General features: G+C 45.4%; 92 protein-coding genes, 2 tRNA genes and 6 pseudogenes (1 of these 100 only partly in view). 53 read left to right on the top strand and 47 right to left on the bottom strand.

The window, feature by feature from the left end; genetic code table 11:
- Positions 1-541: 541 nt before the first annotated feature.
- From KG118_RS12265 to KG118_RS12245, 5 genes are all read right to left on the bottom strand, one after another.
- Complete coding sequence (locus KG118_RS12265; RefSeq protein WP_117712800.1) at positions 542-1,411, bottom strand: glycoside hydrolase family 25 protein; 870 nt, start codon at positions 1,409-1,411, stop codon at positions 542-544.
- A gap of 125 nt (positions 1,412-1,536) precedes the next feature.
- Positions 1,537-3,183, bottom strand: a complete 1,647-nt coding sequence (locus tag KG118_RS12260; RefSeq protein WP_117712801.1) for a diphosphate--fructose-6-phosphate 1-phosphotransferase — start codon at positions 3,181-3,183, stop codon at positions 1,537-1,539.
- A 102-nt stretch (positions 3,184-3,285) separates the two neighbouring features.
- Positions 3,286-4,665 (bottom strand): efflux transporter outer membrane subunit, encoded by a 1,380-nt coding sequence (locus KG118_RS12255; protein WP_117712802.1) that lies wholly within the window; start codon positions 4,663-4,665, stop codon positions 3,286-3,288.
- A 35-nt stretch (positions 4,666-4,700) separates the two neighbouring features.
- On the bottom strand, positions 4,701-7,811 hold the full coding sequence (locus KG118_RS12250; protein WP_117712803.1) for an efflux RND transporter permease subunit: 3,111 nt from the start codon (positions 7,809-7,811) through the stop codon (positions 4,701-4,703).
- 7 nt (positions 7,812-7,818) lie between these two features.
- A complete protein-coding gene (locus KG118_RS12245; RefSeq protein ID WP_117712856.1) occupies positions 7,819-9,015 on the bottom strand; it encodes an efflux RND transporter periplasmic adaptor subunit in 1,197 nt (398 codons plus the stop codon).
- A gap of 305 nt (positions 9,016-9,320) precedes the next feature.
- On the opposite strand from KG118_RS12245, the gene KG118_RS12240 reads away from it, so the two are divergent.
- The 3 genes from KG118_RS12240 to KG118_RS12230 are packed head-to-tail and all read left to right on the top strand — an operon-like array spanning position 9,321 to position 10,978.
- Positions 9,321-9,590 (top strand): hypothetical protein, encoded by a 270-nt coding sequence (locus KG118_RS12240; protein WP_117712804.1) that lies wholly within the window; start codon positions 9,321-9,323, stop codon positions 9,588-9,590.
- A 5-nt stretch (positions 9,591-9,595) separates the two neighbouring features.
- A complete protein-coding gene (locus KG118_RS12235; RefSeq protein ID WP_117712805.1) occupies positions 9,596-10,150 on the top strand; it encodes a 1-acyl-sn-glycerol-3-phosphate acyltransferase in 555 nt (184 codons plus the stop codon).
- Between the two features lie 30 nt (positions 10,151-10,180).
- Complete coding sequence (locus KG118_RS12230; protein ID WP_117712806.1) at positions 10,181-10,978, top strand: amidohydrolase; 798 nt, start codon at positions 10,181-10,183, stop codon at positions 10,976-10,978.
- Here KG118_RS12230 and KG118_RS12225 read toward each other — a convergent pair.
- A complete protein-coding gene (locus KG118_RS12225; RefSeq protein ID WP_117712807.1) occupies positions 10,950-11,651 on the bottom strand; it encodes an SIMPL domain-containing protein in 702 nt (233 codons plus the stop codon). The two genes, KG118_RS12230 and KG118_RS12225, sit on opposite strands and share 29 nt — an antisense overlap.
- A gap of 249 nt (positions 11,652-11,900) precedes the next feature.
- On the opposite strand from KG118_RS12225, the gene nagA reads away from it, so the two are divergent.
- From nagA to KG118_RS12200, 5 genes are all read left to right on the top strand, one after another.
- The gene (nagA, locus tag KG118_RS12220) at positions 11,901-13,067 is read left to right on the top strand and encodes an N-acetylglucosamine-6-phosphate deacetylase (RefSeq protein WP_117712808.1); all 1,167 of its coding nucleotides are present in this window, start codon (positions 11,901-11,903) and stop codon (positions 13,065-13,067) included.
- Between the two features lie 103 nt (positions 13,068-13,170).
- The gene (locus KG118_RS12215; RefSeq protein ID WP_117712809.1) at positions 13,171-15,162 is read left to right on the top strand and encodes a glucosamine-6-phosphate deaminase; all 1,992 of its coding nucleotides are present in this window, start codon (positions 13,171-13,173) and stop codon (positions 15,160-15,162) included.
- Positions 15,163-15,420: 258 nt separating this feature from the next.
- A complete protein-coding gene (locus tag KG118_RS12210) occupies positions 15,421-15,744 on the top strand; it encodes a hypothetical protein (RefSeq protein ID WP_117712810.1) in 324 nt (107 codons plus the stop codon).
- Positions 15,741-15,953: a sulfurtransferase TusA family protein gene (locus tag KG118_RS12205; protein WP_117712811.1), complete on the top strand. Its 213-nt coding sequence runs from the start codon at positions 15,741-15,743 to the stop codon at positions 15,951-15,953. The genes KG118_RS12210 and KG118_RS12205 overlap by 4 nt, the downstream gene beginning before the upstream one ends.
- A 26-nt stretch (positions 15,954-15,979) precedes the next feature.
- The gene (locus KG118_RS12200) at positions 15,980-17,788 is read left to right on the top strand and encodes a YgiQ family radical SAM protein (RefSeq protein ID WP_117712812.1); all 1,809 of its coding nucleotides are present in this window, start codon (positions 15,980-15,982) and stop codon (positions 17,786-17,788) included.
- Between the two features lie 7 nt (positions 17,789-17,795).
- Here KG118_RS12200 and KG118_RS12195 read toward each other — a convergent pair whose 3' ends face one another.
- The 3 genes from KG118_RS12195 to KG118_RS12185 form a co-directional block, all read right to left on the bottom strand.
- The gene (locus KG118_RS12195; protein ID WP_117712813.1) at positions 17,796-19,346 is read right to left on the bottom strand and encodes an ATP-binding protein; all 1,551 of its coding nucleotides are present in this window, start codon (positions 19,344-19,346) and stop codon (positions 17,796-17,798) included.
- 144 nt (positions 19,347-19,490) lie between these two features.
- Positions 19,491-20,045 carry a DUF3332 domain-containing protein gene (locus KG118_RS12190; protein WP_117712814.1) on the bottom strand — a complete coding sequence of 185 codons (555 nt, stop codon included), beginning with the start codon at positions 20,043-20,045 and terminating at the stop codon, positions 19,491-19,493.
- A gap of 258 nt (positions 20,046-20,303) precedes the next feature.
- On the bottom strand, positions 20,304-20,756 hold the full coding sequence (locus KG118_RS12185; RefSeq protein WP_147331377.1) for a hypothetical protein: 453 nt from the start codon (positions 20,754-20,756) through the stop codon (positions 20,304-20,306).
- Between the two features lie 191 nt (positions 20,757-20,947).
- Between KG118_RS12185 and KG118_RS12180 the strand changes: the two genes are divergently transcribed.
- Positions 20,948-22,927 carry a tetratricopeptide repeat protein gene (locus tag KG118_RS12180; protein ID WP_117712816.1) on the top strand — a complete coding sequence of 660 codons (1,980 nt, stop codon included), beginning with the start codon at positions 20,948-20,950 and terminating at the stop codon, positions 22,925-22,927.
- A 135-nt stretch (positions 22,928-23,062) separates the two neighbouring features.
- Here KG118_RS12180 and KG118_RS12175 read toward each other — a convergent pair whose 3' ends face one another.
- Both KG118_RS12175 and KG118_RS12170 read right to left on the bottom strand, forming a co-directional pair.
- Positions 23,063-24,862: a PAS domain-containing sensor histidine kinase gene (locus KG118_RS12175; RefSeq protein ID WP_213388528.1), complete on the bottom strand. Its 1,800-nt coding sequence runs from the start codon at positions 24,860-24,862 to the stop codon at positions 23,063-23,065.
- 225 nt (positions 24,863-25,087) lie between these two features.
- Positions 25,088-26,809 (bottom strand): helix-turn-helix domain-containing protein, encoded by a 1,722-nt coding sequence (locus tag KG118_RS12170; protein WP_117712818.1) that lies wholly within the window; start codon positions 26,807-26,809, stop codon positions 25,088-25,090.
- Between the two features lie 106 nt (positions 26,810-26,915).
- Between KG118_RS12170 and KG118_RS12165 the strand changes: the two genes are divergently transcribed.
- Positions 26,916-28,553 carry a B12-binding domain-containing radical SAM protein gene (locus KG118_RS12165; protein ID WP_213388527.1) on the top strand — a complete coding sequence of 546 codons (1,638 nt, stop codon included), beginning with the start codon at positions 26,916-26,918 and terminating at the stop codon, positions 28,551-28,553.
- Between the two features lie 48 nt (positions 28,554-28,601).
- Here the strand turns inward: KG118_RS12165 and KG118_RS12160 are convergent.
- Positions 28,602-28,689, bottom strand: a tRNA-Ser gene (locus KG118_RS12160).
- Positions 28,690-29,244: 555 nt separating this feature from the next.
- Here KG118_RS12160 and KG118_RS12155 point away from each other — a divergent pair.
- The 13 genes from KG118_RS12155 to KG118_RS12095 all read left to right on the top strand — a co-directional run bounded on the left by KG118_RS12155 (position 29,245) and on the right by KG118_RS12095 (position 42,729).
- Positions 29,245-30,471 (top strand): quaternary amine ABC transporter ATP-binding protein, encoded by a 1,227-nt coding sequence (locus KG118_RS12155; protein WP_117712820.1) that lies wholly within the window; start codon positions 29,245-29,247, stop codon positions 30,469-30,471.
- Positions 30,468-31,295, top strand: a complete 828-nt coding sequence (locus tag KG118_RS12150; RefSeq protein WP_117712821.1) for an ABC transporter permease — start codon at positions 30,468-30,470, stop codon at positions 31,293-31,295. Before KG118_RS12155 ends, KG118_RS12150 begins: the two co-directional genes overlap by 4 nt.
- 16 nt (positions 31,296-31,311) lie before the next feature.
- Positions 31,312-32,163: a glycine betaine ABC transporter substrate-binding protein gene (locus KG118_RS12145; RefSeq protein WP_117712857.1), complete on the top strand. Its 852-nt coding sequence runs from the start codon at positions 31,312-31,314 to the stop codon at positions 32,161-32,163.
- Between the two features lie 196 nt (positions 32,164-32,359).
- Positions 32,360-33,115 carry an inositol monophosphatase family protein gene (locus KG118_RS12140; protein WP_117712822.1) on the top strand — a complete coding sequence of 252 codons (756 nt, stop codon included), beginning with the start codon at positions 32,360-32,362 and terminating at the stop codon, positions 33,113-33,115.
- A 5-nt stretch (positions 33,116-33,120) separates the two neighbouring features.
- Positions 33,121-33,732: a DJ-1/PfpI family protein gene (locus KG118_RS12135; protein ID WP_117712858.1), complete on the top strand. Its 612-nt coding sequence runs from the start codon at positions 33,121-33,123 to the stop codon at positions 33,730-33,732.
- 468 nt (positions 33,733-34,200) lie between these two features.
- On the top strand, positions 34,201-35,484 hold the full coding sequence (locus KG118_RS12130) for a site-specific integrase (protein WP_021992115.1): 1,284 nt from the start codon (positions 34,201-34,203) through the stop codon (positions 35,482-35,484).
- A gap of 66 nt (positions 35,485-35,550) precedes the next feature.
- Positions 35,551-36,843 carry a PDDEXK nuclease domain-containing protein gene (locus KG118_RS12125; protein ID WP_213388525.1) on the top strand — a complete coding sequence of 431 codons (1,293 nt, stop codon included), beginning with the start codon at positions 35,551-35,553 and terminating at the stop codon, positions 36,841-36,843.
- Between the two features lie 10 nt (positions 36,844-36,853).
- Positions 36,854-37,873, top strand: coding sequence for a hypothetical protein (locus KG118_RS12120; RefSeq protein ID WP_007842331.1), 1,020 nt, complete (start codon positions 36,854-36,856; stop codon positions 37,871-37,873).
- Positions 37,874-38,096: 223 nt separating this feature from the next.
- Positions 38,097-38,405 (top strand): DUF3853 family protein, encoded by a 309-nt coding sequence (locus tag KG118_RS12115; RefSeq protein ID WP_007842330.1) that lies wholly within the window; start codon positions 38,097-38,099, stop codon positions 38,403-38,405.
- A 14-nt stretch (positions 38,406-38,419) separates the two neighbouring features.
- Complete coding sequence (locus KG118_RS12110) at positions 38,420-39,496, top strand: AAA family ATPase (RefSeq protein ID WP_007852816.1); 1,077 nt, start codon at positions 38,420-38,422, stop codon at positions 39,494-39,496.
- 216 nt (positions 39,497-39,712) lie between these two features.
- Complete coding sequence (locus KG118_RS12105; RefSeq protein WP_007842328.1) at positions 39,713-40,672, top strand: toprim domain-containing protein; 960 nt, start codon at positions 39,713-39,715, stop codon at positions 40,670-40,672.
- A gap of 211 nt (positions 40,673-40,883) precedes the next feature.
- Positions 40,884-42,287, top strand: coding sequence for a hypothetical protein (locus KG118_RS12100; RefSeq protein ID WP_004308779.1), 1,404 nt, complete (start codon positions 40,884-40,886; stop codon positions 42,285-42,287).
- Between the two features lie 88 nt (positions 42,288-42,375).
- Positions 42,376-42,729 (top strand): nuclear transport factor 2 family protein, encoded by a 354-nt coding sequence (locus KG118_RS12095; protein ID WP_004308780.1) that lies wholly within the window; start codon positions 42,376-42,378, stop codon positions 42,727-42,729.
- Positions 42,730-43,021: 292 nt separating this feature from the next.
- Here the strand turns inward: KG118_RS12095 and KG118_RS12090 are convergent, their stop codons facing one another.
- The 4 genes from KG118_RS12090 to KG118_RS12075 all read right to left on the bottom strand — a co-directional run bounded on the left by KG118_RS12090 (position 43,022) and on the right by KG118_RS12075 (position 45,329).
- Entirely contained in the window at positions 43,022-43,165 is a 144-nt protein-coding gene (locus KG118_RS12090) for a hypothetical protein (protein WP_004308782.1), read from the bottom strand.
- Between the two features lie 10 nt (positions 43,166-43,175).
- Positions 43,176-43,688, bottom strand: a complete 513-nt coding sequence (lnu(AN2), locus tag KG118_RS12085; protein ID WP_004308783.1) for a lincosamide nucleotidyltransferase Lnu(AN2) — start codon at positions 43,686-43,688, stop codon at positions 43,176-43,178.
- 24 nt (positions 43,689-43,712) lie between these two features.
- Positions 43,713-44,918 (bottom strand): macrolide efflux MFS transporter Mef(En2), encoded by a 1,206-nt coding sequence (gene mef(En2), locus KG118_RS12080; RefSeq protein ID WP_005786079.1) that lies wholly within the window; start codon positions 44,916-44,918, stop codon positions 43,713-43,715.
- Between the two features lie 326 nt (positions 44,919-45,244).
- Positions 45,245-45,329 (bottom strand) — tRNA-Ser (locus KG118_RS12075).
- Between the two features lie 397 nt (positions 45,330-45,726).
- Here KG118_RS12075 and pflB point away from each other — a divergent pair.
- Both pflB and pflA read left to right on the top strand, forming a co-directional pair.
- A complete protein-coding gene (gene pflB / locus KG118_RS12070) occupies positions 45,727-47,955 on the top strand; it encodes a formate C-acetyltransferase (RefSeq protein WP_118323230.1) in 2,229 nt (742 codons plus the stop codon).
- 128 nt (positions 47,956-48,083) lie between these two features.
- On the top strand, positions 48,084-48,809 hold the full coding sequence (gene pflA / locus KG118_RS12065) for a pyruvate formate-lyase-activating protein (protein ID WP_118323229.1): 726 nt from the start codon (positions 48,084-48,086) through the stop codon (positions 48,807-48,809).
- A 23-nt stretch (positions 48,810-48,832) separates the two neighbouring features.
- Here pflA and KG118_RS12060 read toward each other — a convergent pair whose 3' ends face one another.
- Together KG118_RS12060 and KG118_RS12055 are read right to left on the bottom strand one after the other, a co-directional pair.
- Entirely contained in the window at positions 48,833-50,149 is a 1,317-nt protein-coding gene (locus tag KG118_RS12060; RefSeq protein WP_213388519.1) for an outer membrane beta-barrel protein, read from the bottom strand.
- Complete coding sequence (locus KG118_RS12055; RefSeq protein ID WP_117712826.1) at positions 50,150-50,698, bottom strand: RNA polymerase sigma factor; 549 nt, start codon at positions 50,696-50,698, stop codon at positions 50,150-50,152.
- Positions 50,699-50,878: 180 nt separating this feature from the next.
- Between KG118_RS12055 and KG118_RS12050 the strand changes: the two genes are divergently transcribed.
- Both KG118_RS12050 and KG118_RS12045 read left to right on the top strand, forming a co-directional pair.
- A complete protein-coding gene (locus tag KG118_RS12050) occupies positions 50,879-51,583 on the top strand; it encodes a NigD1/NigD2 family lipoprotein (RefSeq protein ID WP_213388517.1) in 705 nt (234 codons plus the stop codon).
- Positions 51,584-51,763: 180 nt separating this feature from the next.
- Positions 51,764-54,976, top strand: coding sequence for an ATP-binding protein (locus KG118_RS12045; protein ID WP_213388516.1), 3,213 nt, complete (start codon positions 51,764-51,766; stop codon positions 54,974-54,976).
- On the opposite strand, the pseudogene traN reads toward KG118_RS12045, so the two are convergent.
- The 18 genes and pseudogenes from traN to KG118_RS11955 form a co-directional block, all read right to left on the bottom strand.
- Positions 54,868-55,599 (bottom strand): annotated as a pseudogene (gene traN / locus KG118_RS12040) (conjugative transposon protein TraN); the annotation flags it as partial. The gene KG118_RS12045 and the pseudogene traN sit on opposite strands and share 109 nt — an antisense overlap.
- Before the next feature lie 7 nt (positions 55,600-55,606).
- Positions 55,607-56,863 (bottom strand): conjugative transposon protein TraM, encoded by a 1,257-nt coding sequence (gene traM / locus KG118_RS12035; protein ID WP_213388515.1) that lies wholly within the window; start codon positions 56,861-56,863, stop codon positions 55,607-55,609.
- Positions 56,847-57,137 carry a hypothetical protein gene (locus KG118_RS12030; protein WP_213388513.1) on the bottom strand — a complete coding sequence of 97 codons (291 nt, stop codon included), beginning with the start codon at positions 57,135-57,137 and terminating at the stop codon, positions 56,847-56,849. The genes traM and KG118_RS12030 overlap by 17 nt, the downstream gene beginning before the upstream one ends.
- Positions 57,127-57,750: pseudogene (gene traK / locus KG118_RS12025) on the bottom strand (conjugative transposon protein TraK). Before traK ends, KG118_RS12030 begins: the two are co-directional and overlap by 11 nt.
- Positions 57,751-57,779: 29 nt before the next feature.
- Positions 57,780-58,793, bottom strand: coding sequence for a conjugative transposon protein TraJ (traJ, locus tag KG118_RS12020; RefSeq protein WP_213388511.1), 1,014 nt, complete (start codon positions 58,791-58,793; stop codon positions 57,780-57,782).
- 27 nt (positions 58,794-58,820) lie between these two features.
- Positions 58,821-59,450, bottom strand: coding sequence for a DUF4141 domain-containing protein (locus KG118_RS12015; RefSeq protein WP_213388509.1), 630 nt, complete (start codon positions 59,448-59,450; stop codon positions 58,821-58,823).
- A 4-nt stretch (positions 59,451-59,454) separates the two neighbouring features.
- The gene (locus KG118_RS12010; RefSeq protein ID WP_213388507.1) at positions 59,455-59,730 is read right to left on the bottom strand and encodes a hypothetical protein; all 276 of its coding nucleotides are present in this window, start codon (positions 59,728-59,730) and stop codon (positions 59,455-59,457) included.
- The gene (locus KG118_RS17575; RefSeq protein WP_007482279.1) at positions 59,731-59,862 is read right to left on the bottom strand and encodes a hypothetical protein; all 132 of its coding nucleotides are present in this window, start codon (positions 59,860-59,862) and stop codon (positions 59,731-59,733) included.
- Positions 59,863-59,883: 21 nt separating this feature from the next.
- Positions 59,884-62,388: pseudogene (locus tag KG118_RS12005) on the bottom strand (TraG family conjugative transposon ATPase).
- 5 nt (positions 62,389-62,393) lie between these two features.
- Complete coding sequence (locus KG118_RS11995) at positions 62,394-62,714, bottom strand: DUF4133 domain-containing protein (protein WP_213388504.1); 321 nt, start codon at positions 62,712-62,714, stop codon at positions 62,394-62,396.
- Positions 62,715-62,729: 15 nt separating this feature from the next.
- The gene (locus tag KG118_RS11990) at positions 62,730-63,029 is read right to left on the bottom strand and encodes a DUF4134 domain-containing protein (protein ID WP_087375285.1); all 300 of its coding nucleotides are present in this window, start codon (positions 63,027-63,029) and stop codon (positions 62,730-62,732) included.
- Positions 63,030-63,294: 265 nt separating this feature from the next.
- Positions 63,295-63,723 carry a hypothetical protein gene (locus KG118_RS11985; protein WP_213388536.1) on the bottom strand — a complete coding sequence of 143 codons (429 nt, stop codon included), beginning with the start codon at positions 63,721-63,723 and terminating at the stop codon, positions 63,295-63,297.
- A 21-nt stretch (positions 63,724-63,744) separates the two neighbouring features.
- Positions 63,745-64,200 carry a hypothetical protein gene (locus KG118_RS11980; RefSeq protein ID WP_213388502.1) on the bottom strand — a complete coding sequence of 152 codons (456 nt, stop codon included), beginning with the start codon at positions 64,198-64,200 and terminating at the stop codon, positions 63,745-63,747.
- A 207-nt stretch (positions 64,201-64,407) separates the two neighbouring features.
- Positions 64,408-65,340: a hypothetical protein gene (locus tag KG118_RS11975; protein WP_213388500.1), complete on the bottom strand. Its 933-nt coding sequence runs from the start codon at positions 65,338-65,340 to the stop codon at positions 64,408-64,410.
- Positions 65,341-65,343: 3 nt separating this feature from the next.
- On the bottom strand, positions 65,344-65,838 hold the full coding sequence (locus KG118_RS11970; RefSeq protein WP_213388498.1) for a DUF3408 domain-containing protein: 495 nt from the start codon (positions 65,836-65,838) through the stop codon (positions 65,344-65,346).
- A gap of 2 nt (positions 65,839-65,840) precedes the next feature.
- Complete coding sequence (locus tag KG118_RS11965) at positions 65,841-66,251, bottom strand: ParA family protein (RefSeq protein ID WP_213388496.1); 411 nt, start codon at positions 66,249-66,251, stop codon at positions 65,841-65,843.
- A gap of 63 nt (positions 66,252-66,314) precedes the next feature.
- Complete coding sequence (locus KG118_RS11960; RefSeq protein ID WP_317196540.1) at positions 66,315-66,509, bottom strand: conjugal transfer protein TraA; 195 nt, start codon at positions 66,507-66,509, stop codon at positions 66,315-66,317.
- 488 nt (positions 66,510-66,997) lie between these two features.
- Complete coding sequence (locus KG118_RS11955) at positions 66,998-67,237, bottom strand: hypothetical protein (RefSeq protein WP_213388494.1); 240 nt, start codon at positions 67,235-67,237, stop codon at positions 66,998-67,000.
- 115 nt (positions 67,238-67,352) lie between these two features.
- Between KG118_RS11955 and mobA (KG118_RS17505) the strand changes: the two are divergent.
- The 3 genes and pseudogenes from mobA (KG118_RS17505) to mobC (KG118_RS11935) all read left to right on the top strand — a co-directional run bounded on the left by mobA (KG118_RS17505) (position 67,353) and on the right by mobC (KG118_RS11935) (position 71,182).
- Positions 67,353-67,787 (top strand): annotated as a pseudogene (gene mobA, locus KG118_RS17505) (conjugal transfer protein MobA).
- 130 nt (positions 67,788-67,917) lie between these two features.
- Positions 67,918-69,126 carry a conjugal transfer protein MobB gene (gene mobB, locus KG118_RS11940; protein ID WP_213388490.1) on the top strand — a complete coding sequence of 403 codons (1,209 nt, stop codon included), beginning with the start codon at positions 67,918-67,920 and terminating at the stop codon, positions 69,124-69,126.
- A 40-nt stretch (positions 69,127-69,166) separates the two neighbouring features.
- Positions 69,167-71,182: pseudogene (gene mobC / locus KG118_RS11935) on the top strand (conjugal transfer protein MobC).
- A 140-nt stretch (positions 71,183-71,322) separates the two neighbouring features.
- Here mobC (KG118_RS11935) and KG118_RS11930 read toward each other — a convergent pair.
- Positions 71,323-72,096, bottom strand: a complete 774-nt coding sequence (locus tag KG118_RS11930; RefSeq protein WP_213388487.1) for a hypothetical protein — start codon at positions 72,094-72,096, stop codon at positions 71,323-71,325.
- 260 nt (positions 72,097-72,356) lie between these two features.
- On the opposite strand from KG118_RS11930, the gene KG118_RS11925 reads away from it, so the two are divergent.
- From KG118_RS11925 to KG118_RS11905, 5 genes and pseudogenes are all read left to right on the top strand, one after another.
- Positions 72,357-73,646, top strand: a complete 1,290-nt coding sequence (locus tag KG118_RS11925; protein WP_213388485.1) for a DUF3945 domain-containing protein — start codon at positions 72,357-72,359, stop codon at positions 73,644-73,646.
- Between the two features lie 110 nt (positions 73,647-73,756).
- Positions 73,757-74,197 (top strand): annotated as a pseudogene (locus tag KG118_RS11920) (DUF1896 domain-containing protein).
- Positions 74,187-74,366: a hypothetical protein gene (locus KG118_RS11915; RefSeq protein WP_007482326.1), complete on the top strand. Its 180-nt coding sequence runs from the start codon at positions 74,187-74,189 to the stop codon at positions 74,364-74,366. The pseudogene KG118_RS11920 and the gene KG118_RS11915 overlap by 11 nt, the downstream one beginning before the upstream one ends.
- A gap of 153 nt (positions 74,367-74,519) precedes the next feature.
- Positions 74,520-78,479, top strand: coding sequence for an N-6 DNA methylase (locus KG118_RS11910; RefSeq protein WP_213388530.1), 3,960 nt, complete (start codon positions 74,520-74,522; stop codon positions 78,477-78,479).
- Between the two features lie 54 nt (positions 78,480-78,533).
- Entirely contained in the window at positions 78,534-79,577 is a 1,044-nt protein-coding gene (locus tag KG118_RS11905) for a hypothetical protein (protein ID WP_449500896.1), read from the top strand.
- A gap of 172 nt (positions 79,578-79,749) precedes the next feature.
- Here KG118_RS11905 and KG118_RS11900 read toward each other — a convergent pair whose 3' ends face one another.
- From KG118_RS11900 to KG118_RS11885, 4 genes are all read right to left on the bottom strand, one after another.
- Positions 79,750-81,846 carry a hypothetical protein gene (locus KG118_RS11900; RefSeq protein ID WP_213388483.1) on the bottom strand — a complete coding sequence of 699 codons (2,097 nt, stop codon included), beginning with the start codon at positions 81,844-81,846 and terminating at the stop codon, positions 79,750-79,752.
- 176 nt (positions 81,847-82,022) lie between these two features.
- Positions 82,023-82,352 carry a hypothetical protein gene (locus KG118_RS11895; protein ID WP_213388481.1) on the bottom strand — a complete coding sequence of 110 codons (330 nt, stop codon included), beginning with the start codon at positions 82,350-82,352 and terminating at the stop codon, positions 82,023-82,025.
- Positions 82,349-82,654: a MerR family transcriptional regulator gene (locus KG118_RS11890; RefSeq protein ID WP_213388479.1), complete on the bottom strand. Its 306-nt coding sequence runs from the start codon at positions 82,652-82,654 to the stop codon at positions 82,349-82,351. The genes KG118_RS11895 and KG118_RS11890 overlap by 4 nt, the downstream gene beginning before the upstream one ends.
- A 226-nt stretch (positions 82,655-82,880) precedes the next feature.
- Entirely contained in the window at positions 82,881-84,104 is a 1,224-nt protein-coding gene (locus tag KG118_RS11885) for a site-specific integrase (RefSeq protein WP_213388477.1), read from the bottom strand.
- Between the two features lie 572 nt (positions 84,105-84,676).
- On the opposite strand from KG118_RS11885, the gene KG118_RS11880 reads away from it, so the two are divergent.
- From KG118_RS11880 to KG118_RS11805, 16 genes are all read left to right on the top strand, one after another.
- Positions 84,677-85,291: a TetR/AcrR family transcriptional regulator gene (locus KG118_RS11880; protein WP_007845701.1), complete on the top strand. Its 615-nt coding sequence runs from the start codon at positions 84,677-84,679 to the stop codon at positions 85,289-85,291.
- 95 nt (positions 85,292-85,386) lie between these two features.
- A complete protein-coding gene (locus tag KG118_RS11875; RefSeq protein ID WP_165859473.1) occupies positions 85,387-86,493 on the top strand; it encodes a tyrosine-type recombinase/integrase in 1,107 nt (368 codons plus the stop codon).
- Positions 86,494-87,005: 512 nt separating this feature from the next.
- Entirely contained in the window at positions 87,006-87,761 is a 756-nt protein-coding gene (locus KG118_RS11870) for a PoNe immunity protein domain-containing protein (protein WP_213388475.1), read from the top strand.
- 8 nt (positions 87,762-87,769) lie between these two features.
- The gene (locus KG118_RS11865; RefSeq protein ID WP_213388474.1) at positions 87,770-88,291 is read left to right on the top strand and encodes a DUF7691 family protein; all 522 of its coding nucleotides are present in this window, start codon (positions 87,770-87,772) and stop codon (positions 88,289-88,291) included.
- A 98-nt stretch (positions 88,292-88,389) separates the two neighbouring features.
- Positions 88,390-89,157, top strand: coding sequence for a hypothetical protein (locus KG118_RS11860; RefSeq protein ID WP_118226443.1), 768 nt, complete (start codon positions 88,390-88,392; stop codon positions 89,155-89,157).
- 58 nt (positions 89,158-89,215) lie between these two features.
- Positions 89,216-90,187: a hypothetical protein gene (locus tag KG118_RS11855; RefSeq protein WP_117610803.1), complete on the top strand. Its 972-nt coding sequence runs from the start codon at positions 89,216-89,218 to the stop codon at positions 90,185-90,187.
- Between the two features lie 70 nt (positions 90,188-90,257).
- On the top strand, positions 90,258-91,022 hold the full coding sequence (locus KG118_RS11850; protein WP_117610802.1) for a hypothetical protein: 765 nt from the start codon (positions 90,258-90,260) through the stop codon (positions 91,020-91,022).
- Between the two features lie 83 nt (positions 91,023-91,105).
- The gene (locus KG118_RS11845) at positions 91,106-91,882 is read left to right on the top strand and encodes a PoNe immunity protein domain-containing protein (RefSeq protein WP_117610801.1); all 777 of its coding nucleotides are present in this window, start codon (positions 91,106-91,108) and stop codon (positions 91,880-91,882) included.
- Between the two features lie 51 nt (positions 91,883-91,933).
- Entirely contained in the window at positions 91,934-92,683 is a 750-nt protein-coding gene (locus KG118_RS11840) for a hypothetical protein (RefSeq protein ID WP_117610800.1), read from the top strand.
- A gap of 56 nt (positions 92,684-92,739) precedes the next feature.
- On the top strand, positions 92,740-92,937 hold the full coding sequence (locus KG118_RS11835; protein ID WP_117610799.1) for a hypothetical protein: 198 nt from the start codon (positions 92,740-92,742) through the stop codon (positions 92,935-92,937).
- Between the two features lie 10 nt (positions 92,938-92,947).
- Complete coding sequence (locus KG118_RS11830) at positions 92,948-93,499, top strand: hypothetical protein (RefSeq protein WP_117610798.1); 552 nt, start codon at positions 92,948-92,950, stop codon at positions 93,497-93,499.
- Positions 93,500-93,529: 30 nt separating this feature from the next.
- Positions 93,530-94,372: a helix-turn-helix domain-containing protein gene (locus KG118_RS11825; RefSeq protein WP_117610797.1), complete on the top strand. Its 843-nt coding sequence runs from the start codon at positions 93,530-93,532 to the stop codon at positions 94,370-94,372.
- Positions 94,373-94,403: 31 nt separating this feature from the next.
- Entirely contained in the window at positions 94,404-95,306 is a 903-nt protein-coding gene (locus tag KG118_RS11820; RefSeq protein WP_117610796.1) for an RteC domain-containing protein, read from the top strand.
- 35 nt (positions 95,307-95,341) lie between these two features.
- A complete protein-coding gene (locus KG118_RS11815) occupies positions 95,342-95,770 on the top strand; it encodes a helix-turn-helix domain-containing protein (protein WP_007482646.1) in 429 nt (142 codons plus the stop codon).
- Entirely contained in the window at positions 95,733-97,805 is a 2,073-nt protein-coding gene (locus KG118_RS11810) for a bifunctional DNA primase/helicase (RefSeq protein WP_117610795.1), read from the top strand. The genes KG118_RS11815 and KG118_RS11810 overlap by 38 nt, the downstream gene beginning before the upstream one ends.
- A gap of 406 nt (positions 97,806-98,211) precedes the next feature.
- Entirely contained in the window at positions 98,212-98,730 is a 519-nt protein-coding gene (locus KG118_RS11805; protein WP_117610794.1) for a dihydrofolate reductase family protein, read from the top strand.
- 97 nt (positions 98,731-98,827) lie between these two features.
- Here the strand turns inward: KG118_RS11805 and KG118_RS11800 are convergent, their stop codons facing one another.
- The 6 genes from KG118_RS11800 to mobA (KG118_RS11775) all read right to left on the bottom strand — a co-directional run bounded on the left by KG118_RS11800 (position 98,828) and on the right by mobA (KG118_RS11775) (position 107,636).
- Complete coding sequence (locus KG118_RS11800; RefSeq protein WP_117610793.1) at positions 98,828-100,915, bottom strand: type IA DNA topoisomerase; 2,088 nt, start codon at positions 100,913-100,915, stop codon at positions 98,828-98,830.
- A 25-nt stretch (positions 100,916-100,940) separates the two neighbouring features.
- Positions 100,941-102,263: a DUF3945 domain-containing protein gene (locus KG118_RS11795; protein WP_117610792.1), complete on the bottom strand. Its 1,323-nt coding sequence runs from the start codon at positions 102,261-102,263 to the stop codon at positions 100,941-100,943.
- Positions 102,264-102,536: 273 nt separating this feature from the next.
- Positions 102,537-103,874 carry an ATP-binding protein gene (locus KG118_RS11790; RefSeq protein WP_117610790.1) on the bottom strand — a complete coding sequence of 446 codons (1,338 nt, stop codon included), beginning with the start codon at positions 103,872-103,874 and terminating at the stop codon, positions 102,537-102,539.
- Positions 103,875-103,932: 58 nt separating this feature from the next.
- Positions 103,933-105,942, bottom strand: a complete 2,010-nt coding sequence (mobC, locus tag KG118_RS11785) for a conjugal transfer protein MobC (protein ID WP_117610789.1) — start codon at positions 105,940-105,942, stop codon at positions 103,933-103,935.
- An 18-nt stretch (positions 105,943-105,960) separates the two neighbouring features.
- Positions 105,961-107,229 (bottom strand): conjugal transfer protein MobB, encoded by a 1,269-nt coding sequence (gene mobB, locus KG118_RS11780; RefSeq protein WP_117610788.1) that lies wholly within the window; start codon positions 107,227-107,229, stop codon positions 105,961-105,963.
- Positions 107,214-107,636, bottom strand: a complete 423-nt coding sequence (gene mobA, locus KG118_RS11775; protein WP_117610787.1) for a conjugal transfer protein MobA — start codon at positions 107,634-107,636, stop codon at positions 107,214-107,216. The genes mobB (KG118_RS11780) and mobA (KG118_RS11775) overlap by 16 nt, the downstream gene beginning before the upstream one ends.
- Before the next feature lie 565 nt (positions 107,637-108,201).
- Between mobA (KG118_RS11775) and KG118_RS11770 the strand changes: the two genes are divergently transcribed.
- Together KG118_RS11770 and KG118_RS11765 are read left to right on the top strand one after the other, a co-directional pair.
- Entirely contained in the window at positions 108,202-108,984 is a 783-nt protein-coding gene (locus tag KG118_RS11770) for a ParA family protein (protein ID WP_005924189.1), read from the top strand.
- A 1-nt stretch (position 108,985) separates the two neighbouring features.
- Positions 108,986-109,166: the 5' end (the start) of a DUF3408 domain-containing protein gene (locus KG118_RS11765; RefSeq protein ID WP_007478184.1), read on the top strand. It continues 248 nt past the right edge of the window; 181 of the gene's 429 nt are visible here — the first part of the coding sequence; its start codon is at positions 108,986-108,988; its stop codon lies off the right edge, out of view.

Genomic DNA, 109,166 nt, shown 5'->3' with positions numbered 1-109,166 from the left:
AGTGTACGGGTAAACTACTGTAAACAAACGGATTATAACACAAAAACTGTTTTTTAGACGTTCGTTTAAAAAACGTCAAAATTTCAGAAAGACATAGGGAAAGGAATACCTAAAAAATAGCAAAAAATAAAGATGAACAAGGATTTAGCCAATAGATTGATAAACAATGTATTGCTTATAGATTTTATGATTCATAAGAATATTTTTATTGAACATTTTGTTCATTTCAAAAACAACACGTATCTTTGCGCACATTAAACGAACGTCTAAAAAACACTTTTCCATATTCCATAAGCCCTCTCATCATTAGCACTAATTCGTACTTCTGATTAGCATTACAGCCTATTTATCAACACACTAAACTGATTATGAAAAAGAGATTTACCGCCAAAGGGAAATAACCTATTGCGTGCGGCACAGGGGAAAGAAAAAAGGAAAACAGGAAGTTAACATCAAGAGCGGTAGGATGTTAACAAAACAGGTGTAAAGAAGTTAACTAAGTAGGCATCTGAAAGTTAACTTCTTGCATCTATGAAGTTAACTACTGCAAAGTCATGCCCAGCAACTCCTCCAATGTACCGTTAAAGACATTCAGATCGACTTCTTCATTGATACCGGGAACATTGCCTACATCGGTATGTTGCCAAAAATGCCATTTACCCTCGTACTTTACGGAATCAACGTAATAATGGGCTATCCAGTAAGGATAAGAGTTGAAAATAGAATCGTTGAGATAACGTTTCTTGAATTTATAGGAAGTGTAAAGAATCGGCTTTACGCCATAATGCGCCTCTATCCTATCAAGCCACGTCTTAACAGCTGTTTTCAGTTCCTGCGGTGACTTTTTCCCCGTAGTTTCCACATCAAGAACAGGTGGAAGATCACCTTTTGAGAGCTGTACGGTACGAATGAAGAAATCAGCTTGTTTGTGCGCATCCGTCTTAGGCAGGAAATAATGATAAGCGCCTCGGATAAAGCCATGTTTCCGTGCCTGACTGAAGTTCTCGGTAAAAGTTTCATCACCGTGGTCACCGCCCTCGGTAGCTTTCATAAAAATAAAGTGTATGGGAAATTTCGCCTCCTTATTATGAAGAAGCATATCCCAGTCTATAATGCCTTGATAGTGGGAAATATCAATACCATGCACCTCGTAACTGCAAGGCATACATACCCCATAACCTTTCAGTCCGTAACAAGGTTTCCAGCGATAAGCATAGGGACGGATAAAGAACCAATAAAATCCGACGGAAAACACCGCAATAATGCCAAACGCCAACAAATTGCGCAACCATATAGGCATGGTGCGGGACGACACCTGTTTCTTTTTCCGGGAGGAAGAAGTGCCGCGAGAAGCAGGCTTACGACGGGAGACAGGTTTGCGGTGAGCCACAGTATCGGTTTTAGCAGGCATATGCGTGTGGTATAAAATTCAGGCACGGATTACACAGATTTCACGGATTATATTTTATTCTTTTTCCGTGAAATCCGTGAAATCCGTGCCTAAAAAATCAATATCAGGTTCTTAAGGAACTTCAATTATTTACCTTGTTCCAGTTGCAAAGTTTTGGTAGGCTGGTCACAAACTTCCGTAGGACCGAAGTACTGGATAGGACCCGGATAAACGTAGTCTGTTTCTACAGCCCAACGGTCGCGCTGAGCGGCGAATGACTTGAAAGGAGCGCCATCCAGCTTCACCAGAGCTTTCTGGATTACCGGCTTCATTTCACCATGACGGCGTTCCATGTTCATCATCATTGTGATGGGCACACCGCCTGCAATCCATTCTTCGGCAGGAGCGGTAGTGTTGCGTACGGAAGACATATAACCGGTCTTGCCGTTAGCAATCAGCGCAGATGCCGTATAACCCAAAGAGTAGCAATAATCGGCATCGAAGTTAGACGGAGCGGCGCAACGTCCTTCATAGCCGAAGAAGTGATGCTGTGCAGCGAACTTGCCTACGAATTTGCCTTCTTCTTTCCACTGAGCCAATTTAACAGCAACCATTTCGGACAACAGTTTCTCTGTCTCGATGAGAGATACCTGTACGTTTCCGTGCGGGTCACGATCCAATGTCAGCTGGCGTGCAACACCTTCGGGAAGGCTTGCATAGATAGCGGCATTTTCCGGAGAAAGTTTGCGGACGATATAGTCACGTTGGTGTGATTTCTTAATCTGAGAAAATTCTTCCGCATTGGCAGCCAAGAAGTCATTCAGTTCGGCAATAAGACGTTTCATAGCCGGGATGAACTCAACCAAACCTTCGGGGATAAGAACAGTACCGAAGTTACGGCCTTGGGCGGCACGGTTGGCTACCACTTGGGCGATGTAAGTTACAATATCATCCAAAGACATATCTTTAGCTTCAACTTCTTCTGAAACAATACAGATATTAGGTTGTACCTGCAATGCGCATTCCAAAGCGATATGAGAAGCGGAGCGTCCCATCAGCTTGATGAAGTGCCAGTACTTACGTGCAGAGTTACAGTCACGCTGGATATTACCGATTACTTCAGAATAAGTCTTACAAGCTGTATCGAATCCGAAAGAAGTCTCGATCATTTCATTCTTCAAGTCGCCGTCGATAGTTTTCGGGCAACCGATAACCTGTACGCCATAGTTCTTGGCTGCATAATACTCTGCCAATACGCAGGCATTTGTATTAGAGTCATCACCGCCGATGATAACCAGTGCCTTGATGTCCAGCTCTTTCAGAATTTCCAGACCTTTCTCAAATTGGTCTTCTTTTTCCAACTTAGTACGACCGGAACCGATAATGTCGAAACCGCCGGTATTGCGGTACTCGTCAATGATGTCGGCAGTCAGTTCCATGTAGTTATGATCTACCAAGCCACCGGGGCCGAGGATGAAACCATACAGTTTGCTGTCTTTGTTCAACTTCTTAATGCCGTCGAAGATACCGGAAATTACATTGTGACCGCCGGGAGCCTGACCACCCGAAAGGATAACACCCACGTTCATAGCGGGGAAGTTAGTTACCTCATCAGTAGCTTCGAATTTAATCAAAGGCATTCCATAGGTGTTGGGGAACAATTTCTTGATATCTTCCTGATCGGCTACCGACTGAGTAGCTGCACCAGCCACTGCTTTCACAGTACCTCTCAGCGCTTTCGGAAGTTTGGGCTGATAGGCAGCCCTTGCAATTTGCAATGCACTTTTAGTCATTTCTCTTAATTATTTAAAGGTGTTAATAAAGTTCCGTTTAAAAGCGTCGCAAATTTCGCTCTTTTTTCTGAAATATGAAAGCCTGTGAACGAAATAATATAACTAATTAGCAATCTGCCAACCTCCTCCCAGAGCTTTATAAACATTTACTACCGCTATCAGTTCGTCGCGAATAGCATTGCTGACACCGATTTGGGCATCAAAATACCCGCGTTGGGCATCGAGAACATCCATATAATTAATGACACCGTTAATATATTGCAACTGCGCCAAATCAACGTACGTCTTGGCAGAACGTTCCAACTTGAGACGCAACTGGTACACTTCCTTTATTTTATTGAAATCCACTATCGCATTCTTGGCTTCCTTGAAAGCATTCAGCACCGTTTTCTCATAGCTATGCACTTCGGCTTCAAACGAAGCTTTCTGCGCTTTCAAGGCGGACCGGTTCTTTCCCCAGTTGAAAAGCGGAGTCAGCACCGCACCGTTCAACAATGAATAAGGAGATTGAAGAAAATTGGACAGTACATCACTCTCCAACCCGAACTGACCGGTAAGCGACAGACGGGGAAACATATTGGTATAAGCTACCTTTACACGGGCATGTTCCGCTATGAGCTGCTGTTCCGCAGCACGAATATCGGGGCGACGTTCCAATAAACCGGACGGTAACCCTACAGGCAAAGATTCCGGCACATCCAATTCCTGCAAGAAGCGGCTACGTTCGATACGGGTAGGAAACTCCCCGGCAAGAAAGGCTATATCATTCTCCTTTATAGAAATTTTGCGTTCCAAGTCCGGAACAAGCGTAGCGGTACGTGCCAGCTCCACTTGTGCCTGCTGGTAGGAAGTCTCCGAGGTAAGTCCGCCTTCAAAACGGATTCTTGCAAGACGTACGCCTTCTTCACGGGCTTTTTGGGTCTGACGGACAATTTCCAATTCGGTATCAAGCGCCACCAATTCGTAATACGCCTGCGCCACTTCGGAAACAATCGTCATACGCAGGGCACGCCGGGCTTCCACACTTTGCAGATAATCGGCAACGGCAGCTACTTTCTTCCAACGCAGATTTCCCCAAAGGTCAAGCTCCCATGACAAGAGGGCTTTTGCCTCATAGCCGTTTCCTGCATCACGGTTATGGCCGCCATAATTTTCAACCTCGCGTTCCGCTTTTATTGTTCCATTCAACTGAGGCAACAAATTGGCTACACTGATGCGTTTCTGCGCTGCCATTTCCTTTACACGGGCCGCAGCAATGAGCATATCTTTATTGTATTCCAATGCACGGGCTATCAGGCTGCGTAAAGTATGATCGGTATAAACCGCCTGCCATTGCTCATCGGCAATGCTGACACTATCCTGCTGTTGCGCCAGACTATCGGGCAATGCCATTTCGGGACGGACATAACTCTTGCCTACCTTACAAGATGCAAAAAGAACCGAGGTGAGCAACAGAAGTATATATATTTTTTTTCTTTTCATAAGTTTGTAATCAGAATTCGTTTACAATATTATCATCAGTCTTTCTTGATTTTGTGCTGTACTTTCGCCTTTGCCTTATAAATCAGGACAAAGAAGAACGGTACAAGTACAATGCCGAATACAATGGCAAAGATCATTCCGAAGAAAACTCCCGTACCGATTGCCTGACGGCTTGCAGAACCCGGTCCGCTTGCAAGCACCATAGGAAGCATACCCAGTACGAAGGCAAGGGAGGTCATCAAAATAGGACGGAAACGAAGTTGGGCGGCATGAATAGCCGACTGTACCAAGTCTCCCCCGTTATCTACCTGCACTTTGGCAAACTCTACGATAAGGATGGCATTCTTCGCCGCAAGTCCCACAAGCATTACCAAACCTATCTGGAAGTAGATATCATTCTCCAAACCACAAACGGCAACACCTAAATAAGCTCCTAAAGCAGCTACAGGCAAGGAAAGCAATACTGCGATGGGCACTGTCCAGCTTTCATATTGCGCAGCCAAAAAGAGGAACACGAAAAGGAACACCAATGTCAGCACCAATCCGGTTTGACCGCCTGCCTTCTTTTCCTGATAGGAAAGTCCGCTCCACTCAATACCTATATTATCCGGCAAATGGTCGCGCGCTATCTGTTCCATAATCTCCATAGCCTGACCGGAGCTGTAACCTTGTGCAGCCGAACCGCGAATAACGGCAGTGGTAAACATATTGAAACGTTTGATACTACCCGGTCCAGTGGTATAGGATGCATTACCCAATGAAGTCAACGGAACCATTGCACCGTTGGCAGCTTTTACAAAGAACAGATTAATGTTCTCTTTGTGCTCACGATACGGAGCTTCCGCTTGGATATACACTTTATATATACGGTTGAACATATTGAAGTCGTTCACATATACGGAACCTGTATAGGCTTTCATCGTAGAGAACACATCCGCCAACGGCACACCCAGCATCTTCACCTTGTCACGGTCTACATCAAAATAGAGTTGCGGGATTTCGGATTGCAAAGAAGACGAAAGCCCCGTCAGTTCCTTATGCTTCCGGGCATAGTACATCAAAGTATCCGCTGCCTGTACCAAGTTGTCAAAGGTAGCCTCGCCCCGCGCTTCAAGTTGCATTTCAAAACCGCCGGATGTTCCCAATCCCGGAATCACAGGCGGAGTGGAGAGATAGACTTTACATTCGGGATATTCTGTCAAGTCCTTTTCCACTTTCTCCATTATTTCGTTAATGGTAGTGTTCTTGCGGTCTTCCCAAGGCTTCAAGATAACAGTGAGTTCACTGCGTGCCTGATTGCTTCCTACACGCGGACTGCTACCCGTTACATTCTGCACATAAGCCACATACGGGTTCTGTTCCAAATACTTCACCGCACGATCGGTCACCACGCGAGTGCGTTCCAGTGTAGCGCCCTCCGGCAGTTCCAGTTCTACTTTAAAATAGCCTTGGTCTTCGGCCGGCAAGAAGCTGGTAGGTATCAGACGGTGAATAATGAAAATAGCAATCAGTACCATACCGAATGTACTCATCAAGCGTCTGGGATGCTTGATGACGCGACTGATAACACCGACATACTTATGGTTGCTGATATTCAGCCATTCATTAATCTTGCGGAACACAATATTCTTTTTCTTTCCGCTACCGGGCTTCAGGATAAGCGAGCACATCACAGGGCTAAGCGTCAACGCCACAACCGTAGAGAGTAATACGGATACCGCAATAGTAATGGTAAACTGGCGATATAACTGTCCGGTGATGCCGCTTAGGAAACTTACCGGAACAAATACGGCACAGAGTACCAACGAGGTAGCGATCAAAGCGCCTGTCAAACCGCTCATAGCTTTCTTGGTTGCCTCATAAGGTGAAAGTTTTTCCGTCTCCATTAAATGTTCTACATTCTCCACCACCACAATGGCATCATCCACCACAATACCGATAGCGAGAATCAATCCCAACAAAGTCAAGATGTTCAACGAGAAGCCGAAAATCAGCATGAAGCCGAAAGTACCTATCAAGGATATGGGCACTGCGACAACAGGAATTAAAGTTGCGCGCCAACTTTGCAGCGAAAGGAACACCACCAATACCACCAGAACCAATGCCTCGAACAATGTTTTATATACCTCGTGAATAGACTCCGAAATATAGGTAGTCATATCAAACGGTATCTCGTAGCTCATTCCTTCAGGAAAGTTCGCACTGATTTCTTCCATTGCCTTCTTCACATTGTCCGCCACTTCCATAGCATTAGCTCCCGGAAGCATATAGATACCGAGAACGGCTGCATTTTCGCCATTGATGCCGCTTTCCGTACTGTACGAAGAGGCTTCGAGCGATACACGCGCCACATCGCGGAGACGGATAATAGACCCGTTGGCATTGGCACGGACTACAATATCCTCAAATTGCTTTACGGAACTCAGACGACCTTGAGTTGTAATAGGAATAGTAATGTCCAAACCTTGTACCGGTTGTTGTCCCAATACACCGGCAGCCGACTCGCGGTTCTGATCCTTCAATGCGTTCTGCAAATCCTGCACAGTCAAACCGAAGTTCGCCAGCTTGTCCGGCATAGCCCAAATCTGCATGGCATAGTAACGGCTACCGATATTGGACACACGTCCCACACCGGGAATACGACGCAAGAGGTCGAGCACGTTGATGGTAGCAAAGTTACTCAAATAGATTTCATCGAACTTCGGGTCACTGGAAGTCAAACAGATAGTCATTAACTGGCTGGGGGCTTGCTTCTCCACCGAAATACCGTTTTGGATAACTTCGGCAGGCAGGCGGTTTTCCGCCAGCTTCACGCGGTTCTGAATTTCTACGGCAGCCAAATCGGGGTCGGCAGACACATCAAAAGTCACCGTTGCCGAGAAACCGCCGGAGTTTGAACTGTTGGACTCCATATACAACATACCCGGAGTACCGTTTATTTCCTGTTCGATAGGAGTTGCCACCGCTTGCGATACGGTCAGTGCACTTGCTCCCGGATAGGAGGCGCTGATTTTCACAACAGGAGGCGTTATCTGCGGATATTGATCCACCGGAAGCATCGTCAGACCGATGATACCGACAATCACAATCACAATCGATATCACCGCCGAGAATACCGGGCGGTCTATAAAGAAAGTCACTTTCATACTGTCATTACTTTGAGAGATTGTTATCCTGTGATTTATTCTCGGAAACGGCCTGCGCACGTACTTTCATACCCGGAGTGAGCTTGTGGAAACCTTCTGTCACTACCTGCTCGCCTGCCACCAGTCCGCGTTCAACAACCATGTTGTTGCCAAACTCCGGTCCTAATTCGATGAAACGTTTCTCAACCGTAGAGTCGCGGCGCATTACATAAATATAAGCTCCGCCCTTTTCAATGGTAACCGCCTTTTGAGGAACCGCTACCGCACCCTCGCGTACATCCAGCAACAGTTTCACTTTCGTAAACTGCCCCGGCAATAATACCCTGTTCGGATTGGGCATCTCGGCACGGACGGAGAATGTACCAGTCTGCGGATCAACCTGCGGTTCGGCAAAATCTACATAACCTTTATAAGGATAGACAGTGTTATCTGCCAAAGTAATCGTAATATTGGGCTGCCAAGAACGGGTAGAGTCCTGACGGCCTATTTCGATATTACGTTCCTTGCTTTTAAGGTAATCCAATGCAGTCATACTGAAATCAACCAGCACCGTATCGCTCTTCACTACAGTGGCAAGCAAGGATTTGGCTCCCGGTCCCACCAGTGTTCCCAAGTCTACATTCCTTTCACTGATATGTCCCGACAGGGGGGAACGTACAATGGTATAACCCAATTCCAGTTCCGCCTGATCCAAATCGGCTTGGCTCATGGAAACAGAAGCCTCGGCAGTTTCATAAGCTGCCTGTGCATTATCCAAATCCAACTGGCTGGCGGCATTCTGCGCATACAAAGGCCGAATACGTTCCAAGTCACGCTTGGCTTTCAACGCTTGCGCCTCGTCTTTCTTCAACTGTGCACGAGCCTTATCAGCCTTTGCACGATACTGGTCCTGATTGATGACAAACAAGACTTGATTCTTGGTTACATATTTACCTTCGGCGAAAAGCATACTTTCCAAATAACCCTCCACGCGTGCACGTACTTCCACAAACTGCTGCGCACGAATACGGCCTACATATTCACCGAAAATTTCCACATCACCCACTTCGGCAGGCTCCACAATTACAGTGGGAGCCTCCGGCTGAACTTTTTTCGGCCAAGTCAATATCAGATAACCGGCAAGCAGCACCGCCATACAGGCTATCATCATTATTACCCTTTTTTTTCTCAGCTTTAATTCTCTTTTCGTAAAAAATAGTCTCATGCTTGTTTGTTTATTAAAATTAACCCTGTTTCTTTTATTCAAAGCAAACGCAATGCCAAAAGCCGGCAAGGGGCTATCTTTGTTATATAATAGTTTAATTATCAGCTGTAAACGCATATATAAGGTACTCATACCCTATTTATATTCCACACTTGGATTGTAGAAAATCTCCACAAATGTAGAATTATTCCACGAACCGTCTCTCATTAAAAACACATAAAATCCCATTTTTCCTCTCCACTCATTGAGAAAAACACTATCTTTACCGAAAATAATTCAATTTATTCACATAAAAAGTAAAGATTATGGCAAGTAGAAGAGTATTGAAAAAGAACGTCAACTATATTACCGGTGAGTTATTCGCCGAATGTCTGATGAACAGCCTGTACGTGCCCGGAACAGACAAAAAGAAAGCCGATGAGCTAATGGGCAAGATTCTGAAAATACAAGATGAATTCATCAGCCGCATCAGCCACACCGAACCGGGAAATGTAAAAGGTTACTACAAGAAATTCCGTTCTGATTTTAACGCAAAAGTGGACGAAGTTATCGAAGCTATCGGCAAACTTAAATAATAAGAATGAAGAAAAGACTATATAGTTTTATCTATTATCGCCTGTTAGGCTGGAAAACAAATGTAACAGTGCCCAACTATGACAAATGTGTCATCTGTGCAGCACCGCATACATCCAACTGGGATTTATTTATCGGTAAACTGTTTTATGGCGCCATCGGACGGAAAACCAGCTTTATGATGAAGAAAGAGTGGTTTTTCTTCCCGTTGGGTTTGATATTCAAAGCTGTGGGCGGTATACCGGTAGACCGGAACCGCAAAACTTCCTTAGTGGACCAAATGGCACACAAATTTGCCGAAAGCAAACAGTTCCATTTAGCCATCACTCCGGAAGGAACACGTAAGCCCAATCCTAACTGGAAAAAGGGATTTTACTTCATCGCCCGGCAAGCACAAGTCCCTATCATGCTAATCGGTATAGATTATCCTTCCAAGACCATAACCTCCACCAAAGCAATAATGCCGACGGGAGATTTTGAAAAGGATATGCATGAGATAAAACTCTATTTCAAGGACTTTCATGGAAAGGTACCTGAAAATTTCTCAATCGGAACGATTTAAAAGAACGGTTGGCAACAACCGCTTGTCAAAATGAACCAACTACGTGTCAGTATCCTGCAAACGGATATTGCTTGGGAAAATAAACAAGACAATCTCCGTTGTCTTCGCGAAAAGCTGGAAACACTTCGCGGAGCGGCGGAGATTGTTGTTTTGCCGGAAACTTTTTCTACCGGCTTCAGCATGAACACCGATAAACTGGCGGAACCGGTAACAGGCGATACCATTACTACCTTGCGCCAATGGGCTTCGGAGTACCGGATAGCCATCGCCGGAAGCTACATTTCCCGCGAACGCCACGCCTACTACAACCGCGCCTTTTTCATCACTCCCGAAGGAGAGACCTACTTCTACGACAAACGGCATCTGTTCCGTATGGGCAGCGAAACGGAATATTTCACGGCAGGCAGTCGTCGTACCATAATCCCGTATCGGGGTTGGAACATACTGTTGCTCGTGTGCTACGACCTTCGTTTCCCGGTGTGGAGCCGGAATGTAAACAATGAATACGATTTGGTGATTTACGTTGCCAACTGGCCCGTGCCCCGACGAAAAGTCTGGGATGTACTTTTGCAGGCACGCGCTCTGGAAAACATCTGTTATGTCTGCGGAGTTAACCGCGTCGGTACGGACGGCAATCAATTCCCCTACAACGGCGGCAGCGCCATCTACTCCTACAAGGGTGAACTGATGGCTCAAGTTCCCGACAATGAAGAAGGAACTGCCACCGCCACCTTTGAACTTCCCGCACTGCAAGGATTCAGGAGTAAATTTCCCGCATGGAAAGATGCGGATTCTTTCATTATCGTTTCAGATAATAATTCACGGTAGTCACTACGCGTATACTTTTAATATAAGGTGTATTGGCATCTCTGTCCGATATGGAAAATTGTCCCTGCGAGGCATTCCGTATCTTTCCCAGACTGCTGTCCGAGTCTTTTGCAAACTTCTCGGCAGCTGCACGGGCATTCTTCGTGGCTTCTTCTATCATTTGCGGTTTCACGTCGTTCAAGCCTGTAAACTCATACACTACGTTATAGCGATAATCACCTCCGCTAATGGCAATGCCCTGTTTCAGCAGTTCGGCTTGCTCCGACATCAGCTTCCGCACTTTATCCACATCCTTTGAAGTAACCGTAATGACCGATGTGGCATTATACCGATAAACTATATCGCGGTTTCCATAGCGTTCGGCCTGCATATCTATCACCTCCGGAGGGGCGATACTGATTTCTTCTTTCGCGATGCCGTTGCTTTCCAGGAACTTCACAATAGCCTTATTCTTCTGTTCCATATTGGCATAGAGCAAAGACGGGTCATTCCCGATGTCCTTGTACATCAAAGGCCATATCACCTTATCAGCGGGAACTTCCATTTCTGCCAGCCCCTTTACACTGACAATACGTTCTTTGTCTATAAAGTCGTTTATACCCCATTTTATTACCACTCCCAGCAAAACCATACCGAGGGCAATAATAGCTGCTTCTACTTTCCATGTTTTCATAATCAATAGTTTTATAAGTTTATTATAGGTAAAACAAAATAACGAAATTAAAGTTCCCGCCTACCATCATCCTGATTAAAAGATATTAAATAGGTATTTCTTTAAATATTACGCATCAAATTTTAGAGTATTTAATGAAAATATCTAAACGTATAAGCGCATCTTACCCAAAAAGTAGTTATTTTTGTCCTTTGAAACGATGTCTAACGACTGACACAATTTATTTATTAACACTAACCCCTAAATCCTATGTTGACTCAACTTATCAACGCACGTATCTTGACCCCGCAAGGATGGCTCAAGGACGGTTCCGTACTTATCAGAGACGGAAAAATTTTAGAAGTAACCAATTGCGATCTTGCCGTTATCGGTGCACAGCTGATTGATGTAAAAGGAATGTATGTACTGCCCGGCGGTGTAGAAATCCATGCGCATGGCGGCGGCGGACGCGATTTCATGGAATGTACCGAAGATGCTTTCCGAGGTGCTGTCAAGACCCACATGAAATACGGAACTACCAGCATATTCCCTACCCTGTCCTCCTCCACCGTACCGATGATTGAGCAGGCGGCGGAAACTTGCACGAAGATGATGGCTGAAAAAGATAGTCCGATACTGGGTCTTCATCTCGAGGGGCACTATCTGAATATGGCAATGGCAGGCGGACAGATGCCCGAGAACATCAAGAATCCCGATCCTAACGAATATATCCCTATCGTAGAAAACTGGCACTGCATCAAACGCTGGGATGCCGCTCCCGAATTGCCCGGAGCCATGCAGTTCGGTAAATACATCACCGGAAAAGGCATCTTGGCTTCGGTAGCCCATACCCAAGCCGAATTTGAAGATATACGCACCGCCTATGAAGCCGGATATACACATGCCACACACTTCTACAACGCAATGCCCGGATTCCACAAACGCCGCGAATATAAATACGAAGGAACTGTGGAAAGCATTTACCTCATGGACGATATGACAGTGGAAGTAGTGGCCGACGGAATTCACGTACCGCCCACAATCCTGCGTCTGGTCTACAAGATAAAAGGCGTGGAACGGATGTGCGCCATCACCGACGCCCTGGCATGTGCCGCAAGTGACAGCAAAGAGGCCTTCGACCCTCGTGTCATCATTGAAGACGGCGTATGCAAGCTGGCAGACCACTCCGCCCTTGCCGGCAGTGTGGCAACCATGGACCGCCTGATACGCACAATGGTACAGAAAGCTGACATACCTTTGGCAGACGCCGTGCGTATGGTGTCCGAAACACCGGCACGCATCATGGGTGTATATGACCGCAAGGGATCGCTCCAGAAGGAAAAAGACGCTGATATTATCGTTATGGACGAAGAATTAAAGATAAGAGCAGTATGGGCAATGGGTAAATTAGTACCTGAAACCAATACTTTATCATAAAATTTATCTCAACATAATGCGAATGAACTTTGTTTTTCGTATTTTTGTTAAGTTTTGAATAAGCGAACAGCTTTAATCATTTTATTAATAACCAAATTATTGTATGAAAACCAATCTTAGTTCTCAAATTACTCTAAACAGAGTATCCCCCAGGTACTACAGACCTGAGAACGCTTTCGAACGGTCGGTACTGACACGTCTCGAAAAAATTCCGACCGACATTTACGAGTCTCCCGAAGAAGGAGCCAACCAAATTGCGTTGGACATTGCACAAGTGATTCGTGACAAGCAGAAAGCCGGACGCTTCTGCGTGCTTGCCTTGGCAGGCGGTAACTCTCCGCGCAATGTATATTCGGCCCTTGTACGTATGCATAAAGAAGAAGGACTGAGTTTCCGCAATGTAGTGGTATTCAACCTGTATGAGTACTATCCTCTGGCATCGGACGCGGTCAACAGCAACCTCAACGCCTTGAAGGAAATGCTCCTCGACCACGTGGATATTGATATGCAGAACGTGTTCAGCCCCAACGGTACTATTGCCAAAGATACCATTTTCGAATACTGCCGCTTGTACGAGCAACGTATCGAAAGCTTTGGCGGAATTGACATAGCCGTATTGGGTATCGGACGTGTCGGCAACATCGGGTTCAACGAACCGGGTTCACGCCTGAACTCCACCACCCGTCTGATTCTGTTGGACAGCGACTCGCGCAACGAAGCATCCAAGACGTTCGGTACTATTGAAAATACCCCGATAAGCTCCATCACTATGGGTGTGGCTACGATTCTCTCCGCCAAGAAAGTATATCTGCTGGCATGGGGTGAAGAAAAAGCCAAAATGGTGAAAGAATGTGTGGAAGGCAATGTTACGGATACCATTCCCGCATCTTATCTGCAAACGCACAACAATGCCCATATTGCTATCGACCTTTCGGCTGCCGCCAACCTGACACGTATCCAACGTCCCTGGCTGGTGACTTCCTGCGAATGGAACGACAAGCTGATTCGCAGCGCCATTGTCTGGTTGTGCCAACTGACCGGGAAACCGATTCTGAAGCTGACCAATAAAGACTACAACGAAAACGGTCTGAGCGAATTGCTTGCCCTTTACGGTTCTGCATACAACGTAAATATCAAGATTTTCAATGACCTGCAGCACACCATCACCGGTTGGCCGGGCGGCAAGCCGAACGCAGACGATACCTATCGTCCCGAACGTGCGAAACCGTACCCCAAGCGTATCATCGTATTCTCTCCGCATCCGGATGATGATGTTATATCCATGGGGGGCACTATCCGTCGTCTGGTAGAACAGAAACACGACGTGCATGTGGCATATGAGACTTCCGGCAACATTGCCGTAGGCGATGAAGAAGTAATCCGCTTCCTGCACTTCATCAACGGTTTCAACCAACTCTTCAACAACAGTGAAGACCAGGTTATCAACGAGAAATACACGGAAATCCGCAACTACTTGAAAGATAAGAAAGACGGTGACATGGACACTCGCGACATCCTGACCATCAAAGGTCTGATACGTCGCGGCGAAGCACGTACCGCTTGTACATACAACAACATTCCGTTGGATCACTGCCACTTCCTCGACCTGCCGTTCTACGAAACAGGTAAGATTCAGAAGAACCCTATCAGCGAAGCCGATGTGGAAATCGTACGTAACCTGTTGCGCGAAGTGAAACCTCACCAAATCTTTGTAGCCGGCGACCTTGCCGACCCGCACGGCACACACCGTGTTTGTACGGATGCCGTATTTGCAGCCATCGACCTTGAAAAGGAAGAGGGCGCCAAATGGCTGAAAGACTGCCGCATCTGGATGTATCGCGGCGCATGGGCAGAATGGGAAATTGAAAACATTGAAATGGCAGTGCCTATCAGCCCGGAAGAATTGCGTGCCAAACGTAACTCTATCCTGAAACACCAAAGCCAGATGGAGAGCGCACCGTTCCTCGGCAACGACGAACGCCTGTTCTGGCAGCGCAGCGAGGACCGCAACCGTGGTACAGCCGCACTGTACGACAGTCTGGGACTTGCATCTTACGAGGCAATGGAAGCTTTCGTAGAATACATTCCGCTGTAAATGTTTACTAAATAGCAATAAGAGAGGGTTGTGTCAAAATGTAAAAGCTAATGATAGGACTTTTGCATTTCGACATAACCCTCTCTTTTTTGTGTACTTTCGTACGGCAAGGGCGGGCACACCCGATGAATACGCAAATAATAACAAGAATCTTGATAAATAATCTGCGGAAATATGCATTATCTGTGGTGAAAAACTTATCTTTGCTTCTACAGAAAATATAGATTATCAAACATTAATCATTAAAACATTAACGCCATGTATACCATACAAGCCAATCCCAGCGGAACCCGCAGCTTAGAAATATCAGAAGTGAACCTTGCCACCATCGAGAAATACGGACTATTCCGTCATCTCATCGACAGTACCGGCATCGTAGACGAAACTGTTCTTGACAAGCTCAAGCTGAATATCCGTTCCCTCATCGCCTCACAGGAAGAGGACAGCAAAGACCTCCTCGACCTCTGCATCGACGTTATCTATCATAACAATATGAAGGCCTTCGGGTTGCAACAGCTCATCAAGCTTTACCTGCAATGGCTTTCCCAACAAGAAACCATAGAAGAGGAAGAAGATAAATGAAAACCATCGACACACGCGGACAGAAACTTTACAGCCCTCTCATCCCCGCTATAAAGGCCATGTGCGAAGCCGGAAAAGGCGAGAAACTGGAAATCATTATGGACGACGCAACCGCCTTTAATGACCTCAAGGAGTATCTTGCCGAGCAACAAATCGGTTTTCGCGAAATTTATGACGGAGAGGAAATGCTGGTGCAGTTCTGCAAGTGATTAAAACTTTCCGTATCTTTGCACCCATGAAAGAATACAAACTGACTGACTGGTTGCCTACAACCAAGAAAGAAGTGGAACTTCACGGGTGGGATGAGTTGGACGTTATTTTGTTCAGCGGTGATGCATATGTGGATCATCCGTCATTCGGAGCAGCCGTAATAGGGCGCATACTCGAAGCGGAAGGGTTGCGTGTGGCGATTATTCCCCAACCCAACTGGCGCGATGACTTGCGTGACTTCAAGAAACTGGGACGTCCCCGCCTTTTCTTTGGTGTCAGTGCAGGCTGTATGGACAGTATGGTCAACAAATATACTGCCAACAAGCGTCTCCGCAGTGATGACGCCTATACTCCCGATGCACGTCCGGATATGCGTCCCGAATATCCCTCGATTGTCTATACGCAAATCCTGAAAAAGCTATACCCCGATGTACCCGTCATATTGGGTGGCATCGAGGCAAGTATGCGCCGGCTGACCCATTACGACTACTGGCAAGACCGCGTACGCCCAAGTATTCTTACGGATAGCGGTGCCGATGCACTGATATACGGCATGGGTGAGAAGCCCATTGTGGAACTTGTGAAAAGGTTGAAGCAACAACAGCCTGTCTTCGACATCCCCCAACTGGCTTACCTCACTAAAAAAGAAGTTCTGCCACAGGAAGGAGACATAACCCTCTTTCCGCACGAAGAATGCCTGAAAGACAAGAAGAAGCAAGCTGCCAACTTCCGCCATATTGAGGAAGAGAGCAATAAATATGCAGCTTCGCGTATCCTGCAAACCGTAGGCAAGCACACAGTTGTTGTCAATCCGCCTTATCCTCCCTTGACAGAAGCGGAACTCGACCGTTCTTTCGACCTGCCCTACACCCGCCTTCCACACCCCAAATACAAAGGGAAACGCATACCGGCATACGACATGATTAAGTTCTCCGTCAATATCCACCGCGGATGTTTCGGCGGCTGTGCTTTCTGTACCATTTCGGCGCATCAGGGCAAATTCATCGTCAGCCGCAGCAAGGAAAGTATCTTAAAGGAAGTAAAGGCCGTAATGGAATTACCGGATTTCAAAGGCTATCTTAGCGATTTGGGAGGCCCTTCCGCCAATATGTACAAGATGCGGGGACGTGATGAAGCCGTATGCAAGAAGTGCAAGCGCCCGTCGTGCATCCATCCCAAAGTATGCCCTAACCTGAACACAGACCACAGCCCGCTACTCGATATCTATCATGCGGTAGACAGCCTGCCGGGCATCAAAAAGTCATTTATAGGCAGCGGTGTGCGCTACGACTTGTTGCTGCATCAGAGCAAAGACCCCAAAACCAATAAAAGCACGCAGCAATACACCCGCGAACTCATAGCCCGTCACGTAAGCGGCCGTCTTAAAGTTGCACCGGAACACACCTCGGAACGTGTGCTCAACATCATGCGCAAACCATCCTTCAGCCAGTTCGGAGAGTTCAAGAAAATATTCGACCGAATCAATCGTGAAGAAGGCTTGCGGCAGCAGCTCATCCCCTACTTCATCTCCAGTCATCCCGGTTGTAAGGAAGAGGATATGGCGGAACTTGCCGTCATCACCAAGCGGTTGGATTTCCATCTGGAGCAGGTACAGGACTTTACTCCCACCCCTATGACGGTAGCCACCGAAGCATGGTACACAGGCTTCCATCCTTATACACTGGAGCCGGTGTTCAGTGCCAAGACACAGCGCGAGAAATTGGCGCAACGCCAGTTCTTCTTCTGGTATAAACCCGAAGAACGGAGAAATATCATCAATGAACTGAGACGGATAGGACGGCAAGATTTGATTGACAAGCTGTACGGGAAATAGTTTTCAATCATTCCACAACCCAACGCTCAATGTTTCGCGTCTGTGTGCTGAAGTTCACCCCTATCTTAAAGAGTTTACGGTTGTCAGCCGCAAAAGGTAAGGCATATTGCTTCTCATTGATTTGCAGCAAGACTTCCTCCGCTGTACCATCCAGCTTGAATTCCATAATATAGATATATTTATCCGTCTGCAACACAAGATCTATGCGACCTTCGCTGGTGTGATATTCCACTTTAGTATAGAAACCCATCAGCTTAAAAACGATGAAGAGTACATTTTGATAATGCAGTTCCAAGTCACGAACCAGTTCGTAGGGCGTATCTGCAAAGAAACTCTGCAGGCGGCAAAAGAAAGCGTCATAGTCTCCGTTTTCTATTTCGCGAACAAATTTCTGTATTTCAAACGGGGCGTCTATTCTGTTTGTATTCGCATAGAAAGGCAGTAGAAAACGGACAAAGCCTTCCTCTACTTCACGGTTCGGAAAGCCCAGCGTATAAATGCCGAAGCGTTCATCATACCCTTTTATCGTGAGATAACCGCTTTGGTAAATTACAGGGATAGGATTGGTAGATTCAGAGTCAATGCTGTTCAGCACTTGGGCATCGGTTTCTTCGTAGGCCATGCGCTCCAAATCGTAATGATGCTTCTTCAGCAGCTTCACGAGATAGGTAGGTGTACCCGTCTCAAACCAATAGCTGCCGAACTCCTTACGCTTGAAAGCATTGAGCAAACTGAAAGGGTTGTACAAACCGACGGAGTTGTGCGTAAAGTGATAGCCATCGTAATACTCACGTAACTTGTTGCAGAACTGCTCGTACGTAGTACCTTGCACAGCGGCAAATTCGCGCATTTCCGCTTCCAGTGTTTCATGCAGTTCCTTGTCGGTAATGCCGCAAAGAGCGACGTATTCGTTCCACATCGAAAGATCTTCCAAATTGTTCAAGTCACTGAACACGCTGACCTTGCCGAACTTGGTGACTCCTGTCAGCATGGCAAACTTGATGCAGCCGTCCATTGTTTTCAGTACGCCATAGAAAGGTTTCAGAGTATTACGGTATTCCCTCTGCAGCTCTTCGTTGCCGATAGCCTGAAGCATGGGTTTGTCATATTCGTCCACAAGGATCACGACCGGGCGTCCCGCCTGTTCGCAGGCACGCCGAACCACTCCGGCAAAGCGCAGGGAAAAAGATGTTTCGGAGGAACGAGTACCATATTTTTCTTCCCAATCAGAAAGATGTTTATTCAGGATTTTATCCAGACTATTGACGGTATCATACTTCTCTATATTCAAGTCCAGATGCAGAATGGGATATTCCAACCATTCTTTTTCCAGCTTCTCTATCGCCAATCCCTCGAACAACTCTTTCTTCCCCCGGAAATAAGCCTCGATAGTAGAAATCAGTAAACTTTTTCCGAAACGGCGCGGACGACTGAGAAAATAATAACGTCCGGTCTTTGCCATTTGATAAATCAACGCTGTTTTATCAACATAGAAATAACCATCCCTGCGAAGGCTCTCGAAGTTCTGTATGCCGATAGGATAGATTTTGTTATTCATATACGTACGCTTTTAGATAACGACAGAACAAATATACATCTTTTTTCCCGGACGCCAACAAATAAAGGAGAAGAAGTGCGCCAGAATGTTGACAGGCTTTACATTTTGGCACACTCTCCAACTCAAAGAAATAAAACGTCCTCTTTACCGGGCAGCGTAGTATGTATCAATCATTGTTGCCTGACGGGCAGCGGAAACACCTTGGGCATCCAATGTCACATTCATCGCCTCACCGTTGGGCAACGCCATTTGCGCTGTACCGTCACCGTTTATCTTCAGCAACTCTGTACTATTACCCTCATAAACTACATTCCAAGAATTCAGGTCTTGGTCGTAAAGCAATTCCATAGATGTCTCTTCACCCTCCTTCTGAACGGAATAGCCATTCTCCAGAGTCTTTACAAGATAGTTGCCGTTTTCACCCTTTACTTTCTTTACATCACCTACACTTGCTATCGGATTGTTACCGCTCCAAAACTCAATGGAGTTGATAACCAACGCATCAGCCAAATAGCAGATGCCATATACCGGAATAACGTTACAAGCAAGGAAAACCAACTCGTTCACAAACTTAGAGCTGATATTACGATTCCAGTCCAGTAACTTTCCGTGCAGGGCGAAAGAACCTATACAAGATGAAAACAAAAATGCACCGCAAACCAACATGGTTGCAACCAACTTCAAATTACTTTTTCTCATAACTACTGTTTGTTTTATTTATATTAGGCAATGGAAATATTCCGTTACCAGTCTTTTTCATTATTCTTTTTTCTTTATTAAGTAAATGTACACTAAGTAAATAAGTAAATGTGCATAATTAGTTTATACTATCTGTCATTCAGAGCGTAGCGAAGAATCTCTTCTCTGTGTATACATCAAGAGAGTAGATTCTTCGCTACGCTCTGAATGACAGATACTCTTGATATAAATTAAAATTCAACACTTACTTATTGAAATTTAGTTTATATCAAGAGTATTTACAGGATACAAAGGCAACATCGCATTCCGCTCTACCTCCCAAACACCGGTTTCGGCAATCTGCATACCGGAGACATCGCCAAACAACCGATCAATATCCTCACGACAAGACACTCCGCTCAAGCTAAGCGCATGAGGAACAAACAATACGCAAAAGTTCAAAAAGCCTTCTTCCACTATACAATATAGCATATATTGCCCTTTCGACAGTTTCATCTCCGCCTCAGGAAATTTACGAACCAAATGTCCCGAACGGTCAAACGCAAAAATAATGCAATGCAAATGCGGGTGAGACCATTCTATCTCATCAGCCATCAGACAAACCTGATAACTCCGTTTCGCCTTTATCTTCCGAACCCTCCTACCGTACTTCATACCCCAATAGAAGCCTATTATAATAAGTACGAATCCGGTTACAATAACTAACTCCATATATGTGCTTTCCTTTACTTTTTCCAACGCGATGATTAGTTGTTGCAAATATAGAGTATCGCTATATATACTCAGATCGGAAACAAGGGGACAAAAAGTGGACAAATGAATTAATTTCACCAAAAACTTGTGGAAAAGATAAGTGGACATTATCTTTGCAGTCATTAGATAACAAACAGTAAATAAGGCAGATGGACAAAACAAGCAATAGGATAATCTTATTATTTCCTCTTTTCATTCTATTTTTCCTTTCTACCGTTTCTTCACAGACTCCCGCCATAGAGAATTTGGAAAAGAAACTGGCAACACACACCTATGCAGACACCGTAAGAGTGAATCTCCTCAACAAATTGGGTTACGAACTCTACGCCATCAATGCCGACAGAGCCAAAGCATACGCCCAAGAGGCACAAAAGATTGCTACCGGATTGAACTATCCCGAAGGAGAAGCCGCCGGACTGTGGATTACCGGACTGACAGCGAGAAACACTCCCAAAACGGCACTGGAATATTTCGAGAAAGCACTGGACATAGCCGAACGTGTAAAAGACCAAACCGGCATCTGCAACTACCTCCTTGCTATCAGCGTTGTCCAAAAGGCCATGGGAAACATAAAAGCCAGTGATGAAGCCATAGAAAAAGGCCTTCGAGCAAGCACCGCATTAAAAAATCCTGCCATACGCATCAAATTGCTATACAACTCCGCAAACAATCTGACAAGTCGGGGAGAATATCCGCAAGGCATCCGGAAACTGCAAGAAGTCATCGTCCTCTCCACCGAAAGCAATAACAAAACGATGCTGGCAAAAGCCCAATCCAGCATAGCAACCGCTCTCAACAGGCAGGGAGACCCGCTGCGTGCATTGGAATATTACCTGAAAGGGCTGCACATCTACGAAGAACTGAACGACCAAAGAGGCATCTGCGGATTACTTGTCAATATGGGAAGTGTCAAGTCGGAACAGAACGAACAAGAAGCTGCCCTGAAAGATTTCAACCGCGCGCTGCAACTAAGTAAAGAGCTAAACGACCCTTTCCTGATTTCCGCCTGCTATGCCAACATCGGCAACATCTACAAACGTATGCACCGCCCCGAAGCGCTGCACTATCTGCAAGAAGGAGTACGGACATCAGCCGGAATCAACATCGGATTAAGTATCAACCTATTAATAAACATCAGCTGCATCTACATTGAACAGGGGGAGTACGACAAAGCGCAAGAGAATCTGACCCGTGCGCTCGCTATGGCGCAACAAGCCAAAATAGAGTATGCACATGGTGAAATCTTACGTTTGCTGGGTACGCTGTACTATAACCGCAAACAATATGCCCGCGCTTTGGAGTATGCCAACAAAGCCTTGCAGATAGGTCGTAAGATTAACTATATGGAACTCAACAAACACATTCAGGAATTGTTGTCGGGCATCTATGCAGATACGGGGAAATTTAAGGATGCATATAACGCCCACGTGCTGTACAAACAACTAAGCGACAGCATCCTCAACGGAAAGAACATTCGCCAGATAGCCTTAATGGAGAGTTCCTACAAATACGAAAAAGAAATACAAAACTATGAACTGGAGCAGGCCAACCAGACGTTACAGATACGCAACCAGCGTTATATCATCTTCTTCCTCATTTCCGCCACCCTGCTCATCATCATCCTTACCGCCCAACTATACCGTTCCAACCGTCTGAAAAAGAAAGTCCTCAAACTGGAAGTAGACCAAGCCAACAGCAAGCTGGAATACAGTCAAAAGGAAATGACCTCCGCCACCCTGAAACTGATACAGAATGCCGAAAGCGACAACTACTGCATAAAGATGCTGGAAAACATAGAGAAAGGAGACGATGAAGAGAAACATAAGGACATACGCTCTCTCATCAACTACTACAAAAGTAAATCAACGTATGCCAACTGGGAAGAATTCGAGACTCTGTTCCTCGAAGTCAATACCGGCTTCTATGACAAACTGAACGAACACTACCCCACCCTCACCAACAACGAACGCAAGCTGTGTGTATTCCTGAAACTGAATATGAGCAACAAGGATATCGCCCAAATCACTTTCCAATCCGAAGAAGCCCTGAAAAAGGCACGCTTGCGGCTACGCAAGAAGCTGGGACTGGAAAGGACGGATAATTTGGCGGGGGTTATACAGAGTCTGTGATATGAAGCTAGTCTGCAAAGGGTAAGCCCTCAAGATTTCAAACTGAGCCGCTTTTACGAGTAGATTAGCATAAAAAAGTCCCGCAAATCTCAACGACCTACGGGACCCCAGAATAAACAGAACTCAGGATACTTTTTAGTATCCTTCAATAAGTTGTGAACAGCAGGGCAGACTTACCCAGAATTTGCTTCCTACACCGACTTCGGAATCAACGCCTATGATTCCACCCATACTCTCTACAATAGACTTACATATCGATAACCCCAAACCAGTCCCCTGTGCAAAAGAGTTTAGTTTTTCAAATCGGTCAAAGATTGTAGAAAGTTTATTCTTCGGTATTCCACATCCTGTGTCAGTTACACTCAACTTCAACTCCTGTTTATTTACTTCATAAGTTATATCTATATATCCTTTTGTTGTATATTTTATGGCATTAGACAGAAGATTATCCAGCAACTGTCTTACACGCCTTTCATCAAGCTCAACCAGACACTCTCTTTTTGGTCCATTAATCCGGACTTTTACTTCATTCTTATCTTTCCACTCCTCAACGCTTTCAGCAATCGCTTTCGAGATATTAAACCACTTGTAACACAAATCTATATGACCGGCTTCAATCTTCGAAACATCAAGCATATCATCCACCAGCTTCAACAACAATTTGTTGTTACGCTGAATAATTTTATTATACTCTTCCCGCTCATCCTCGCTTTCTATGTGCGTCAGAATACTGGAAAATCCAACAATAGCATTCAATGGCGTACGAATTTCATGACTCATACTTGCCAGAAAAGCTGATTTTACCCTATTGGCCTTTTCCGCCTTTTCTTTAGCATCCCAAAGCTGTATCTCCAGTCGCTTTCTTTCATCAATCAGATGAGTGGCACCAATCACTACCGTAGGTTCCCCATTCTCATCACACTTGTAAACAGCACCAAACCCTTCACGCCAATGAACTTTTCCATCATCACTTACACACCTGTATTCACCGGCATAATAATCCAACTCTCTATTTTTTATTCTCCTCAGCCCCTCCAATATACTTTCTCTATACTCCGGCAGTATCTGCGAAAAATAGTCTTCCTCTTTTATCACTGTACACTTCGAACCGTTTTCCAGATTCCCATTCAGATAAATCTCTTTCCGTCTTAAATCCCATTTCCAGAATTTCAAATTTATTGTTTCCAATAACAATCGATGCTGCAGGGTCTGTTCTTCCAGTTGCCGGGTCTTTTCACTCAATTCGGTTATGTCCAAAGCCGAGCTAATAAGCCAACGTGCTTCACCATTATAATACAAAAGCTTCTTATGCATACTTAAGATATGCTCTTTACCATCAAACAAGTGCAAATGCTGTATCGAATCAGACGTTCCTTTACGGGTTGCTTCCATATCGGTCCGCCAAAAACTATCAGCTACTTCCTTGGATAGCACATCTGCATTTTCTCCCACTATATTACCACGTGAAAGATTATACAAGCTTTCCGCTTTCCTATTCCATATTAAGTACTTATAACTGTTAGTAATATCTTTCACGGTAGTTGCTACCGGCAAATTATCCAATATATGTTCCATTAGGAAATTACGTTCCTTTATTTCCTCAAACTCATAATTGGTTACTGAAACAGTCTTTATCATCAACAAAACGCTACTCTTATTAAAATAAAAAATCCTCACTTTATCTTGAGTAGTTCCACCCGCTTCCAAATTTACAGAAACAACCGTTTCGACCTCTTCCTTTGTTTTGAGCACTTTACCGATTAACTCCAAAATATGCCTGGTTGAATCTTCAGAAAACCATTGATTAAGGTTTGCCCTACGCTCATGAACCACCGGGTTCAAATGAAATATATACCTGTCTATTTTCTCATTATACGTCTTCATCACCTCTCCATCCTTGCTGATAAGGAAAACAGGATCAGATATTGCACGCATAACGTTACAACCCAAGAGTTTACATCGTTTATATGCTTGCAAGCCATAAACAGCCATAACTACAGAGAGCAATAATAAGAAGCAAAGTATATACATAGCAGTTGTTTAGCACCGCAAAGGAAAGCATTTCCCTATTGAAGAATGCAACTTCATCAACGCCTACTATAAAAAAATGTCCTCAAGTTTATAAAGAAAAGTCTTACAATACTGTTTTACAGAGATTTATTACTTCAGTTCCATTTGAACCTTTTTAAATTCCGAAGGCGTCATTCCCGTTTTACTTTTAAACAAGTTATGAAAAGTAGGCATACTATTAATGCCGGAAGCCTCTGCTATGGCACGTAAAGTATACTCAGGATGTTCTTTCAGCAACTGTATGGCATGATTTAAACGCAATTCATTGATATAGCCATTTAGATTAGTACCTGTATTCTCTTTTATCATTTTAGCAAAACGAGTATTATTCATACGCGCCATTCTAACTAAATCTTCTCTTGATAAATCAGCAGAAAGATACAATTCTTCTCTTCTTATCTGAGAATCCAGCTTCTGAAAAACCAATTTATTGATTTCATATTCCTGTCCCACATCCGCAGGCTCCATATCCAATTCATCTTGCAGAAGACTATTATCTACTTCCTCAAACGATTGAGATTTTTTATTTTGCTCGGAAAGTTCCTCATTTATATACTTCATCAACGTCCTGTTCTTATCCTTTATATTACGGTTCTGCAACCAGACTTTCCAAAGGAAAAATAATGCCAGTAACACCAAAAGGCAAATAAAAACCAAAGAGATTGTCCGTATCCTCAATTGGGAAGCCTGCTCCGCAATATGCCTTTCTTTTTCATCAGTATCATACAAAGCGTCCAACTCCAACGCCGCATTTGTCTTTTCACGCTGATGTATACTATCTGTTAAAGCAATAAAAACAGCACTGAGTTCAACGGCTCTCTTGTACTTTCCCAAACCGGTATAAGCCATTATTTCCTTAGACAAAACACCACGATACTGATAGTTGACCGTATCCTGTTGTTCCCTAAAGACGTTTTTCAAGTCACGACAATTATCCAATATCTCCTGATATTGACCTGCGAGGAGCAGATAAGGAGTAGCATCGTATTTCCCGGCAGGGGTTGACGCGGCTTTAGTTGATTTATACTTCGCAAAACACTCCTCCGCTTTCCGCTTATCACCCAAACGATAATAAAGGTAAGCCAATTTTGAATATAAATATGATTTTTGTAAATCCAAATAAGCAGCTTGCACTCCTTCTGTCCTTTCCATTTTCTCCAGCAACCTCTGTCTGTACAACCCGACAGTCAAAGCATCATCTATCAATCCATCATCTATCAGGAAACTCATTTTAACTCCGGTAAAATAAGAAAGCGTACGCAGACCATATATATTATCAGCATCACTCAAAAGCCGGATAGCTTCATCAAACGTCTCGTAAGCCTCTTTTTTAAAAGACAACCGGCGTTTGTTTTCGCCCATACAGAACAGCAGCCGGACTTCTGCCTGTTTATCATTTATATTCCTTGCCAGCCGGACACCTTCAACAACATACCGATTACTCACCTCATATTCACTCAACAGGCTTGACAGCTCCGCCAACATAATTGTCGTTTTCAGTAAACGTTCGGGATTATTACTTGCTATAGAGTCCTGTACATAGGCTTTCCGCGCATAGTGAAAAGCCAATTTACATTGATATTTATGGCGATAGACCATACTGCGCAAATCGTTTATCTGAACAGGCAACATTAGTTTCTTCTCCTCAGCCTCATCCAGCAACAGTAATGCACTATCGGGATTGGTCATATATATATCCGTTATGTGCTGCTCCGTATAAAGCGAAGCCTGCCCATTATACTTTTTCTCCTGACTCCTCGGAAAAACGCTGTTCGCCAAGAATAAGAAACAGATATAAAGGAGATATTTCATAGCTTTTGAATCTATCCGGATTTATTAATCTCCCGCAAATATATACTTTTTTATTTATCCTAACAGTAAAATCATCTATCTTTGCAAAGATGAAAATTAATCAAATATGAAAATTCTCTGGATAGACCTGAATTGTTCTTACGCTCATTCCTCGCTGGCACTTCCCGCACTACATGCACAGATAGCGGAAAATACCTCTATTGAGTGGGTAATCGTATCTGCCACAATTAATGAAAACGTAGGAAGCATTGTAGATGATGCCTACCGCCATAAGCCTGATATTATTGCTGCGACAGCTTGGCTGTTCAATCACGAACAATTATTACATATCACATCAAGACTGAAAGCATTGCTTCCCGAAACCTGCCTCATATTAGGCGGTCCGGAATTTCTCGGAGATAATGAATTCTTTCTGCGCAAAAACCCTTTTGTGGATTGTGTATTCAGAGGAGAAGGAGAAGAAGCATTCCCCCAATGGTTAACTTGCTGGAATCATCCGGAACAGTGGAATACTATCCCCGGATTATGTTTTTTGGACGCAGATAAACAATATAAGGATAATGGGATAGCCCGTGTATCAAATTTCTCCGGATTAATTCCACCCGAAAACAGCCGCTTCTTCAATTGGAGCAAACCGTTTGTCCAGCTTGAAACTACACGCGGATGTTTCAACACATGTGCCTTTTGCGTCAGTGGAGGTGAAAAACCGATACGCACCCTCTCCATTGACAGCATCCGCCAACGGCTTCATACCATCCATGAACATGGTATCAAAAACGTACGTGTCCTTGACCGTACATTCAATTATAATACACGACGCGCAAAAGAATTGCTCCAACTCTTTTTAGAATATCCCGACATACGTTTTCATTTGGAAATACATCCGGCATTGCTTTCCGATGAATTAAAAGAAGAACTAAAACAGTTACCTCAAGGACTGCTACATCTTGAAGCGGGAATCCAAAGTTTGCGCGAACCCGTCCTTGAACAAAGCCGCCGTATGGGTAAGTTATCCGATGCCTTAGAAGGGTTGGAGTTTCTCTGTTCACTCCCGAATATGGAAACCCATGCCGACCTCATCGCCGGACTTCCCCTCTATCATCTTAATGAAATATTTGAAGATGTATATACCCTTGTCGAATATAATGCAGGAGAAATACAGCTGGAGTCACTCAAATTGCTTCCCGGCACAGAAATGCGCCGACGAGCCAAAGAACTCGGGATAAGCTATTCCCCCTTCCCACCCTACGAAGTTTTAGAAACAAACGAAATCAGTGTCAGCGAACTGCAAACGGCCCGCCAACTATCCCGCCTGTTAGACGGCTTTTATAATACTCCTGCCTGGCAATCACTGACAAGAGAATTGATATTAAACGATCAATCTTTCTTGTCTGGCTTTCTTGAATACCTAATACGGATAAACCTTATAGACCAACCCATGAGCTTGGAAAAACGAGGTCTTATACTATACGAATACTGCAAACAAAATTATCCGGAGTATCAAATGCAAGCCAGCATCGCATGGATAGAAGCCGGTATGTCATTAAAAAAAGTCCCGGCAGAAAAGGTAAAAACCAAACATCAGGTTCCACCAGAAAAATGGGAAGTCATATATGGAGATTATAAAGACAGTCTTCGGCTTTGCTTTCTCCCACTTGATGAGACAGCTCAATGCGGCTATTGGTTTGGATTTGAATCAGAAATACAAAAGGCTGTTCCTGTATTCAAGGCAAAGACTTGTTAGAAACAAATATCGTGTTTCGTATAAAATTGATTTCTTACAATCATTCTGCGGAGAGACGGGGATTCGAACCCCGGATACCCTTTAGGGGTATACACGCTTTCCAGGCGTGCCTCTTCAACCACTCGAGCACCTCTCCTTATCGGGGCGCAAAAGTAGGGGAAGTTTTCGGATTTACCAAATGTTTGGCATAAATAATCAATTAAAAACATATTATATTCCGTCAAACTCAAGTAAAAAGTCAAAAAGTCTTCAATAATCAAATTTAATTATTACTTTTGCACTACCACTTATGTACGATAAATGCGATATACGCAGCGGGAAGGCATTAAGCCCTCGACGATGCGTATATCGCATTTATTGTTAGTACATGAGTGGTATCAATATTAACAAGTCGGGGGCTTTTTAGTTCCCTTTGCCATCATGAATTTATATTTTTATATACTTGTATAGCCCTCTTAAAAGGCTATTATAAATTTTGTCGTTTTCCCGTCTTACTTGTGAAAGCAGGACGGGATTTTTTGTTTCCTCTGAACAAAGCATAGCAGTGGACGTTTATATAACAGTAAACGACAAATTCCCTCATTTTAATTCCATATTTACTCATCCTTCTCAAGGAAAACAGAGTTAATAAGCCCCCGGTCTGAAAATAAAATGTGAACCTGAACCATTATTTAAAATAAACTATATTATTATGAGTAAAATAGAAATTAAAAACTTATACCTAATCTTCGGAAAAGAAAAACACAAAGCTGAGAAAATGTTGAAAAAAGGTAAAACCAAAGAGGAAATATTAAAGGCAACCGGATGTACCATTGCCGTAAAAGATGCCAACCTTTCCATCAATAAAGGCGAAATATTCGTAATCATGGGTTTGTCCGGCAGCGGAAAATCAACCTTGCTACGCTGTATCAACCGGCTGATACGCCCCACATCAGGAGAAATAATAATCAACGAAACAGACATTTCAAAAGCCTCCAAACAGGAATTGCTACAAATACGCAGGAAAGAGCTTGCCATGGTATTTCAACATTTCGGGTTGCTGCCCCATCGCTCCGTACTACACAATATTGCTTTCGGGTTAGAGCTGCAAGGAGTGAAAAAAGAAGAGCGTGAAGAGAAAGCCATGGAATGTATGCAACAAGTGGGATTAAATGGATATGAGAATCAAATGGTTGGTCAACTCTCCGGAGGTATGCAGCAACGTGTGGGGCTGGCACGCGCCCTTGCCAACAATCCGGAGGTGCTGCTGATGGATGAAGCCTTTTCCGCCCTCGACCCACTGATACGCGTACAGATGCAAGATGAATTATTGACTTTGCAGTCGAAAATGAAAAAGACAATTGTTTTCATAACCCACGACCTGAACGAAGCCATCAAATTAGGTGACCGCATCGCCATCATGAAAGATGGAGAAATCGTACAGACAGGTACATCGGAAGAGATATTGACAGAACCTGCCAATGCTTACGTAGAGCGCTTCGTGGAAAATGTAGATCGCTCCAAAATCATCACAGCAAGTTCCATTATGGTGGACAAACCGCTTGTGGCACGACTGAAAAAAGAAGGTCCGGAAGTATTGATTCGCAAAATGCGCGAACGCAACCTGACTGTTCTGCCGGTGGTAGATGCCGGCAATATATTGACTGGGGAAGTCAGGCTGAATGACTTGATAAAACTGAGAAAAGAACAAATCCGCTCAATAGGCACTGTTGTGCGCCACGAGGTACATTCCGTATTAAGCGATGCTGTACTTGAAGACATCCTGCCTCTGATGACACGCACCAACTCTCCCATCTGGGTCGTTAACGGAAACCGGGAATTTCAAGGAGTAGTCCCCCTGTCTTCACTCATCATTGAGGTGACAGGAAAGAATAAAGAAGAAATTAATGAAATCATTCAAAACGCAATAGAATTATGATAAACATAGGACAATATATAGAATCAGCCATCAACTGGCTTACGAACAACTTCTCTACCTTTTTTGATGCTTTGAGTATAGGCATCGGCGGCTTCATAGACAGTTTTCAGCACGTACTGTACGGAATTCCTTTTTATATCACGATTGTTCTACTGGCACTTCTGGCTTGGATGAAATCGGGTAAAGGTACAGCCATATTTACTATTCTGGGACTATTACTGATTTACGGAATGGGCTTTTGGCAAGAAACTATGCAAACACTGGCTCTTGTACTATCATCCACCTGCCTCGCACTACTGCTGGGAGTACCGCTGGGCATTTGGACGGCCAACAGCGACCGATGCAATACAATTATGCGACCGATATTAGACTTCATGCAAACCATGCCCGCTTTTGTATATCTGATTCCTGCTGTACTATTCTTCGGGCTGGGTACTGTACCGGGGGCATTTGCAACTGTAATCTTCGCTATGCCACCTGTAGTACGACTAACCGGGCTCGGTATCCGTCAAGTTCCAAAAAATGTAATAGAAGCCTCCCGCTCTTTCGGCGCCACCCCTTGGCAGCTACTCTACAAAGTGCAACTCCCCCTTGCACTACCCACCATAATGACAGGAATCAACCAAACCATCATGATGTCCTTGTCTATGGTAGTCATTGCCGCAATGATTTCGGCAGGTGGTTTGGGAGAAATTGTCCTGAAGGGAATTACCCAAATGAAAATAGGACTCGGCTTTGAAGGTGGCATAGCCGTTGTCATATTAGCCATTGTACTGGATCGCATCACCCAAGGAATGGCACAAAGTAAAAAGAGAAAACAATAAAAAAGAATCAACTATTATGGATAAAATAAAAATAACAGTCGTACTATTACTGGCAGCCCTGTTATCCGCAGCCTGCAGCAATCTTGACAATAATAAGAAAATCAGTATAGCCTATGCCAACTGGTCGGAAGGCATCGCAATGTCTCATCTGGCAAAAGTCATACTGGAAGAGCATGGTTACAACGTAAAGATGCTGAATGCAGATTTAGCACCCATCTTCGCTTCCCTATCACGCAAAAAAGCCGATGTATTTATGGACGTATGGATGCCGGTAACCATGCATGATTATATGGAACAATATGGAGACAGACTGGAAATCATCAGTGACATATATGACAATGCCCGTATCGGACTGGTAGTACCGGAATATGTCACCATCCGGTCTATCGAAGAATTAAACGAACATAAAGAGTTATTTTCCGGCAAAATTATCGGTATTGATGCTGGTGCCGGAATTATGAAAACAACCGAAAAGGCATTGGACAACTACGGACTGGACTATAAGCTGATGACAGCAAGCGCTCCTGCCATGACCACATCTTTGGAAAAAGCCATTCAAAAGAAAGAATGGATAGTAGTAACCGGCTGGACTCCACACTGGATGTTTGGACGTTATAAGTTAAAGGTACTTGATGACCCCAAACAAATATATGGAAAAGCGGAATCCATCCACACCGTAACTTGGAAAGGCTTCAGCGAGAAAGATCCGTTTGCTGCCGAACTTTTACGTAACATCCGGTTGACCGACCGGCAGATTAGCTCATTGATGACTGCCGTAGAAAAAACGCAGAAAACAGAGACTTATGCCGCACGCCAATGGATAAAGGCGCACCAAACATTGGTAGACAGCTGGATTCCGATGAAATAGAGTTCCCCATTCTTCCGGCAAATCTTTATCGCCTGAACTATAGGAAATGCTTCTGCGACAACCGGAAGATTTGTTTTTGTGTTTCTTTGAGCCTATCTGTAAAAACATCAATAAAATAACTAATTTTGCATTCGGACAAGGGCAATCCTTTCCAAGACATAAGAAAAAACAATTAAATTAAACCCTATAAATAAACATGGATGTACAACGTATAATCAGCTTGGTCAAAGAGACTAAGGGGATAATCACAAACAGGGAAATGGCAGCTCATGTGAAAGAAAAAGGAGTTGCCGATTACGTTACGCAAGTTGACGTGGCTATACAGGACTTTCTGAAAAATGAATTGTATATATTCGCACCTGACATCCAGTTTCTCGGAGAAGAAACCGGCTTGCAGCGGATGAATACAGACTGCTACTGGATTCTTGACCCCGTTGACGGCACTACTAATCTCATGCACGACTATCAGCATAGTGTGGTTTCGTTGGCTCTTTGTCGCCAAAAAGAGATCGTTTTGGGTATTGTCTATGACCCGTTTCATGACGAGCTTTTCTCTGCTGCCAAAGGCGAAGGCTGTTTCTTAAACGGCAAACCCATACACGTTTCCTCTGCCCGAAAGCTTTCGGAAACCATAATCGGCATCGGCACTGCTAAAAGAGAGCTGGCGAAAGAAAACTTCGCCAAGTTTCTCAAAGTCTATGAAAACTCTCAAGACATCAGAAGACTTGGTTCTGCTGCATTGGAATTAGCATATACAGCGTGTGGCAGACAAGGTGGATATTTCGAGATATATTTGAATCCATGGGATTATGCGGCAGGGATGCTTTTAGTACAAGAGGCCGGAGGAAAAGTAACCGGCTGGGATGGAAATGCACTCGACCCGGCTCAAGGATGCCAAGTAATCGGAACAAACGGAAAAATTCACGAAGAATTACTCAAACTATTATTATGAATATGATGAACAACGAAATTCTATATATACTCTTACCGAATTATGCCGCACATGAAGTGGTATATCTTTCACAGGCTATCGCTTCTGATGAATATGCGCTGAAAGAAAAACCGAAGTATGTCAATAAGGTTGTAGCCCCGACAATGGAGCCTGTAAAATCCATCGGTGGTTTCCGCACTTTACCCGATTACTCATTTGAAACAATGCCCGATGATTATGCAGCATTGGTATTGATTGGTGGTTTCGGATGGACAACACCTGTTGCAGAACAAGTCGAGCCGATTGTCAGGCAAGCCATAGAAAAAAGAAAGGTTGTCGGTGCAATTTGCAACGGGGCTTCCTTCATGGCAAAGTGCGGCTTCCTCAATACCGTAAAGCATACCGGCAACGGATTGGAGCAACTGAAAATTTGGGGCGGTGACAATTACATCAATCCGGAAGGATATACCCATGCTCAAGCAGTCAGCGACAAGAATATCGTGACAGCAAACGGTTCTGCTACACTTGAGTTTGCCAAGGAACTGCTTCTGCTACTCGAAAACGACGTACCCGAGCGCATTGAAATGTATTACCAGTTCTACAAGCAAGGTTTTTGCTCGCTTTTCTCCAATCAATAATAGTATGGAAGTAATATCTTTACGACATTCCCCAGAATATCCCGACAGAGCCATTACCTATTTTCAGGAAAAATGAGCTACGGAAGAATCCATGCCGGTTTACGATGATGCAAAGATTATCGGGGATACAATCTTGAAAAGACACTGATAGATTGTGTCGCCCGGAAATCAAGAATTTATCAAATACTCGTGTAGTATCGATAAGATTATTGAAAATAATAAAAACGCCCAATTTTACATTCTTGGTATGTAAAATTGGGCGTTTATTTTGCAAAACACTGATTTTCAGCTTTTTTGCGGAGAGACAGGCTCTCGAACCTATACATTCAAGAAATATCATAAAATTGCAAATTACTGATAATCACACACAATTTGGAATACATAGTAAATCTAAATCTTTCTGAATATCTTTTGCTATTCCAAATATTGGGTGTATATTTGGGTGTAGAATTTCAAACGCACCCAATTATGAATATCAAACGAAACATCATTTTTGCATTGGAAAGCCGGAAAAAGAACGGTGTGCCAATTGTGGAGAATGTCCCCATCCGTATGCGCGTCATATACGCAAGCCAGCGCATTGAGTTTACAACGGGTTACCGCATCGATGTAGCCAAATGGGATTCCGACAAGCAGCGAGTAAAGAACGGGTGTACCAACAAATTAAAGCAAAGTGCATCTGAAATCAATGCCGATCTGCTGAAATACTATGCCGAAATTCAAAATGTGTTCAAGGAGTTTGAGGTACAGGAAACCATGCCAACTACCCAACAACTAAAGGATGCATTCAACCTGCGGATGAAGAATGCCAACGAAGAACAGCAGGAAGAAGCACAGATAAGTTTTTGGGAGGTGTTCGATGAATTTGTAAAAGAATGCGGCAATCAGAATAACTGGACTGAATCCACATACGAAAAGTTTGCAGCCGTTAAAAATCACCTCAAGGAGTTCAAGGAAGATGTGACCTTTGAATATTTCGATGAGTTCGGATTGAACGAGTATATCAATTTCCTGCGTGACAAAAAAGACATGAGAAACAGTACCATCGGTAAACAAATGGGATTCCTCAAATGGTTCCTGCGATGGAGCTTCAAGAAAGACTATCACCAGAATATAGCATACGATACGTTCAAACCGAAATTGAAAACCACCCCCAAGAAGGTAATCTTCCTGACATGGGAAGAGTTGAACAGACTAAAAGACTATCAGATACCCAAAGACAAACAGTATCTGGAACGTGTCCGGGATGTTTTCCTGTTCTGTTGCTTTACCAGTCTGCGTTATTCAGATGTTCGTAACCTAAAGAGAAGTGATGTCAAGTCCGACCATATAGAAGTCACCACCGTTAAAACGGCAGATAGTCTGAGTATTGAACTGAACAAGTACAGTAAAGCCATACTTGAAAAATACAAGGACATCCATTTTGAAAACCACATGGCATTGCCTGTTATCAGCAATCAGAAAATGAATGATTATCTGAAAGAACTGGGAGAACTGGCAGAAATTAACGAACCTATACGTGAAACCTACTACAAAGGAAATGAACGTATAGATGAAGTTACACCGAAATACGCATTACTCAGCACACATGCAGGAAGAAGGACATTCATCTGTAATGCACTGGCTCTCGGTATTCCTGCACAGGTTGTAATGAAATGGACAGGGCACAGTGATTATAAAGCCATGAAGCCTTACATTGACATAGCAGACGATATTAAGGCCAATGCAATGAACAAGTTTAACCAACTCTAAAAGTATCAGTCAGTTTCACAGATTATCCATTATTAGAGTTATCTTTGTTAAGTAATAGTTAGTGATATGGAAAATAACAACGAACATAATATAAAGAAAGGTCATTTTGATGCCTTTGTCCATGCTGTCGGTTCGGAAATAGAACAGGCACAAGTCCGACTCATTACCGCAGCCAATGCCCAGATGTTGTTCCATTACTGGAAAATGGGGAATTATATACTGTACCACCAACACCTACATGGGTGGGGTGGTAAAATTATCAAAAAATTGGCACAGGCAATCAGATTCAATTATCCTGAAAAGAAGGGATATTCGGAACGTAATCTTACTTATATGTGCCAGTTTGCCCGTTTATATCCGTTAAATGTACTTCGTAGTTTTATTGAAGCAGATTCAATACTGTCGGTCCCAAATATTCAAAACATTACTAATGAAGTCCTTAAGCTCAATAGCGGACAATTTACGCAGGAGCTTACTGCGCAAATACAATCAGCTGATAATCAATCTTTAGAAATTACGCAGGAGGTTCCTGCGCAATTTCAGAATGTAGCAAAAACAGTAGCAACCATCTATAAAATAAAAATAGAGGATATAGAAGATTTATTCTTGGCGTCACCGATTGCAAGAATAAATTGGGCAAGCCATATGGTCATACTCAATAATCCGCCACCATTGGGCGTAAGGTATTGGTATATGAAACAATCTGTAGAAATGGGTTGGAGCAGTAATGTGCTGAAAATGCAGATTGAAAGTAATCTGTATGACAGACAAATCAAGAGTAACAAGGTAAACAACTTCACTGCCACACTTCCGGCACCTCAAAGCGATCTTGCCAATTATCTGTTAAAAGACCCGTATATCTTTGACTTGGCAGGAGCAAAGGAAAAGGCTGACGAAAGGGATATAGAAGAACAGTTGGTAAAGCATGTAACCCGTTACTTGCTGGAAATGGGTAACGGCTTTGCTTTTGTTGCCAGACAAAAACATTTCCAGATTGGGGACAGTGACTTTTTCGCCGACCTGATCCTATATAATATCAAGCTCCATGCCTATGTTGTCGTGGAATTGAAAGCAACGCCATTCAAACCGGAATATGCAGGGCAGTTAAATTTCTATATCAATGTTGTAGATGATAAACTGAGGGGAGAAAATGATAACAAGACCATCGGTCTTTTGCTGTGCAGGGGTAAGGATGAGGTCGTGGCACAATATGCCTTGGCTGGATATGACCAGCCGATAGGTATCAGCGACTATCAATTGAGCAAGGCAGTACCCGAAAATCTGAAATCTGCCCTACCGAGTATAGAAGAAGTGGAAGAAGAACTGACCTTATTCCTTGACAAGGACAAGAACCCATAATATAAAGTATATGGCAGGAAAGATACAGACGATGATTCCCCAATATGGAGAACTCAACAGAATATACAGAGACTATATAGATAATTACGCTTTTTCTTTTGACAGGCAGAAATTCATATCGGATTTCTATCAGGAGTATAATGACATGAAATCCTTTGAAGCCGCTATCCTTGAACTGGTGCTTGACAAGCAAAAAGAGCAATACACCTTGATACTCAACAGCCTGAAAACTGAAATAGAAAAGAGCATACAGGCTTATGAGATACGCCCGTTAAGTGACAGAGCCATAGAACGTGCTTGCTATCAGCACATGGAAAGGTATTCTCAGGAAATTGAAGCCCAGCTGGATGTTACAAGAAGTCTGAGCAAGCCGCTGAATGAAGCCAACAACAGGTATGATTCCATTGGTTACAGGGAGCATACAGCCGAAGAGGAAAAACAGGCAGAGAAAGAATATGAACGCTGCAAGGCTGAATATGACAGGGAAAAAGCCAAACTGAACAAACTCTATGATCAGCAAAAGGCTGCAAGAACAGAGGCATTCCAATACATGAAGAACTGTTGTGCGGACATATACCGTCAAAGCTGCCTTTTTCTGGATATATTGAAGAAATACATTCCTGACGGAAAGCAAGAGAATAAATCAAGCGAGCCAATCAGTCAGCAGGAAACGACAGAAGAACAACAGGAATATTTCAGCATGAAATTACTTTCGCTCATTCATGAGGTGTGCATAGGAGAACAGTTCGAAGAAATTTCCGCACTGGATTTCTATGCCAATATGAATCTTCACCCCTGCAACTGTAAGCTGAAAATAAAACCGAGAGAGAAAATACGTGTATGCTATCTGATATTCCTGATGAGCGAGAAACTCTCCAAACAGGACAGGGACAAATGGAAAGACAGAATACTGAAACTGCTGGATATTGACGACAGCTACTACAAATCCAAGTACAAGGAGCCTGTTTCAGATTTCCCCAGTGACAGCAACCAAAATTTCGCCAAGGAAATGGAACATATATTCAGATAATCCGTAATATATCCTGATACTTTACGAAAGTTCCACTTTTACCACTCAAAATAATTTTTGAGTGGTATTTTTATTTTCTGATATTCAATAAGATACAATGATATTCAGTTTGTACCGTCCCCATCCTTACCACTCATAACCCTACCTAATTTTGCATCGTTCGAGAACAGAAATAACAGCCAGTGCGCAGGGCTGATTGTTTAACGACTAAATAGATTGGACGATGACAAATATCCAAGAATTATTATCAAAACCCGTCTGGCAGATGACAGGCGAAGAATTCATATTCCTGAGTAAGCACGCTTCAGGTCAGGCCGAAGCATTGCCGCAACCCGTTACAGACACGGAAAAGAAGTATGTGTACGGAATACTCGGTATAGCCAAACTGTTCGGGTGCAGTCTGCCCACTGCCAACCGCATAAAGAAAAGCGGTAAGATAGACAAGGCGATTACCCAGATAGGGCGCAAGATTATCGTAGATGCGGAATTGGCTCTTGAGCTTGCCGGGAAGAAAACAGGAGGACGGAAATAATGGGAGGTATGCTTATGGACTATATGAAAGAAATAAAGGAGATTTCGGCAGAACAGGCAATAATCCTTTGGCAAGCTTCACGCCTGAGTCTGTCGAAAATCTACGAAAAAGCACCTGAGATTCTAAAAGTGCAAGGTTCGGTCATTGGTACACTGGGCAATTTCAGTGCATCCATCGGCAAAGCCAAGAGTAAAAAGACTTTCAATGTATCGGCTATCGTAGCCGCCGCATTGAAAAACGGTACGGTACTGCGGTATGTTGCGGAACTACCGGAAGAAAAAAGGAAGATTCTTTATGTGGACACGGAACAAAGCCATTATCACTGTCTGAAAGTCATGAAACGTATTTTACGGCTTGCTGGTCTTCCTGATGACAGGGACAATGAACATCTGGAGTTTCTCGCTTTGAGGAAATACACGCCCGAACAGCGTATCAGGATTGTCGAACAGGCTATCTATAATACACCGGACATAGGGCTTGTAATCATAGACGGCATCCGTGATATGGTATATGACATCAACAGTCCGGGAGAATCGACACGCATTATATCCAAACTGATGCAGTGGACGGATGACAGGCAGATACACATCCATACGATACTCCACCAGAACAAAGGCGATGAAAACGCAAGAGGGCATATCGGTACGGAGCTGAACAACAAGGCGGAAACCGTTCTGCTGGTGGAAAAGGACAAGAGCAACGGGGATATAAGCAATGTTTCAGCCATGCACATCCGTGCAATGGATTTCGAGCCTTTCGCTTTCCGTATCAACGACAATGCATTGCCTGAACTCATAGAGGGGTACAGACCCGAAGCGAAGAAACCCGGAAGACCGGAAGAGGAAAAGTTTGACCCTTACAGACATATTAGCGAACAGCAGCACCGCATAGCACTGGAAGCGGCTTTCGGACTGAAAGAGGAATACGGCTACAAGGATCTGGAAACCTCCTTAATCAAGTCATATATGTCGGTAGGTGTAAAACTGAACCATCAAAAAGCGGTATCACTTATCACCATGCTCCGGAACAAACGGATGATAGTACAGGAGAACGGCAGGAAATACACGTTCAAGCCGGACTTTCACTATTAGACCGTATAACCTGTAATCACTTCACTTTATTCGGCAGGTCTATATATTAAGAATAAAGCGAAGCGGTTGTAGGGAATAGAAAAGCGCTTCACTTTATTACCGTATCCTATATATACGAAGATAAAGTGAAGTGATTATACAGACCGTACTTCATAAAAAAGTACGGGCGAAAAGAGAAATAAATATTCCAACCATTATTCAAACACTCATCTTATTATGGATATACAGACAGCAAAACAAATCAGGATAGCGGATTTTCTGTACAGTTTGGGATATTCTCCCGTCAAGCAGCAAGGTATTAACCTATGGTACAAATCCCCGTTACGGGAAGAGACAGAACCCTCGTTCAAAGTAAATACCGAGCGCAACCAATGGTATGATTTCGCAATCGGCAAAGGTGGAAATATCATCGCACTGGCACAGGAACTCTACTGTTCCGACTATGTGCCTTATCTTCTACAGAAAATCGAAGAACAGATACCACACATACGTCCCGTGTCTTTCTCTTTTGGCAAGCAATCATTTTCCGAACCGAGTTTTCAGCAATTGGACATTGTGCTGCTGGCTTCTCCTGCCCTGCTTGCCTACCTACAGGAAAGAGGGATAAACACGGCACTGGCGAAAAGAGAATGTAAGGAAGCCCGTTTCACCCACAACGGCAAACGGTATTTCGCCATTGCCTTTCCGAACATATCAGGCGGATATGAAATTCGCAACCGATATTTCAAGGGATGTATCGCACCAAAAGAAATATCCCATATCAGACAGTCAGGAAAACCAAGGAGTACATGTTACGTTTTTGAGGGATTTATGGATTACCTTTCCTTTCTTACTTTAAGGCTGGAAAGCTGTCCGCAATCACCCGACTTCGACAGACAGGATTACATAGTTCTTAATTCCGTAGCCAATGTTCCCAAGGCACTCTATCCGTTGGGAAGCTATGAGCGCATCCACTGTTTCTTTGACAATGACCGTGCAGGAATGGAAGCAATACAGCAAATCCGAAAGGAGTATGATGCTACCCGGTATATACGTGACGCCTCGCAAATCTACAGTGGATGTAAAGATCTGAACGAATATTTACAGAAACGAATAGCCGATAGGAAAGAGCAAGCGCAATCTGTCGAAAAGAGGAATGATACGCTATCCAAGAAACCGAAAGGCTTCCGGTTATAGCCCACTATAACTACACGCTTCGCTTTCGTAGTTGTGGGCTCTCCCGAGGGGATTAGGGCTTTGCCCTAATGACCCACTCAGGGCGTTTCACCCCTGAGAACCCCGAGCAAAGAGTGACCCTCTCTTTGCAATCTCCGCTTATGGGTTACCCCTAAGAACCCCTCTGCGAAAGCGAGCAAAGTAAATCAATTGTAAACAAAGGAAAGAAGCTATGGCAACAAAATCAAGCATACATATCAAGCCTTGCAACATCGCATCGAGCGAGGCACACAACCGAAGGACTGCCGAGTATATGCGTAATATCGGGGAGTCCAGAATCTATGTCGTTCCCGAACTTTCCACCGATAACGAACAGTGGATAAATCCCGACTTCGGCACTCCCGAACTGCGAACTCATTATGACAATATCAAGCAAATGGTCAAGGAAAAGACCGGACGTGCCATGCAGGAAAAGGAAAGGGAACGCAAGGGAAAGAATGGAAAGATTATCAAGGTGGCGGGATGCTCACCCATCCGTGAAGGAGTATTGCTTATCAGACCGGACACCACACTGGCTGATGTACGCAAATTCGGTGAAGAGTGCCAAAGACGCTGGGGCATCACTCCGCTACAGATTTTCCTGCATAAAGACGAAGGGCATTGGCTGAACGGTCAGCCGGAAGCAGAAGACAAGGAGAGCTTCCAAGTCGGTAACAGATGGTTCAAACCAAATTATCATGCTCATGTCGTATTCGACTGGATGAACCATGAAACTGGAAAGAGCCGAAAGCTCAATGACGAGGATATGGCAACCATGCAGACCCTTGCTTCCGATATTCTCCTGATGGAACGTGGACAGGCAAAAGCTGTCACAGGTAAAGAGCATCTGGAACGAAATGATTTCATCATTGAGAAGCAGAAAGCCGAACTGCAACGTATAGAGGAAACCAAGCGACACAAGGAACAACAAGTAAGCCTTGCCGAACAGGAACTCAAACAGGTAAAAGCAGAGATACGCACGGACAAACTAAAGAAAACAGCCACCAATGCTGCTACCGCCATAGCAAGCGGTGTAGGTTCTCTTTTCGGAAGCGGTAAGCTGAAAGAACTGGAACATCACATCGAGCAGCTACATCAGGAAATTACCAAACGGGACAAAGCTACTGATGAATTAAAAATTCAGATACAACAAATACAGGAACAGCATAGCAGACAAATTCGTAATCTTCAAAGAATACATAATCAAGAACTTGAAGCCAAAGACAAGGAAATATCACGATTGAGCACCTTGCTTGAAAAAGCCCACAAATGGTTTCCCATGTTCAAAGAGATGTTGAGAATGGAAAAATTATGCGCTGTTATCGGGTTTACCAAAGACATGATAGAAAACCTCTTGACAAAGAAAGAATCCATACAATGTAGTGGCAAAATTTATTCCGAAGAACACAGGTGGAAATTTGACATCAAGAATGATATTTTTAGGGTTGAGAAACATCCGATGGATAGTGGTAAGCTTATGCTGACCATAAACCGACAACCCATAGTACAATGGTTTAAGGAACAATGGGAAAAGTTACAGCAGAATCTACGTAACTCGGTGCAGAGAGAGCAAAAATCCAGAGGATTTAGAATATAGAATAGCCTATTATTAATAAAATCAAGTATCTATGCATCCAAACAGATTGTTTTTATTACAGAATCAAAATCCTAAGAATTTATAAAAAATGAAGCCTAAAGAAGTTTTGGAAAAATGGATAGATTGCTTTAACAAAGCAGATGCTTATCATATAGCAGAGCTGTATGCTACTAATGCAGTAAATCATCAAGTCGCAAACGAACCAATAATAGGTAAAGAATCAATCTACAAAATGTTTGTGAATGAATTTGCCACTGCTAAAATGGTTTGTATGGTGGAAAATATTTTTGAAGATGGCGAATGGGCTATCATGGAATGGAAAGACTCTCTTGGACTTCGTGGATGCGGATTTTTTCATGTAAAAGATAACAAAATCGTCTTTCAAAGAGGGTATTGGGATAAACTTTCATTCTTGAAGCAACACAATCTTCCAATTGAATAAGTACTATCAGAATACGGACTGGGAAATTGAAATACCCAGTCCGAGTTATATAATGAATTTTACTTGTTAAACTATTTAAAGTCAGTTGGATAACAAACCATACCTTTCACATTCTCAGTAGCTCCAGGTATTAATTCAGCCACCATGCAATATTCATGAGAGACTTCGAAAGGAAATTCAATTCCTAAATCGATAGCCTTGCGATAGCCAAATCGAGGATAATACTCTTTATGCCCCAATACGACTGCTGTGCCGTAACCCAAAAGTGCTGCCCTCTGATGGGCTTACTGAATCAACATCCCCCCCCAATTCCCTTACGCTGGAATTCCGGCAAGACTGCCAATGGAGCTACACTCAGGGATGTGACAGACTGGGTGTCACTGTCTATCTTTACTTCTGTAAGTAAGATATACCAGACAATTTGTTTTTCTGTCATTTTCTTGTTCTTATCTAATTGTTAGGCTCATTGTTGTTATACATTGTTTAATTATAGATAAATCGTGAATATCCTTCTCTCTTAAATCGTAGCCCGAATGGAATACTTGTTGCCCTTTTGCAGAAATGCAAGGGATGCTTCTGCCTTCAAAGACTGCTGTTCCAAAATAGTCCGGTTGAAATTCATACCAGCCTCCATCCAAGTCGGCTTGTTTGGAAGTGCCGTCCGCATTCAAGACAAAAGGATGGATATCAATATAGCCTAATTCTTTGCTATACAGTTCCACACGGGTGGGCAACCAATTTGTTTCAATTTGATATCCTCTCTCCTGCAAAAGATCAAGGAGTTGGTCTGTATAATTGGCATCAAAATCAATGTCAATATCTCTATGCAAGCGGGTTTGCTGTCCGTACAAGACATCCACTCCCCAGCCTCCATCCAACCAAAACTGCATGTCCAGGCTTTCCAACAAGTCCAAAACTTGAAATAACTCTGTAATCGTAGTGTGTTCTTTCTTTGTCATATAATAATTCTTTAATAAATAATACTATGCGTAATTATCCAACTGCTTGATTGAAGAAATAAAATTTGCACCCACTCCAATCAGAAAGATAACCCATCCGCTGATCATAAAGACGGATGTGATACCCCATGCTTCCACCCAATATCCTGAAGCTACGATACCCAGCATTGATGGAAAGGTACTCAAACTAAAGATGAGAGAAAAAGTCCGTCCAAGCATGTCCGAAGCCAAGTTCTGCTGAATAATAGCGATGAAAAGCGCATGGTAAATGGAATAGGCTATGCCTCCTGTAAATGTTAGGCAAACAAAACCTATAAATGCGCTTGATGGTAAATAACTGGCGCTAATCAGATACAATCCCAATATCACATAAGCCGTATGCATCACTAATGTTTGCTTGCTTTTCAAAGCCTTACAGGCAAGTACTAAACCGCCCAACAATGCCCCTGAGCCCCAACCCATTTCCACAACTCCCATTTGCAAAATGTTTCCGTTGAAATGCAGAAGCGTCATAAAAGGAAATAACGTAAAAACAGGCATAAGGACAAAAGTCACCAGCGTAAAGCATACGAATAAAGGCAAAATGCCCATTGTACGCCGCAAGGTATGCCAACATTCCGTCAGTTCTTTTTTGAAATCTGGAAGAACTTTCGTTTTTTGAAGAGAAGGAATCTGGACACAAAGTAAGGTCAGACAAGCAGCAACAGCTCCGATCACATCTATGAGCAGAATATACTGTATGGGAAGCCAAACAACGAGGCTTGCCCCTACAACGGGAGCTATCACCTCACTGAAGGATTGAATGGAATGGTACAAACCTGATACCCTGACAAGATGGTGCTTGGGAACCAGTAGAGGGATGCTTGCCTGTAAAGCAGGTGCATGAAACGTACTGCCTATTGAACGACAAGCAGTCAATAGATAAAAAAAAGAAAGGTCTTTATAACCCTTGGTTATCACAATAAAAAGACATAGGGTACAGAACGCGATGAACAAGTCCGAATAAAACATCGTTTTCTTTCGATTCCATCTGTCAACATAGACCCCGGCAAACAAGCCTAATACAAATTGTGGTAAAAATCCAGCTAAAATAGCCAGAGATAAAGCTGTCGGGGATTTAAATTCGTTGCTAATCCAAAAAATAATGGAGAAGCCAACAATCGTACTTGTTAAAATAGATATGAGTTGGCCTATTCCTATCACGGCCAAAGTTGATTTCCAATGATTCATTGTGCTAATATTTCATGCGTTTATAGATAAGTACTTTCGTACATTAAGCAAAACGAAATTCTATCCACACAAAAAACTTGTATTATAATCCACTCCTGACGTTGGAATACAATAACAAATACTTTCAGGACGATGTAAAGTCCTGAAAAATCAAACTGAATGGATAGATAAATATTAGTCTTTTCTCATCGGATTCTTTTAATATCGCTACTCTTTTATTATGTAGTGGTTGTATTATCTTAAATAAAACAAAAACACCGACTTTACATTCTTGGGTGTAAAACTGGGTGTTTGTTTTGCAATCTGCTGATTTTCAGCGTTTGTTGCGGAGAGACAGGGATTCGAACCCCGGGTGCCTCGCAGCACAACGGTTTTCAAGACCGCCGCAATCGACCACTCTGCCACCTCTCCAAAACTTCTTTTTCAAAAAGTGCTTTTCTCTTAAAGCGGTGCAAAGATACTACTTTTTTCTTAATTCACAAATAAATTCAAAATAAAATAGTTTCTATATTCACAAAAACTAAAATTACAGTATAAGGGAGCCTAATGTTTCGTCACTAAATACTAATCGTCCGACAGCTGTTTAATTATCGTCCCACAGTTGTCGGACGATAATTAAACAGCTGTCGGACGAAAGTGAAACGGTTGTGGGACGAATAGATTTTAATATCCACAACATTAGTTTATGGATATTTTATGTTCTTCAACATAAAAATCAGCCATTTTATTATGTAATTACGGAAAAATTTCCATAATTTTGCGCGCTCTAAGGGATAACATATCTAATCACCTTCAAAAAAAGAATATTATGGAATTAAACAAAACCTTTATTGACGGGCTTTGGAACAAAGAAATCAATGTCAGTGATTTCGTTAGTAAAAACATCGCACCCTACACCGGAGATGCATCTTTCCTGCAAGGACCTACGGAACGTACCAAACGTATCTGGAACTTGTGTTTGGAAGCATTGGAAGAAGAAAGAGCCAATAACGGTGTTCGCTCATTAGACTATACTACAGTATCCACTATTACTTCCCACAAAGCAGGCTATATTGATAAGGAAAATGAACTTATAGTAGGCTTGCAGACAGACGAACTGTTGAAACGCGCCATCAAACCTTTCGGTGGCATCAATGTCGTGGCAAAAGCATGCCGCGAAAATGGTGTGGAAGTAGACGACAGGGTAAAAGACATCTTTACACACTACCGTAAGACGCACAACGACGGTGTGTTCGACGTATATACCGAAGAAATCCGTTCGTTCCGTTCTTTGGGCTTCCTTACCGGACTTCCCGACAATTATGCGCGCGGACGTATTATCGGTGACTACCGCCGTCTGGCGTTGTACGGCATCGACCGTCTCATCGAAGCCAAGCAGGAAGATTTACATAACCTGACCGGTCCTATGACCGAAGCACGCATCCGCCTGCGCGAAGAAGTATCAGAGCAGATTAAGGCTTTGAAGGACATCAAGACGATGGGTGAATATTACGGGCTCGACCTCAGCCGCCCGGCAACATCCGCTCAAGAAGCAGTACAGTGGGTATATATGGCATACCTTGCCGCTGTAAAAGAACAAGACGGTGCGGCCATGTCACTGGGTAATGTATCTTCTTTCCTCGATATTTTTATTGAATACGATTTAGCTCACGGCAAGATTGATGAAACTTTTGCACAGGAATTGATTGACCAATTCATCATCAAACTGCGCATGGTACGCCACCTGCGTATGCAGTCTTACAATGATATCTTTGCCGGAGACCCAACGTGGGTTACCGAAGCTATCGGCGGACGTTTCAACGACGGCCGTGTGAAAGTAACAAAGACCTCTTTCCGTTTCTTGCAAACATTGTACAACCTCGGTCCCTCTCCCGAACCTAACATGACTGTACTGTGGAGTCCGGAGCTGCCGGAAGGCTTCAAAGAGTTCTGCGCCAAAGTATCAGTGGACACCAGCTCTATCCAATACGAAAACGACAACCTGATGCGCGAGGTGCGTAACTGTGACGACTACGGTATTGCCTGCTGCGTATCCTACCAAGCCATCGGCAAACAAATCCAGTTCTTCGGTGCACGTGCCAACCTTGCAAAGGCATTGTTACTTGCCATCAACGGAGGACGTTGCGAAAACACCGGAACAGTAATGGTAAAAGGTATCCCCGTACTGACCCACGACACGCTGAACTTCGAAGAAGTAATGGCTAACTACAAGAAAGTACTGACGGAAATTGCCCGCGTCTACAATGAAGCAATGAACATCATCCATTATATGCACGACAAGTATTACTACGAAAAAGCCCAAATGGCATTCGTGGATACTGACCCGCGCATTAATCTTGCCTATGGTGTAGCCGGACTTTCCATTGCCATCGACTCACTGTCCGCTATTAAATATGCCAAAGTAACAGCACGCCGCAATGACATCGGCTTGACGGAAGGTTTCGACATTGAAGGCGCTTTCCCCTGTTTCGGCAACAATGATGACCGTGTAGACCACCTCGGCGTGGACTTGGTTTACTATTTCAGCGAAGAGTTGAAGAAGTTGCCCGTATACAAGAACGCCCGCCCCACCCTGTCACTGCTGACTATCACTTCTAACGTGATGTACGGTAAGAAGACCGGCGCCACTCCTGACGGACGCGCCAAAGGTGTTGCCTTCGCCCCGGGAGCCAACCCAATGCACGGACGTGACAAGAACGGCGCCATCGCCTCTTTGAGTTCCGTAGCCAAATTGCGTTACCGTGACTCACAAGACGGTATCAGCAACACATTCTCCATCGTTCCGAAGTCATTAGGCCCTACTGCCGAAGAGCGTGTAGAGAATCTGGTCACCATGATGGACGGCTACTTCACCAAAGGTGCACATCATCTGAATGTAAACGTACTGAATCGCGAAATGCTGGAAGATGCCATGGAGCATCCGGAAAAATACCCACAACTCACTATCCGCGTTTCCGGTTATGCCGTGAACTTTGTGAAACTGAGCCGCGAACATCAATTAGAAGTTATCAGCCGCAGTTTCCACGAACGTATGTAATACGTTAATTAAGAATGAAGAATTAAAAATTAAGAATGAAGAATTGCCATGCGGTGTATCTGCAGGATGTAGCAAGATTCTTCATTTTTAATTCTTCATCCTTCATTTTTAATTATAGACCTTCGATTATGATTAATGTTCATTCATACGAATCAATGGGCACTTTCGACGGCCCGGGATTACGGCTCGTCGTTTTCCTTCAAGGCTGCCCTTTCCGTTGCCTGTACTGCGCCAACCCCGATACCATAGACGTAAAGGGCGGTAACCCCACTCCACCCGATGAAATTCTGCAAATGGCAATCAGCCAAAAAGCGTTCTTTGGGAAGAAGGGAGGAATTACTTTCTCCGGCGGAGAACCTACCTTACAGGCTGAGGCATTGGTACCTTTGTTTAAGGATTTAAAAGCCAACGGCATCCATATCTGTCTTGATACCAATGGCGGCATTTGGAATGAAAAAGTGGAGGAACTGTTCAGCCTGACAGACTTGGTACTGCTCGACATTAAAGAGTTCAATTCCGAACGCCACCGCACCCTGACCGGACGCAGCAACGAACAAACCTTACGCACCGCCGCCCGGCTGGAACAACAAGGCCACCCTTTCTGGTTACGTTATGTCTTGGTGCCGGGATATAGTGATTTCGAGGAGGATATACGCAGTATGGGTAAACAGCTTGGCAAATATCAAAGCATACAACGAGTAGAAATACTTCCTTACCACCGACTTGGAGTACATAAATACGAAGCAATGGGTTGGGATTACCAACTGAAAGAAGTGATAGAGAACACTCCGGAACAGTTGGAACAGGCAGAGAAACTCTTTAAAGAATACTTTCCGACAGTAGTAGTAAATTGAGAATTAAAAAATTCTCAATTTAATCAGTATGTCAACCGTATCCCGCCCTGCAAAGTGAAATTACAGGGATTTTCCTTTCTTATGGTTTGAATATCAGAGCCGTCATCAAAGAAGTAAGACACCCCCGGTTCCACATAGATACCTACTCTGTTACTTATATTATATTGTGCACCCACAGCTCCCATTACAGAAAACTGCAACGGTTTCACTGTTTCACTTTGGCTGCCTATCTTGCCATAGATACATTTCTCCATAGCACCACCGGCAGAAACATACATAACAAAAGCTTTCCTATCCACAAAGTTCCAGTTTGCCCGCAGAGGAATGCCCAGATAATGTAGTTTTTGGCTGAGCTTTTCCGAACTTCCGGCGAACTTTACATCCGAAGCGAGATACGTATATGTCAAGCCTGTCTCTACCGAGAATCCTTTTGCAAGTCCTTTACGTACAGAGAAACCGAAAGACAAAGGCTGCTTATGGTCTACATCCACTATCTGATCCTTATTTTTCAACAAATATGGCATTCCGTTCTTGAAGACAAGTTCCTGCCCTTCAGGAACAGCTAAAATCCCGTTAGCTACTGTACTAAGGTCTACTTTTCCACCGGAATAACCGAAGTCTGCATCGCTTTGTATGAAACTGCCTTCACTGATATTATTTCCCGACATCAGTCCGCCCGTATTTCCCACAGCCAATCCCACCGACCAACCACGTGACTTTTCTTTTTTCGTATTTCCAACCGGTAACTGTAATTTATCCTTGCTGGACGGGCGGCGCCTCTCAACCTGCCGGTTCTCCGTACGGCTATCTTTCACTGCTACATCCCCGGTCTCTTCCTGTACTGTTTGCTCCTGCACATCTCCCTGCATTTCTTGCCGGGCAGTCAAAGGTTGCTCTTCTGTATTCTGTCCGGTTTCGCTTGCTACGTGCAATTGTTGTGCCAGTAAAGTACGGTGGTGCACACCTGTTGCCGCCACTTGTTTTTGCACGCGATAGCCAGGTTCTGTAATTTCCGTTTGCATTGCAGGAGTTTGTTGCTCAGGCAGTTTGTCCGGAACAGCCGCTAAAGCCGGCACAGCCGTACTCCGCACTTCTTCCCCCATAGGACTCTGAAGTAACCATACGCTGACTGATGACACTGCAACCAACAGCACCGCAGCTGCAGCTACAGTCCAGCGACGGAAAGGAATGATACGCCGTTGCACAACTACCGGTGGCTTAGAAGCGGACAAATCCTTTTCAAGCCGTTCCCAACCCGAAACGGGTAACGGCTCGGAATAATCCTCCAACCGTTCCTTTATCTTTCGCATCCACAATTCATCTTCCATACGTTTCTTCATTTATGCGTTCTTTCTCATCCACTCCTTTACCTTAACCGCCAAAGCAGCTTTAGCACGAACTAACTGCGAAGCCGATGACTTTTCATTGATACCCAGCAGTTGGGCTATCTCTTTATGAGATTTATCTTCAAAAACAAAAAGGTTAAATACGGTACGATAGCCGGCAGGAAGTTCACCGATAAACTGCATCAATACCTTTTGAGGAATAGTATCCACTGCCGAAGCATCCGGTTCTTCATACGTCTCCGGGACATCGTCCAAGGCAGCGGACTGGTTCATCACATCATTCTTCCGCAAATACTGCAATACCGTATTCACCATCACACGTTCCATCCAAGCCCGCAAAGAACCTTCTCCACGCCAAGTGAACTTATCGAAAGAGTCGAATAGTTTCAGAAAGCCGTCATGCATCAGGTCTTGCGCAGTCTCCCGGTCACCGGCATAACGCAAACATACGCTGAGCATCCGCCCCGCATATTGTTCATACAGTTCTTTGCGGGCAAGATTGTCTCCTTGCCTACAGCGTTCTGCCAATACCTGTTCTTCCATTCTCTCTTTCAACACGTGTTTACCTTATAAATGCAACGGGCACAAAAATACTGCATCCGACAGATAAGAAATTCATTCTTTATCTTCTTTAACAATCTCATTAAGCAGTATTCATCCAAATTCGGCATTTTCTGAATACAAAATCTAAATTATAGAATCTATAAAACAAAACCTCTACTTATGAAAAAGTTAAGAACAACATTAGCCGCATTTCTACTATTGTTCATAGCCATGCCCACGTTGCAATCCTGTTTGGACGACTGGGATGATAGCAACCGTTCATCACTCACTATCGGCACTGTACGAATCGTCGACGGAAAAGATTATTACTTTGCACTCGATGAAGGAACCAAGATGTTTCCCGGTGACACCGCACAAATCAACAACTACACATTGATAGAAGGGCAACGCGCTTTTGTGTACTTCAATTTGCTCGACGAAAAAGTAAACGGATACGATTATAATGCGAAAATCAATCACGTAGAAAATATCCTCACCAAAGACATCTACTTTATGCCTGCCGAAAAAGCCGACAGCATCGGTGACGACCGAATCAACATAACCAATATGTGGATTACCGACAATTACTTGAACATCCAGTACCAACTATACCACAGTGGCGATGATGAAAAGAAGCATATGCTAAACCTGATAGTAAACGAGAGTTCCGATGGCAAGAACGACAAAGAAGGATACATCACACTAGAGTTCCGCCAAAATGCTTATGATGACGCTCCCCTCAGACCGGGACAAGGGCTGGTTTCTTTCAAATTGGACAAGATAGCTGACCAAATAGTTGGCAAAACCGGACTCAATATCCGTGTAAAAAGTTTGTATGACGGAGAACGTTACATAACTATCGACTTTAAAAAAGACGAAAACTAATCTATCCTGTGAAACACTCTTTTCAATTCCTTTTTATAGAAGCGGAGTGAGACCTATGTCGTCACTTCGCTTTATTTATATTCTCCCCCATTATTTATTCTATTTCCTTTGTCCGTCCGACAAATTATACATACTTTTGCTTAATTTTAACTCACATTAAATGAACTTATAAAAGAAGACATGAGAGAATTCATTCAAGCAGTAACTATTTTACTTTGTTTACTGACACAATCCGTGTCTTCGTACGCCAACAAAGGAGACAAAAAAATAAATCACATTCTAATCGTCAACACATACTCCGATGCCAATCCATGGAGTAACAGTCTCATTCTCCCGATAGTAAATTTAGCGTCCCGTCACGGTGATATGGGAGCCTATACCGCACACCTGAAGATGCTCACTTTGCAAGACACAAAAGACTTCAAAAGCTATAAAAAGAAAATACGCAAAGAACTTTCCAACCAATCACCCAGCTTAATAGTCTTCATAGGATGTGCCAGTTTCATTCTATGTGACGAGTTGAACAAACAATGGCCGGATATCCCAATGCTTTTATGCGGAGAACGAGACTATACAGGTCCGGAGGACTGTGTAGCCGACGGATATGCCTTATCACCGGAAATGCGCATTCCGCTAAAAAGTATGCAAGGACGCATGAACCTGACCCTAATGCACGCCAGCAACCATATAGAAGAGAATATCCGTCTCATGGAACACATGATTCCGAAAATGAACAAACTCATGTATATCGGGGACGAAACTTATATCTGCCAGCAAAACAATTATGATATTTCGGAAGTCATCCGGAACAAACATCCGGAACTGTCATACGATTTCATATCCGCCAAAGACGTCACTACCGACAGTTTGTTTACTATTCTCAACAAAGTGAATACCCAAACCACCGGCATCTTGTACACCTCATGGTTTCGGAAACAAGACTACAAGGACAATACGATAATGGTCAACAACTCTCATCGCATCATCGCGACTTCCTCCATTCCCCTGTTCTCTTCCAGAACAGTAGGCATTAAAGACGCAACCGGTTTCGTTGGTGGATATTTTTACGACGAAAAGGCCTTTATCAAACAAATGCTTTCTACCATTCAGGAGATATTGAACGGAAAAGCCGCACGCAACATTCCTTTTTATTATGCCACCGATGGGGTTCCCACTTTCAATTACAACTCACTGAAGCAACTTAACCTCGACCCCAAACGCTGCCCTAAAAATACAGTATTTTATAATATGCCACCCACCTTTTGGGAACAATACGAATACATCATCATAATCTGTATCTGTGTTATCATTATTCTCATGTTAGCTTTCCAACACCACCGCCTGCTCGTGCTCAAAAAAATGAAAAAACTTCAGCAGAATGAGTTGGATACTGCCACCAAATACTATACCCTGATAAATAATATGCCTATTATCTATCAACTGGAAGAGTTAATTAAAGATGAAAACGGACAAATCGTAGAGACCCGCTTTATTGATGTAAACAGGCAATTTGAAGAAAAAATCCTCCGGCGCGACAAAGTCATCGGAAAACTGGGAAGTGAAATATTCCCGCAATCCATGACACATTTCCTCTATTTCATGAACATCGCCTTAAAGGAAAAACGTTCTGTAACCTTCTCCTACTATTCTAAAGAAGATAACGCTTTCTACGACATTGTGATAAATGCTTACAGCGACGAACGCCACATGGATATTTTCTGTCTGGACAGCACCGAATTGCATCGCGCACAAATGCAGTTAAGTTCCATCAACCATAAACTATCCATGGCACTCGACATAGCCAATATCGTACCTTGGAAATGGAATTTGCAGACTCACACCATACTTTGTGACGTAAACAAACCCATTGAGCTAAACCATGAAAACATCGGTTCCAATGAAGAGCAGCTTTCCGTTCCAGATCATATGTACTTTGCCAAAATACATAAGGAAGACCTGCCAAAGGTAAAAAAAGCATATGCCGATCTGATAGCGAAACGTACCACAAAGGTCAAAGAAGAATACCGAGTTATCAACCGCATCAACGGATGCAAACAAATAGACTGGGTAGAAGCCCAAGCAGCAATAGAGAGTTACGATGAGAAAGGTGAACCGCTTACGCTGATAGGTTCTTCTTTAATCATCACCGAAAGAAAACGAATGGAGACCGACCTTATCTCTGCCAAAAACCGGGCAGAAGAATCTAATCGTCTCAAGTCGGCTTTCCTTGCCAATATGAGCCACGAGATACGCACTCCACTCAATGCCATTGTCGGATTTTCCGGCATACTGGCTTCCACCGAAGAAGAAAAGGAAAAACAGGAATATGTCAGTATCATCGAAAACAACAACGCTTTGTTATTACAATTGATTAGCGATATCCTCGACCTTTCCAAGATTGAAGCCGGCACAATGGAATTTGTCAATACAGACTTCGACCTAAACCGGGTAATGACAGAATTGGAAAGCGCACTTCGCCTGAAACTGTCACCGGAAAAAAATGTGGAACTTATCTTCGAGTCCCGCCTGCCCGATTGTCATATTTATGCCGAACGTAACCGTATTTCTCAAATCATCATCAATCTGGTAACTAATGCCATCAAATTCACTGACACGGGCAGCATCCGCTTTGGCTACGAAAAGCGCGGCAAGACACTCTATTTCTATGTTACCGATACCGGTTGCGGTATTCCCGATGACAAACAGAAAGACGTATTCGGCCGCTTCGTGAAGCTGAATAACTTTGCCCAAGGTACAGGGCTTGGACTTTCTATCTGCCAAACCCTTGTACAACATATGGGTGGCAATATTGGGCTACAATCCAAGTCGGGAGAAGGCTCCACCTTCTGGTTTACCCTGCCCTACACTCCCTCCACCCACATCAGACAGCAGGAGGTAAAAACAGAGCCTATCAAGATGAAACAACAAAAAATCACTATCCTGATAGCCGAAGATCATGATAGCAATTACCGTCTGATAGAATCAATCCTCAAAAAAGACTACAATCTGATCCATGCTTGGAATGGCGAAGAAGCTGTTGCAATGTTCAAGACATATGCACCGCAACTTATCCTCATGGACATCAACATGCCTGTTATGAACGGCTATGAAGCTACCAGGGAAATACGCAAGCTATCTACACAAGTACCCATTATAGCTGTTACAGCCTTTGCCTATGCATCTGACGAGCAGAAAGTCATGGAGAACGGTTTTGATGCCTATATGGCAAAACCTATCAATGCCAATCAGCTGAAAGGACAGATTACATCTATATTGAAACAGCTTCCGTCCACCGTCGTCAGGCGGTTATACGTCCTTACCGGCTCGATGAAGTTCTCCTGCATGGCGGTACGTTTCGCCACTTTCTTGTCGATGACTTTAAAACGGATATAGTCGATGTCAAACGATATGTCCGACCTGTTGCGTACGGATGTATGCAGGTACAGCAGGTCGTTGTTGATATAAATTCCCTTGAGCAGTGTCTGTATGCCGTACTTCTTGCAGCCGATGTGCCTGATGTCCCTTTTGTTCTTCTTGTACAGCGTGTACATGATGCGGTTCACCACCAGCGGTGTCTCCCCACCGAGTTCCTTCAGCTTCACGAACATGCGGTCACCGGCAATGCCGCCTTCGGGATTGTCCCGGAGCCAGTCCTCCATCTCGATAGAGAGTTGTGCCGGTTCGTCCTTGTAAACCACATTAAAGGAATAGAAACAGCCGTCGGCAGTGATGACGGAGAAGTTGGTTTCCCCCTCAAAGCCTTTTACCGCCGCCTTGATGCGTACCACGTTTTCCGCTCCCGTCGCCTTGTCCGCTATGATGTCAAACGAACCCAGATCCACATATTTCACTTCGGAAGGGAAAAGGATATGCACGGTTTTCTGGAAAGTCACCTCAATCCGGTGCGGTGCGATAATCTGGTTGGTGGGAAATATCTTTGTTTCCACCGTCTCCTGTGCTTTTGCCCCCAGCAGGGAGAAAAGCATGACTATTGATAAAACAATTCTTGTCTTCATAATCTGATTACTGTTTTTTGGATATTAATAAAAGTTGGTAATTCGCCTTCACGGACACTTTCACTTCACGCATCTTTGTGGCGAGGTATTGCGAACCGCCGCCGAGCACACCCCTTGTCACGTCCATGACGAGTTGTTGCGAGGCGCTGCGTGCAAACGAGATGCTTGTCCCGAAACTGCCGCCTATATTGGCTGCGGCTTCCTTCATGGCGGTACGCTCCGCGGTGTTGGGGACGAAAAGCCCGGCCTGTCCGTCCATGTCGTATGCCGCCAGTTCCACCGGCAGGATATTGCCACCGCTCTCGATGGAACTCACACTGACTTCCATCCGTTGCCCCCCGATGCGTACCGTTCCAAAAAGCGGGGTGCCGGCAGGCACAAGCACATTGCCCACTTGCAGAGGTTCCAGCAATCTGAACTTCAACAATGAGCCGGTACTCACCATCTGGTCCTCGGCAACGCAGGCACGTATCGTATTGGCCCCGGCAAGCAGCCCGCCGCCTACCACCGTGGCAAAACCGTAATTTCGTGGGATTGAATCCGGCAGCGGAGGCGGGGTCAGGGAGGATACCACATTCTCTGCGGCACGTCCGGCTGCTATCGCGGCAGGATTGCCGGCATGTCCCCCCGAAGGCTGTATGCTCTTCACCTGACCGCCCGCCTGACCGGGGAAATAGCGTGCCGCCATCTCATACGACTTCTCCATCAGTTCCAGCGGGTCCTGTGATTTCCGTTCACGTTCCAGCCTCTCGTTAAGCTCTTTCACCTGCCGTTCCAGTTCGGCCACTTTCGGACTCTCCTCCGGCTCCTGATAGAACGAGGTGATCTGCCTTGAAATCTGCCGCTGCCGTTCCCTGGACTCCCGTATGGCATCCGCTTTCGGTGCTTCCGGTTTTACTTTTGAAGTGTCCGGCGCCAGACAGTCACCCGCCACGTCCTGCAAGGTCCTCACTTTCTCCCGCCTGCGCTTCTTCATCTCTTCCAGTTCGTAGGCCTTCTGCTTGTCGGCCATCGTTTCGGGTGCGATGGCATCGGGTATGGTGGTGTTGATGCCCGCCGCCCCTTCCACCGTTTCCGCCGCATCCGGTTTGAAAAGAAACCAGATGAACCCGGCACACAGCAGGGAGAGGAATGCCACCACTCCATAAAATTTCAATTTTCCGGCGGTCTTGCCGCTTAACTTTTTCTCCTTTGGGGATACCGGCTCCGCTTTCAGCGTCTCCTTCTCCCTTACTTTTTCTTCTTTCTTATCGGATTGTGTCATTGGATACATTGTTTTTTAATGGTTGGATACTGTCCGGCAGGGGAAGCATCACCCTTTGGAGATGCCGCACCTCAATCGGAAACTTGTCTGTGCCGCAGAAACCGCCCACGATGTAGGCAAGGTCGATGGCGGCGAAGAGTCCGAGCAGGTAAAGGATGATGACCCTTTGCTGCCGGTAACTCAACCGCTGCCAGCGTCTGCGGAGCTTTGCCATATGACGGTCTTTCCCCGTTCTGAACGACTGGAAGACCTTTTTCAGCCCGTTATCTTTCATACTGCCCGATGTCCCTGTTTTCGATGATTGTAAAGCCTTCTATCAGAAATCCCTGCGGATTATTGTCGCTCCGGGTCACATTCCTCAGCCGGCAGGTGGTGACAAGCGACCTCTCGGTAACGCTGCTCGAACGGATGATGTGCTGGCGGCAATAAGCCCTCATCTCGTACGGATAGCTGTCGAAGTTCCCCCCGATGCTGTCCACCGTCAGGGTCTGTGAGATATTCCCCGCTATCATCCGGTTGAAGTAACCCTTCTCCTGCAAGTTCCGGTAATAGCCGATGGCGCTTTCATCCGAGAGGTAAAGGGCACGCTGCACATTGCTTTCAATGGCGTTCTTGTCCGGTGACAGGGTAAAGAACAGTTCGTGAAAACGCCTGATATGCTCCCTCGCCTCTACCGGGCGGTTCTGCTGTGCATCCTGCGAGAGGGCCAGCATCAGCGATTTCCCGCTGTCCAGCACATAGATTTTCTGCCGCTGCGCTTCCGCAAAGTCGTATGCCTTTCAGGTGGCGAAAACCGTTACCAATGCGCAAACTCCCAGGAATACCATTCCGAACAGCCGCAGCTGCCGGAACGATGTCTCGATGTTTTTTAATGATTTGAATTCCATGTCTTTTTCTGTTTTTTAATATGATACGTTTAGAACATTTTCTTAATGCGCCCGGCTACTGTTCCGCCAACCGCACCGCCGACTGCCGCAGTACCGTTCCCGACCATCTTTCCCGCACCGTTGGCCTTCTGTCCGAAAGCCCCCGCACCGCCGGCCTGAATGATCCAGGAGGAAACCGTGGGTACGCAGAAATAACCGATGATACCGATTATCATAAAGATGCAGTACACTTTACCGGAAGAATCCGGTATGAATGTGGGGTCCTGCATCCGCTCGATGTCCTGTTGCAACATCAGGATCTGTATGCGTGAGAGGATGGAGCCGAACAGGTCACTTACAGGTAGCCACAGATAGATGCAGATATAGCGCGACAACCATGTGGTGAGCGTACTCTGGAAACCGTCATAGACGGCCAGCGCAAAGGAGACAGGCCCCAGTATGGACAGGACAATCAGGAAAAAAGTCCTCAACGTGTCTATCAGCAGCGAAGCCGCCTGAAAGAACAGTTCCAGCAGTTCCCGGAACCATCCCCGGATTTTTTCACCAAGTTCATATATCTTTTTCTGCCCGTACATGTTTATCATCGTGTCCATGTCGCTCAGTGACCAGCCCAGCTCATCCAGCCTCTTGTCATACGCCTCGTCACTTATTAGGAAAGCCTTTGCCGGGTCACGCAACATAGCGTTGCGTTTCAACTCGTCCTTCTCTTGCTGATACTTTCTCATATCGAAGGTCTGCTGCTCGACCAGGGAAGAAGTCGCACTGCACACGGGGGAAAGAATCCCGTTAATGGTCCCCAACACAATGGTAGGAAAGAACATGATGCAAAGCCCCAGCACGAAAGGCCTGAAAAGCGGGAACACATCTATTTCTTCCGCTCTCGCAAGGGACTGCCAGACCCGGTACGCCACGTAGAACAGGGCACCGATACCGGCCACTCCCTTCGCCACGCTTGCCATGTCCTCGCACAGCGGCATCATCTCATCGTAAAGCGAACGCAGCAACTCATGCAGGTTCGTCCAGTCTATTGATAGTAATACCATAGTCAATCTGTCTTTTAGGATGAATGGTTACCAGTAACGCTGTTCGTGTGTCCCGTACAAGGCGAGTACCCTTTGGGAATCCCCGCTTTCCTTGCTCCGCAAGTATGACACTCCGATGTTCTTACGGGTATAGTACCATGTCAATTTTTTGTATTCCAACACTTCACCGTATATCCGGTTAATGATGTCCAGCCGTTCCTTGTCAGTCATAGAGAGTCCGGTTGCCGTAGTCACTTCCTTCAAGTCCAGCAACAGGTTGCTGCTTTCTTCCAATAGACGGTTATACCCGAAAGCGATGGCCGAGAGTTCCTCCACGGTGAAGTTCGGGTCGCCCATCATCGTATTGAAGTTGGTCACGTAAATATCGCTGATATCCCCTACAAGCAGGATGGTCTGCTGCACCTTCCGGGCGCCTTTCACAAGGTCATGCACCGATTTCAGTGCGTCGTAGTAGGCTTTTCCCTGCTCATAAATCTTTACCGTTTCCTTGAAATTATTAATCATATTTTCAGCAGTGGAAGAGGTTTCAATGATTTCATTGGCCGAGTTCACGATACTTTGCGCAAAGTTGCTGGGGTCAAAAACCGCCCATTGTGCCTTGCTTGTCACCGAAAGGGACAACAGTGCCATAAACAGAATTATCATTCTTTTCTTCATGCGTCTATCTCCTTTCTTTGGTGAGTAAATGCCGGCTGTCGTCATCACGGGCGAACAGTCCGTAACTACCGAACAGCAATACCTCGCTGCCGCTGAAATACCCGATGCATCCGGCATCCTTGTTGCCGTGCAGGAAAAGGTCGTCGCCCTTCCTAAGAGGAATATTGATTTCCGTATAACCCCTTTCTCCGATAAACAGCGTGGCCTTGTACCCCTTGAAGCCGTCCGTCACACGGTTGGATTTACGGACAGTCAGTGACGATCCACCTTCCTTATTCATTCAGTGACCGCAGATACGGTCATGTTCCAGTTCCTTTTTCATCTCCCCAATCAGGTTCAACAGATCCAGATTGGTCAGGGTCGCATCTCCGAGGGCTTCCCTGCATTGGTTTAATAAATCTTTTTTGCTCATTGTCATCTATGTTTAAAATGGTTACTTCTTTTCCTGCCGTTTACGTTCGGCAAGTTGTTTGATAGCTAACTCTATGTTTCCCCCCAGCTTTTCAGTAAGCCGGGTAAGTTCCAGTTTTTCAGTCTCTTCGGTGGTGTAGCACAGATATTCTTCGCCCGAAACTTCTGTCGCATATACCGCGCTCTGCGTACCGCCAAGCCCTATCCAGACCTCTTTATACAGCCGGTTCGCGGCATTGGCAAGGTTGATCGAGAGTATCTGGCTGCGTTCCTTGTCCGTCAGGCCGAGCAGGTTCTGTATCTGATCGAATTTATTCTGATACTTCCGCTGGTCGAGCAATATTTTGCAATCGCTGTTGTTGATAATCGTTTCTTTCACAACGGATGAAGAGATAATGTCATCCACTTCCTGCGTCACCACAACCGCCTCTCCATAGAACTTTCTGACCGTCTTAAAGAGATATTTTATATAGGATGCCATACCTTCCTTGGCGATTGCCTTCCATGCCTCCTCAATCAGTATCATCTTGCGGATACCCTGCAAACGGCGCATCTTGTTGATGAACGTCTCCATGATGATAATCGTGACAACCGGAAAAAGGATGGGATTGTCCTTCACGACATCCAGCTCGAATACGATAAACCGCTTGTTAAGCAAGTCCAGTTCCTTGTCCGAGTTCAGCAGATAGCCGTACTCGCCGTTCTTGTAATAGGGTTCCAGCACGTTCAGAAAACCGTCCACGTCAAAATCCTTCTCCCGCACGTTCTTGTCTGCCAGCACCTTGCGGTAGTCCTTCCTTACAAAATCGTAGAACGAGTTGAAGTTGGGCTTTATCCTGCGGTTCTTTTTTATCTTCTCGATATAAAGACTGACGGCATTCGAGAGCGCCACCTCTTCCGAGCGGCGGGGCGGTTCGTCCTCCCTCTTCCAAAGAGTGAGTATCAGGGTCTTGATACTGTCCCGCTTTTCAATGTCATACTGGTAATCCTCTGTGAAAAACGGATTGAATGAGATCGGGGCATCTTCTCGGTATGTAAAATAAATCCCGTCGTCTCCGCCGGTCTTCTGGTGTATCAGGTCACAGAGTCCCTTGTACGAGTTTCCGGTGTCCACCAGCAGGATATGACTTCCCTGTTCCCAGTATTGTCTGACAAGATGGTTGGTAAAGAAACTCTTTCCGCTTCCGCTTGGACCGAGTATGAACTTGTTTCTATTAGTCACCACCCCTTTCTTCATGGGCAGGTCCGAGATGTCCAGAAAGACCGGCTTGCCCGTCAGCCTGTCCACCATACGGATGCCGAAGGGGGACAGCGAGTTCCGGTAACATGTCTCGGCCGTGAAGAAGCAGAGTGCCTGCCCGGTAAACGTGTAGAACGTCTCTTCAGAGGGAAAGTCCGCCTCGTTTCCCGGTATACCGGCCCAATAGAGGGCCGGAAGGTCGGTCGTGTTATGACGCGGGGTACATTCCATCAAGGCCAGCGCACTGCCCACGTCATTCTTCACTTTTCGGAGTTCATCGCCGTTTTCCGCCCATGCGATGATGTTGCAATGGCAGCGCACGGACTGCAACCCGTTGGTATGCGCCTCGTTCAGGTATTCGTCCAGCCACTCCTTGTTTATCTGGTTACTGCGGCTGTAACGGGAAAGCGACTGCATGTTCTTGGCCATCTTCTCAAAACGGGAAAGGTTCTCGCTGCTGTCGTCTATGAATATCCACTGGTTGTAGATATGGTCGCAGGAGAGCATCACGCCCACGGGGGCGGCATAGCTCAGGCGGCAGTCCGAGCGGTCGGTCGAGAGGCGTTCATACCGCCCGTCCGTCCTGACCCTTCCCGGAAGGTCGTCAAGGTCGGAAAGGGTATGCAGGCAGAGCCGCTTGTCACCGATACGCATCCCGTCCGGGTTCAGCTGCATGTCCTGCAACATGGTGGTTCCGTCTGCCGACAGCGTGAGATACCGCTCGATAATGCCCGGTTCGCTTTCCGTTCCTGTAATATCTTCCGTGGTGAGGCGTTCCAGCCTTGTCAGCCCGCTGTCATTGACGATGCTTTCAAACTGTCCCACGGCTTCCATGAAACGCTCCACCGTTTCCTTGTCCCTGATTTCCTTCGGCACCAGAAAACCACGGCAGAGCGTGTTCCAGTTGCTTTGTTGCCGGGAGCGTTCCTTCGTGGTCTTGGTAAGGAACAGATAGCAGGTGTGGTGCAGGTAAGGCCTTTCGTTGAAGTGTCGCTCGAAACTGCGGGAGAGGAAGCTCAGTTCGTCCCTGCGGATGTCCGGCTCGTATTTCTCCGTGATGAAAATATCCTGCTTGTGGACGATGGAGAAATTCGGCAATACCTTGATCGCCTTCGCTCATGCGGCGTGCATCGCCTCATAATCTGCGGATGATACCGAAAACACTTCCGGCAGTGTGACCCGGAAAGCGACCGTGATGTCGGCGTCCTTGCTGACGATGCAGCCGTGCTCCACCGCCATGACGGGGAACTTGCTTTCCAGTGTGGATGCTTTTAATATACTTCTCATATGATTTACGATTGTTGTTCTTTAATCAGACGTGTGATACGTTTGCGTGAGAGGATTCTCCGGGGGTGCTGCCGGGCCGCGAACAGTTTCATCAGCCCGTGGCTGCCGTATTTACGGTTCAGCGTGAAGGTCAGCCATACCAGCACGGTAGCTGCCGAAACCCCGAAACCGATACAGATCCACTGGTCAGCGCCTGCCATATACATGATGACGAACACCACGAATACGGCAAGCAGGCCGGCAGCGAAAATAAACAGGTATTGCGCCCGGAGTCCCTTGAACTCCACCTCACGGCCCACGCCCTTATTTATTTCAAAATCAGCCATAAGTTGCCGGTGTTTTTAGAGGAAGAACGACCTCAGGATGGTAGCCGCGACTATCAGGAAGATGCAGGCTCCGAACCACGAACTTGCCGTTTTCGAGGTGTCGGGGTCGCCCGAACTGAACTTCTGATACACCTTGATCCCTCCCACGAGTCCGATGACGGCTCCCACCGCATACGCCAGCTTTGTGCCGGGGTCAAAATATCCGCTCACGAGCTGTGTCGCCTCGGTAATACCGGCCTGCCCGTTTCCTTGCGCCATTGCCGCGCTTGCCGCCGCAACAGCGGCCAGCATCATAATCAATCTTTTCTTTTTCATTAATTCCGTGATTTTTAAGTGAATGAAAAGCCACGGACCGCCCCCTTTCACTATCCCCACAAGGCAGCCCGCAGCTACTTTATGGTTTACTGGTTCAGGGGGTAAGTTCCGGTTGGAAATCAGCCGGAGTCATAATATGCCATTCGCATCGTTATTTGTTTTAGTGGTGAAACACGGGTGTTAATTCTCTCTTGAAAAGGGGATGCGCATCATCCCGAATCGTAATAGCCTTTTGTTCTCATTGTTTTTACTGTTTTTTACCGTTTTATTTCAAATATTCCCCGCACTTGAAACCTTTGCGGGGTGTATAGTCCTCAAAGGAAGAGGACTTGAACAGCCACATCCGGTTTGCCCACCGTGCAAGGTCACGCTCATACCGGGTAGGCGTCCGCCTGTTCTCATAATCCCGGAAGGGAATGACAAAGGGGGTAATCCCCAGTTTCCTGAGCACGTTCAGCCGGAAAAGGTCCTGCTCTATGGTGGAATTGAATCCTACCAGCACATAGCAGGTGATCTTGTAAGGCTTCACATGCCTGACCATCTCTTTCAGACGGTCTGTCAGGTCCAGTGCGGGCAAGTCCCAGGCGATGTGGATGTTCTGTTTCATCCTCAGCCTGTTCAGATGCCAGGCCTGTTCCTCATCCATAATCCTGACGTCCACACCGTGCAATTTTACGGGCTGGCGGGTTTTCAGCAGATACTCCACAGCCGACCTTCATTCGGGATTGGCAAAGAAGTTGTTGTCCAGTACCTCAATCCATTTTCCTTCGGGATTCAGTTCCACCGGCTCCACCGCCCGGATATACCCTTCTTTCTCGCGGACGAGGCAGAAAGGGCATTTACGGATGCAGCCCCTTGAAAAGAACTGGAGGGAAAAGGGATATTCGGGGTAAAGGGAGTAATCCATCATCCGGCTGTGTTCCACCGTTTCGGAAAGCCTGCCGGCAATGTCATATCCGGTTCCGCCCCTGATTACCTCTCCGGCATCCAGCCGGCTGTAATCATAATCGGGTGTGAAGGTGAACACCTTGCTTGCCAGCACCTTGTCATACCGCCGTGCCTGTTCCGCCCATTCCACCCGGTGCCCTTTCCCCTTGTAATAAGCCGAAAGGCGTATCAGCGCAAAATTGGGGAAGTTATGTCCGTCCACATCTACCAGTCCTATATTCATACGGATAAAATTTAATGGTGAATAGTTCTTTTTGTCTTGCCGGGTGACTGCCGCAAGCGGTCTGTCATCCCGAATCGAAATAAGTCATATACATGCTTTGTCAGTTTATTCAGTCACATACCATAGCGGATCTCTTTTTACAATGATACGGGCAATCAACCCGTATCAAAATAACCTCTTGTCATCGTTACCTCCTTTTTTAATCGGTTAATCACTGTCCGGAGCAGCCTCACTCATCCGCTCGGCTTCGTCCAGAAATTTGCTGATACGGCTGTCGCTGCCATTGATACTTTCCAGTATCGAGCGCTCAATCTGCGTATCCTTTATATGGTGGATAGCCCTCAGAAGGGCCAGCCGTTTGTCCGTGGGAATCTCCTTGCCGTTGCACAGGTCGATGATCAGGTCTATCTCTTCCGGCCCGATACCGGCTGTGCCGCCCGGATAACCGTCACGGGCGCAGTTCAAGTCTTCCAGTTCCTCATTCAGTTCGTCCGTATCCACGTCGTCACTGTTTTCAGCCTGTTCCTCATTGTCCTCAAGCCTGCCGGAACTGTCGGGCCCGGAAGCCCGCCACTCTTCCACACGCTTGTCCCGGAACAGTTCCGGGATGCGCTCCGGCGGTACTTGTGCCGTCCTTTGCGGCACCATATCTTCGTTTCTGCCGGCAAATGTAGAGGCATTTTCCTTACCCGCAATAGCCCCGGAACCGGTGGCGTTTATTGGCGGCTGCTGGCGTGTCCCGTAGCTTTTCGTGATGACAAGGCTGTCCGCTCCGGACTGTTTTTGAGGTGTTTTTTCCATGCCCGCATTTGAAGGCTTTTCCTTCATTTCCGGCTTATCCTTGTCTCCCGTTTCTGTTCTCACAGCCGGGATGTCCCTCTTTCCGGCTTCCCGTACCGACGGACTTCCTTTCTTTTCCATTTTCCCTTTCGTGCGTTTACGTCCTTTCTTCTGTTCCTCTTTTACCGGATCGAACCATCCGGCAACACTCCGCAGGGCTTTTGCCATGCGGCGGCGTGCCTTCCCGAAACATATTTCGCCAAGCTGTCCCCTGAACAAAAACTTGTCCATGAACAGATAGGCGAACAATAACCAGAACAGGACCATTCCGGCTTCATAGTAAACTGATTGTATATCCATGACCTAAAATATTTTATTGTAACTCTTTTGAAGGTGGGCCTTCACCTCTTCCGAATGTCTCTCGAAATGTTCTTTCAATACATTATCTATATAGTTGCCGACCGTCAGCTGCCGTTTGCCCGCGATTCCGACAATAACCGATATTTTCTGGTGCAGTTCCTTGTCGATATATACCCCTTGTCTGCCTTCACATTTATAGGGGGTAAGGAATCTGCGGATAAAGTCGGCCAGTGCCGTGCGTGTCGTCTTCGGTGACGGTTTTTCCGCAATCACTTCCGGACAGCCGGTATCATCCGTAACGGAAACATTTTTCACTGTTTCGTTCACACGCTCATCCGTTTTTCCTTTTTCATCGGATAAGGCGGTTTCTCTATTTTCGCCGTTCTCTCCGGTCAGAGAAGATGCCGGAGATAAGGAAGGCTCCGAAGGAACACCCGCCATCAGGCTCCGCAGATACGCTTCATCCACCGGATTTTGTCCGTTTGTTTTCTTCGCCATGACTATTCGGTTTTAAGTATAGACATGATTTCATCCATGAACGTATCGAAGCCGCACTCTTTGGTGAATGCTGCATTAGGAGCGAACAGCGTACTTCGGTAAACGGGGCCGCCCGTAGCGGACAAGTCTTTGGAGAAGTTGCTGCGCATGGGAATACGTGTTTGAAGGCAGTCCAGCCCTAACAGGGAGAATCCTTGCTGATAGATGTCATACAAGGCCGTGCGTTCCCTTCGGTCCACCATGTTCCAGAACAGGCACAACCTTTTTAAGGAGGATACGCCGGTTTTTATCAGCCGGTCATTAATGGTAGTTGCAAAGTTCAGTGTGCTTTCCAGCACCAGGCGGTCTGCCTTTATAGGCACGAACAGATAATCGAGCGCACTGATTGCGGCGATAACCCCGTCGCTGCCCATTGTGCCGGGCAGGTCGAACAGTACAATATCATAAAGAGTCTCCGCCTTTTCTTCAAATGCCCTTCAGTCCGCCATGCCGCTGGCCGGAGTGCTTCCGATGACCGGATAAGCCCTTTTCTTCAACCGTCCGGCCTGCTCCACCAGGAGGTTCTGATAAACGGGTGTGGTCTTTACCACTTCCATATCCCGTTTTTTCTGTTTCATAATTGAATGTTGCGGATAGTCACAATCCACCACCGCTACGTTCAGTCCTTTCACGTAATGCAGTCATGATGCCGCATAAATGGTAAATGTTGATTTACCCACGCCGCCCTTCTGGGTAGCGAATGAAACGAATACTGTTTTCTTTTCCTTTTCCATTGTTACAAATTTAAGTAAGTGAATAATCGGGTTTATTGATTTCCGGACGGATAGCCGCTTACCCATGCGGCTGTCTGTGCGGTTACTTGTTTCATTGTCTGCTTATCCGGCCAGTTACATAGCTGCTTATACAGTTATCTACATAGCTGTTTAGCTATCCGGCTATTTGCGCATGTAGCTGTTTAATGATGTAGCAATAAAGTTAAGTACATATTCTGCCACTTATATATTCGGAGATTTGTTTATCCGTCTATGCATTTATATGTATGGTTGTGTATCTGGATAGATACCGGTCTGAATATCTGTTTATTCGTTCAGACAGCTATCCATATAGTTGCCCGGATAGTTATTCAGATAGTTGTCCGAATACCAGACTGTTTATCTGTTCAAACAGATAATCGAATAGCTATCCGGCTGCAAATAAACTTCAAAAAGAGCATCAGTGAAGTATCCGCCGTTTCAAAGTCATTTATTGGCGGCTGTTGGCGGGAACCGCCATAATGCACGGACAGAAAAAACTCTCTACCTTTGTCGCCGGGAGAGCGCAGCCCGTTCTCGGCAGAGAACGTAAAACAATCCTTCAGACCTATAATCCGGCCCGGCCGGATTTTAATATGCGTCAGCATATAGCGAGGTGTACTTTCAGCGGTTGAAAATATTTCCAACCGCTGAAAGTCTCGCCCGAAAGGTGTTTCGGGGGCAAAGGTTCTCCCAAGTCGAACCTTTTAAAATTTTCATGTTATGAAAGATGAAACAAGAATCCGTAACGCCGCAGGGCGCAAGGTGCTGGCAGACCCGCGTACGCACCGCTATTACCTCTGTCTCAATGACAGTGAGAACGAGAAGTTTCTCACGATGTTCGAACAATCCGGCATGAAGAACAAGGCTGAATTTATCTTCGCCCGTATCTTCGGTTGAGAGTTCAAGGTCGTGAAGATTGATAAGGAAGCGCAGGAATATTACGCCCAGCTTACCGCTTTCTATCAACAGTTCCGTCGTATCGGGAATAACTACAACCAGTGCGTGAAGACCATCCATACCATTTACCGGGAGAAGAAATCTCTTGCGTTTCTCTACAAACTTGCCGAAGAAACCCGTAAGCTGGAAGAAGTATGCAGGCAGGTTATCGAACTTACGAAGCGGTACGAAAAGAAATATCTTACTAAAAAGGAATAATGTCATGGTGCCGAATATAACATCGGGCAGTTCATTCTACGGAGTGATTGCCTATAATAAAATAAAGGTGGAAGACGGTACGGCAAAGGTATTGTGACACCCGAAGATAGCGGCGGATACTTCCGGTAATGTGCCGATTGAAAACTGCGTACAGGCTTTCGAGCCTTATATCGCACTCAACTCGCACGTCAGGAAACCGGTTATACATATCTCCTTGAATCCTTCCCCGAAAGATATTCTCTCGGAGGAACAGATGACCGTACTGGCGCAGGAGTTCATGGAAAAGTTCGGGTACGGGAACCAGCCCTATGTCGTATGGCTGCACGAAGACATAGACCGCAGGCACATGCACATCGTTTCGGTACGCATCAATGAGAAAGGTGAAAAGATAGACCATAACCGGGAAGGTATCCGGGCACAGAATATCTGCCGTGAAATGGAAGTGAAGTACGGGCTTCATCCCACACTCGGAGAGCATGGCGAGCGGGAACTGGTAAGTCTGCAAAAAGTGGACTATGCGAAAGGTGATGTGAAAGCGCAGCTAAAGCATACCACCCGTACCCTGCTGGAATGTTACAACTTTCATTCGCTTGCCGAATACAATACCCTGCTGGAACTTTACAACGTGACGGTTTATGAAGTGAGGGGAAATGTGGACGGAAAGGAATACCACGGTATCATGTACGGAGCGTTGGACGATGACGGGATGCGGGTGGGAACGCCTTTCAAGTCCAGTAAGTTCGGAAAGGTATTCGGTCATGAGGCTTTGCAAAAGAAATTTGATACATCTGTTGAAAAGGTAAAAAGAGACAGTCTTGCCGAAAGGACACGCAAGGAAATCATCAAAGCCATGCAGGACATAGGCACGAAGGAAGACTTTGCACATAGGCTGAAAGAGGCGGACATAGAAGTCGTTTACCGTATCAATTCCGATGGGCGTCTGTACGGCATCACATTTATAGACCATGCGGACCGGACGGTGTTTAACGGTTCACGTCTGGGCAAGCCATTTACCGCCAATGTGTTCAACGAACTGTTCAATAATCCGGATGCGGATCGGGAAAGGCTGATACCGCCGGCGGAGCATGAAACGCCACGGCAGGGAACCATCCCGGAACAAGCGGATAATATGAACCGGGAGGAACAACAGGAATGGCAGGATACAGGGCAAAACGGACGGCAGGCGGAAATCTCCGGCAGCCTGATTGACACGTCCGCACTCGGAGCCGTTGATATTTTCTCCATACTCATGGAGGAAGACCACACGCATGAATACATCGATCCGGCTTTCCGTTACGGGCGCAGGAAAAAGAAGAAAAAGCGGAGACGAAGGTTATAATAATGTATAGAACAGAAGTCTAATTTTAAAATTTACGATTATGCAGAATGAAGATGATTTAAGGGGTCTTGCCAAGGTCACGGACTTTATGCGGGCCATCAGTTTTTTGTTTATGGCGATACACGTCTATTGGTTTTGTTACGGCTGGCTAAACGAGATGGGCTGAACACTCGGTATAGTGGACCGGATACTATCCAACTTCCAGCGTACGACCGGACTGTTCTCGTCCCTGCTTTACACCAAGCTGTTCTGTGTCCTCTTCCTCGGTCTGTCCTGCATGGGCAACAAGGGGGTGAAGAAGCATGAAATCACATGAAGGAAAATCGGTATTGTGGCAGTTGCGGGTGCCATACTGTTTTTCTTCAACTGGTGGCTGCTCTCCCTCAATGCCTCATCCGGGGTATGTGCCGTGCTTTATACCGTAACATTAACCGGAGGTTTCTTTTGTCTGCTGGCTTCCGGACTATGGGTAAGCCGGTTACTGAAAAGCAATCTGTTGGAGGACGTGTTCAATACGGAGAACGAGTCGTTCATGCAGGAGACCCGCCTGATGGAAAACGAATATTCCATCAATCTGCCGACCAAATTCTGGTACAGAAAAAAGGAATGGAAAGGCTGGATAAATGTGGTGAATCCCTTCAGGGCAAGCATGATTTTAGGCACGCCGGGGAGCGGTAAGTCGTATGCGGTGGTCAACAATTACATAAAGCAGGCAATCGAGAAGTCTTACGCACTTTATATATACGATTTTAAGTTTGATGACCTGTCGATTATTGCTTACAACCACCTGATTAAATACAGACACCGTTATAAGATACCACCCAAGTTTTATGTAATCAACTTCGATGATCCGAGAAAGAGTCACCGTTGTAATCCGTTGGCTCCGGAACTGATGACGGATATTTCGGATGCTTATGAGTCCAGCTATACTATCATGTTGAACCTGAATAAAAGTTGGGTGCAAAAGCAGGGGGACTTCTTTGTGGAATCTCCGATTGTTTTGTTTACGGCGATAATCTGGTTTTTGAAGTTGTATGAAAACGGCAAATACTGTACGTTCCCACATGCCATTGAATTGCTTAATAAAAGGTATGAGGATGTATTTACAATCTTGACAAGCTATCCTGAGCTTGAGAATTATCTGAGTCCTTTTATTGACGCGTGGAAAGGCGGTGCCAGCGAACAGTTGATGGGCCAGATTGCATCAGCCAAAATTCCACTGTCCAGACTGATAAGCCCGCAGCTCTATTGGGTGATGTCCGGTAGTGACTTCACGTTGGATATTAATAATCCGAAGGAGCCTAAAGTTCTGTGTGTCGGCAACAATCCCGATAGAATTTCCATTTATGGTGCTGCTTTAGGTCTGTATAACTCCCGTATCGTGAAGCTGATAAACAAGAAGAAGCAACTCAAAAGTTGTGTAATCATTGACGAGCTACCCACGATTTTCTTTAAAGGTCTAGATAATCTGATAGCCACGGCACGAAGCAACAAGGTAGCGGTTGTGTTGGGTTTTCAGGACTTCAGCCAGTTGAAACGTGACTATGGTGACAAGGAAGCCGCTGTAATCATGTCAACTGTCGGTAATGTTTTCAGCGGTCAAGTGGTGGGTGAAACGGCCAAAACACTATCAGAAAGGTTTGGAAAAATCCTGCAAAAGCGGGAGTCTGTTAGCATCAATCGCAGTGACACTTCCACTTCCATCAGCACGCAACTGGACAGTCTGATACCTGCCAGCAAAATCAGTACACTCTCACAAGGTATGTTTGTCGGCGCTGTAACGGACAATTTCGGAGAGACGATAGACCAGAAGATTTTCCATGCACAGATAGTGGTGGATAATGATGCGGTACAGAAAGAGACTGCCGCTTACCAACCCATTCCTGAAATCAGCAGTTTTCTGGACGAGAACGGTAATGATACAATGGAGCAACGGATACAAGTCAACTATCGACAAATTAAGCAGGATATTGTGGAACTTGTGGACAATGAACTGATACGCATTGAGAATGACCCTGCACTTAAACATCTGTTAGGTGGCAATGAAGAGGAGTAGATTTCATCCTAAAACAATACTATAAATCTCTTCCTTGCGTTATATTATCGCAACGTGTCATTTTTCAATTTAAAAGTAATATGGACGTTTAATTTTACCCGCCCATATTATACTTTTTCTAATTGGGTACTTCATTATTATTATGAAAATATGATACCATATCTTTTTCTCAAAAAATCGTTGTCTATAAAATCCAAATCATATTCAAAAGCAAAATATTTGAAAGATAGGTAAATAGAATTGTAGCAATACTGGAATGTCTCATCTATTTTATTCATATTTTCAGGAGCGTCTTGTTGCTCCATTTTAAAAGAGAAAGTTGAGTAATGAACAAATTCAGAAAACTCTTTCCATAAATAATATGCCCTGTCTCGATAAATTTTTATCTTACGAGAATGGGTTATTCGTCCAACTAATATATTGAAAGTCATAAAAGACTTAAACTTAAACCTTGAAATATTTTCAAAATATTTTTTGTTCTTGTCTTTGGTCGCAAATTGTTTTTTAACATCTTCCACTTCTTCACGTTTTAAATAAAATGGATATTTACCGTCAAAATTCTCATAATTAGAATCTGTTAAGTTTTGTAAGGAGACAAAACTATGTTTATATGCTTCTGCATTTATTCTTATAATATCTTCTTCTTTATTATTCGAAAGTTCCAGATATAACAGGTGTATAAAGTCATCCAATAAACTCCTAAGAATAATATATGGAGTTGATATATATTTACTTTGTCTATTCTCTAATATTATAGATAAATCTAACAATAAAAGAGCTTGTCTTTGTAAAATGCCTAAATAGTAATCTTGTATATCTGTCTCCCCTTGACATTTACCTTGTAATTGTTTAAGATTGCTATTAGCTAAGTCTGCAATCATTTGGGCTAAGCGAGATAAGTCGTTCGTATCCATAATAATATATTATTAGAAAAATATTCAGTCACAAATATACTATAAAGCCTACAATTTCCTAACTTCAGTTTTATTAGTTTTCTTAAGAGATAATTTCTGAATCTTATTTCTATTATTCGCCAATTTACGCCAAACACAGCCAATCATTCCCCATACCTTCAATATTATAACATGTTATTAACTAATGTTCTACATTCGCACCGACGGGCTAAAGTTTACCCGGTAATAATCATTATTGTATCATTTTAATTTTAGAATTTATGGCAAAGAAAAAGCAAGAACAAGAGCAGCAAGGTCAGGAAGAGCATGTAATGGCAGTCCTTGACAAAAGAACGAACAAGACCGCAGTCGTTTCCAAAATGAACGAGCAGGACGGCAGTCTCGAAATCGTACCACCCGACAAGAAGAACAACAACAGCTTTCTGAAGCTGGACCGCACATCACCGTTGGAACTGTTCTTCACGAATTTCAAGAACCAGTACAATAATCCCACAAGTTTCAGTTTCTTCCTTATCCCTTTCGCTGTATTGGAAAAGACCCTGAACGCCGTCATCCAGATCCGAAAGGGGGAAGACCCCGGACCGGAAGGCAAAAAACTGGTAGAGAACAGTGAACTGAACGATGAAGGGCGTATCGCCAAACTCGCCAGACGCTACAAGTTCGACGAGCACCAGCTTCCCTGGAAGGAACTCAGTGCGCTGGGAGTGGACAAGCAACTGTTGTTTGAAAACCATTGCATGGGTGAAATGCTCAAGGGCAGAATCACTTCCACCGCCTTCCCCATCAGCAAGGAAGTCAACGGCGTCAAGCAGGACATGGGTGAGGCCTGTTTCCTCTGTGTCAAGGGTGAGGACGGCAAGGTACAGCTAAAAACACTGAGCAGGCTTGACAAGCCGCAATATGACCTGCCCGCCTATAAAGGCGTATTCACGGACGAGGAAAAGCAGAAACTCCAGGATACCGGAACACTGGGAGGAATAAAGGAGATGAAGGATACCTACACAGGAAAAGTATGCAACTGTTACGTGGCTTTCCATGAACCGAGCAACCGTATCATCACGATGCCCGTGGATGCCATCAAGATACCGGACTACATCTACGGGAAAAGACTGGACGACAAGCAGAAGCAGGTCCTCGCATCAGGCGGGCAACTTTCCATCAATGACATACAGCGCAAGAACGACACGCTTCTTTCCGGCGTGGCCTTTGTCGATCCGAGAATCATGGACATCGCATTCAAGCAGGCCGGAGAACAGCTGAAAGTGAACGACACCATCATGGGAGCCAGAATCACCCCCGAACAGAAAAAGATGCTGGAAAACCATGAAATGGTATATATCGAGAATATGCGCTACAAGGGCAGGACATTCTCCGATGACGTACGCTTCAGCAACAAGAGCAACAACCTTCTCATAGGAAAGAACGCGAGGGAGTACAAGCCGAATCTTGAAAACCGGAAACAGGACCAGAAAAAGGAAAGCAAGCAGACGGCACGTCACGCCGCATCCTTCACGCCCAAACCCAAGAAAAACAGCTTTTCCGTGGCATAGTCTTACGGAAACGGCCACACTTCACATATATACCCGATTACCACACCGATGGCCGTCGGGTATATGTTTAATGAATACATGGAATCATCCAACGTAAAAACAAACCGATTATGCAACATAACAATACACCAGAGGGAGAACTGTCATACTTTGAAACGGCTCTCCTTCTTCATTTACGAGAAAGCCATCCCCACATGGCCGGGAATCCGGATTTTATCAGGTCAAGAGCCGATGAGGCAGCCAATGTCTATGAACATTCCATACGTGACGGTCTGACCGTCACGCAGGCATTGGAACAGTCGGACGCCGTGCTATACCGGGACTTGCAGTTTTCCAAGTTCGACACCCTTTTTGAAGTGGTGTCGGAATGATTCCCGGAAGTGCCCCCTGAAAAGCGGAAAGGTCTCTGCCTGGGACTACTGCCGTCCGCAGAAGCCGTATTCAACAAATATCCCATAGATGACAAGTTTGAGGCTTCCCCTTCTTACCGTATCCTCACCATCGAACTGACAGGTTTCATCCAATCAAATATAGAACAATATGGCATATAACAAGCGACAACATCTGGCGGACAACATGGCCGCACTTGAATACCTGTTCATGCGCCCGGAGTTTTGTCTCACCGAAGAAGGACGCAAAGTATTGAATGGTTATACCGGTTTCGGGGGACTGAAATGTATCCTCAATCCGGCAGAAAAAGACACGGACATCGGAAAATGAACGGCTGACAGGGAACTGTTCCCTCAGGTGAGGCTGCTGCATGAACTGCTTCGGGAGTATTCCACAGACGAGAAGCAGTACAAGGAGTATATACAAAGCCTTAAAAATTCCGTACTTACCGCATTCTATACCCCCGAAGCGGTGGCAGACATCATACAGAGGACGTTGCAGACGTCGGGTGTCGTCCCCGGACGTTTTCTTGATCCTTCCGCAGGTATCGGAGTTTTCATCAGCCCTCTGAAGGACGTGCCTGAAATAACCTGCTTTGAGAAGGACAAGCTCACCGGAAGGATTCTCTCCGCGCTCTATCCGGACAGCAAGGTCATTATAGACGGCTTCCAGACCATACAACCTTATTATAACGGTTATTTCGATGTGGTATCCTCCAATATTCCGTTCGGAGATACCAGAGTATATGACCGTGACTTTGACCGCAGTGGCGATCCGGTACGCAAAGGGGCACTCAACGCCGTACACAACTATTTCTTTTTGAAAGGCATGGATACGCTGCGGGAAGGTGGCATAATGGCCTTCATCACGACTTCGGGAGTCATGGACTCGCCCGGCAACCGTCCCATACGGGAATGGCTGGTGAACCACGCCGGACTGGTTTCGGCTGTCCGCCTGCCCGGCAACCTTTTCACCGATGCCGGAACCAAAGTGAGCAGTGACCTGATCGTATTGCAGAAGAATAGCCGGAAAAACGGACTGACCGAAGCGGAACGGAACTTCATCGAGACCCGCACACTGCCCGGAGACATCACCATCAACAACTGCTACAAGGAGCCGGACCACATTATCCATACCGCTGTCAAGACCGGTAAGAACATGTACGGGCAGCCCGCCATGAACTTCATCCATGACGGCAGCGTGGAGACCATTTCCGAAGAACTCGGTGGGTTGCTCTTGCGGGACATCGAGAACCGTCTGAACCGGGAACTCTACACGGAGAACCTGTCCCGGCAGTCCGTTCCGTCCACAGCCATCCAACCGACAATCACCATAACGGAAGAGGACGAACGGCCACAAAAAAGCGAGCAGGTGGAACAGCTCCCTTCCGCCAGACCGTATGAACCCATGCTCAACCTTTTCGACATTTATGCCGAAGAAGAAGAGACGGAAGTACCGGAAAACAGAATGCCGGAAAGAAAAGTTGTGACGGCATCCCGTAAGAAGAAGGACAACACGCCCGAAATGTTCAATCTCTTCTCGCAGGAGAACGCTTATGACGAAGCGGTCCCGGAAGAGGATCTTTCCCTGGCGCAGGCCGAGGCGGAAGCGGCATGGCAGGAACGCAGGAGGAAGATGGAGGAGGAACGCAAAAAAGAAATGGAACCAAGAGCGTTTGACGGGGAATTGAAGCCGGAATACAAGAACGGCTCCATTGTAAAATCAGGCGAACAATACGGCCACCTTCGGGGCATGAACACTCCCGAAGTACAGTTCCACCCGCTCAGACTGACAGTAACCCAGCAATACCGGGCCTCTTATTATATCCCCCTTCGTGAGGCATACCATGAGCTTTACAGGACTGAAGCCGAGACGGAAACCGAACAGCCCGGCCTGCGTGAGGAACTCAACAGGCGGTATGACCGTTTCAGACGCATGTTCCGGGAACTCAACCACAAGGACAACGCCAAGTTCCTGCTGATGGATGCGGGAGGCAGGGAAATGCTCTCACTGGAAAGAAGTATCCGGGGCAAGATACAGAAAGCGGACATATTCACCGTGCCCGTATCATTCAATGCCAACGAGGCCAAACATGCGGACACCGCCCAGGAAGCGCTCGCGGCCTCACTGAACAAGTTCGGGGAGGTGAATCTGGAGTATATGGAGAGCCTGAGCGACATCGGCAGGCGGGAACTGCTTGAACAGCTTGAAAGCCGTATCTTCTACAACCCCATGATGAAAAGATACGAGATAAGGGACCGTTTCATTGCGGGGAACGTCATCGCCAAAGCGGAATGGATAGAGAAGCATCTCAAGGAATACCCCGATGACAAGGAAAGCGGGAGGTCGCTGGAAGCGCTGAAGGACGCCGCACCGGAACCCATCGGCTTCGAGCTGCTTGATTTCAACCTGGGTGAACGGTGGATACCCACATCCGTATATGAAGAGTTTGCGGAATACCTTTTCGGGGTAAAGACCCGCATCAGCTATACGGAAAGCATCGACGAGTTCGGCATAACCCTTGAAGGAAGCAATGCGAACATCACCGACAAATACTTCGTGAAAGGAGAAAAAAGGGGATATTACGGGAATGACCTGCTGAAACATGCCCTGCACAACACCGTGCCCGACATCACAAAAACCGTACAGAACAAGGACGGAAAAGACATAAAGGTGCGCGATGCCGACGCCATCCAGCTTGCCGACGCCAAGATCAACGAGATACGCAAGGAGTTCGTGAACTGGCTGAACGAGCAGCTCCCGCAATTCAAGCAGAACCTTGCCGGCATGTACAACCGCAAGTTCAACTGTTATGTACGGCCGGACTACGACGGCTCCTGCCAGAACTTTCCTTTCCTTGATTTGAAAGGTCTTGACATCCCCGGCTTGTACGACAGCCAGAAAAATGCGGTATGGATGCTGAAACTCAACGGCGGGGGGATAATCGACCACGAGGTGGGCACCGGCAAGACGCTCATCATGTGTGTGGCCGCCTTCGAGATGAAGCGTCTCGGACTGGCGGACAAGCCCATGATTATAGGGTTGAAGAGCAACGTGCACGACATCGCCGACACATTCAAAAGGGCATATCCGAACGCGAAGGTACTGTATCCGGGAAAGGAGGATTTCACCCCCGAAAAACGTGTCGGGATATTCCATGACATCAAAAATAACAACTGGGACTGCATCATACTCACGCACGACCAGTTCGGAAAAATCCCCCAGTCACCGGAGATACAGCAGGAGATATACAATAAGGAGATAGAAAGCATAGAGGAGAACCTTACCGTATTCGAGCAACAGGGAAACGAGGTCAGTGGCTGGATTATACGCGGACTGGAAAAGAGGAAGGAGAATCTTCAGGCGAAACTTGAAAAACTGGAGGATACCATCAAGGGGCGGACGGATGACGTGGTTGATTTCAAACAGATGGGTATCGACCACCTGTTCGTGGACGAATCGCATAATTTCAAGAACCTGATGTTCAACACCCGCCATGCAAGGGTTTCGGGACTTGGAAACCCGGAAGGAAGCATAAAGGCGATGAACCTGCTTTTTGCCATCCGTACCATTCAGGAACGCTCCGGCAGGGACCTGGGGGCCACCTTCCTGTCGGGTACGACCATCTCCAACAGTCTGACCGAGCTTTACCTGCTTTTCAAATACCTTCGTCCCAGAGAAATGGAAAGGCAGGGAATCACCTGCTTTGACGGTTGGGCCGCCGTATATGCCAAGAAAAGCACGGATTTTGAGTTCTCCGTGACCAACCAGATCGTGCAGAAGGAACGGTTCAGGTACTTTATCAAAGTGCCCGAACTTGCCAACTTCTACGCGGAGATAACCGACTACAAGACTGCGGAGGACGTGGGTGTGGACAGGCCGAAGCTCAATCAGCAGCTGTACCATATACCGCCCACACCCGACCAGGAGATGTTCATAGAGAAGCTGATAAAGTTTGCGGAGAGCGGGGACGCCACCCATATAGACCGCCTTCCGCTGTCCGATGCAGAGGAGAAGGCGAAAATGCTGATAGCCACCAACTACTCGAACAAGATGTCGCTTGACATGCGCCTCATCGACATGAAATACGGGGACAATCCGGGAAACAAGGCATCCCACTGCGCGGCCAGAATTGCGGAATACTACTACAAGTATCTCGACCAGAAGGGCACGCAATTCGTGTTTTCCGATCTGAGCACGTACAAGCCGGACGAATGGAACATTTACAGCGAAATCAGGCGCAAGCTGGTGGAAGACCACGACATTCCGGAAAAGCAGATCCGTTTCATTCAGGAAGTGAACAGCGACAACGCGCGTAAGGAACTGTTTGACGACATGAACTCCGGACGCATCCGTTTCCTTTTCGGCTCCACCCAGAAACTGGGAACGGGAGTCAACGCCCAACAGAGGGCCGTGGCCATCCATCACCTGGACATACCCTGAAGGCCTTCCGACCTGGAACAACGTAACGGAAGAGCGGTTAGAAAAGGGAATATAGTGGCCAAGGAACATGCCGGCAATACGGTGGACTGCTATATCTATGCGGTGGAAAAATCATTGGACAGTTACAAGTTCAACCTGCTTCATAACAAGCAGGTGTTCATCAACCAGTTAAAAAGCCATAATCTCGCTACACGGACCATTGATGAGGGAGCGATGGATGAAAACGGCGGGGTGAGCTTCAGTGAGTACGTGGCCATTCTTTCAGACAACAACGACCTGCTGGAAAAGGCCAAGCTGGAAAAGAAACTGGCGGTCCTTGAGAGCGAAAGACTGGCATACCACAGGAACAAGGGGAACGCCAAAGGGAAGCTGCACGAGAAGGTTTCAGAAATTGAAAAGAACGAAACTTTCATAGAGCGTTTCACGCGGGATTGGGAATACCTGAACCGGGTTGCCCCTACGGATACGGCCACCGGATTGAGGCCCAATCCGCTCAAACTGGACGGGGTGGAGTCCGGTAATATCGAGATTCTGGCCGACAGGTTGTCCGCAATCAACCGGAATGCCCGGACTGAGGATGACTATATGAAAATAGGAACGCTGTTCGACTTCCGTATTCTGGTACGTTCCGAAAAGGTCTGGGACGGAAGCACGGAATCCTTGCAGAACAAGTTCATGGTCGAGGGACTGGACGGCATCAAATACACCTATAATAACGGGTATATCGCCAAAGACCCGAAGCTGGCCGTAATGAACTTCATCAATGCGTTGGAGCGTATTCCCGGCATGATAGAGAAACGGAAAAAGGACAATGCGGAGTTGGAGAAAGACCTGCCGGTCCTGCGTGAGATAGTCTCCACGCTCTGGCCCAAAGAGGGGGAGATAAAGGAACTGACAGAGGAACTCGCCACGTTGAACCGGAGGATACAACTCACATTGAAACAGCCCGAACAGAACGGGAACGATGATATGGCCGGGCAGGAAAAGGTCAGACCGGTCAGCGGCAGCGATATTGCACCCGACCAGTCACAACAGGCAAGGCATGTACCGTCCATGAACATTATAATGCCGGCAAAGGAAACCCGAAAAATATCGTAATGTTTCCCACGGCACATTACGGCAAACCCCGGAAGCTGCGCAAGCTCCACTTCCGCAGTTTGCCGCAAAGAGCCGTTTTCAGGAAAGGACAAAGGCACGGACGGCACCCGGATAAATCCGACCTGCCGTCCGTGCCCTTGTCTTATATGCTATAATACAACTATCAATCTTTTTATTCTACTTCTAATGGAAGCCCCAATTTATCAAATAATATCTGATTACGCTTTCTTGCATCATTTTTTACCTTTTCAAACGACATCACCTCTATATACCCATTATATCTTCTTGATTTAAATGTATAATAACCTTGTCCATCAGGAGTTTTATAGAAATCTCTCCTTTCTAAAATCTTTACCAATGTTGGGGTTAAATCACTTATTATATAAATATAGAAAGGAGTATCTTTTGTTATAATAATAGTTCTACCTTTACGATTAGTAATTTTGCCTCCTAATAAGTCCTCCACATAACGTTCGACTTGGTCAATAGGATTTTTTGCTTCATCATTATCTATATAATTATTTCTTTCTGGCTTTTTAAATTCGATTATGGTGATTGCATTATAAGGGGCTTCCTTTTCTGTCGCAAAAGCAAAAGCATTAGAGAATATCAACATATCTGGTCTGTCATCAGGATTTTCTGAAACTTCTATATTTTCCATGGCATTGAAAGTTTTATCAGATGCTAGATATGTATGATATGACAATTTTTCGTCAATCATCCACAAATTCTGTTTGTTATATGGGATAACATCGGAGGTAGTCCGAATAGGAAAAAAAAGACTATGAACAAGATCTTCATTGGCATATTTATCATCGTCTCCTTCTTTACTAATTAGGAAATCTAATAAATCTATAACTGATTTTCTATGGATTATATACCTGGCTAATTCTGATTGACCAATATCATTGAGTTCTGTTAGATATCCTTCGTATAGTTTATGATACTCATCCAGATTTGTAATGTCTTTTTTCTTTTCAATCAGTTCAATTCCTTGTTTTTTAACTTCTGTTTTCCATTCTGATTCTATCTTATATAACTCTATATCTAAGCTTTGTTTAGACAAACCAGCTTGCAATTTCTTAATATTTTCAGCTTTTCTATTTAATACAGCTCTATATTGAGGTAGTTCAGCCTCTATCACTGTACGATATGTTTCTACTTTCAAAGTTCTGACCTCATTTATATAATCTGAAATCAGGTTTTCAATCGTCTTTATTGCATGGCGTCGTATTTTCGATAAAGAAATTTCTGCAGAATCAAAGGTTTCATCATTATCTTCATCTTCTGCTTCATTTATTGGAAAGTCGAAGTTCGTTCTTTCATTATTTACAGAGTTATCTAATAAATCACTAACAATAAAGGCAGCATAATAAAAAGGCTCAGTGCCATTATCCAATATCGGTTTTTTGCCTAATTCAATAATTTTTTTTCCTAACCACTCTTCTATTACACTTCTATTGTGGGCACAGAAATGTAATCTATGGCTTTTTGAAGAGTTTGATTCTGACAAATAAACTTTAAAAACATCATCTCCTATTACAAATTCATCGCCTTGAACTTTGTTTCTAAATGAACCGGCATATCTATTGTTTAGATCTACCTGATCGTTATTTTGATTTCGAATAACGATATGTGGCATTTGATTAGTTATAAAATATAACTGAAAATGGGTAATAATAGCATCTGCTATTTCAATTATTTTTTTTGTAGTATTTCTCTGGAAGTCCAATGCAAAGTCATGCAAAATACATATTGTTTGATATCTGTGAATAGCCGCATCGGTTTCCTGGTAATTTTCAAACCCTTGTTTTGTGTTTTTAAGAGATAATCCTCTCTGTTTGAATATCCCATTTTCAGAGAAGGTACTGACAATTTCCAACCACTTAAATGCTTTCAGACAAACAAAACGTCCCACCCCCTTTCCACCAATTTCTAATTTGTGATCAGAATCAGCCTCTGTAAAGGAAATTAAATTATCGTCATTAAGTCCAATTCCATTATCTTCCACAATAATGTCTTTTATAGGATAATCGTCATTATCAGGAATAGAAGCTAAAGTCTCAGGCTGTCCATTTCTTATTAAAGTAATTAGAATCTTTCCACTTTCATCGTTATCCAGCAAATGTGCCTTTCTACGTTCAAAAATAGAGTGTATAGAATTACTTATCAATTCAAACAAAGGCATCAATCCTTGTTTTCGGGATAAATTTGTGTTCCTAATTTTATTAGCGATATTACTTTTAGCTATTATTTTTTCATTATTCATGGCATGATCTATTGAGCTATAGTTTATTTATTGCAAATCTACAAAAACTTTTTTAGGATATTACAATCCGTAAGTAAGAATACACATAACCTTTTTTTAGTTTATAACAAAGAATAGGCTATAAAATAGGCTGACATTCAGCATAATGCTTAGTTATCAGCCATGTAATCTTACTTCTATATATCGTCCTCAAATGAAAGTTCCTCTACCTGCCTGTTTATTCTCCTGCTGTCAATCGAATCCTTCAGGTTGATTATATCCACGATTGAGTAATGCCTTGTGCCGTTTTCCTCTTCTGCAAAACGAAGACGCCCGTTCAGACGCTGTTTCTCTATTTCGGCCGGTTCAAGTCCTATCAGTTCACATACCTCATCCGGCAGCATGGACAATTCGACACTGTTGTCCTCGCAGATATGTTGCAGCACGGCCAGCATGTTGAGGGACTTCTTGTAACTTCTCACGAGCGCAGCGAATGAACTGCTTTCAATCTTGATCATCTTTCTCATAACCTTTTATTTTTAGAGTGTTCTTCCTTTTCCAGTAACATGGCACGCAGCACGTCCGAACGGCGGTAGTAAATCTTTCCCTTGTCGCGGTGAAAGGGCAGCGTACCGTCATTGCGACGTCTCAAAAGTGTCCTGTCGGACATCTTGGTCAGCAGGCGGACTCCTTTTGAATCCAGAATCTCGCTGTCCGGCAGGTTTTCAATATTAGGTGAAAGCAGCTGTTCAATCCTGCTCACTTTGGCAAGGATGGTACTTAACATATGGGTAACTCCGGCACCCGGTACGACTTTTCTGTTATTCATATTGACCTTGTTTTTATCGTTTATGGTGCAATATTACAGAGTTATTATGAGGCTATTGGTTACTCAACCGTTGAGCAACCGACAAAAAAGGACAGAAACCGACAAAGAGGTACAAAAATAGCCGGAGGGTAATTCCGGCTATTTCACAATTTAAGAATATGTTTAAAAAGAATCTTTTGATAAGAAGAAACAGAAAAATCTAATACAAACTTACTCAATAATCACATTACAGAGATAATTGAAAATCCATTCTGACCTGTGACATTTCACGTATCACCGTACGGTCTAACACACGTGCATAATGACGGGTCATCTGAACATTGGTATGCCCCAACATTTTAGCAACACTCTCTATGGAAACACCATTTGCCAAAGCAAACGTTGCGAAAGTATGACGGGCCACATGAGTCGTCAATGTTTTCTTAATGCCACAAATATCAGCTAATTCCTTGAGATACGCATTCATCTTTTGATTACAAAGAACAGGAAAAAGCACATCGCGACTTTTACAATATTCATTAGTGGAATACTTTCCCAGAATCTTCAAAGGCACTTCCATCAATGGAATATTACACATAATTTTGGTTTTCTGTCTCCCCTTGCGTATCCATTTGGCACCGTTCGAATCCTCTACTATGTGTTCCTTTTTCAAATCATGAATATCCGAGAAAGCCAAACCTGTGAAGCAACAGAACACAAAAACATCACGCACCTGACCCAACCGTGGAATATCAATCTCCTTTAAAATCAGTTTTTGAATCTCCGAATCTTCCAAAAAATCCGGTTCTACTTTATCCAGTGAGAATTTTATTTCAGAAAATGGATCATTCTTCATCCATCCCTTAGCCAAAGCTATACGGATTATCTTCTTGAAGTTCTTTAGATATTTAGTAGCAGTATTGTGACAACACTTTTTCTCTGTCTTCAGCCAAAACTCATAATCCTCAATAAACTGACGGGAAACATCTCCCAAAAGAATGTCTTTTTTATGATATGTTTCCCAAACAAAATCCTGAGTATGTTTCAAAGATGTTTCATAACGCTGTACAGTTGCAGGTGCCATGTCCGTACCGGACAATTGAGCACATTTATCATTATGTTCCCGAAAGACCTCAAACAAAGTACGCTGTACGGGAGCATCCTTACCCAAGAAACGTTCCAAGACACTATTGGCAGAAACGGATACACCCTCTATCTCCAATTCACGCTGAATCTTCATTATCCGTAAGCGGATTGAGTCAAGATACAAATTCAGTTCCTTGTACTCCCGTTTCTTTTCCAAAACCTTTCCTTTTGATGCACTCCAGAACTCCGGAAGAATTGTTTTCTTCACTGAAGCATCAACCCGGACTCCATTCACTGTAATTCTCATCATTATCGGAGCCTCACCGTTCCGATTCAATTTCGTCCTACGAATGTAGAACAATAGACAAAATGTTGTTCTTTCCATCTTACTTGTTTTTTTAATCACAAAACTAAATTTCCAAGAGCAACAAGTCAAGATGCAAAATACTGATAAACAATGAATTATTTACCAAATAGGTGTACCTGACATTGAAGGTAATAAGGTACACCGAATAGTACACCGAAAGAATGCTTTAATATGCTTATTTTTGCTATGTACCAAAAATAAAAAATCCCCGTAAATTGTTAGTTTACAGGGATTTTCTTTTATTTGCATTCTGTTTTTGCGGAGAGACAGGGTTTTGAACCTACAACTCTAACCGCTTATATTTCAGCTACTTCGCTTTCAAAATTTCAAATAGGTAACGAAACAGTAACGATTTTCAGATGTTGGGCTTGTCCAACTTTGACCGCTGTTTGTCTGCCTAACTTTCGGGTTCAAAGATACGGCTTTCTTTTGAAACTCGCAAATATCTGATAATAAATATTTTTGGGTTAGTGCAAGGTGCAAGCTATATATATAAATATATACTTGCACCTTGCACTAAAAAAAAGCACTGGGGTACAAATGCTTAAAACAAAATCCGTATCTTCGTAACCGATTAAAAACAAACGTGTATGATAATAACTAACCGTGAAGAAGTAATAGATAAAGCGTTCGGCGTATTTGTCAGGATGAACTACGAGAAAGCAAGCATCATCACGCTTGCCAAAGCCTGCGGGGTGACAAAAACGGGTATCGTTTATTATTTTCCGCACAAGTTGGATTTATTCATGGCTGTGGCGGACAAATACGTGTTGCAAATGCACGAACCGGAAAACAAGTTTGCCGCTCCTGCCGATACGTTGGCAGAGTTCATCGGGCAATACGTGGCTGGAGTAGCCGCTTCCATGAAAAGGATTGTTGAACTGATTGGCGATAATAGCAGCCCGCATGATTGTAGTCCTAACTTCTACTACTTTCACTTTCTGTCACAAGTGCGCATGTACTATCCGGGTATCAGGCAGAAAATTGAGAAAATCTACCGACAAGACTATGACCTATGGGAGAAAGTCATACAGAAAGCAAAAGAAAGCGGGGAAATCAGGAGTGACACGGACGTGAAGAAAACGGCTATCATGTTCCGGCAAATGTTTTTAGGACTGTCATACGAACAAGCATTTCTGAACGGTCTGAACGTGGACGAACTGGCAGAAAATTTTCGCCATATCTATTCGCTGCTTAAAGCCTGATACTCTTTTGTTTTTTTAACCTCTATTATTTTTGAACAGATGTTCAAAAAGTGATATTTTTATCTTATCTTTGGAGCGAAGCAAAATTCAGCGACATGGATAAGGTTCAGAAACAGAGAGGAAGCATCGTTCTGTACAAGGAAGAAAGAAACGGTGCGGACTACATACGAATAGAGTATGTAAACAGTCAGGCTGTCGCCCTGCTGCTCGCCCAAGATACGGACATAGAAATGGCTGGCAACGGCTCTGCATACATAGCGTCAGCCGCTTTCAGCCTGCCGGATTTCTACGACCGCTATTCACCCCACGCCTATATTGATTACAGCCGGGTTTACGTGCGGCATCCCAAACCTAAAAGGGAATACACACTGCCGAAAGGCTACCTCGAACTGCTGGAACAGAAGCGTTACAGCCCCTCGACCGTCAAAACATACCGTGCCTATTTCAGCGACTTCATGGAATATCACAAGGGACGGAACATCGACCGCCTGAAAGTGCCGGACATCAACAAGTACATACTCTATCTTGTGAACGAGAAGAAAATCTCGGTGTCGCAACAGAATATGCGCATCAATGCTATCAAGTTCTATTATGAGCAGGTGAAAGGCGGCAAGCGGCAATACTACGGCGGTATCACCCGTGCCAAAGAGTACAAGAGCCTGCCCGAAGTGTTGAGCAAGAATGAAATTAAGCGCATCCTTGCACAAATTTCCAACATCAAGCATCACTGCATGATTTCGTTGGTTTACTCTGCCGGACTTAGAAGAGGCGAATTGCTTAACCTGACCCCGCAGGACATCAACAGTGAAACAATGTCGGTTCGCATTATGGGCAAGGGGAAGAAATGCCGTTATTCGCTCCTTTCGCCCAAGTTGCTGGAAGAGCTACGGCACTACTTTCGGGAATATCGCCCACAAAAATGGCTGTTTGAGGGCGAAACACCCGGAGAGCAATATTCGGCAAGTGCATTGGTGAAAGTGCTGAAAGAAGCCGCACATCGTGCAGGCATCAAACACCGTGTACACGTACACATGCTGCGCCACTCCTTTGCCACACACTTGCTGGAACAGGGAACAGACCTGCACACGATACAGGAATTGCTGGGACACAACGACATCAAGACCACAACCATTTATCTTCATGTGTCAAGTACCCATAAAGCAAAAATCCCTAATCCCCTTGATACACTGGATAATTCGTGAGGTGCAGTTATAGAAGTGTAGGAACGACACCATAAGGTGCGGTTATAAATAACATTAATGGTAATTAAGTATGATAGATTATTTATTTTTCAAATTTTATAGGCTATGGAAATACAGTTCTTATTCCGAAATAGCGGTTTATGCAGCTTTGTTAATTCTCGCTGTATTTCTGAATTGTAATATTCACACAATATGGGGAGTATTGGAACAATATAAAATATTGCCTTATCCAACGCGAACAATGTATAATGTGTCTTTAGGGCTGATATTCATTCTTTTATGTATTCGTTTCTGCTGGAAAAGAAGGTATAAAGCTGTCATAGAGAAGTTTAATGAAAAGCCTAATAAGAATAATCTATTGATACTTATATTATACATTTTCCTTTCGTTGTTTCTCTTTGTTTTAGAGGCTTTTTATAGTAAAGGGAAAATATAAATATACCATTAACAACGCAGGATAACGGCAAGCCGTTCCCTGCTGAACCATTAACATCAAAAATAGTGTACCATATATGGAAACAAGAGATAAACTTTTTACAGAAAAGCAATATTTAGATCAACTGACTAAATATTCACGGAGAAGTAGACAACTGGAAAATAGTATTGATGAACTTCTTAAAGCGGAAAAAGAACATGTTCAGTTATATTCGGTGCCGAACAGAGAAGTTCTTCATAATAAATACGATACACTTTTTGGATGTAAACTAAATTCTTTTGTGACAAAATATTCAATGGGAGAAGATGTGGTAAAACTAAGAAGTGATTATGATGATTTAGTAAAAATATTAAAAGATAATTGGACTATTACAGGTGGATATGTACAGATGTTATGGATGTTATCTATAGGGATAATGTTAGATACAGATGAACGTAATATGAGGATATTGTCAAACATGATTGATAATGAAAATGTGAGTGATGCCTTGTATGACTTTTTAATAAAATACAGATTAACCGATTGGGAAAGATGTTCCGACACAGTATTGTTTCCAGTTCCTTATCAAAGTACATTGTCTATAATTTCCAACAACAATCAAAGTAAAGAATTGACCCTTCAGAGATTAGAGAAGTATCTTAAAAAGGAATGGTATCGAGGTCATTCTGATTGCGCTTGGCATAACGATCATAAATATGGTATCATACATAACGGCTATTGGAGTTTTGACAGCGGTGCATTGGTCAAGGTCTTGGGACTGGATGACAGCAGCCTGAAATGGTTGCCCTATTATCCATACGATATGGTACATTGGAACGACAACATAAAATAAAGATAAGTATGAGTTACTCTGTTTGTGTATATTTGACAGAAGCCGATAAGGTAAAGTCTGTTTATGGAGCTTGTGATAATCTGCTGCTTAACCAATTAAAGGCAGCACTGAAGCCGGGACTTGACAGTTTGAACGATTATTTCTGCGATAGTTTGAACACGGATATGGATGCTTATGCTGTATTGGCTGATATTGTGAACGGAGAAATCCGTTATCCCGAAATCGCTTTCATGTACGGGTATGTGTATGAAAAGATTTGCAACCATTATGGAACGCAAATCTATTGTGCGGAAAACCTTTGGCAACTGGATAGCCAAAGTACATTCATCCCTATTCCATTGAGTGAAGATTTTCCTTATATCATTAGCATACCTGTTTCTGAATTGGAGAGTAAGAGGACGGAATACAATTCGCTGGAAGAGGGTAATGGTATCGGCGATTACAATTACGAGGAGGAAATGGACGACTTGAATTTCATTTTCGATGAAGCCATTGAAGCACAAAAGGACCTTGTGATTATGGTGTATTGATATGGTACACTGGAATGGGAATAAAATATGATGTTAACGAAGCAGGATAACGGACAAGCCGTTCCCTGCTAAACCATTAATGGTAATTCTGACAAAGTATGAATATAGACGATATTAAAAATATAGACGACTTTCAAGTTTACTGTTGTACGAATAACGAACAACGGTATATCTATTCTGATAATGTAAAGAATGCAATACCGATTGCGGATTGTATGGATTTATTTATCGTTTCAGGCACACATAGTATAGATAATATCAGTCTATGCACTAAATTGCGATTTTTGTCTATCAATAACTATAAGATAGGTAAAAAAGAACTTAGCACTTTGTTGGATTATAAAGAAAATCTTTCCATGATTACACATTTACATTTGTGGAACACGAAGTTGAATGATTTGTCTTTATTGCAACTGTTCCCAAATCTGACACACTTGATGATTGCATATATCAGAAAAGAAGATTTTTCGTTTGACGGTATTGGTTATACCCCCAATCTACATACACTTTGCATATTGAGTGCAAACAAGATAGCCAATATGGATTTTATACCCAATGATTTGAAGAAACAAATTAAAAATCTATCGATGGTATATACTTCAAGATTACACAGCTTAAATGGTATTGACGGCTTTATGAACTTGGAAAAGCTATACTTGTCTGCATCAACCACAGAGAGTAAGAAAACAGTAAACTTGACTACTTTGTCCGGATTAGAAACTTTGAGAAAGCTAAAAGATATTGAGCTTAAATATTATAAGTTTGATTTAGAAGATGCCAAGAAAAGACTTTCTTTAAATCCCACTTTAAGGCTATTCAAAGTGAATAATATAAATATACCATTAACGAAGCGTGATAACGCCTAACGGCGTTCCCCGCTTAGCCATTAATAATAATTGAGTTCGTAAAAAAGATTCACATAAAATGGAAAGAATAAAAACAATAGCATTTAGAGGTGGCAACGATTTAATTGCCAATTTGCAGCTATGTATTGACCGGATTAGTTATACTATTCCTGATGTCATGAATCGTATATCAGGTCAATATAATGTTAGATGTGTGTTTGAAAAGGTTGAAAACCAATTAACCTTTAGTGATTCCATTTTAGGCGAACTAATAAATCAAACTTATTTGGGGAAAGTCTATATCAATGACAAGTCAGATATACGATTGCTTTCTCCGAATAGTGGTTTGTCTGAACATAAAATAGATTTTAGCTTACAAGGAGAATTTAATATAGGTGTTAAGATTTTTAAGGACAAGCCTGTTCACACCTTGCCCGCTATTGATGTTCTTCCAATACCTGTTGAAATTATCACTATTTACTTCTATTTTTCAGAAATGAAACTAAATGAAAATTTGGTTTACTCTATATCTGACAAATACTTTGATTCTTATGATTATCTCGGCTTCATTCTTGTGGACTTAGCAAAAATGGAAGAAATAATAACTCGAAAATATGGCAATCGGAAGTTGGACTTAATAGACGAATTTTCCAATACAGAGCTAATCGATGAACTGTTCAGCCAAGAAATAATCATGATAACTTGGGGTATTCATCCCTATTCTTATCCGATTTACAGTTCTGAAAATGTTGATTCTATCCGTCCTTTATTGGGGCGAGAGTATAAGCAAGAGGGTCGCTTTTACATCAAGGAAGACATAAGAGAGTTGAGTTTAATTCCGGGCTACGAATTAAGGAAGTGGCCGGAATTTACACAAAAAGAATGGACTAAAATATCATTGAATGGCAAAGGAAAAATAGCACACTTAACTCCTTATATCCTTGAAGATTCTGAATTTGAAACAGTATTAGTTTCATTTCTAATTCATAGAAGCGAGGGGTGCTTAAAAGAAAGTATTCCTCTGCTAAATGTGAATCTTTTATACGAATAACATTGTAATTATTATTAACGAGCCAAGATAGCTGCTGAACGCAGCTCCTTGTCAAGCCATTAGTTGCAATATGAAAAGAGTAATTATACTTTATGTTTTATTCTTGCTTTCACCTTATACTTTTGCACAAAACTATAAGGAAACTATTCAAACAGAGATTGATGCAATAAACAAAATGCCTTTGAGAATTGCATACCTTGTTCCTTTAGATAGTTTAGGAAAAGTAATAGAGGATGAATATATGGAATTTGATCAAATCCATTCATACAAAATCTTAGATGATGGTCAAATTAAGAATACCAATATATTGTTCACTATGTATTTCGATAGCGATAACAAAATCAGGAAAGTATTCAAGCGATGGGCTGACGGGGGTGCATTGCATAGTATCGCATATTATGATTCTAATGGGCGATTGATATATGGGGTATATAATAGAGGAGATGAAACTCACGGAAAGCTGTATGCTGACGCTCCGGGTTTTCATATAGAGCATTTTCCTGAAGAGAATGAATGTAATGACTGTTTTGAAGCATATCTATTCTTATCTACGAAATGCATGGAAGCTCAGTATAATATAATATTACAGAGCCCTCCAAATGCTAAAAGGACGATTTTTACGCCACAAGTTGGAAATAGTGCCATACTATGCAGTTCTTACATTTATTCTTTGCCTAATGGAGAAAAAACCACCAAAGGCGAAGATGGTATAGCAGTCAATTTTGGAATGCCTGTTGTTATAAGTAATTTAACAAATGACTGGTGCAAAATAAATTCCATTTTTAATGCTCCTATAGGTTATATACCTATTCAAGACATTGAAATCATTAAGTAAATATAGTCAGCAACTAACAACGAAAGATAGCATCTGACGATGCTCCTTTCTAACCATTATAAAACTCTGAATATGAAATAATTATGGAAGCAAGAGATAAGTTTAGTACAAAAGAAAATTTTGCAACTCTTATTAGGTTGCAAACGGAATTTATTGATGATTGTAAAAAGGATATACAGGATTTGAAAGACAGTGAGGATAAAGGCATTCAACTATACAGCCTACCAAACAAAGAAGTTATTCAGAATAAACATGAAACAATTTTAATGTATAAATATGATAATCTACTTGCAACTTATTCTATGGGAGAGAGTATAGATAAGATATTGCCGCTATACAAAAAAATCGTTTCGTTGATGCCTATTGCATGGAATAAAGACAATGGGTATATCCTTATGGTAAATATGCTTTCTATCGGTATATTGTTAGGTGTAGAAGATGCTATATTCTGTCAATTAGCAATGGTTTCCCAAAAGGAGAAACTGAACGATTTCTTAATAAATTATTTTTTTCACTACACATGTAAAATAGATGTTTCAGTGAATAGCGTTAATTTTTTATTTCCTCGCCCTTATGCGGCGACAAAGGAAGTTATCTCGTTTGCAGATAAAGATAAGGCTTTAAGTGTAAATAGGTTAAAGAAATATCTTTCACAAGAATGGTATAGAGGTCATTCCGGTTGTGGTTGGCACAACATGCACAAGATAAATATATCTGTACACTCCGGCTATTGGAGCTTTGAAAGTGGTGCATTGGTCAAGGTTTTGAAGCTGGATGATAGCAGCTTGAAAGGATTACCCTACTATCCATACGACATGGTACACTGGAATGAAATTAAATATGATGTTAACGAAGCGTGATAACGCCTTACAGCGTTCCCCGCTGAACCATTATAAACAGTAATGCAAAATATGAAACAGAAAATATACCATATCATTATCTTTTTACTCTTTTGGTTTTGTGGAGTAGCCTATTCACAAAATCCCAAAGCGGATATTTTGCAGCAAGACCTTTCGGGCTTGTTTGACAATTTAAGCATGATTGGCATATTAGGAGAAGATTGTAGCCGAATTGATATTCATATTACCGAAGTTCGGAAAATGGATAGTAGAGAATATGAGATAAAGGGTATCAGTCGTACCCGATTATCCGTAATCTGTCCGTTTAAGGGAAAGGTTTGTATAGATAGCATTTCTTCCTGTTCCCAAATGATAAAAAGTGAATATACGGAATTGGACGGTTTCATATACGGGTATTACTCGTTTGCGGAATACGGAGATAAACGATATAGCGGTACATTCTCCGGTTCTTTCAAGCAGGGGTATCGGATGAGCGGACAGCAAATAGAGAAAGGACGGAATGAAATAGCAGAACTGAAATTGAACTTATCTGAATATCGGGGTAAGTGGAAATCCGCAAAGGGACTGACAAAAGTCTGTTCTTGGGCAGATGAGATTATACCCGATACTCCTGCAAATTTCTGCCTGTTTAATGATGCAGGCGAATGGATTGTATCACCGAAATATCGTAAGAATGGTTGGGAAAATCTATATAATGCCTATCACAATGAAAATCTGACAACGGATGAGATACAAAAGGCTCGTGAGGTGGAAGAACAGGAATGGTGGGTAAATAAAAGCCAATCATGCAAAGTAAATTGAGTTTATAACAAAGCGTGATAACGCTTACAGCGTTCCCCGCTATCCCATTAATCAATATGAGTAACCTTATCACAGTAAATAGATTTGGAAAAGTTCTGATATGGGTATGGAACAGATGTATAAAGAAAACTGCCATTCCTTATGAAGAACTTGATTTCCATTACCCCGATTGGGCTTTCATTATTACAGGTTGTATCTTTTTCGGGGGTGTGGTAGGTGTTACCCTGCTTTATTTTGCTTTTATAAAACAATAAACGATTTACAATGAAAGCCCGACTAAAATACCCGATATTCAGCTTTGCCCCCAAAGGCAACATGATATACGTGTTTCGCAAGGAAGAACTATACACAACGACCAATACCAAGTTGTTGAAGAAGCGGAAGAACTACATTGTTGTGGATGCAACCGGAACGAAGTATGTCGAAAAAGGGGCGCACAAAGTGAAGTGGCAAGGGATATTCGGATATTGTATCAGGATGCAGGGACGTGTGATTTCCATTGAATACGAGTACGGGGACAACCCCGAACCGTTCCCACTACGAAAACTGCAAGAACTGGTAGCGGAACGATACCCCAAGACACGGTGGTTCAAGGAAGAATGCTGGAACAGCGCAGACGAGTTCCGGCAAGCGATTTTCGACTGCAAGACCTTTGAGGAAATGGCGGACATACTGATGCCCGAACGAAAAACGAGCGTTTGGCAGCGCATTGAAGAATATTTCCTGCGGGCAGGTTTTCTTATGCTTGCCGCCATATTCCTTTATCACGTGGTTTGGTGGCTAATCCAAAAGGTCTGGATATGGGCTACCGGGTAACGTACAGGAAACAAATCAATTCATTCAAATATGGAACAACGGATTACATCATTATTGCTTCCCGCTCCCGAAGCGGAGTTGGAAGCGTCCTGCAAGGAACTGGACGAAAAGGTAACATGGCTGCTGCACAACAGCCGGAAAATGGACAACTACTTGGAATTTGAACCGTTCAGCAAGGACGGGCGGCTGTGCGCCCACGTGTGCGACACGCTCAAAAGCCTGCCGGAAACGCCGACACTGGCGGCATACAAGGACTACAAGGCAATCATTATCCTGCTGGGTATGTCCACCACACATTACGCCATACTTGACGAACTGGCGGAACAGCACCGCAAGCGGGACGAGATACCCGAACTGACCGCCTACTGCGATGCGCTCCACTGGATGCGACCGGGACGGCAGTACCTCTGCAACGTGTACAACACGGTATGCCACGCTTTCCACCTGCTGCGGAGAAACCCGGTAAGGGACAACCGCCTGCTGGTGACGGAAAAGGAACTGCGCCACGCCGAACGGATGCTGCCGGAACTGGGCAGGCAGACGTTCACCGAAATGGTGCGTCTGAAAGGCTACATGGTCTATGATGCCGAACAACTGGCGGAGAAATGCGGCATGGAATACGGCTCGTTCCGGCGAAAGGTAAAGAAAATGACCGGGTACACGGCTAAGGAATGGGTGGTAAAGGAACGGGCAAAGGACGTGGAACACTACCTGACGAACACCAACCTCACGCTTACCGAAGTGGCGTTCACCACCGGGTTCGCATCGACATCGAACCTGAACGACTTCTGCAAGGCATATCTTTTAGATACCCCCGGAGAAATACGCAGAAAAGCGCAGGAAACAAGAAAATGCACAGTTACAAGAACGTAATGTGAAAAATCAAGAATAAAACTGATTTTTTATGCCCGTAACTTTGTGCTTCATAAAAGATAAGCACAAGGTTATGGAACATAAGATACCGTTGGAAACATACTTCGCCGGACTGCTTCAAAAAGCGGAATGGCAGATACAGGAATACGAGGACACCGCAGCGGACACGCTGACGCTCTGCCGCCTGTGCGTGGACTACCTGCAAGAGATACTGGGCGAACTCAAAAACTTTATAATCTCCTACCCGTTCGCCAGCACGGAAGAGGAAATACGCTTCTTCAAGGAACTGAAACCGCTTTTAGCGAGCAAAATCATCTATTACAACACCGTTTACAAGATAGAGGTGCGCTTCCCCAGCGGCAGCGAGGAAGTGCAAAGGGACTACCTGCTGTCGGAAACCGACCGCATTTCAAGGTCGTTCCAGCGGAACTTGGCGTTCTACCAGTACCACCGCACGAAAGCCACCTACTTGGACAGGCAGTATTTCATGCGTGGGAAGCCTGACATACAAATCATCGTGGACAGTTTCTATTACGAAACAGACCCACAGTTCAGCACCAGTCATGATTTCAAGGTAGCCAAGATTTTAGCCAACGAACTGCTGGAAATATACCTCACCAACCGTCTGCACGAGCTGGAACGCCGGGAACAGCGCAAGCGGGTGAAGAACGGCTTCATGGGCAGGCTGTTGCGCTGGACGGGGACGAAAAGGGCGTTGGTGGAACTTATCTACGCACTGGACGCCTGCGGCTGTCTGAACAAGGGAACGGTTGATATTAAGGAGATTGTAGCCTATTTTGAATACGTGTTCGACATAGACCTCGGCGACTTCTACCACACCTACATGGAACTAAAAGCCAAGACCAAAGACCGAACGGGCTTCCTCTCCACGCTGAAAGACAGGTTGCTGATGCGCATGAGGGAGCAGGATTAGGCAACCGTGCTTTAACAAAATTTATTTCGCCACAGGTGGGTACATCTGTGGCGTTTTATTTTTCAGGACACCCGAACTTTGCGGCAAATCAATCAGTTACCGTTATGGAAATAATAACATTCGAGTCTAAAGCCTACAAGGAACTGGACAACAAGATTACCGCCATTGCCGACTACATCTTCAACCACATGGAAACGGCAAGGCAAAGCGAGGAAGACATGTGGGTGGACAGCTACGAGGTCTGCACGTTCCTGAAAATAAGCGAAAAGACCCTGCAACGCCTGCGGGTGTCGGGGACTATCGCCTATTCCAACATCAGGGGACGCTACTTCTACAAGGTCAGCGAGATACGCCGGATGCTGGAAGAACGCCTGATAAGGAGCAACAAGGAGAACATCGACAACCTGATAACCAACCACCAGTTGTATGCTAAGGAAAGAGGAAATCTTAGAAAGGACAAGTAACGGGCTGGCGGTATTCAAACACTACCTGCCCGGCAACTGGCGCATAGGTCGCAACTTCCTTAACCCGCTGTACGAGGACAGCAAGGCTTCCTGCAACATCTACTTCGACCGCCGGGGCGGTATCTACAAGATGAAAGACTTCGGCAACGACAGTTACAGTGGCGACTGTTTCTTCCTCGTGGGGCAGTTAAAGGGGCTGGACTGCAACCGGGCGGCTGACTTCGTGGAGATACTGGAAATCATCGACCGGGACTTGGGCTTGGGGCTGGCTTCCGGCACTCCGGTTTCCGTTCCCCCGGCGACCGTCCGCCGGGCAGTGCCGGACAAACCCGAAGAAACGCCCGAAAAGCCCGTCAAGCCCTACCAGTTCCGGGAACAGAAGTTCCCGCTTGCCGAACTGGTGTACTGGCAACAGTACGGCATCACGCCCGAACTGCTGGAACGTTACAAGGTCTGCTCGCTCCGGGAGTATCACAGCGAAACGGCAGAGGGCAAACCGTACACCTACACTTCATCGGTGGCAGAGCCCATGTACGGCTACAAGGGCAAACAGCACATCAAGCTGTACCGCCCGTTCTCCACGCCCCGCTTCCTCTACGGCGGCAGCTTCGGCGAAAACTACTGTTTCGGGCTGGAACAACTGCCAGCCAAAGGCGACACGCTATTCATCACGGGCGGCGAGAAAGACGTGCTTTCGCTGGCGGCGCACGGTTTTCACGCTATCTGCTTCAACAGCGAAACGGTGACGATACCGTCCACGCTGATTTATCGGCTGACGTTCCGCTTCAAGCACATCGTCCTGCTCTTTGACATGGACAAGACGGGCAAGGAAAGTTCATGCAAGCAGGAAAAACTATTGGAAGAATTTGGCGTGAAACGCCTGCTGCTCCCGCTTCCGGGAACGAAAGAGGAAAAGGACATATCCGACTACTTCAAAGCCGGGAACACCCGTGAAGATTTCCTGAAGCTGTTTATCGAATTTTTAGACAACCTGTATAGCGACACATTGATTATGCTTAAATCATGCGAGATAGATTTCAACAACCCGCCCGCCAAAGCACAAGAGATTATTTCGGCGGGTGACGTTCCGCTGGGGACACAAGGCAACCTGTTCGGCATCACCGGGGGCGAGGGAACGGGCAAGAGCAATTATGTAGCCGCAATCGTGGCGGGCTGCATCTGCCCGGCTGGTGCGGACATAGATACGCTGGGCATACAGATAACCGCCAACGGCAGGCACAAGGCGGTATTGCTCTATGACACCGAACAGTCGGAAGTGCAACTGTTCAAAAATGTAGGCAACCTGCTGGCACGTGCCAGACAGCCGAACAAACCCGATGAACTGAAAGCGTTTTGTCTTACCGGCATGTCACGCAAAGAACGCCTGAACGCCATTGTGCAGAGCATGGACAAGTTCTACTACCAGTACGGCGGCATCCAGTTGGTCGTCATTGACGGCATCGCCGACCTTGTAAAGAGTGCCAACGATGAAGCGGAAAGCGTGGCGGTGATAGATGAACTTTATCGGCTGGCGGGCATCTACAACACGTGTATTCTGTGCGTGCTGCACTTCGTCCCCAACGGTTTGAAACTGCGGGGGCATTTGGGCAGCGAGTTGCAGCGTAAGGCGGCTACTATCCTTTCGATAGAGAAAGACGAAGAACCTACCCAATCAGTCGTGAAAGCACTGAAAGTGCGTGACGGAAGCCCGCTGGACGTGCCGCTGATGCTCTTTGCATGGGACAAGGAAGCCGGGATGCACGTGTACAAGGGCGAGAAACCACGTGAGGAAAAGGAGAAGCGCAAGGAAAGGGAACTGGTGAATGTCGCACGTGACATCTTCGGGCGGCAGACACGCATCACCTACATAGACCTTTGCGAGCAGTTGCAGCAGGTCTTGGACATCAAGGAGCGCACCGCAAAGAGCTATATCCGCTTCATGCGGGAAAGGGACATCATCACCAAAGACACGGCGAACCAAAGCTGTTTTGTCATCGGTTCATATAATCTTCAAAGGAACGCAAGCTGCCCGTAGGCGTATGGGCTGAACTTGTGTATTTTTAGGTGCTTGTGTCCTGCCCTGTTGTGATAACACGGCAGGATTTTTTCTGTTTGCACGTGATTTTTCAGGGTATTTGCTTAACTTTGCAGAAGTTACACGGAAAAGTAACGGCAATAGGACGGCGGTTGCCGGAATATTGCCTTTATATATAACATATACGTTCGCCGAACGTCCCGATGCGAAAACTGGCACTTTTCAAAATGTGGGGATATTCAGCGCAGGATATGCTATGCGTTTGTCATAGCGTGGCTGCACTGTTTCCACATTTGGGTATGCCAGTACCTCGCATCGAAACAGCGTCATGCCACGCTTTCTTTTTTGGGGTGGCGGCTAACGTGCAAAGACAGTAGGGATTTATATCACTTTAATACCTGACAATATGGAACAAATCAGAGCGCACATCGCCGTATCGCTGGACGGGCATACCGCCACCTTAGACCAAGAACTGGACTGGTTGCCTGATAAAGTGAAAGCTATCATCGGCAAATACTATTTGGATGCGGATTGCCTGCTTATGGGGGCGAACACCTACAACTACATCTTTGAACACTGGGGCGGGTGGCCGCACAAAAGCAAGCGGTCTTTTGTGGTGTCACACTACGACACCAACGTAACGCCGGACTGCGGCGTGGAGTTCCTGACCGAAGAACCGCTGCAAAGGGTCTATGAACTGAAACAGGAAACCGACATGCTGGTGGTGGGCGGCGGCAAGCTGCTTACTTCATTGATTAAAGCCGGACTGCTGGACAGCCTGACAATCTACACCGTCCCGGTCATGGCGGGCAAAGGTATCGGCTTTATCGGGGAAACATTCGGCTCACATTGGAAACTCTCGGAAAGCAGGGTGCTGGATAACGGGGTGGTCTGTTCGACCTATCTGTTTGGCGGGAGCGTATAAAAAATGCGCCCGGTTTCCCTCCGGGCGCAACCACTAAAATTTCAATTATCATAAGTGGCAAAACCTATCACAATGAAATTCCAGCGGCAAAGATAGGCTATTTCTTCGGTTTCGCTTTCTTTTCGGGGAATGAAAAACCGACATTGAACTGTTCGTCCAGCACAAGCGAGGCATCGAAAGCCTTGCCGTTCTTGCCCTTGAAGCCCTTGATTAGCCCGGTCTTGCGTTTTGTCACCAGCTCGACAATCTGCTTGTCGGAAAGCTGCTTGTCGCACTTGTTGCGGAATATGGTAAGCGTGCAGTCCACGTTGGAACACTTCGCCACTTTCGGGTAGAACAGGATGCGCCCGCTGCCGCATTTCGGGCAGGGGCAGGTTTCACCAGTAGCGACAGATAGCTGCACCGATAGCAGTTCTGCGGTGATTTGCGTTGCGTACACCTCGATGCCCTTCCGGAACGTGTCGGCATCCATGCTGCCCGCTTCTATCTTGGCAAGGGCGGTTTCCCACATGCCCGTCATTTCGACATCGGCAATCTTCTTGTCCCTGACAATCCTGTAAACGGCAAGCCCCTTGTCGGTGGGTACAAGGTTCTTCTTCTCACGCACGATGTACTGGCGGGCGAACAGCGTTTCGATAATCGCCGCACGGGTGGCGGGCGTGCCTATCCCGGCATCTTTCAGGCTGGCTTTCAGTTCGGCATCTTCCAGTTCCCTGCCTGCGTTCTCCATTGCCGCCAACAGGCTGCTTTCCGTGTGCAGCGGTTTCGGCTTGGTCTGCTTTTCGAGCAGATCCACGCCGGAGAGTGGCAAATATTCTCCCTCTTGGAGTGGCGGCAGGCTGGCGGCTTCTTCATCCCCGCCCGTTTCCTGCTCGCCGAACACGGCACGCCACCCGGCTTCTTTCATCACAGACCCTTTCACCGTGAAGTCGGTATCTCCCCCTGACAGCAAGGCGGTGGTAACGTCTTTCACGCACTTGCCCGAAAAGGCTTCCAGCATACGCCCGGCTACCAGTTCGTAAACCGCCCGCTCGTCTTTGGAAAGTTCGCCGGGCAGGTTCTCGGTAATGATTAAGGCGTGGTGGTCGGTCACTTTGCTATCGTTCACGCTACGGCGGTTCAGTGCCGCACCGTCCAGCCCGGCGGCATACCCGGCAAAGCGGGAGTATTGCCCCAGCAGGGCGACACGCTCCGGCATTTCATCGAAAACGTCCTCCGGAATATAGCGGCTTCCGGTTCTCGGGTAGGACATCACTTTCTTTTCATACAGGCTTTGCGCTATGGAAAGCGTCTTGTCAGCCGAGAAGTTCAGCTTCGTGTTCGCTTCCTTTTGCAGCGTGGTAAGGTCGTACAAAAGCGGCGGTTCTTGGCAGGCTTCTTTCCTCTCAACGGATTTAACCACAAGTTGCCCGGCATCCTTTACCCGTTGCAGGGCGGCTATGGCTTCGGGCTGCTGTTCCCACTTGGCGGTAGATTGGGCGGTGAAACTTATTCCCCCGCTGGCGGTCGCCGCTTTGAGTTGCCAAAACTTGGCGGGTACGAAATTCCTGTTCTCCAAATAGCGGCTGCATATCATCACGAGCGTGGGTGTCTGCACCCTGCCCAGCGAGAACACGCCCTGCCCGGCGGCTACGCTCAACGCTTGGGTGGCGTTTATCCCTATCAGCCAGTCCGCTTCGCTACGGGACTTGGCAGAGAGGTAGAGGTTATCGTAACGCTCTCCCGGCTGCAAGTTATCCAGCCCCTCACGGATTGCCTTGTCGGTAAGGCTGCTTATCCACAGGCGCACGAAAGGCTTCCGGCAGTTCAGGTAATGGAAGATATAGCGGAAGATTAACTCACCCTCACGCCCTGCATCGGTGGCGACAATAATCTTGTCGCACTGGTCGAAAACTTCCTTTATCACTTTCAACTGTTTCAGCACGCCGGGGTCTGCCTTGCAGCCTTTCTCCGCTTTCACCTGACGGGGGATTAGCTGGAAATCGGGCGGCAGTATGGGCAGGCTCTCCCGGCGGAAGTTCGCCACGCCATAGGCTTCCGGCATGGCAAGCTGGATTAAGTGGCCGAACGCCCATGTCACCATATACCCGTTGCCGGAAAGATAACCGTCATTACGCTGGGTCGCACCGATGATGCGGGCGATGTCCTTTGCCACGCTGGGCTTTTCTGCTATCAATGCAATCATAATTCTTTACTTTTTAAGGTGGATACTACATTTTCATTCCTCTGGACTTCTTGGGCTTGTCCGCTTTCAGGCTCTTGTCCTGCGCCTTGTCCTGCTTCTCTTTCTGCTTGGCGGTGGGCTTGTCCTGACCCTGTTTCAGCGGCTCTTTGCCCTGCTTGGTGGCTTCGTTGGTCTTGCCCCCCGAATTGACCGCTACCTGCGTCCGGCTCTCGGCGGCGGGGGTAACGTCTTTCGGCTGCACCTTGTCGGGGGATTTGCCCTGTGCGCCGGGCTGTACATGACCGTTGAACTCAACGCCCTTGCCGTCCTTTAACCCGGCTACCTGCTGCTCTCCGGGCTGCTGCCCCTGCTGCAAGAACTGGACGGCGGCACGGGGCAGGAACTCCAAGCCACGCTCCACCGCGCTGACCTGCAAATAGGCACTGCGCTTCGTGCCGTCCCTGAATTGCAGGTTTTCCATTTTCACCGCTTGCCCGGCTTCAAAGGCGGCTTTCTGTTCCGGGCTGACTTGCACGTTACAGATTGTATCGGGGCATTTCCACTTGTCAGCCCGCATATACTCCAGTTCGTGCGTGTACCTGTCCCGGCTGACGAACACGGGGATTTGCTCGCCGCTTTTCGGGTCTTTGATTTCAGCGATGCCGCCCAAGTTGCCAGTGCCTTGCAAGTTGCCCTGTTCCTGCTTGGTGAACCCGTGTTCATGGAACGGGCGTTGCAACAGTTTCTCGTCCTGCTGCACGCCGTGCAGCTTGGGTACTACCGCACCGTCCTTTGCCTGATAGAAAGAGAGCTTGACATCGGTAGGTTTGAGGTAGAAGCCGCCCACCGTCCCCGAAACGGTGTAGGTGTTGCGGGACTTGTAGCCACGCATCACCCGGTCGAAGTCCTTTGTGTTTTTCAGGGTTTCGGCGGTGATGCCGACTTTTTTCAGGTTCTCCCAGTCGATTTTTGCCGGGTCGAAGCGGTAACCCTGCTTGAACTCGTGGAAGTCGGGCTTCGGAACTCGAAGCATTTCAGCCCGCTTGTCGCCCTCCGGTGTAGGGTTGCGGTGGTTGTCCTCGATTGCCTTTGCGTCCCGCTCCGCTTCGGAAGCCTTGACGCTGAACAGCTCCAGCCCGGAAGTGTCCTGATACTTGCGGTAGAAGTTGGAAATGAAGTTGCTGAACACATCGCTGTTCTTGTCCACCTGCATGAACTCGCCGCCGTGTCCGGTAGTGGGTGGCACGGTCTGCAAATTGCCGTCCTTGTCGATACCCTTAACGGCACTCACCTTTCCCTGCTGTTTATCCAAGACCAGCAGCACGTCTTTTTCCTGCCCCTCTGCGGGCGGGGTCATTCTGTTTGCCATAAATAATTGGAATTTTAGTGGTTACGGGAATAGTCCCGCCCAAAGGTAGCGACTAAATATGCTATATTTGGACGGGCGGCAAGGACTGTCCGAATTTGTCCTGCGCTGTCCCGATTTGTCCGGGTGGGATGAAATTCCGCAACCATTGGTTGCAGAATTGAAAAGGGCATAAAAAAAGAGAGCGAAGTTAATCACTCTCTTTGGGTGAGCCATTTATGAGCCATTTAATTATAGACCTTATGCCTTATAATCAACGGCTTATTAAAATTTGCATTATGCCTGCGATACGTTAGTGAGCCATTTAGGAACATAATAAGTTCCTTTTCCCACTTTACCCTGCATTTCCAGCCAACCATTCATTTGTTGGAGTATGCGGGATGCTGTCGGCTTGCTTACCCCCAAAATGTTCTGTACGTCCGAGTTCGTGACACGTCCGTTATTGGCTGCATACTCGACAACTGAAATATACCTTTCATCCACCCGCTGCGCCAATAGCTGCGAACGTATATCGGTATAATAGGTAATCATCAGACCGCTTAACATTTCAAGTTTGGGCGGTAACAACTTGTATGCGCTGACGGCTTCCAAGATACGCTTGTAGCCACGTCCCCAGCTTTCAATGTCCCCGCTTCTGAAAAAGGCGTTGGCGATTAGCGGATTATAAGGAGAGGACGGGTGGCTTTCAAAAAGTTTTTCGGTCGTCCAGCTTTCCGGCAACTGCCCGGCGTTCCAAAAGGTGATATGGTCGGGGAACACGCTAATCTGAATGGGTACGGCACTGGCATAGTCTTTATGTGCCACACAATTCATCAGTGATTCCCTGACAGCTTCCACCGGGAACTGCGGTGTTTCACGCCGGGAAATGCCCTCGTATGAAATGCGGTAAATCAGGTATTTGGTCTTTATCAAATCCATTGCCTTATCCACCTGCTCCATTAAAGAGCCGTGAACCTCGTCCTGAAACTCCAAGTTACCCTTATCATCCCGGAAGAAACCTATCTTGATATAAGCCCCGGTTACAAAGCGTTCCGGGTCGGGGTGGAACAACAGCAAGGCGGCACGGGTCGGACGGTTGGTTTGGGTGTCAATCAGCCTCAAATCGTGCAGCAAATTTTCGGTAGTATCTTTCAACACATCTTCGTCCACACGCCCGCTTCTCGCCGCTTCCTTGCGGAAACGGTTCAATGCGCCGGGGGAAAGTTCCTCTATGCCTGCCCACTCTATGGGAAACTCGTCCCAATGCCTGCCAGTACGTTGCAGGATAAAACGGTTCAACGCCGCACCTTTCAACTCCTGTTTCGTGCTGCCGCTGCGATAGTGGTACTGACCTTTGTAATTGATAGGATTGGAATAAGGCGGTACGTCAATCTCGATATATTTCAGCCCGTTTTCTTCCAGCAGGTTCACGTCCACGATGATACCCAGCACGTCACGCACTTTGTTCGGTATATCCTCCAGCAGTTTGTCGGCATCGGCAACGCCGACTACCTTACCGTTGTCATTCATACCTATATATATCTTGCCGCCTGTGGCGTTGGCAAAGCCGCATATCCATTTCAGATACTCGTCACGCCAGCTTTCTTTCCATTCCGTATTTTGGTTTTCATTCATAATCATTTCTTTGTCTGCAAAATTAGTAAAAATACTGTCTGTCAGGAAAGAATATCGGTTATTCTTCCTCTTTTATAAGGTGGCATAGTTCCGGGTCGTTCTTAATCCGGGTTATCTCGTCCTCGACAATCTGCCGGACTTCCTGACGGATGCGGTCATAGTTGGCTTGTATCTCCTCCTGCATCCGGTCGTTGCCGTCCTTGTCGGTGAAGTCGATAATCTGCGGCAACTTCACGTAACGGGCGGTTTCCCGCTTCACCTTTTCATTGTCCACCACGATTTCACAGTGGAAAATCTTCTGTTCTATCCGTTCATCGAAGTTGTCCGCCACCGCACCCACAAACATACCTTGCGTGAGGTTGGATATTTTGCTGGCGGGTATCAGGCTGTCCATTTGGGTGCTTATCGAGGTGGACTTCTCCCGCTGGTTGATTGTCATGCTCTGCCGTTTCTGCAACACCTTTCCGAAACGCTCCGACAGGATTTTCGCCGTTTCACCGACTACCTGACCGCTGAACACGTTGCCCACAGTATTTTGTATCACACGGCTTTCCTTGTCCCCGTAGTCACGGGTAAGCTGGCTGTAATCCTGAAAGCCCAGCAGAACCGCAACCTTGTTGCTTCGGGCGGTCGCAATCAAATTGTCAAGCCCACGAAAATAAATCGTTGGCAACTCGTCTATTATCACCGAACTTTTAAGCTGACCTTTCTTGTTTATCAGCTTCACGATACGGGAATTATATAAGCCCAGTGCTGCCGAATAGATATTCTGACGGTCGGGATTGTTGCCGACAACCAAAATTTTAGGCTCTTTCGGGTTGTTGATGTCGAGTGAAAAATCATCCCCCGTCATTACCCAGTAAAGGGCGGGTGAAATCATCCTTGAAAGCGGGATTTTCGCACTGGCAATCTGCCCCTGCAACTGCTCTTGAGCGTCTGATTCCCAAGCATCCACGAACGGGGAAAGATAATTTTCCAGTTCAGGATAGCTGCGCAAAATCGTGAAAACATCAGCGTATTTCTTGTTCAGCAGTTCAATGGCATGGGGGAACGTGCAATACTTACCGCCTTGATAGATACGGAGATACCAAATTATAGCCGCCAAAAGAATAATCGGGCTTTCCACGAAGAAGTCGCCCTGCTTGCTTATCCAACTTCGATTGAGGTTAAGCATTATCGTGTAGCTTGCTTCGTAGGCATCCGCAATGTCCGACATGAAACTGGCGTTTATCGGGTTGCATCGGTGGCTCTTGCGTGGGTCGTCAAAATTGATAATGTAGAATTTGGGCTTTACCTTATACCCGTCCAAGTGGTTAAGCAAATGATTATAAGCGATTTCCGATAAATCGGGAAACTTATAATCATAGCAGTAGAGCGCAAAACCTTTCTCGATTTGCTGTTTTATGTAACTATTTACCACTGCATACGATTTGCCGCTGCCCGGCGTACCCAACACAAGGCTGGCACGGAACGGGTTCACAACATTTATCCAGCCGTTATTCCATTTCTTCTTATAGTAGAACCGGGTAGGCAGATTTACCGAATACTCGTTCTCGATAAGCCTTGTTTCCTGCTGGAAACTTTCATTTTCCGTATTAAAGACATCATCCATTAGGTTGTTCTTCAACAGCCGGGACATCCATGTACCCGCCATGAGCATACAGATATAGCCCGCCGACAGCGTGGCGATATAAAACACAGTGTCCGCCGTATGTGGCAGCGGAAGTTCCAGCAGCCACCAGTTCAGGAAAAACAACACGACACCCGCCGCAAGGCTGCAATGTATCTTCGTCCACGTTATCTTTTCCTCTTTCACGCCCTTAGTGCCGATACACGACAGGGCGAGGAACACCACCGCAAAAAGTTTCGTCCAAAGAACGGACGAGAACAGCCCGGTGGTGCGCTGGAAGTTCCACAGTATCTTGTCTATCACCTCAAACGTCACTCCCCATTCTTTCAAGGTGGAGTAACAGAACCAGTACACGTTTATTCCCACGAATAGAATACTGACAGCCCGCATAAAGTCCATGACCCTTGCAAGCCCTCTCAAATCATCTTCCTGTTGCATGATTGTAATGTTTTTTAGTTAGTCGATACGCCTTGTGCGCTTCTTTTTCTTCTTTCTCTTTTGGCGGGCGGTGTCCTGCGGCTCGTCACCGCCTGATGCACCGCCGCCCAGCAAACCGCCGAAAGCACCCAGCACGGAAGCCATGCCCGAAACGATGTCGGATTTCGGAGTGAAGCCCGGTTGTTCCTGATGCGTGGATTGGTCTTGCTGCGGTGCTGACAATTCGGGCTGGTGCATCTTTCCGGTTTCGCCCGAAAAGCGTTCGTTGAACACGTTCGCCGAATACTCCTTGCCCAAGCGTGAACCGTTCAGCACCACACGGCTGTCATGGTCGATGAACGTAACGCCATAGATGCGCCCGCTGTCGTTCTGACGGAATACCACGTCAATGCCCTGCTTTTTTAGCTGCTGTTCCAGTTCCTTGCGGCTGCGGGCGGTCTGCATGGCAGTGGCTACAATCTTCCGGGTGCGCTCTTTCAGTTTCCCGTTCTTGATTGCTTCGCCCGATTTCTCCATTCTGCGCTGCACCGCTTCATAACCTACCGACTTGCCGATGCGGGAAGCCTTTACCGGGTTGCCCGCCTTTTCGCCCTTGTCATTCATGGCGGAATAGACTATGCCCTGATAGGGCTTGCCGTTTATCTCCCCTTTGACTTCCTCGGCGCACACGTTGTAAGCGGCAAGCAAAGCCTTGTACTCCCCGAACGACTGGAAGCGGTAGCCGTAACAAGCCGCTTTCACGGTATTGCCGATTTGGTGCTTCACGTCCCCGGCGGCATAGTCCACCTTTTTAAGTTCCGGGCGTTCGGCACGTTCCTTTCGTTCTGCCGGGTGCAGGTTGTATTTCTGCTCCAGTTCACGGGTGATTTGCTTGCTGCGCCGATGCTCGAACCTGTCATTCAGCGGCTTGCCGTTCTCGTCCACCCGCAACCCCACGATGTGGATGTGGTGGCGGTCGATGTCGGTATGCTTGTACACCAAATAAGGCTGGTCGCCATAGCCCAACTTCCGCATATACTCTTTGGCAATGTCGGAAAGCTGCCGGTCGGTCAGCACGTCTTCCGGGTGCGGGTTTATGGAAATATGAAGTATCGGCTTCTTGGTGGATAGCTGGACGGGCATCTGCATTTCAAAGCTGCGCATACACTCGCCGATAGAGAAATTCCCGTCCTCGCTTAACAGCATCCGGTTGGAGAAAAGCACCTTTGCTTCCCCGCTGTCCACCTTGTTTTGGTTGTACGCCAGTGCGCCGAACATATTGCCGCCCGTGCTTATTTTGGCAACCATAGTTCCCTGCATTCATTGGTTAATGCAATAACTTGGCGGTTCAGTGCCGCCAATTCGGTGGTCGCTTTCTCCAGTTTATAGAGAAAAGCCAGTGCCTTTTTCTCCGAAAAGTTACTATTCAGAGCCTTTACCACTTGGTTGTAATTGACCGCTACCGCTCTGAATTGTGCGTAAAATTCGGTCAACCGGGCACAATATTCTACTGCCGATTTGTCCACTTTCACCACCCGGAACGGCTCGCCGAACAGCCGGGCGGCGATGAAACGGGACTTGCTCGTAACGCCCGACTGCTCCCACTGCGAGAGGAAGCGGGCGTTCTCCCGGTCGTTCAGGTAAAGGACATGGCGATGCTTCGCCGGGTCTGCGAGGGCGGGGCGACCGCCCTTGTTAGGTTTTCTTGTTTCCATGCTTCTTTCAATTAAAAAATTACGACTTCGGAGTGATTTTTACCCCCGCAAGGGGCAAGGCGTTTTCAGGCACGGAAAACGGTTCTATGTGCCATAGAACACACCTTGCTATTTTCTGACGAAAATCGAAATCCGTCACGGACGGATTGGGGTTAGCGTGGAACGGTAAGCCCAGCCATTCACCAGCCCTGTTTTACACCTGCGCCCCCTGCGGTTCGTTACTCCGCTGCAAAGTAACGGTGATTTATAATGCTGTAAAATAGGTGGTTGGTGGACAAAACGGGACAGCGCAGGACAAATCGGGACAAGGTTTTCAGGGGACGTTTTTTCTCCCTTTTTTTGCATCGGATTTCAATATTGAAAGCAAGATTGAAAGAAATATTCCAATCAGGAAAGAATGATTGAAAGCAGGATTTCAATAAAACATGATTGCAGGATTTCAATATTTCAAGAAAGAATGAAAGCAGGAAAACAAGATTGAAATAAAACAGTCTTTCAATATTTCAAGATTGCAACATGGAAAGAATGAATGATTGAAAGCAATAAACAAATCTATCAACCAATAATGAACGGAAGCAATATGGAAAACGAGAAAACACCCCTTTATGTCGCCTTTTCCACCCAAAAGGGCGGGGTCGGCAAAACCACCTTTACCGTGCTGGCGGCGAGTTACCTATACTACCTCAAAGGCTACGATGTGGCGGTGGTCGATTGCGACTACCCGCAACACTCCATTGCCGGGATGCGAAAGCGGGATGCCGAGCAGGTCGGGGCGGATGAAGATTACAAGCGAATGGCGTATGAGCAGTTCACCCGGCTGGGGAAGAAAGCCTACCCGGTATTGTGCAGTTCACCTGAAAAGGCGATTGCAACGGCTGACGAACATATAGCCGCCGGACACGTGCCGGATATAGTGTTTTTCGACCTGCCCGGCACGGTGAACAGCGAGGGCGTGATAAACTCCCTTGCGGGCATGGACTACATTTTCACCCCCATTTCAGCCGACAAGGTGGTGCTGGAAAGCAGCCTGTCGTTCGCAATGGCTATCCAAAAGCTATTGGTGAGGAATGAAGCCTGCCGACTTGCCGGGCTGTACCTCTTTTGGAACATGGTGGACGGTAGGGAGAAAACAGACCTTTACACCGCCTACGACAAGACCATTAAGGAACTGGAACTGCCGCTGATGAAAACCTTTATCCCCGATACCAAACGCTACAAAAAGGAACTGGTGGCGGATAAAAAGGCGGTGTTCCGCTCCACGCTCTTTCCCGCCAGCCGCCCGTTGGTAAGGGGAAGCAACTTGGAAGAACTGATAACCGAAATAGTGTACTACATCAAATTAAAATGATATGGCAAAGCAAAGCGGCGGGATGCCGAAGATAGACGAGGATTTTATGCGGGAACTTATCTCGCAGGGTGTACCCGCCAAGCGGGAGAGCCAGCCGGATGATGAACCGCAGCCCGGCAGCGAAACGGAAACCGCCCACGAGGGACGGCAGGCTGAAACAGTGCAAGTAGAGAAACCGACAC

This window comes from Bacteroides propionicigenes, assembly GCF_018390535.1.
Lineage (GTDB): Bacteria > Bacteroidota > Bacteroidia > Bacteroidales > Bacteroidaceae > Bacteroides > Bacteroides propionicigenes.
The sequence above is the reverse complement of the archived record's forward strand: the minus strand, read 5'-3'. Positions and strand labels throughout refer to the sequence as shown.

Coding starts and splice junctions, on each gene's coding strand:
- KG118_RS12215 (WP_117712809.1), top strand. CDS start 13,171: ATGAAAACCAATCTTAGTTCTCAAATTACTCTAAACAGAGTATCCCCC.
- KG118_RS11990 (WP_087375285.1), bottom strand. CDS start 63,029: ATGAAAAAGAAAAGATTGATTATGATGCTGGCCGCTGTTGCGGCGGCA.
- KG118_RS12050 (WP_213388517.1), top strand. CDS start 50,879: ATGAAAAAGTTAAGAACAACATTAGCCGCATTTCTACTATTGTTCATA.
- KG118_RS12185 (WP_147331377.1), bottom strand. CDS start 20,756: ATGGAGTTAGTTATTGTAACCGGATTCGTACTTATTATAATAGGCTTC.
- KG118_RS11845 (WP_117610801.1), top strand. CDS start 91,106: ATGGAAGCAAGAGATAAGTTTAGTACAAAAGAAAATTTTGCAACTCTT.
- KG118_RS12120 (WP_007842331.1), top strand. CDS start 36,854: ATGGCAGGAAAGATACAGACGATGATTCCCCAATATGGAGAACTCAAC.
- KG118_RS12255 (WP_117712802.1), bottom strand. CDS start 4,665: ATGAAAAGAAAAAAAATATATATACTTCTGTTGCTCACCTCGGTTCTT.
- KG118_RS12060 (WP_213388519.1), bottom strand. CDS start 50,149: ATGAAGAAACGTATGGAAGATGAATTGTGGATGCGAAAGATAAAGGAA.
- KG118_RS11870 (WP_213388475.1), top strand. CDS start 87,006: ATGGAAACAAGAGATAAACTTTTTACAGAAAAGCAATATTTAGATCAA.
- KG118_RS11825 (WP_117610797.1), top strand. CDS start 93,530: ATGGAACAACGGATTACATCATTATTGCTTCCCGCTCCCGAAGCGGAG.
- KG118_RS11875 (WP_165859473.1), top strand. CDS start 85,387: ATGGATAAGGTTCAGAAACAGAGAGGAAGCATCGTTCTGTACAAGGAA.
- KG118_RS11965 (WP_213388496.1), bottom strand. CDS start 66,251: ATGGGCAGCGACGGGGTTATCGCCGCAATCAGTGCGCTCGATTATCTG.
- KG118_RS11855 (WP_117610803.1), top strand. CDS start 89,216: ATGGAAAGAATAAAAACAATAGCATTTAGAGGTGGCAACGATTTAATT.
- KG118_RS11820 (WP_117610796.1), top strand. CDS start 94,404: ATGCCCGTAACTTTGTGCTTCATAAAAGATAAGCACAAGGTTATGGAA.
- KG118_RS11860 (WP_118226443.1), top strand. CDS start 88,390: ATGAATATAGACGATATTAAAAATATAGACGACTTTCAAGTTTACTGT.
- KG118_RS12140 (WP_117712822.1), top strand. CDS start 32,360: ATGGATGTACAACGTATAATCAGCTTGGTCAAAGAGACTAAGGGGATA.
- KG118_RS11975 (WP_213388500.1), bottom strand. CDS start 65,340: ATGGATATACAATCAGTTTACTATGAAGCCGGAATGGTCCTGTTCTGG.
- KG118_RS17575 (WP_007482279.1), bottom strand. CDS start 59,862: ATGAGCAAAAAAGATTTATTAAACCAATGCAGGGAAGCCCTCGGAGAT.
- KG118_RS12240 (WP_117712804.1), top strand. CDS start 9,321: ATGGCAAGTAGAAGAGTATTGAAAAAGAACGTCAACTATATTACCGGT.
- KG118_RS12030 (WP_213388513.1), bottom strand. CDS start 57,137: ATGAAAGATAACGGGCTGAAAAAGGTCTTCCAGTCGTTCAGAACGGGG.
- KG118_RS11955 (WP_213388494.1), bottom strand. CDS start 67,237: ATGCTGACGCATATTAAAATCCGGCCGGGCCGGATTATAGGTCTGAAG.
- KG118_RS12115 (WP_007842330.1), top strand. CDS start 38,097: ATGACAAATATCCAAGAATTATTATCAAAACCCGTCTGGCAGATGACA.
- mobC (WP_117610789.1), bottom strand. CDS start 105,942: ATGCAACAGGAAGATGATTTGAGAGGGCTTGCAAGGGTCATGGACTTT.
- KG118_RS12010 (WP_213388507.1), bottom strand. CDS start 59,730: ATGAATAAGGAAGGTGGATCGTCACTGACTGTCCGTAAATCCAACCGT.
- KG118_RS12260 (WP_117712801.1), bottom strand. CDS start 3,183: ATGACTAAAAGTGCATTGCAAATTGCAAGGGCTGCCTATCAGCCCAAA.
- KG118_RS12195 (WP_117712813.1), bottom strand. CDS start 19,346: ATGAATAACAAAATCTATCCTATCGGCATACAGAACTTCGAGAGCCTT.
- KG118_RS11900 (WP_213388483.1), bottom strand. CDS start 81,846: ATGAATAATGAAAAAATAATAGCTAAAAGTAATATCGCTAATAAAATT.
- KG118_RS11980 (WP_213388502.1), bottom strand. CDS start 64,200: ATGAATATAGGACTGGTAGATGTGGACGGACATAACTTCCCCAATTTT.
- KG118_RS11830 (WP_117610798.1), top strand. CDS start 92,948: ATGAAAGCCCGACTAAAATACCCGATATTCAGCTTTGCCCCCAAAGGC.
- KG118_RS12090 (WP_004308782.1), bottom strand. CDS start 43,165: ATGACAGAAAAACAAATTGTCTGGTATATCTTACTTACAGAAGTAAAG.
- KG118_RS12165 (WP_213388527.1), top strand. CDS start 26,916: ATGAAAATTCTCTGGATAGACCTGAATTGTTCTTACGCTCATTCCTCG.
- KG118_RS12145 (WP_117712857.1), top strand. CDS start 31,312: ATGGATAAAATAAAAATAACAGTCGTACTATTACTGGCAGCCCTGTTA.
- KG118_RS11895 (WP_213388481.1), bottom strand. CDS start 82,352: ATGAGAAAGATGATCAAGATTGAAAGCAGTTCATTCGCTGCGCTCGTG.
- KG118_RS11915 (WP_007482326.1), top strand. CDS start 74,187: ATGGCATATAACAAGCGACAACATCTGGCGGACAACATGGCCGCACTT.
- KG118_RS12225 (WP_117712807.1), bottom strand. CDS start 11,651: ATGAAAACATGGAAAGTAGAAGCAGCTATTATTGCCCTCGGTATGGTT.
- KG118_RS11805 (WP_117610794.1), top strand. CDS start 98,212: ATGGAACAAATCAGAGCGCACATCGCCGTATCGCTGGACGGGCATACC.
- KG118_RS12055 (WP_117712826.1), bottom strand. CDS start 50,698: ATGGAAGAACAGGTATTGGCAGAACGCTGTAGGCAAGGAGACAATCTT.
- KG118_RS11925 (WP_213388485.1), top strand. CDS start 72,357: ATGGCAAAGAAAAAGCAAGAACAAGAGCAGCAAGGTCAGGAAGAGCAT.
- KG118_RS12245 (WP_117712856.1), bottom strand. CDS start 9,015: ATGAGACTATTTTTTACGAAAAGAGAATTAAAGCTGAGAAAAAAAAGG.
- KG118_RS12095 (WP_004308780.1), top strand. CDS start 42,376: ATGAAGCCTAAAGAAGTTTTGGAAAAATGGATAGATTGCTTTAACAAA.
- nagA (WP_117712808.1), top strand. CDS start 11,901: ATGTTGACTCAACTTATCAACGCACGTATCTTGACCCCGCAAGGATGG.
- KG118_RS12130 (WP_021992115.1), top strand. CDS start 34,201: ATGAATATCAAACGAAACATCATTTTTGCATTGGAAAGCCGGAAAAAG.
- KG118_RS12190 (WP_117712814.1), bottom strand. CDS start 20,045: ATGAGAAAAAGTAATTTGAAGTTGGTTGCAACCATGTTGGTTTGCGGT.
- KG118_RS12110 (WP_007852816.1), top strand. CDS start 38,420: ATGGACTATATGAAAGAAATAAAGGAGATTTCGGCAGAACAGGCAATA.
- KG118_RS11810 (WP_117610795.1), top strand. CDS start 95,733: ATGCTAAGGAAAGAGGAAATCTTAGAAAGGACAAGTAACGGGCTGGCG.
- pflA (WP_118323229.1), top strand. CDS start 48,084: ATGATTAATGTTCATTCATACGAATCAATGGGCACTTTCGACGGCCCG.
- mobA (WP_117610787.1), bottom strand. CDS start 107,636: ATGGAAACAAGAAAACCTAACAAGGGCGGTCGCCCCGCCCTCGCAGAC.
- KG118_RS12205 (WP_117712811.1), top strand. CDS start 15,741: ATGAAAACCATCGACACACGCGGACAGAAACTTTACAGCCCTCTCATC.
- KG118_RS11835 (WP_117610799.1), top strand. CDS start 92,740: ATGAGTAACCTTATCACAGTAAATAGATTTGGAAAAGTTCTGATATGG.
- KG118_RS12200 (WP_117712812.1), top strand. CDS start 15,980: ATGAAAGAATACAAACTGACTGACTGGTTGCCTACAACCAAGAAAGAA.
- KG118_RS11790 (WP_117610790.1), bottom strand. CDS start 103,874: ATGAATGAAAACCAAAATACGGAATGGAAAGAAAGCTGGCGTGACGAG.
- KG118_RS11850 (WP_117610802.1), top strand. CDS start 90,258: ATGAAAAGAGTAATTATACTTTATGTTTTATTCTTGCTTTCACCTTAT.
- KG118_RS11840 (WP_117610800.1), top strand. CDS start 91,934: ATGAAACAGAAAATATACCATATCATTATCTTTTTACTCTTTTGGTTT.
- KG118_RS12230 (WP_117712806.1), top strand. CDS start 10,181: ATGAACCAACTACGTGTCAGTATCCTGCAAACGGATATTGCTTGGGAA.
- KG118_RS11880 (WP_007845701.1), top strand. CDS start 84,677: ATGATAATAACTAACCGTGAAGAAGTAATAGATAAAGCGTTCGGCGTA.
- KG118_RS12175 (WP_213388528.1), bottom strand. CDS start 24,862: ATGCGTGCAATATCTGATCCTGTTTTCCTTATCAGCAAGGATGGAGAG.
- mobB (WP_117610788.1), bottom strand. CDS start 107,229: ATGGTTGCCAAAATAAGCACGGGCGGCAATATGTTCGGCGCACTGGCG.
- KG118_RS11995 (WP_213388504.1), bottom strand. CDS start 62,714: ATGGCTGATTTTGAAATAAATAAGGGCGTGGGCCGTGAGGTGGAGTTC.
- KG118_RS12155 (WP_117712820.1), top strand. CDS start 29,245: ATGAGTAAAATAGAAATTAAAAACTTATACCTAATCTTCGGAAAAGAA.
- KG118_RS11885 (WP_213388477.1), bottom strand. CDS start 84,104: ATGGAAAGAACAACATTTTGTCTATTGTTCTACATTCGTAGGACGAAA.
- KG118_RS12210 (WP_117712810.1), top strand. CDS start 15,421: ATGTATACCATACAAGCCAATCCCAGCGGAACCCGCAGCTTAGAAATA.
- KG118_RS12100 (WP_004308779.1), top strand. CDS start 40,884: ATGGCAACAAAATCAAGCATACATATCAAGCCTTGCAACATCGCATCG.
- KG118_RS12265 (WP_117712800.1), bottom strand. CDS start 1,411: ATGCCTGCTAAAACCGATACTGTGGCTCACCGCAAACCTGTCTCCCGT.
- KG118_RS11865 (WP_213388474.1), top strand. CDS start 87,770: ATGAGTTACTCTGTTTGTGTATATTTGACAGAAGCCGATAAGGTAAAG.
- KG118_RS12180 (WP_117712816.1), top strand. CDS start 20,948: ATGGACAAAACAAGCAATAGGATAATCTTATTATTTCCTCTTTTCATT.
- KG118_RS12150 (WP_117712821.1), top strand. CDS start 30,468: ATGATAAACATAGGACAATATATAGAATCAGCCATCAACTGGCTTACG.
- KG118_RS11770 (WP_005924189.1), top strand. CDS start 108,202: ATGAACGGAAGCAATATGGAAAACGAGAAAACACCCCTTTATGTCGCC.
- KG118_RS11930 (WP_213388487.1), bottom strand. CDS start 72,096: ATGGATACGAACGACTTATCTCGCTTAGCCCAAATGATTGCAGACTTA.
- KG118_RS11795 (WP_117610792.1), bottom strand. CDS start 102,263: ATGGCAAACAGAATGACCCCGCCCGCAGAGGGGCAGGAAAAAGACGTG.
- KG118_RS12135 (WP_117712858.1), top strand. CDS start 33,121: ATGAACAACGAAATTCTATATATACTCTTACCGAATTATGCCGCACAT.
- KG118_RS12125 (WP_213388525.1), top strand. CDS start 35,551: ATGGAAAATAACAACGAACATAATATAAAGAAAGGTCATTTTGATGCC.
- KG118_RS12105 (WP_007842328.1), top strand. CDS start 39,713: ATGGATATACAGACAGCAAAACAAATCAGGATAGCGGATTTTCTGTAC.
- KG118_RS12045 (WP_213388516.1), top strand. CDS start 51,764: ATGAGAGAATTCATTCAAGCAGTAACTATTTTACTTTGTTTACTGACA.
- KG118_RS11970 (WP_213388498.1), bottom strand. CDS start 65,838: ATGGCGAAGAAAACAAACGGACAAAATCCGGTGGATGAAGCGTATCTG.
- KG118_RS11890 (WP_213388479.1), bottom strand. CDS start 82,654: ATGAATAACAGAAAAGTCGTACCGGGTGCCGGAGTTACCCATATGTTA.
- KG118_RS12015 (WP_213388509.1), bottom strand. CDS start 59,450: ATGAAGAAAAGAATGATAATTCTGTTTATGGCACTGTTGTCCCTTTCG.
- KG118_RS11800 (WP_117610793.1), bottom strand. CDS start 100,915: ATGATTGCATTGATAGCAGAAAAGCCCAGCGTGGCAAAGGACATCGCC.
- traM (WP_213388515.1), bottom strand. CDS start 56,863: ATGACACAATCCGATAAGAAAGAAGAAAAAGTAAGGGAGAAGGAGACG.
- KG118_RS12170 (WP_117712818.1), bottom strand. CDS start 26,809: ATGAAATATCTCCTTTATATCTGTTTCTTATTCTTGGCGAACAGCGTT.
- KG118_RS12250 (WP_117712803.1), bottom strand. CDS start 7,811: ATGAAAGTGACTTTCTTTATAGACCGCCCGGTATTCTCGGCGGTGATA.
- KG118_RS12235 (WP_117712805.1), top strand. CDS start 9,596: ATGAAGAAAAGACTATATAGTTTTATCTATTATCGCCTGTTAGGCTGG.
- traJ (WP_213388511.1), bottom strand. CDS start 58,793: ATGGTATTACTATCAATAGACTGGACGAACCTGCATGAGTTGCTGCGT.
- pflB (WP_118323230.1), top strand. CDS start 45,727: ATGGAATTAAACAAAACCTTTATTGACGGGCTTTGGAACAAAGAAATC.